Genomic DNA, 113,841 nt, shown 5'->3' with positions numbered 1-113,841 from the left:
TGATGAACCCGGAGGGCCAGCCATGAACCGCCCCGAAGACCGCCAGCCCCCGGATGACTGGAACGATCTGACCGAGGCATGGACCCGGTCGGCTCCCGACGCCGAACCCGACCTGACGGCCCGCTTCGTGCGCCGCCGCGCCCTGCTGGGCCGGCTGAACTTCATGGGCGAGGCCCTCGGCGCTGTCGTGGCCGGCGGCATGGGACTCTGGGTCGCCGTCCGTCACGGGGCTGTGCTCATCGGTCTGGCCGCCTTCGCTTTCGCCGTCTTCGGTCTGGCCGTCACCCTGTGGGCGCGTCGCGGCGCCGCGCCCCGCGACATGGCCACGCCCCGCGCGGCGCTGGAGGCGGCGATGCTACAGGCGCGATCCGGCCTGCGATGGGCCCGCGCCGGTCAGGCCGTCAGCCTCGCCGCGCTGGTCTTCCTCGGCGTGATGGCGTGGCGCGAGGATGGGCCGGTTTCGGTCCCTCTGTATGGCGTCTTCCTTGTGTTCCTCGCCGCCGCAGCCGTTTCCTATGAACGCCATGCCCGTCGCGCCCGGACGCGGATCGAGGATCACCGCATGGCGCTGGAGGACATCGACCGGGCCTGAGCTCAGACGGTCAGGGCCTCGACCGTGCCGACGGCCCGACCGCCCGACACCACCGCCCCGCCGGCGATCGCATAGACCACACCGCCCACGGCCGCCGCCGCCAGTCCGTGCCGCGGCGTCGCCATGTCCGGCCCCTGCGTCCACGCATCGGTCGCCGGGTCGTAGATCCAGGTCTCGGCGAACACCCCGCCGCCGCCGCCCTGCGCGCGGGGCCGGAACCACTCGCCGCCGAACGCGACCAGTTTTCCGTTCGCCGCCGCCATCGCCAGCCCGCCGCCGACCTGATTGTTCGCCGCATACGAGCGCGGGATCGGCGCCAGCGTGTCCCAGTGGTCCGCCTGCGGGTCGTAGCGGTCCAGCCGCCCCGTGCCGCCGCCGCTGACCGTCCGTCCGCCCGCGACCCAGATCGCCCCGTCCAGCACCGCCGCCGCCGCGCTGTTGCGCGCCATCGGACAGGGCCTGGCCGTCTCCCAGCGTCCCTCGGCCGGCAGAAAGACGCGATGGTCCGCGATGTCGGCCTGATCGTTCCACTGCCCGTTCGCGGCCCCCGCCGGGGCGCGGCCGGTGATCAGGTGCAGCCGCCCGGCGTAGCTGACGCCCACCGTCTCGCTCTGCGGCGCGGGCATCGTTCCCGCCGGCTCCCACGCCTCGCCCCTCAAGGCCCAGACCTCGGTCATCGCCGTCCAGTCGCCCGCGCCCGTCCGGCCATAGCCGCCCAGCGCGTAGACCGTGTCGCCGTCCGCGATCAGCATCGGATGGTGGCGCGGCTCGGGCAGGCGCGGCCCCTCGACCCAGCGATCCCCGGCCGGATGATAGATCCCCGTGCGGTTCTCGATGTGCAGCTCGCCCGCCGGACGCCCCACCAGACCGCCCGCCACCACGATCCCGTCGCCGCGGACTGCGCAATAGACCTCCTGCGCCGTCCAAGGCATCGCCGCCCGCGTCGTCCAGCCGGACGGCGTCTGACGGGCGACGGCGGGGGTGGCCAGAGCCGGCGTCAGGGCTGCGGCCGAGGCGGCGAGGAACAGGCGTCGATCAAGATGGGTCATGGCCGGAGCCTGACCCATCTTGCGCGATCAGGCCAGCGGGTCGGCGACCTTCAGGAACAGCACCCGCGCGGCCCCGTAGTCCCGCGCGTCCAGCCGCTCGTAGCCGGGCGTGTCGATCTCCGGCTCGTCCGATCCGCGCTCGAACACCACGGTCGCGCCGGGCTTCAGCCAGTTCCCCTCCAGCAGCCGCGCCAGCGTCTGCTCGCCGAACCCCTGCCGGTACGGCGGGTCCAGGAAGGCGATGTCGAAGGCCTCGCCGTCCGAACCGGGGCGGACGCCCAGGTCCGTGGCGCTGCGCCGGTGCACGCGCGTTCGGCCCATCAGGCCCCAGGCGTCGGCGTTCTCGCGGATCGCGCCGCGCGCCTCGTCGTCGATCTCGACGAACAGGGCGAAGGCCGCGCCCCGGCTGATCGCCTCATAGCCCAGCGCGCCCGAGCCGGCGTACAGGTCGATGACCCGCGCCCCGGCCAGCGGCTCCGCCCACGCGGCGTGCTCCAGCACATTGAAGATGGCCTGCCGCGCCCGGTCCGAGGTCGGACGGGTGTTCTGGCCCTCGGGCGCAGTGATCGCCCGCCCCTTCAGGCTGCCGGCGACGATCCGCATCTAGCGGGAGCCGCCGCGCGGACCACCTCGTCCGCCGCCGCCGGGACCGGACCGCGGACCCGAAGGCCGCGAACCGCCGGGACGCGCCGCACCGCCGCCCGCAGGCTTGCCGAAGCTCCGGCCTCCGCTCGAAGGTTTGGAGCCGAACGCCGGCTTGCCCGGCCCCTTGCTGCCGCCACCCGTGCGGCCGCCCTCGCGGCGGTCGTCGATGAACTGGTCGTCGCGCGGCTTGAACGCCCGCTTCGGCCGTTCGCCGCGCTCGCCCTCTTCAGGGCGCGCCGGAGCCGTGCGTTCGCGCGGCTTGAAGGTCTTGGTGTGCTCGAACTTCGGCTTGGCCTTGGCCCAGCCGTCCTTCTTAGGCGCCCGACGGCCGGTCTCGCCGCCCTCGCCCGCCGCCGCTTCGGCCGCGCGGACGCGGCTCGGCTTGCGCGACGGATCGGACATGGCCGAGCCCGAGCTGCCCTTGACGATCGGCGCCGAGGTGCGGCGGCCGGGGATCGGCGCGGGCGTGGCGACCGAGTTGCCGGTCGGCAGGTTCTCGGGCCGGATGTGCTGGGCCAGCAGCTCGCGGATCACCCGCGGCCCGACCTCCTCGACCGATCCGACCGGCAGGGTGCCCAGCTGGAACGGGCCATAGGCCAGACGGATCAGGCGGTTCACCGTCAGGCCGATGCTCTCCAGCACCTTGCGGACCTCGCGGTTCTTGCCCTCGGTGATCGAGACGCTGATCCAGAGGTTGGCCGGACCGCGTTCTCCGGGCTCGGTCTTGTCCTTGGCCTTGTCCAGCGTGGCGTCCATCGGGCCGTAGTGAACGCCATCGACGGTCACGCCGTCCTTCAGCTTGTCCAGATCGGCCTGAGTCACGCGGCCCCGGGCGCGGGCGCGGTACTGGCGGACCAGTTCGGTCGACGGCAGTTCCAGCGCGCGGCTCAGCTCGCCGTCGTTGGTCAGCAGCAACAGGCCCTCGGTGTTCAGATCGAGACGACCGACCGAGATCACGCGCGGCAGGCCGCTGGGCAGGGCATCGAAGACCGTCGGGCGGCCCTGCGGATCGCCGTGCGAGGTCACCAGACCGGCGGGCTTGTGATAGCGCCAGACGCGGGTCGCCTGGGCCGAACCCACCGGCTTGCCGTCGACCGTGATCACGTCGTCGCGGGTCACCAGTGTGGCCGGGGTGTCGAGGATCTTGCCGTTCACCGCCACCTTGCCCAGACCGATCAGGCGCTCGACCTCGCGGCGCGAGGCGATGCCGGCGCGGGCCATGGCCTTGGCGATTCGCTCGGTGCGCTTCGGCTCGGCGGATTCGGCGGGCTTTCCACCGGGTTTGCCGCCGCCGACTTTCGGGCCGCCCGGCTTGCGGGGACCGTCCGCGCGCGGGCCTTTGGCGAAGGGTTTGCGGGGGCCGTCGCGGTCGCCGTCTTGACGCGGGCGCGGCTTCTTGTCGTTGTCTCGGGGATGGAAGGCCATGATGAGCGGTTCATGCGCATGGCCTTGGCCTGCGCGCAAGCGGCGGCGGACGCGGGAGAGACTCCGGTCGGCTGCGTGATCGTCGATGAATCGACCGGAGAGGTGGTCGCGGAGGGCCGCAACGGCCCCATCGGCGGGCACGATCCGACCGCCCACGCCGAGATCGACGCCATGCGCCGCGCTGCCGCGAAGCTGGGCAACTACAGGCTCACCGGCCTGACCCTCTATGTGACGCTGGAGCCCTGCGCCATGTGCGCCGGCGCCATCAGCCATGCCCGCATTGGCCGCGTGGTCTGGGGCGCGGATGATCCGAAGGGCGGCGCGGTCGCCCACGGGCCTCGCTTCTTCGAACAGCCGACCTGCCACTGGCGGCCAGTCGCGGAGGGCGGATTGCTGGCGCAGGAGGGCGGCGATCTGCTGCGATCCTTCTTCCGCGCACGGCGCAAAGGAACGCCCGCCGAAAGCGCGCGTTGATGCGCCGATCCCACGGCAAGGCTTGTTCGCGCATGAAGACCCTGATCGTTCCGGCCCTGATGGTTCTGGCGCTGACCACCGGCTGCGGACGGCAACCCGCCAATGCCCCGACCGATGGCGATGAAGTGCGGGAGCGCGCGCAGGAGGCCCAGACGGCTCGCCGCCGCACAGGCGCCGAGCTTCAGGACCGGGCGGTGAACCGCGTCATCCGCACCGTCTATCTGTGCAATGACAGCGAACGCCTGTCGGTCGACTTCGACAATCCGCGCCAGATGGCGACCGTCCGCAACTCGAGTGGTCAGGCTATCGACCTGTTCCAGGAACGCGCCGCCGACGGCATCTGGTACCGCGCCTCGGGCTATGAGCTGCGCGGGAAGGGCGTTCAGGCGACGTGGAGCGCCGATGGCCGCCCCACGACCGACTGCCGCGCCGTCGACTAGGCGAAAGCAGCCAGTCGCGCGTCCAGACGATCGCGCACCTCCGGCCAGTCCTCGTCGAGGATGGCGAACTGCGCGGTGTCCCGGACACGCCCGGTCCAGGTGATCTTGTGCTTGCGCAGCACGCCCTCGTCCTGGGCGCCCAGCTTGCGGATCGCCGCCTGACTGCGGGCATTCAGGGCGTCGGTCACGATCTCGACCCGCACCGCGCCGTGGTCGAACGCATGGCCGAGCGCCAGCCGTTTGCAGGCCGGATTCAGCACGCCACCGCGCACCTCGGGCCGATAGAAGGTCGAGCCCAATTCGCAGCGGCGATACTCCGGCCGGATCTCGTACAGGCTGGTCGTGCCGACCACGAGCCCGTCCCGCCGAACCGCCCACGGGATGCGACTGCCCTTCGTCATCGCCGCCATGGCGGACGCCCACCAGCCGTCGAACTGATCGCCATAGGCCGACCCGACCATGCCCTCCCAGGCCTCGGGATCGCAGCTCAGCGCCTCCCGCACCTCATCCTTGAGCGCGTCGGTGAGGGGCTCCATACGGACGAAGCGGTTCTCCAGCACCACGACCGGCAGGTCCATCCGGCTCACGCCGCGCCCTCGACCTTCAGGAAGTCGATCACCGCCGCCCGGTCAACGTCCTTCGCCACGAAGGCATCGCCGACACCGTGGGCGAGGATCAGGGTCAGGCGGCCGCCTTCGGCCTTCTTGTCGCCCGCCATCCGCTCCACCAGCGCCTCCGCCTTGAAAGGCCCGACGGCGTCCAGCCGGACGGGCAGACCGGCCGAGACAAACGCCTGCTCGGCTTTGGCGGCATCATCGGCACTGCACAGCCCGTTCGTCGCCGAGAAGCGGAAGGCCATCGCACAGCCAAGCGCCACGGCCTCGCCATGGGTCAGCTTCGTCTCGTCGAAGCCCAGTTCTGCCTCGATTGCGTGACCGAAGGTGTGGCCGAGGTTCAGCAGGGCGCGACGCCCGGCCTCCCTCTCGTCCTCGCCGACGATGGCGCTCTTGATCTCGACCGAGCGCACGACGGCGCGATGCAGGGCTTCGGGATCACCCGAAGCGCCGGCCGCGCCCTCTCCCGACAGCCAGTCGAGGAAGGCGGCGTCGCAGATCAGGCCGTGCTTCAATACCTCGGCCCAGCCCGAACGGAGCTGTCGTTCCGGCAGGGTGGCCAGCACATCGATGTCCGCCAGCACCAGACGCGGCTGATGGAAGGCCCCGACGAGGTTCTTGCCGCGCGGGGTGTCGATCGCGGTCTTGCCACCGACCGCAGAGTCGACCTGGGCCAGCAGGGTCGTCGGGACCTGAACGAAGTCGATGCCGCGCATGTAGAGCGCCGCCGCCAGTCCGGCGAGATCGCCGACTACCCCGCCGCCCAGTGCGACCACCACATCCTTGCGATCCAGCCCCCGCGCCAGAAGCTGATCGAGCACGCGCTCCAACTCGGAGAAGGACTTGGAAGCCTCCCCCGCCGGCACGGCCACCAGATCCGCCATGAACCCCGCGGCCTTCAAGGCTCGGAGCGCCTGACCGCCATGTAGCGCGGCGACAGTCTCGTCGGTCACGATCACCGTCCGTCCCTTCGCCAGCGGCGCGACGTACTCTCCCAGACGCGCCAGCAGGCCGCGCCCGACGACGACGTCATAGGGTCTGAAGTCGCCGCCGCTGACGGGAACCGTGGTGATCATGCCTTGGCCTTCCAGAACGTCTCCAGCGCCCGGACGATCGCCTCGACCGCCTGCGCGTGGGCGCCGCCGGCGACGTCCACGACGACATCGGCTTCGCCATAGATCGGGTATCGCGCCTCGGCGAGGGTCTTCAGGGTCTGCAGCGGATCCTTGCCGCGCAGAAGGGGCCGGGTATCGCGGCGCTGCACCCGCTCGACGATCGTTTCCAGATCGGCGCGCATCCAGACCGTAACCGCCCGCGCCTTCATCACCGCCCGCGTGTTCGGGTTCAGCATCGCCCCGCCGCCGGTCGCCAGCACGAGCCGCGGCCCCTCCAGAAGGCGGCGCATCACTCGCGCCTCTCCGGCCCGGAACTCGCCCTCGCCCATGCTGGCGAAAATGTCCGACACCGTCATGCCGGCCGCGTCCTCGATCTCGATGTCGCCATCGGCGAATGGCAGATCGAGCCGCTTGGCCAGCCGGCGCCCGACCGTGGATTTCCCCACGCCCATCAGTCCGACCAGCGCTATGCTCCGCTGATGGACGGGAATCGCCTCGACATCGGTCATCGACCGCCTCGCGGAGGCGTCTTGTCGGTCGGCAGGGAGCAGCTCAGGCACGGCATGGTCCCCTCACCCTTTACACAAGGCCGGGCCGCGCCCAAGGGGGCGTTGCGATGACCACGCCCCAGATCGAGGCCTTTCTGGAGATGATGGCGGTCGAGCGCGACGCCTCGCCTCACACCTTGTCCGCCTACGGCCGCGACCTCGCCGACGCCGAGGCGGGCGTCGAGGGCGGGCTGATGACCGCCGACGAGGTCCGGGTCGAAGCCTGGTACGCCTCGCTGGGCGCACGCGGCCTGTCGCCGGCGACCCAGTCGCGCCGACGCGCGGCGGTGCGCCAGTTCTATCGGTTCGCCCTCGGCGAGGGCTGGCGCACGGACGATCCCTCGCGGCGGCTCGATGCGCCCAAGGCAGGACGAAGCCTGCCCAAGACGCTTGGTGCGGACGAGATCGAGCGACTGCTCGCGGCCTCCGCCGCGCGAGACGGCGCAGCCGGCATTCGCCTCGTGGCGCTGGTCGAACTGGCCTACGCTTCAGGCCTTCGCGTCTCTGAACTGCTCGCCCTGCGGGTTGAGGCCGTTCGGCGGGATCCGGCCTGGCTGATCGTGCGGGGCAAGGGCGGCAAGGAGCGGCTCGCGCCCCTGAACGCCTCCGCGCGGGAGGCCGTGAAGGCTTGGCTGACCACCCGGGACGCCGGCCGCAAGGACGGCGCGCCGGACAGTCCGTGGCTGTTCCCTTCCCCGACCGGCAAGAGCCATCTGACGCCCAGACGCTTCGCCCAACTGCTCGATCAGGCGGCGATCGACGCCGGCATCGATCCGGCCCGCGTCAGCCCGCACGTCCTGCGCCACGCCTTCGCGACCCACCTGCTGGAGGGCGGTGCGGATCTGCGCATCGTCCAGACGCTATTGGGTCACGCCGACATCGCCACGACCCAGATCTACACCCATGTCGCCACCGACCGACTGGCGAAGATGGTCCGGTCCAAGCACCCTCTTGCACGCGACGACTGAACCCCGCTTGCCCCTTGGCGTTGACCTGACTAGGTTCCGCCGCCTTCCGAAGCGCCACACGGCGCGCCTGTTCCGGACGCCTTCATGGCCACGCACTATCTCGATTTTGAAAAGCCGATCGCCGATCTGGAGGCGAAGATCGAGGAGCTCTCGCTGCTCTCCTCGACCGCTGGATCGTTCGAATCCGAGATCGAGGGCCTGCGCAAGAAGGCCGAGAACCTGCGCAAGAAGACCTATGCCAGCCTCGACCCGTGGATGAAGACCGCCGTGGCGCGCCATCCGCAGCGCCCGCACTTCATCGATTATATCAGCGGCCTGTTCACGGACTTCGTCGAGCTGAAGGGCGATCGCCAGTTCGGCGATGACCAGGCGATTCTCGGCGGACTCGCCCGGTTCCGCGGCCAGCCGGTCGTCGTCATGGGCCATGAGAAGGGTCACGACACCCAGACCCGCCTGACCCACAATTTCGGCATGGCCCGTCCGGAGGGTTACCGGAAGGCCGTGCGCCTGATGGACATGGCCGAGCAGTACGGTCTGCCAGTGCTCAGCTTCGTCGACACCGCCGGCGCCTATCCGGGTCTCGGCGCCGAGGAGCGCGGTCAGGCCGAGGCCATCGCCCGCTCGACCGAGCGCGGCCTGACGCTGGGCGTGCCCTCGATCGCCACCATCACCGGCGAGGGCGGCTCGGGCGGCGCCATCGCCATTGCGTCGGCCAGCCGCGTGCTGATGCTGGAACACTCGATCTACTCGGTCATCTCGCCGGAAGGCGCGGCCGGCATCCTGTGGCGCGACGGCGCGCGGGCCAAAGACGCCGCCATGGCCATGAAGATCACCGGCCCGGATCTGATGGAGCTGAAGATTGTCGATCGGATAATCCCGGAACCGACCGGCGGCGCACACGCGGACCGCGATGCCGCGATCAGCAAGGTCGGCGACGTTCTGGTCGAGGAGTTGAAAGCCCTTACGCCTCTGTCGCCGGAACAGCTGCGCAAGGATCGCGCGGACCGCTTCTATGCGATCGGTCGTCTGGGTTAATTTCATTAACCTGTAAGATACGGGTTCCTGACAGCGTCCCGACGAGCGCATATCCCTGCGGGATTCGCGCAGGGGATGAAAGCAGTATGAGTCAGGGCTTGGCGGACGCGCTTCGTGAGAGTTCGGTGATCAACCTCACCGGGGCCGTCACCATGGTCGTCGATGACTCGCATTTCGGTCTCGACATCACCTCCAGCGCCCTGCTCGGATTCGGCATCAAGACCCGCTACGCCTGCCACAGCGCAGCCGAGGCTCAGGAAATTCTGAGGGATCATCCCATCGACCTTCTCGTGGTCGACAGCGAAATGCCCGACATGGATGGCTACGGACTGGTCCGCTGGCTGCGGCGGTCCGGGCTCGATCCCAATGCCTTCGTGCCGGTCATCATGACCGCAGCGCACGTCCGGCGGTCCAAGGTGATCGAGGCGCGCGACTGCGGCGCCAACTTCATCATCACCAAGCCCTTCAGTGCGGCCAGTCTGCTGGAACGCATCGTGTGGGTGGCGAGGGACTCGCGTCCCTTCCTCGAAGTCGGGGACTATTTCGGGCCAGATCGGCGATTCCGGCCGGGTGAGGCTCCGGGTGAGGAACGACGCGCCGACATGATCCGCAAGGCCCAGTTTGACGCCGAAAAAACCGTCTCCGACCAAGGGGGCGGCAAATGACCGTCATCACCCACGCCCGCCGCAAATCACGCCTGTCGCGCCTGATCGATGAGGCCGGCGGCATGAGCGTCGGAGTCGCCCTCGCCCAGGCCCGTGCGAACCTCGACACCCTGCGCCCCCAGAGCCTCGCCGAGATCGCGGCCCAGGCCAGCGAACTCGCCGCCGTCGCCAAGCCTGCGGACGAGGCGGAAGTGCAGGCCGAGCTGAAGAAGGTCTACTTCCTCGCCAATGCCGTGATCGACGCCGCAGGCCCCTTCCAGATGACGGACATCTGCGATGTGGCTGCGGTGCTCTGCGATCTGATCGATGCGACGGCGCCCGAGAAGCCCTTCGACTGGCGTGTCGTGCCGGTCTGCTCCAGCGCGATCCAGCTTCTGCTCACCCTTCCCGACGATGCCGTCGAGGAGCGTGCGAAGATCCATCAAGGCCTCGACCTGCTGATCAGCCGCAAGCTGGGCGCGACTCCGGTCGAGGTCTAACCGGTCGGCGCCGACCGGGCCCCTCGGGTCTGCTTCCGCCACAGCGCAGCGTACTCGCCGCCCAGCCGCGCGACCAGTTGATGGTGCGCGCCCCGCTCGACGATTCGTCCGGCCTTGAGCACGAGGATCTGGTCGGCGTCCGCGATGGTCGACAGCCGATGGGCGACCACAAGGGTCGTCCGCCCCGCCCGCGCCTTGCGCAGGGTCTTCTGGATCGCCGCCTCGGTGCGGCTGTCCAGCGCGCTGGTCGCCTCGTCGAGGATCAGGATGCACGGATCGGCCAGCAGGGCACGGGCGATGCCGACTCGCTGACGTTCGCCGCCTGACAGCTTCAGGCCACGTTCTCCCACCACCGTATCCAGCCCGTCCGGCAACTGGGCGATGAATGCTGACAGCTCCGCCGCCTCGGCTGCCGCAAGGATCTCGGCCTCGCCCGCATCCGGTCGGGCGAAGCCGATGTTGGCGCGCAGGGTATCGTTGAACAGCGCCACATCCTGCGGGACGAGGGCGACGGCGGCGCGCAGCGAGCCCTGGGTCACCGCACGTACGTCGAGCCCGTCGATCAGGACGCGGCCTTCCTGCGCATCCAGCAGGCGCAGCGCCAGCTTCACGATGGTCGACTTGCCCGAACCGGAGGGGCCGACCAGCGCCGTCGTGGTTCCCGGCTCCGCTTCGAAGCTGACGCCGTCCAGACCACTCGCACGGGCGTCGTGCCGGAAGCTGACGTCTTCGAACGTCAGCGAGGCGCCGCGTGCATCGGTCGGACGCGGCAGCGGGACTGCATCGGCGGCGTCCGCTACCTGCGGGGCCTGACGCGTCACTTTCAGCATCTCTTCCATATCGATGAAAGATTGGCGGATTTCCCGATAGGCGAAGCCGAGAATGTTCAGGGGCGCATAGAGGGAGATCAAAATCAGGACCGCCGCCGTCACATCGCCGGGCCCCATCCGTCCGGCCGCCGCCTCGAATCCGGCCATGACCGCCATGACGGCGAGGCCCAGGTTCATGATCACGGCCTGAATGATGTTCAGCAGGGCCAGCGAGCTGTTCGCCTTCAACGCCGCCCGCGTGTAGTCGCCCAGCGCCGCGTCATAGCTGCGCGCCGCCCGGGCCTCGGCGCCGAAGGATTTCACTGTCTCGTAGTTCAGCAGGGCGTCGACCGAGACGCCGGCGGCCTGGGTATCCGCCGCGTTCATCTCGCGGCGATGTTCGATCCGCCAGTTGGACAGGGCGAAGGTCGAGACGGCGTAGATCGCCACCACCGCCACGGCGACCGCGCCGAACCGCCAGTCGTACTTGCCCGCCAGCACGCCGGCCGCCAACACCAGCTCGACCCCGGTCGGGACGAGATTGAAGGCCAGAATGCGCAGCAGGAAGTCGACAGCCCGCGAGCCTCGATCCATCGTTCGCGACAACGACCCGGAACGCTTGGTTTGGTGAAAATCCAGCGACAGGCTGAGCGCGTGGGCGAAGGTCTCGGTCGCCGCGGTGCGCTGCGCTGCCGAGCGGACGGGCGCGAAAACCACATCTGAAGCGTTGGGCGCTATGGCCGAGATCAGGCGCACCACGGCCCAGCCGACGGCGAAACCCGCAAATCCGAGCCCGACGGCAACGCCCGCCCCCTGCCCGGACGCCAGATGGTTGACCGCCGCGCCCAGCACCAGCGGCGCCAGCACGCCCAGCGCCTTGCCGGCGAGGGTCATGGCGATCGCCGCCACAAGACGCAGCTTCAGCTGTGGGGCGTTCGACCGCCCCACGAGCCGCAGCAGATCTGCCAGTCCCTGCCACGTCGGCGGGCCATCGGCCGGAGTCGAAAGCCCGGCCTGGGCCGCCTTCGCTACCGGATCACGTCGTCCGGATCGTTCACCGCGCATCGCCATGGGTCCGCATATGGACCTGTGGCGCGCCGGCGCAACGATTCTTCGTCAGCCGCCGCGACCGCCGTGCTTCGCGTACTCGAGACGGGCGATGGTCCGGTTGTGAACCTCGTCCGGGCCGTCGGCCAGACGCAGGGTCCGGACCCCGGCGTAGAGCTCGGCAAGCGGAGTGTCGCCCGAGACGCCGGCGCCGCCGAACGCCTGGATGGCGTCGTCGATGATCTGCAAGGCCATACGGGGGGCAGCGACCTTGATCTGGGCGATCTCGGACTTGGCGTTCTTGGCCCCGCCCTGATCGATCATCCACGCGGCCTTCAGCACCGACAGGCGGCACATCTCGATATTGATGCGGGCCTCGGCGACGCGCTGCTCCCACACCGAGTGTTCGGCGATCTTCTTCTTGAAGGCGGTACGGCTCAGCAGGCGCTCGACCATCAGGTCCAAGGCCCGCTCGGCGGCGCCGATGGTGCGCATGCAGTGGTGGATGCGGCCCGGCCCGAGCCGGCCCTGGGCGATCTCGAAGCCGCGCCCCTCGCCCGCGATCAGGTTCTCGACCGGCACGCGCACGTTATCGAGCACGACCTCGGCGTGGCCGATCGGGCGCTCGTCATAGCCGAAGACCGACAGCATGCGCTCGACGCGGAAGCCCGGCGTGTTCACCGGCACGAGGATCTGCGACTGCTGTTGGTGCGTGGCCGCGTCTGTATCCGTCTTGCCCATCACGATGGTGATGGCGACGTTCGGGTGGCCCATGTTGGTCGACCACCATTTGCGGCCGTTGATCACATAGTGGTCGCCGTCCCGCTCGATCCGCGTCTCGATGTTGGTGGCGTCCGATGACGCGACCGCCGGCTCGGTCATCAGGAAGGCCGAGCGGATCTCGCCGGCCATCAGCGGCTTCAGCCACTGCGCCTGCTGCTCGGGGCTGCCGTACATGTGCAGCACTTCCATGTTGCCGGTGTCCGGGGCGTTACAGTTGAACACCTCGGCGGACCACAGATGGCGGCCCATGATCTCGGCCAGCGGGGCATACTCGAGATTGGTCAGGCCCGCGCCGTGATCGCCCGGCAGAAACATGTTCCACAGGCCTGCCTCGCGCGCCTGGGCCTTCATCTCTTCCATCGCCTGAGGCTGGCGGGTGTGGTCCTCGCGGACCTGGGCCCAGTACTCCGCCGAACGCGGCAGCACCTTGTCGTCCATGAAGCGTTGCAGGCGTTCCTGCCAGTGCAGGGCCTTGTCGCTGTGGCGGAATTCCATGGGGAGGATCCTCGTCGATAGGCAAACGGCGCGACGTCCGAGACGCCGCGCCGCTGGAAAGGTCAGGTCTTCGTCAGGCTCAGCGCTTCAGCAGCGGGGCCAGCTTCTGGGCGATCATCATGTCGCCCGCGATCTTCAGCTTGCCCTGCATGAAGGCCATCATCGGATCCAGCTTGCCTTCCGACAGCGCGATGAAGTCGTCCCAGGTGATCGACACGGTCGCGTCGGCCGGCTTGTCCTCGTTGGTCACCGTGTTCGGGACCGAGGCGCCGTCGATGAAGATCTTGCCTGTGTCGCCCAGATCGATTTTCACGGTCTTGCCCAGACCCGAGTTGTCGCCGACGGCGCCGCGGATGTGTTCGGTGACTTGAGCCAGATCGGCCATGAGCGTCTCTCCCAGAGATCGGTTTGAACTATCGACCTAGACCGCGCGCGAAGCGCTGCCAAGATCACGTGGGGTCAAGTTCCCGTGGCGTGACGCCGCTCAGTAGAAGGCGGAATCCGCCGACAGACGGGCGCCGGACGGAACCTCGCGCCAGCCTTCGGCCTGCATGCGCTCGATCCGCTCGCGTCGGGCGGCGCGTTCCGCCTCGAAATCGCGACGGGGACCATCGAAGCCGTAGGGGTTGCGCGGCGCGTCGCGAGGTTCGGATTCCGCGCGCTGTTCATAGGAGCGCGGCCCGTCGTCCTCCCGTCGATCCCGCCAGCGCGAGGAGCGAGGTGCCGGCTCGTAATCGGGTTCGACCCAGGCGTCGGAGAAATCCTCACGGTAGGTCTCGTCATTCTCGACCACCGCAACCGGAATAGCTTCCGGCCTGAAGCCGTCGGACAGATCACCGACCTCCATCCGGCCACCCGGCTCGACGACGGGCTCTACGGGTTCAACCAGACTGATCTGCATGGCGCTTTCCGGATCGATCGGATCGACGCCGGGCAAAGGGACGCGCTGAACGACCATCAGTCCCGCAGCCACAATCACCACAGCGCCCGTACCGGCCGCGATCGTCCATGGTGGGACGCGCCGCACCCAGGCAAAGTGGCGTTTCAAGTCCGACTCCGGCATGGCGGGCTCCTTCCCGGTCCATCAAGACCCGGCCGGCGCTTTGGTTCAACACAAACCGGCGGTCAGTCGCCCGCGGCCTCCCAGGCCGTCTTCAGTGACTTGCGAATGGCTCGGCCATCCAGCGCGGCCGAGACCTCGGAGATCGTATACTCCGTCTCCAGCGCACGCCTCAGCCCCATCAACGTATGGTATCGCCCCGTGCGCGCCAGCTCATACGCGCGTTCAGTCACCGACATCCGACCCATAGCCTCCAGCCTGCGGGGCGAGCCCGCTCGTTCGTCGGCGTGTGAATGTGCGGGAGCGCGCGCCGTTCCTATGTCGGAAACCGGACAGGCGGCATGGCCTGTACTGGGGAAGGTCTGGCGGAGACGGAGGGATTCGAACCCTCGGTACCCCTTACAGGGTACGACGATTTAGCAAACCGTTGCCTTCAGCCACTCGGCCACGTCTCCGGCAGGCGGCGTGCTTAGCGGAGCAGACGAGGTCGTGCAACGGGTCTTGCGCGCCTTGGGCGTGTTAACGCGACAGTGAGGCGCTCTGTGCATGCTGAAGTGGAACTATCAGCGGGCCCCATGACCGAAGCCGCCAGCCGCATCACTCGCGACGACGTCTCCGCCACGGGCGGTTCGGACGCCGCAGGCCTGTACGCCTGGGCCTCCGCAGCCGTCGCCGAACCGGTAGCCGACGGCGCAGCGCGGCGCGGCCCGTTCCGCCCGGATGTGTGGTTGAATGCCCGGCAACGGCACGCTTCCCGCCTCGCCGGCCACTATTTCCGTGCATTCGACGTTCTCGCCGTCGTGGCGATCTCGATGCTGTGCGCCTGGGCCGCCGCGCCGGGGCCGCTCCTGCACACGGAACTCTCGCGCATCGCTCCATTCGCTGTAGGCGCCTTTGTGGTACTCGCGCTGATGCGGTCGCTGGGCCGATACCGGTTTTCACGGGGACAGAGCACGACGAGGCATCTCGCGTCGGTCGCAGCGATCGTCGCGGTTGGCGCGATCACCGCACTCGGCGCCGGCGCCCTGATCGGCGGGGCGCAGACCCACTCGTCAGCGCTTCTCGTCTGGGCTGGCCTGACACTGATCACCCTGAACGCCCTGCATATGGGCTGGAGCGATCTGGTGTCGCGCTGGCGGGCGTCGGGAGCTCTGACGCCGAACATCGTGCTGGTGGGCGCGACGCGACATGCAGAGAAGCTGATCAAGGAGGCGCTGAAGCGCCGTGACCTGAATGTGCTGGGCATCTTCGACGACCGCCTCGCCCGCAGCCCGCGCGCCATCGAGGGCGTGCCGGTGCTGGGCACGGCGGATGACCTGCTGACCCACAAGATGACGCCCTATGTCGACAAGGTCGTGCTGGCCATCGACCCCAAGGCCGAGGCGCGTGTGAGGGAACTCAACGCCCGCCTGCGGACCCTTCCGAACGAAGTGACCCTGCTGGTGGAGCCGAACGGCGCCGAGGAGACAGCCAATGCGCTGGACCGGCTGGCGGCAGCGCCGCTGGCGGATGTGCAGGGTGTAGCCGATCCGGATCGCAGGGCCTTCAACAAGCGTCTGCAGGATCTGATCATCGGATTGATCGCCATGGCGCTTCTGGCGCCGGTGATGGCCCTGATTGCGCTCGCCGTGCGGCTGGATAGCCGCGGGCCGATCTTCTTCCGGCAGCGTCGCCATGGCTTCAATCAGGAAGAAATCGTCGTCTGGAAATTCCGCTCGATGCGGCAGGAGACCGCCGACGCGACCGCCAGCCGACAGGTCACGCATGATGATGATCGCGTCACAAAGGTCGGAAAATTCATCAGAAAGACGAGCCTGGACGAGCTTCCGCAGCTGTTGAACGTCATCACCGGCGAGATGTCGCTGGTCGGTCCCCGCCCCCACGCCATCGGGATGAGGACCGGCCACGTCGAATCCGCCCGACTGGTAGCCGAGTACGCGCACCGGCACCGGATCAAGCCGGGCATGACCGGCTGGGCGGCCGTGAATGGTTCGCGCGGGCCGCTGCATACGGCGCAGGACGTGCGTCGCCGGGTCCAGCTGGATATCGACTATGTCGAGCGCCAGAGCCTGTGGATGGATCTGTGGATCATGACCATCACCATTCCCGTCCTGCTCGGCGACCGAGCGGCGATCCGGTGAACTGATGTTCTGGAAGGGTGTCTGGGGCTACCTCCCCGCCAACATCGTGCAGGGGGTGGTCGGCTTTCTGACCATCGTGCTGTTCACCCGCCTGCTGACGCCGGAGGATTTCGGGCGGTACGCGCTGGCATTCTCGGTCATGACCATGGCCCATGTGGCGGTCTTCAGCTGGCTGGAGGCCGCAATGGCGCGGTTCTGGGCGGCCGAGACGCCGGGGCCGGGCATGGCCGGGCATTTCGCCAGCCTGTACCGGGCGGCGTTTGGGCTGAGCGGACTGTTCCTTGTCGTGGCGGCTGTGGCGCTGTGGCTGTGGCCGGCGGATCCACTGTTCAAGATCGCGCTGGCGGCCGGTCTGGCCGGGGCTCCGGCAAGGTGCATCCTGAAGCTGGGACAGGAGCGGTTCCGGGCGGCAGGCGAGGTGGGCAAGGCCGCCGGCCTGGATATGGCCGTGGCCATCGGCGGACTGGCGATCGGCGTGGGTTGCGCCCTGCTGGGGCTGGGCGGTGCGGCGCCTCTGCTGGGACTGGGGCTGGCCCCGCTGGCGGCCCTGCCCTTCGTCCTGCCGGGCGAGCTGAAACAGGCGGGCGGCGCGAGGCTGGAGCCGGCGCGGGTGCGGACCTATGCGGCCTATGGCTATCCGATCGCGGTATCGCTGGCCCTGACGGTGATCCTGTCGTCGACGGACCGGTTCCTGCTGGCCGCGTTCATGGACGAGGCGGCGGTGGGCGCCTATCACGCGGGCTATTCCATCGCGAACCGGACGCTGGATGTCCTGTTCCTGTGGCTGGGATCGGCCGGGCAGCCGGCGCTGGTGATGGCGCTGGAGCGTGGGGGCGCGGATCGGCTGAAGGCGGCGGCGCGGGAGCAGCTGTCGACCTTCCTGCTGATCGGCCTGCCGGCGGCAGCGGGCGTGGCGCTGGTCGCCCAACCTCTGGCCGAGGTGCTGATCGGCGAGGATCTGAGGGTCGCGGCGGCCACGATCACGCCATGGATCGCCTTGTCCGCCCTGCTGTACGGCCTGACGGCCTATTATTTCGGACAGGCCTTCACGCTTGGTCGCAAGACGAAGCTGCTGCTGGTGGCCATGTCGATCCCGGCCGGGGCGAACGTGGTGCTGAACTTCATCCTCGTCCCGCGCTACGGCGTGCTGGGCGCGGCATGGGCGACGGCGATCAGCTTCGGGTTGGGCCTGATTGCGACCATGCTGATCGGCCGCAAGGTCCTGCCGCTGCCGGTGCCGTGGGAGGCGCTGGTCCGGTGCCTGATCGCGACGGCGGTCATGGCGGCCGTGGTCTACAGCCTGCCGCCCCTCGGCGGCTTCCTGGAGCTGATGCTGGACGCGACGGTCGGCGGGATCGTCTATGCCGCCGTGGCCCTGACGATCAATGCAGCCGAGGTACGGGACGTGGCCATGAACCTGTTGGCCAAAGTCCGCGAGCGGAGGGCCGCAGCATGAGCGCCGTCATCGTCGAGAACGCCGCTTGGGCCAAGGCGACACCGATCCTGTCGGTGCTGATGCCCTTCCTCCGTGACGATCCGGAGGACCTGCTGAAGCGTCTGGACGCCGAGGTCCCTGCACTGGGCGGCGCCGTCGAGATCGTGGTGCTGGATGACGGAACACAGGATGCGACCCTGACCGAACGGCTGACCCGCCGGGTACAGGCCATGGCCCTGCCTGTCCGGCTGATCACCCTGCCGACCAATGAGGGCCGCTCGGGCGGACGAAACCGGTTGTCGACCGCCGCGCGGGGGCAGAGCCTGCTGTTCCTCGACAGCGACATGCTTCCGGACACCGACCGCTTCCTGAAGACCTGGGCAGATCTGGCGGCGAACGAGAACCCGGCCGTCGCCTTTGGCGGCTTCTCGTTGCTGCAGGCTCCAGCGGATGCACGCTTCGCGGTGCACCGGGCCATGGCGGCGAAGTCGGACTGCGTGCCGCATGACGAGCGGGCGAAGCAGCCCGAGAAATACGTCTTCACCTCCAACCTGCTGGTCCGCCGCGACGTGTTCGAGGCCGAAGCCTTTGACGCCGGCTTCACCGGCTGGGGCTGGGAGGATGTGGAGTGGGCGATCCGCGTCTCGCAGCGCTTCCCCATCACCCATGTCGACAACGCCGCCACCCACCTGGGCCTCGACACGGTCGAGACGCTGGCGCGCAAATACGAGCAGGCGGCGCCGAACTTCGCCCGGATGGCGGCGCGGCACCCCCAGATCGTGGCCGCTTACCCCAGCTATCGCGCGGCGCGGAAGTTGAAGGCCGTGCCCGGCCTGCCCCTGTGGCGCAGTCTCGCGCGCAAGGCGGCGGGGACCGAGGCCCTGCCCGTCGCCGCCCGCGCCTTTTCCCTGCGCCTGTATCGCACCATGCTGTACGCGGACGCCGTCTGATGGGGGACGTGGCCATCCTGATGCCGACACTGCGCCGGCCGGACAGTCTGGAGCGCGCCCTGCGTTCGCTGTTCGCGCAAGAAGGCGTGTCGGATCGCGTCGAAAGCATCGTTGTGGTCGACAATGACCCGGCGGCGTCTGCCCGCGACCGCGTGGAAAGCCTGAGGCCTGCCTGTCCCTGGCCGCTGATCTATGTCAGCGAGCCGACCCCCGGCGTGGCGCGGGCGCGTAATGCCGGTCTGGCGGCCACGGACGCGCCACTGATCGCCTTCCTCGACGATGACGAGGCCGCGTCGCCGGGATGGCTGGCGGCCCTGCTGGCGGCGCAGGTCGAAACCGGCGCGGACGCCGTGTTCGGCCCGATCGCCGGGCGGGCGCCAGGGGCCGCCGAGTGGCTGAAGCCCTATCTGGAGCGGTTCTTCGGCCGCGAGGGGCCGGCGCATACGGGCGTCGTCGAGGCGCCGTGGGGCTGCGGCAACTCCCTGCTGGTACGGGCGACCGCCCTGCCCGGCGCAACGCCGTTCAACACGTCGGCCGATCAGACGGGCGGCGAGGACGACCTGCTGTTCTCCGGCCTCAAGGCGCGCGGCGGGACCTTCGGCTGGGCCGCGAACGCGTGGGTCGAGGAGTTCGCCCCGCCCCACCGCGCCACCCTGAACTACACCCTCGCCCGGGCCTTCGCCTACGGTCAGGGACCGAGCCAGACGGCGGCGCACGAGCGGAACTGGGCAGGCGTCTTGCGTTGGATGATCATCGGTGCGGGTCAGACGGTCGTGTTCGGCGCGATCTCGCTATGCCTGACCGCCGTCGGCAGCCCGAAGCGCGCAGAGCTCTACGATCGCACCGCACGAGGACTCGGAAAGTTGTTCTGGATAAAGGGTTTCGAGCCGCATTTCTATGGCGCACGCGAAGTGGCCCGGCTGGACGCACTGGCGGCGCCGCGCCCCTGACGTCGCCAATCTGTCGGGATTTTCACTGGCGAAACGCGACGGAAGCGCGCTTGATCAGGTCGCACATCAGGATTGCGCGATGACCAGAGCCCCCAAGAAGAGCGAGACGCTCGAGATCCGCCTGCCCTACCAGACCAAGACCGCCTTCATGGCGCGTTGTCGGGATGAGGGCCGCACGGCGAGCGACGCCGTCCGAGGCTACATCGAGAGCGAGGTCGGCGGACGCCCGGTGCGGTCGCGATCCCGCATCTGGATCGCCATGGCGGCTGCTCTCGGGCTGGCCATTGGCGCAGCCGCCGCGCCCTCGCTGGCGCAGACGACGTCGGACCAAGCCGCGTTCGGCAAGCTGGATCGCAACGGCGACGGTGTGCTTAGCTACGAAGAGTTCAGCGCCCGCTAGTCGATCGGCAGGAAGAAGCGGCCCGGCTGGACGTCGAACCAGGTCCAGGGTTTGAAGAGGCCCGCGCCGGGATTCCACGAGGCGACGACGATCTCTGCTCGACCGACGATGTTCTCCGCCGGCAGCAGTCCCACCCCGGTCTCCGCCGGCCAGCGGCTGTCCAGCGAGTTGTCGCGGTTGTCGCCCATGACGAAATACTGGCCCTCGGGCACGACGAAGACGCCGGTATCGTCGCCCTCTCCGCCCTGGAAGGCGTCGTAGGTGACGTAGCTGTGCGCGCCTTGCGTCTCGCGATAGCGGCGGACGGCCAATTCGGGCTGGTCGTGATCGACGGTCAGGCCCAGCGGCTGGCGAGCCAGTGCCGCGTCGTTCACATAGACCACGCCCCCGCGCATCTGCACCCGGTCACCTGGCAGTCCGATGATGCGCTTGATCCAGGTCGCCTGCGGATCGCGCGGCAGGCGGAAGACGACGACGTCGCCCCGTTCTGCAGTCTTTCCGAACAGCCGACCGCCGGGCAGCGGCGGGTTCAGCGGCAGCGAGGCGCGGCTCCAGCCATAGGCGAATTTGGACACCACCAGATAGTCGCCAATGACCAGACCCGGCTCCATCGATGAAGACGGGATGGTGAAGGGCTGGAACAGCACAGTCTGGATCGCCACGGCGGCGGCAAGACCCGCGCCCACGGTGCGCAGGATATCCAGGGTCTCGGAAACGGCGCCGCGGGAACGGCGGGAACGTGAGGTCACGGCGGGTCGATCTGCGAGGGTATCGGTCATGCCGTCAGGAAACCCGGACAGCGTCGAGAGGCAATCAGGAAGCTGTCCGGACGGGCTCGAAAGCTTGTCCGGACAACGGGAGGTCTACTGCGCGGCGGCCACCGTCGCTTCCAATTCCGCCTTCAGCACATTCATCTCGGCGCCGATGGCGTTGATCCGGGCAAGACACTGGCCTTGGGTGATGGTCGCGGCTTCGGGCGAGGCCTTGCCGGCATCATAGGTCGCCATGAGCGATTGAAGGACCACCTGCGAGTCCGGATCGTTCTCGTCCGCCAGTCCCGCCCGCAGCTGCTCGCCCACCTCGGGTGGCAGGACCCGTTCACAGGTCCCAAGCGTGGCGAACATGCGGTTCACCAGCGCCATGACCTCCTCGGTCTGAGCCGTCAGTGAATCGGTCGCCTGCGGCGCGGCGGCCGACGCCGTCTGGACCATCAGTGCGCTGGTCAGCGCGAGCGTCAGGGAGAGCATGAGTACTCCAAAAAGTGATCGAGGCACGCACCCCTCGCCTCGCTAGAAACGGCACGTCTCCACTCGCCTAGAGTACCGTCGACTAGCCAGCAATCTCAAATACTTACCATATCGCATTTGTCGCAACTCGCGCGGTGCGGGCAACGCAGTTTCGACCATCGGCGCCCCAATCCTTTGTGCGCAGGCGTTCAGGCCGGAACCATCTGCCAGACCATGCGTCCAGAGCATTACCCCTTAACAACCGAAGAGCGATCAACCATAAGTCGCCACCATGCATCGGGCGTTGATTCCAGCCGTCGCCTTTGCCGCGCTTCTCGTCGCGTCCGAAGCGCATGCCCAGATCACGGTCTCGCCCCAGACGTCGCCAGCCCTCGGCACGACGGTTCGCGGGTCCAGTGCGACCACCTTCTCGATCTCGACCTCCGGGACGGTGACCCGGCTCAGCGGCAATGCGATCCGACTGTCGACGTCGTCCGTGACTGCGCCGACCATCTCTATCAGCTGCGGGCTGCTGAACCTTGGAGGTCTCTGCGCCCTGCGTCCGATGCGCGTCACCATTACCTCGGCGGCGACGGCGCCGATGAGCATCACGACGTTCCGGGTCGCCAACCTAAGCGGCACAACCTGGCGCACGGGGTCCGCCCCCGCCGAGGCCTCGGTTCTGGTGTTCGAACTCAACGCCATGGGTCTGATTTCGACCGTCAGCTTCACCCTTGGCATGGATGTGGTGTTGGCTGCCGGCGCGGCTTCGGGAGGGCAAACCTTCCCGTACACGGTGACGGTGCAGTTGCTCTAGCGAGCGTGGCGCAAGCCTCCTCCTCCCCCGCCCGGACCCATCGTTACGGCCGAGGCGAGCAACGTGTGGTCTGCCGGCGTGAGAGACAGACGGGCTCCAGCCGCCCGGTGCGCGTCTGCACGCGCGTCGGCGTCGACAACCACAATTGCGAGGCGTCGCTTCGCTGGCGGGAAAACGTCGTCGATTCGCGTGCCACGCCTGAATGTCAGACCGATCCGATGTCCCCCTGCCCGGCTCGGTAGGGATTGTCGAGCTGGAGTTTCGAATGCGGTTCCTCGCCAGCCTTTTCATCATCCCCACCCTGACCGCCTGTGCATCCACTCCGCCGACGCCGGACTCGGCGCGCGTGGCGCTCGAGGAGCGGGCGCAGGCCTGCCACGCGGCAGGAGGCACCCTCATGCCCATCATGGAAGGCGGTCGACCGGGATATATCCGCCCCACCAACGGGATGGCCTGCCGCGCCCCTAGAGGCATGGCCCCGCTGTCGTAGGCAGACGGTTCGGTCGCTGGCGGATCCCTCGCGGAATCAACCCACCACAGTTTCCGATCACGCCGGGAGAGCAAGGTCCCTTGGCGCGCCCTGCAGGATTCGAACCTGCGACCGTCCGCTTAGAAGGCGGATGCTCTATCCATCTGAGCTAAGGGCGCCCGGGGCTGCAGGCGGCCGGAGGAGCGCTCAGTGCGTCCAGGGCTGCTTGCGGAAGGTGGCGAAGTTGTCGGCGTAGGCCTTGATGATCACCGGCGGCTCCTGCGGCTCGTGCAGGCGGAAGGCGATGCCGTGGCGCTCGGCGTAGGCGATGGCCTCTTCCATGGTGTCGAAGGTCAGGCGGACCTGGCCGTTCATGTCCGACGAGGAAGTCCAGCCCATCAGGGGGTCGATGGTTCGGGCCGAGGCCGGCTCGAACTCCAGCCGCCAGTCTCTCGACTTGGCCTTGCCGGATTGCATCGCGGTCTTGGCGGGGCGGTAGATGCGGGCGATGGCCATCGGAACCTCGTTGTCGGCCCTGCCGGTATAGCGGCTGGGAGGGCCTTCGCAACCCGACCGGTCCAAGGCCGCGTCGGGAGAAACTCTGGTCGGGGCGAGAGGATTCGAACCTCCGACCCTCTGCTCCCAAAACAGATGCGCTACCAGGCTGCGCCACACCCCGATCCAGAGCGGCGCGTCTTGCCACGCGTCGCCCTGCACCGCAATCGCCTTGAGCGTTTATTCGGCGAAGAAGGGATGGCGAATGACGTCGCCGGGCTTTGCGCCGATCTCGTCGGCGCGGCCGCCGCGCAGTTCCAGCACGCCCATCGCCGGACCGTTCGAGGGAATTACCTCGTCCGAGTTCGGGGTGGCGTTCTTCGCGATGGAGACGATCCGGCCGCGTGGGTCGATGTAGATGATGTCCAGCGGGCTGGGCGTGTTGTGCATCCAGAAGCCGCGCTCGGCGACGTCGGGGAACTGGAACAGCATGCCGCGATCATCGGCCAGCGGCGGGCGCCCCATCAGGCCGCGCTGGCGTTCGGCCTCATCGTCGGCAATCTCGACCATGAAGCGGTGAGTGCCGGTTGAGGTGGTGACCGTCAGGGCCTCGAGCGGATTGCCCTGGGCATCCTTCGGCGTGCCCGCGCCGGCGCAGCCCGCGACAAGGGTCAGGGCCGCAATGGCAGCCAGAAGTCCACGACGATCAAACATGCGCATCCGCCCTAGCTGGGGCGACGCGTCAGCCGCCCGGTCTGATTTCGGCGACCACCAGCCCCTTCGGACCATCGGCGAATCGCACCGAGACAGTCTCGCCCGGCAGGAGATCATCCAGCCCGCAGCGCCGCAGCGTCTCGACGTGGACGAAGATATCGCCTGACTGACCGTCGCGCACCACGAAACCGTAGCCCTTGGTGCGGTTGAACCATTTGACGATGGCCGGCTCCAGCAGACCGCTGGCGTCGTCCGCATCGGGAATGGCATGTCCGTTGGCTGCGGGACGTCGGACCGGCGCCGCCAGTGCGGGATCGCCCTCGCCGAGATCGTGAACCAGGACCACCTGCCAGCCCTTGGGGCGACGCACGCAGTCGCAGTCGATCGGCGCGCCTTCCTGTGCCGTCTCGCGGCCGGTCTCGCGCAGGCTCGTGACGTGGAGCAACACGTCCTTCAGATCAGTCAGCGAAGGGTCGTCGGGAACGATGAAACCGTAACCCTTGCCCGGGTCAAACCACTTGATCCGCCCCGCGATACGCACCACAGTCGCCGCTTCAGCACCCTCGTAATCAGACACAACCTTCCCCCAGCCCGCACTTCCGGCGAACACGCTTTTTGCTTAACACGGTTCTGTGAATGCCTGTGAAGCAAAAACGGCCGTTTCTCAGGGTTGCAGCGAAATTTAGTTCAACCGTCAGAGGTCGGCGTCGTGTCCAGCAATTCCTCCACGCGACCAACAAGATCCGCCTGACGGTAGGGTTTTCCGATCAGCGGGTATCCGGACGATTTCTGATCGTGGGCCTGGTCGGACCATCCGGTGGTCAAAAGGACGGGCAGATCGGGTCTCAGCTGGCCCGCGCGCGACGCCAGTTCGAGGCCATCGATGCCTCCCGGCATGACGATGTCGGTGAACAGCAGGTCGCAGGGCTCTCCGGCCTCGATCGCGCCTAGCGCCTGATCGGCGGTCTCGAAGGCGATGACGGCGAACCCTGCGTCCTCCAGCATCTCCCGCCCCAGATCCAGCACTTCGGGATGGTCCTCGACCATGATCACGACGCGATCGGCAGCGGCTTGGGTCAAGGCGGTCCTCCGGTGCGCAGGGGCGCGCGAAGCCAAACGCGCAGGATGCGAAATCGCACCGCGGCGGTCGTTCAACGATGAGGGAGGAAAAGCCCCGCGTGGCAGTCCCTAGGGGAATCGAACCCCTCTTTTCAGGTTGAAAACCTGACGTCCTAACCGATAGACGAAGGGACCGCTGCGCGGGGAAGCGGCGATATAGCCGGGGCCTCCGAAGGCTGCAACGCCTTTTTTCGAGAATTTTGAAACCAGCGTTACGGTTAAGCCATGCGCGGGTCGGCGACGTCCTCGAGCTCAAGCTGGACACCGTGGCGGCCGTTCCAGTCGTCGGCCTTCAGACGCCCGGCGACGCTGAGCCCGCCCTGCCCGGACAGCAGCATCTGGCCGGTCGGAAGGTCGGCGCAGCGCCACATGATGGCCTTCACCGAAGCCCCGTCGGCCCCGACCAGACGGCAGCGGACATGGCCGCCGTTCATGGCGACGGGCTCGCGCACCCCGACATGCTCCATGGCGAACAGGGGCTCGGGATTCGCCGGGCCGAAGGGCGCCAGGGCCTCGAACTGGTCGAACAGGGCGCGGGTGGCGGCGCGGGGCTCGATCAGGGCGTCGATCTCGACGGCGTCCATGGCCTCGGCGTGAGCCTGCTCGCCGGACAGGCGGTCGTTCAGGAAGTCGCGCAAGCGTGTGATGCCGTCGGCGCGTACGGTCAGGCCGGCGGCCATGGCGTGGCCGCCGCCGGCGATCAGAACGCCCTCCTCCCACGCGGCCTGAACCGCGCGACCGAGGTTCATGCCGGGCTGGGAGCGGCCGGAGCCCTTGCCGAGGCCGTTCATGGCGTCGACGCCGATGACGATGACCGGCTTGCGCCAGCGCTCGCGCAGGCGGCCGGCGACGATGCCGACCACGCCCGGGTGCCAGTCCTCGCCCTCGACCACGACGACAGCCGAGCCGTCATCGTGGGCGCCGGTGCTCTCCACACGGCGGATGGCCTCGTCGGTGACCTGACGCTCGACCTCGCGGCGAGCGACGTTCAGTTCGTTCAGTTCGGCGGCCAGCGCGCGCGCCTCGGCCGGGTCATCGGTGGACAGCAGGCGGGCGCCGAGGTCCGACTTGCCGATGCGGCCGCCAGCATTGATGCGGGGGCCGAGGATAAACCCGGCGTGGTTGACCTTCGCCGGACCAGGCTCGCTGCCAGCAGCCTCCAGCAGGGCCAGCAGGCCGGGGTTGCCCCAGTCGGACATGACTCTGAGGCCCAGACTGGTCAGGGCGCGATTGAAGCCGGTCAGGCCGGTGACATCGCAGATCGCGCCCATGGCGGCCAGATCCAGCCACTGACGGATATCCGGCTGGTCCCGCCCCTCGAATAGCCCCCTGCCCCGCGCCTCGCGGTTCAGGGCGGCCAGAAGCACGAAGACTACACCGGCGGCGGCGAGATTGCCCTGCCCCGAGTTGCAGCCCGGCCGGTTCGGATTGACCACGGCCAGACAGGCGGGCGGCTGCTCGCGCATCAGGTGGTGGTCGATCACGACGACGTTCAGGCCGATCGCGGCGGCATGGGCCACCGCCTCATTGGCCGCCGCGCCGCAGTCGACGGTGACGACCAGGTCGGCGCCGGATGTCTTCAGAGTGTCGAAGGCCTTGGCGCTGGGGCCGTAGCCCTCGGTGATCCGGTCGGGGACGTAGATCGGCAGTTCGGCGCCCATGGCGCGGAACCAGCGCACCAGCAGGGCCGCGCTGGAGGCGCCGTCGACGTCGTAGTCGGCGAAGACGTGGATCGACTGCCCGGCCTGCAGAGCATCGACGATGGCCTTGGCGGCGGCGTCCATGTCGGTGAAGCTCGACGGGTCCGGGAACAGGGCCTTCAGCGTCGGCGACAGGAAGTCCGCGCCCTGGTCGGCGCGCACGCCGCGGGCCGCCAGCGCGCGCGCCAGCGGCTCGTCCAGGTCGAGGGCCTGCATGTGCGCACGGATCAGGCCCGCATCGGCGGGACGCTGACGCCAGACGCGGCCGGACAGCGAGCGGGAGACGCCCAGAAAAGCGGGCGCTGCGCCGCCGTCGGCCATCAGAACGGGCGCGTCGTGCGGATGCGCTGGACCGTCCGCGTCGAGGAATCCATCACCAGCGTATGGGTCGAGACGAAGCCGCCCTTGACCACAACGCCGTCCAGCATGGCGCCCTTGGTTACGCCGGTGGCGGCGAAGACGGCGTCCTTGGCGACCAGCTCGTGCAGGTCGTATTTGCGGTCGAAGTCGGTCACGCCGGTGCGGCGGGCGCGCTCGCGCTCGTCGTCGTTGCGGAAGACGAGACGGCCCTGGAAGTGACCGCCGACGCATTTCAGCGCCGCCGCCGCCAGCACGCCTTCCGGCGCGCCGCCTTGGCCCAGATACAGGTCGATGCCGGTTTCCGGCTCGGCGGTGTGGATCACGCCGGCCACGTCGCCGTCGGTGATCAGCAGCACCTTGGCGCCGACTCCACGCAGCGCCGCGATCAGGTCGGCGTGGCGCGGACGGTCCATCACGCAGACGGTGATGTCGCGCGGATCGACTCCCTTGGCCGAGGCCAGCGAGCGGACGTTCTCCTGCGGGCTCATGTCCAGATCGACGGTGCCCGGCGCGAAGCCCGGTCCGATGGCGATCTTGTCCATGTAGGTGTCCGGGGCGTGCAGCAGGCCGCCGCCTTCCGAAAGGGCCAGCACGCACAGGGCGTTGGCCATGGCCTTGGCCGTCAGGGTCGTGCCTTCGAGCGGGTCCAGGGCGATGTCGATGGCAGGGCCTTTGCCGGTGCCGACCTTCTCGCCGATGTAGAGCATCGGCGCCTCGTCGCGCTCGCCCTCGCCGATGACGATCTTGCCGTCGATATCCATGCCGTTCAGCGCCGTGCGCATGGCGTCCACGGCCAGCTGGTCGGCGGCCTTCTCGTCGCCCCGGCCGATGCCGGCGTAGGAGGCGATGGCGGCCAGCTCGGTCACCCGGGCGGCGTCTGCAGCCATCGTGGAGGCGTAGGGGGCCGAACCGGCCATGGGCATTCTCCTGAGCGAAGGATCCCCGGATTCTGTCGTCCGGGCGATAAGGATGGGGTCTAGCGCCGGTCGATCGGCGGCGGGGCGCGGCCGCGCTCGCGCGTCCGGCGGGTGAATTCCTCGATCTCGCGCAGGGTCTCGGCCGTCACCGGGGAAACCGGAACGGCGTTGACCCGGGCGCGGGTGTCCGCGGCATAGGCGGCCGGGTCGCCGGTCTGGTCCCACTGCAGGCGCGACACCTCGCCGGCCAGAGCCGCTCCGCTGACCTTCAGCGTATTGACCTGCACGGCGAACTGTTGCGCCGGGATCGGGGCCGAGGCGCGCGGGAAATCCTCCCAGCGCGGGTATTCGCGATTCGCATCCACCAGCGCCTGCACGCGCGGCGCGACCGGCGAGGTCGTGTCCGTGCGCGGGTTGAAGGCGTTGGCGCAGCCCCCCAGACCGGAAATCCCGGCTGCGGCGACAAGAAGCGCAGCAATTTTCGTGATCGGCGCGTTCATTTCACCGGCGGTCATATGCCATGATCGTGACAGGCGGAAGGGCGGCCGCGCCCTTGCGATCAATGCAGACCTCCGATGGAGCCCCGCGTATGGCCAAACCGCCCGCAGACGACGCCCCTCGCGCGCCGCGACGCTCCGGCCGTCCGACCTCCGCCAAGCCGCCGCGCCCGCGCGCCAAGGCGGCTGCGAAGCTTGAGGAGACGGCAGCCCCTCCCCCGCCGGAGCCCAAACCGGCCCCGGATACCGAATCGGCTGGAGCGGCCAATCCGTTCGACTTCCCCGGAGCCGATCAGCGCGAGGCGCTGGAGACCCTGTCGCTGAACATCGCCAAGGCGGCCATGACGGCGCAGGCAGCGATTGCCGAGGCGGCGCTGAGCCAGGCGGATCGCCCGGCGGCCCTGTCGCCCGATCCGTTCAATGTCGGCCCGGCCATGACTTCGGTGATGTCCAGCCTCGCCTCTCGCCCCGACAGGCTGTTCAGCGCCCAGGCGGACCTGTTCAACCGCTACATGGACCTGTGGGCCTCGACCGCCCGCCGCGCGGCCGGCGAGGAGGTCGCCAGCGCGCCGGTGAAGGACAAGCGGTTCAAGGACCCGGCCTGGGCCGAGAACCCGATGTTCGACGTCATGCGCCAGTCCTATCTGGTCACGGCGGACTGGATGAATGGGCTGGTCTCCTCGGTGGACGACGTCGATCCGCGCACCAAGCGCCGGGCCGAGTTCTTCACCAAACTGCTGACAGACGCCTTCTCGCCGTCGAACTTCCTCGCTTCCAACCCGGTCGCCCTGAAAGCCATGGCCGAAACCAATGGCGAATCTCTGGTGCGCGGCATGCAGAACTTCGCCGCCGACATGGAGCGAGGCGCGGGCAAGCTGAAGATCAGCCAGGCCGACTACGGTCAGTTCGAGGTCGGGGTGAACGTCGCCACGGCGCCAGGTCAGGTGGTCTGGCGAGACGAACTGTTCGAACTGATCCAGTTCGATGCGGCGACGGACAAGCAGCGGGCCGTGCCGCTGCTGATCTTCCCGCCGTGGATCAACAAGTTCTACATCCTGGATTTGCAGCCCGAGAACTCGATGATCCGCTGGCTGTCGGCCCAAGGCTTCACGGTCTTCGTCTGCTCGTGGGTCAATCCGGATGTCGACAAGGCCGGGTTCGGCTTCGACGAATACCTCGAGAAGGGCGTCTATCGCGCCGTCGAGAAGGTGCTGGAGCAGACCGGCGCCAAGCATGTGAACACGATCGGCTACTGCATTGGCGGAACGCTGATGGGCGCGTCGCTGGCGCATATGGCGGCGAAGGGCGATGACCGGGTCTCGGCGACCACCTTCTTCGCGGCCCAGCATGACTTCGCCGAGGCCGGCGACCTGCTGTTGTTCACCGACGAGCACTGGCTGAACGAGATCGAACAGCAGATGGACGCCGCCGGCGGGGTGCTGCCCGGCGCGGCGATGGCGGAGACGTTCAACGCCCTGCGCGCCAACGACCTGATCTGGTCGTTCTTCGTTTCGAACTATCTGATGGGCAAGGCGCCGCCCGCCTTCGACCTGCTGTTCTGGAACGCCGACCAGACGCGGATGCCCAAGGCGCTGCACATGAACTATCTGCGCTCGATGTACGGCCAGAACGCCCTGACGAAGGGCGAGTTCGAGATCGGCGGCCTGAAGGTCGATCTGTCGAAGGTGAAGATCCCGCTGTACTTCCAGGCCAGCCGCGAGGACCACATCGCGCCGATGAATTCGGTCTATCGCTCGGCCCGCGCCTTCTCGAACGCCGCCGTCACCCTGACGCTGGCGGGGTCGGGCCATATCGCCGGGGTGGTGAACCCGCCCTCGGCCAACAAATACCAGCACTGGACCAACGCCGCCCTGCCCCCGACCTTGGCGGAATGGCAGTCGGAGGCGGTGGAGCATCCCGGCAGTTGGTGGAACCACTGGGCGGCGTGGCTGCATGACAAGTCCGGCGACTGGGTCGCGGCCCGTGACCCGCAAAAAGGCCCGCTTCCGGCGATAGAGCCGGCGCCGGGGTCCTATGTGAAAGTGAAGTCTTGAAGCGTCTCGAACCCAATCTGCTGCTGGCCATCTCGACTGCATTCGCCGTCGGCCTGGTGCTTGTGACGACCAGCCTCTACGGGCCGGATGGTTCGGGCCTGCGCAACATTCTGATGGTGGTGATCTGCGCCGGAGCCTTCGTGCTGCTGAACCCCATGCTCCAGCGCATGATGAAGATGCCGAAGCGGCCGCCGATGATCAGCGCCGACAATCCGTCGACGATCGTCTGGGCCGGCCTGTTCCCGTTGCTGGTCATTCTTTCGGCCGCAGTGCCGGTTTTCTGGCCCGGCAACGACTACGGTCTGCTGGTGATCATCGTGTCGATCTGGTTCGGCGTGACGCTGGAATCAGCCCTGAAGGCGCGCGGCCTGCGCTGAGGTTTGGCCGCGGGCGATCCGCACGGTAAGGCTGGCACATGAACCATCGCCTTGCCCCTCTCTCCGCCGTGCTCGTCGCCGCTCTGACCCTCGCGGCGCCGGCTTGCGCGCAGCAGCAGCGTCCGACGCCGGAAACCGAACCGGCCGGTGTGCTGTTCTGGTCGCCTCAGGATCGGGAGCGGGCATTCCGCAGCATGGACAAGGTCATGCCGCACGCCCGGGTGTCGCGCGGCGACGGGCCGGTGCGCGCCCTGCTCGCGGGCGAGCCCATCGCGGTCGATCCGTCTGCCTATATGGAAGACCAGCGGGTCGCCGGGGTGCTGGTGATCCAGGACGGGCGCATCCGGCTGGAGCGATACGGGCTCGGGATCGGGGAGACGGATCGCTGGGTTTCATTCTCGATGACCAAGAGCCTGACCTCGACCTTGGTGGGCGCAGCGATCGCGGACGGGAGCATCGACGGTCTGAACGATCCGGTCGTGCGCTATCTGCCGGGTCTGGCGGGCGGCGGCTATGACGGTGTCACCCTGCGCCAGCTGCTGACAATGACCTCGGGCGTGCGCTGGAACGAGGACTACACCGACCCGGACTCCGACGTGGCCCGCTTCCTGTCGGCGCCGGTGCGCGACGGGCAGAACCCGGTCGTCAGCTTCATGAGCCGCCTGCCGCGTGAGGCCGAGCCGGGCACGCGCTGGAACTATTCGACCGGCGAGACCAATCTGGTTGGAACGCTGATCGCCGCCGCCGAGAACAAGCCGCTGGCGCAGTTGCTGTCCGAACGCATCTGGTCGCGGGCGGGCATGGAGGCGGACGCCTTCTGGGCGCTGGATCAGGGCGGGCGCGAGATCGGCGGTTGCTGCGTCTCGGCCGTGCTGCGCGACTGGGGCCGGGTCGGGCTAATGGCGCTGGAGGACGGCGTGGTGGGCGGCGAGCGGATCACGCCCGATAGCTGGTTCGCCGAAGCCGGATCGAAACAGGCCGACATCGGCTCGCCCGGTGAAGGCTACGGCTATCAGTGGTGGACGCAGGACGACGGCGTGTTCAACGCCTACGGCATCTTCGGCCAGACGATCCGGATCGACCCGGAACGCAAGCTGGTGATCGTCATCCTGTCGGCCTGGCCGAACGCTACGGGCCGGGAGCATTCCGCCGCCCGCCGCGCCTTCATCGCCGAGGTGGTCGCGGCCGTGGACGCCGCGCCACAGCACTGACCGGTCAGTTGAGGCCGGCGGTCTCGTCCAGACCCAGCATCAGGTTGAGGTTCTGAACAGCCGCGCCCGACGCGCCCTTGCCGAGGTTGTCCAGCAGGGCGACCAGACGCACCTGCTCGCCGCCGCGGTCGCCGAAGACGTGCAGGCGCATGCGGTTGGTGCCGTTCAGGCCCTCGGGGCTGATGCCCGCCATGGCCTCGGTCGCCTCAAGCTCGGCCACCTCGACGAAGCGCTGGCCGGCATAGGCTTCGGCCAAGGCGCCGTGCACCACCTCGACCGACGGCGAGCCCGGCAGGGCCGAGAGATGCAGCGGAACCTCGACCAGCATGCCCTGGCGGTAGGCGCCGACCGCCGGAGCGAACAGGACCGGGCGCTCCAGCCCGGTGCGCTTCGTCATCTCGGGCACATGCTTGTGCTTCAGCGTCATGCCGTAGGCGCGGAAGGGTGGCGCGCCCTCGCCGTCCTCGAACTCGGCGATCATGGCCTTGCCGCCGCCGGAGTAGCCGCTGACCGCATTGACCGTCACCGGCCAGCCCGCGGGCATGATCCCGGCGCTGACCAGAGGCCGGACCAGGCCGATGAAGCCGGTCGGATAGCAGCCGGGGTTCGACACGCGGGTCGAGGCGGCGATGGCCTCGCGCTGACCGGGGGCCATCTCGGCGAAGCCGTAGGTCCAGTCCGGATCAACGCGGAAGGCGGTCGAGGCGTCGATGACGCGCACAGCCGGGTTCTCGATCATCGACACGGCTTCCTTCGCCGCATCGTCCGGCAGGCACAGGATGACCGCATCGGCGCTGTTCAACGCCTCGCGCCGCGCCCCGACATCGCGCCGACGGTCGCCCAGCAGCATCAGTTTCAGATCGGAGCGCGCCTCCAGCCGCTCGCGGATCTCGAGCCCCGTGGTGCCGGCCTCGCCGTCGATGAAGATGGTGTGGGTCATGCGTCAGCCCTTCGCCCGGATTCCGGACAGAAAAAGGGCGCTCCGGGTTGTCCCCGAAGCGCCCCAAATCCAAACCGCGAGAACGCGATTAGCGCTTCGAGAACTGGAACGAACGGCGAGCCTTGGCGCGGCCGTACTTCTTGCGCTCGACGACGCGGCTGTCGCGGGTCAGGAAGCCGTGCGGCTTCAGGACCTTGCGCAGTTCCGGCTCGTAGTGCGTCAGGGCATGCGACAAGCCGTGGCGGATGGCGCCGGCCTGGCCCGATAGACCCGAACCTTCAACGGTACAAATCACGTCGTACTGGGTGGTGCGCTCGGTGACGGTCAGCGGCTGGGCGACCATCATCTGCAGGACCGGACGCGCGAAGTAGGCGGTCACGTCCTTGCCGTTGACGGTGATCTTGCCGGTGCCGCGCTTCACCCACACGCGGGCGATGGCGTTCTTGCGCTTGCCGGTCGAGTAGGCGCGGCCCAGGGCGTCCAGCTTCTGGACGGCGACGGGGGCTTCACCCTCGGCCGAGGCCGACAGGCCCTTCAGGGCGTCGAAGCCGGTGGCGGTTTCGGTGTTGGCGACGTCGGTCATTCTCAGACGCTCCGGGTGTTCTTGGCCGACTTCGAGGCGAAGTCGATGGTTTCGGGCGACTGGGCGGCGTGCGAGTGCTCGGCGCCGGAGAACAGGCGCAGGTGCGTCATCTGCTTGCGAGCCAGCGGGCTCTCCTTCGGCAGCATGCGCTCGACGGCCTTCTCAAGGACGCGCTCCGGGAAACGACCGCCCAGCACCTTGGCCGGGGTGGTTTCCTTGATGCCGCCCGGGTGACCGGTGTGGCGATAGTAGACCTTGTCGGTGTTCTTCTTGCCGGTGAACACCACCTTGTCGACGTTGGTGACGACGACGTAGTCGCCGCAGTCCACGTGCGGGGTGTAGGTCGGCAGGTGCTTGCCGCGCAGGCGGTTGGCGATGAAGGTCGCGAGACGGCCCACCACGACGCCTTCGGCGTCGATGTGGATCCACTTCTTCTCGACCTCGGCCGGCTTCAGCGAAGCCGTAGTGCTCTTCAGCATAACGAGGAGTCCTTGGGAGACGGGCGAAACTGGTGCTCTCCCGGCGGGCCGGATGAGCGGAAGGCGCGCTAGTACTGGAAGCGACCGGACGCGTCAACGTCGGTTTCGCACGTCCATTCAGCTCATACAGCTGATATTGCTTGTGTTTTTCAATCCGGTATTAAAATACCGCACCAATTCACACTGAGAATCCACGCGAACGGGGTCCGGAAACGAACAGACGAGCCTGCGAACGGCGCACCAGCCACAGGTTTACGGTCACCACGGCCAGAACCAGAGCCGCTCCCGCCTGGTGCAACGCGCCCAGCCACAGCGGCACCGCGTGGATCAGGGTGACGATGCCGAGGATCGCTTGCAGCCACAGGACCGCGGCGACGGCGAATGCGGAGACGCCCAGCCCCTCGGCCAGACGCCAGCGCCACGCCTGCACGGCGTAGATCGTCCCGCCGATCAGCAAGGCGTAGGCGACCATGCGGTGATTGAACTGCACCAGCGCCTGATCGTGCAGGAAGGCCAGAGCGCCCTTCCCCCAGTCGGCCGGCGGGAAGAAGCCGCCGCTCATCAGCGGCCAGTCGGTGTAGACGAAGCCGGCCTTGGCCCCGGCGACCAGACCACCCAGCAGACACTGGAAGAAGACGGCGCCCAGCAGGATGCCGGCCGCCCGGCTCCAGCCGGCGGGATGGCGCGAATGGTTCTCGCCGTTCCAGGCCTCAAGCCCGGTCCAGATCAGACCCATGAAGATCAGCAGGGCGAGGCCCAGGTGCGTGGCCAGCCGCTCAGGCGCGACGTCGACGCGCTCGCTGAGGCCGCTGGTCACCATCCACCAGCCGATCAGCCCCTGAAGGCCGCCGAGGCCCAGAAGGACCACGCATCGACCGATCAGGCGACGCGGAACCTTGCGCATCAGCAGGAAGACCACGAACGGCAGGGCGAAGGCTGCGCCGATCAGACGGCCCAGCAGACGGTGGAACCACTCCCAGAAGAAGATGCCCTTGAACTCGTTCAGGGACATGCCCGCGTTGACCAGCTGGTACTGCGGGATCGCGCGGTATTTTTCGAAGACCTCGTTCCATTCGGCGGCGTTCATCGGCGGCAGCGCGCCCATGATCGGCTTCCACTCGGTGATCGACAGGCCCGAACCCGTCAGGCGGGTCACGCCGCCCACGACCACCATGGCGAACACCAGGGCCGCCACGGCCCAGAGCCAGATCGCCACCGCGCGGCTCTGCTCGCCTCCGCCAAAACGCTTCATTCGACGCCTGCCGTTCCGACCGCTACAGTCCCCGCGCGTCACTGGTCGCGCAGGGTTCGGAGCGGTATGCCTCCGCTTCGGGGCGAGATCGAGTCGCTTTTCGGCGTGACGTCGCCGCATCTGTCGGGAGAGCCCATTTGCAGTACGCCGATATCGCCATCGCGGTTCTGGGCGCCTTCGTGCTGGCGTGGCTGGCCGACCTGCTCGGCGGCCGTCGCGGTCTGTTCGCGACCTCTCTTGTTTCCGGCGTGGGCGCCGTCGCCGGCTGGTTCCTTGCGATCCGGGTGTTCGCGGTCTCGACCATGGAGGAATGGACCTGGGTGATGTGGTCGATGATCGCCTCGGCGGTCGCCCTGGGCGCTTTCTTCCTGTTCCGCAGTAAGCGCTGATGGGCCCGCGTACCCGCCGCTTCGTCGCGATGATCGGCGTGATCGTCTTCCTGTGCATCTGGATCTGGGGCGCGATCGCCCTGCGCGGCATTCTGCCGCCGGGCCAGTTGGTCGATCTGGTTGTATTCGCCGTCGCAGGGATCGGTTGGGGTATCCCGCTCTATCCCCTGTTCAAATGGGCCGAGCGCGGATAGTCCGTCGTTAAATCCTCGCAGAGACATGATGCTCCCGCTATGCGGGTTTCATCCTTTGTCGATTCACGATCATCGCACGTCGAGTTGGAATGTTCAGAGCTATCCGCAAGCTGATCCGTCAGATGCGCTGCAAGCGCCATCGCTGGCGGCCGGACCGCCGCTATGACGGCAAGCGCGAGTTCTGCGACCTGTGCGGAGCCAAGCGCGAGGCTCCGGCGAAGTAACCGGCTTGGAAGAATGAAAAAGGGCGTCCAGTCATCGACCGGACGCCCTTTTCGCGACCATTGAAAGCAGGCTTTGAATGGTCGGAGCGACAGGATTCGAACCTGCGACCCCTTGACCCCCAGTCAAGTGCGCTACCAGGCTGCGCCACGCTCCGAGAGGCGCTCCCTATAGACGGCGTCGCGGCTGGCGCAAACCGAAAAAGACGCGGATCAGGCGGTTCGCGACAGGACGGCGTCCAGACGCGCTCGCGCGCCTTCAAGATCGGCCAGAACCTGACGCAGACGCACCGACGAACCACCCTTTGGTTCAGGGGCGACGATGGGCTCCGGCGTCGATGGCGCGGCCGCACCATCCGGTTCGAAAGACACAAGACCATCCGGATCGCCCCACGAGGCGAGCTTCTTGACGCCCTGCTCCTTGTACAGACGCTGGACGCCCTTGATGGTCAGTCCTTCGTCGTGCAGCAGCCGGCGGACGGCCTTCAGCAGGACGACATCCTGCGGCCGGTAGAAACGACGACCGCCGGCCCGCTTCAGAGGCGCGACGAAGGTGAATTTGGTTTCCCAGAACCGCAGCACGTGCTGGGGCGCGCCGATCTCCTCGGCCGCTTCCGAAATGGTGCGAAAGGCGTTGGGACTCTTGGCCACGATCAGTCGGTGACGACGGCGTCGTGCACCCGGCCCTTCATGATCTGCGAGGCGCGGAAGCTGATGACCCGACGCGGATTGATCGCCGCCGGTTCACCCGTCTTGGGGTTCCGTCCCATGCGGGCGCGCTTCTCACGAACCTGGAAGACGCCGAAGCCCGACAACTTCACGGTCTCACCGCGCTCCAGCGACTCCACGATCAGCTCGAGGGTGCGCTCGACCATCACGGAGCACTCCTGTCGCGACAGGCCCACTTCGTCGTGAACGGCTTCGCAAAGATCCGCCCGCGTCAGTGTCTGCGTCACGTTTCGCTCCCCGGGGATTGGTCCGTTTCGCCCATAAAAGGGCAAGCGTCGTCAAATGGAAAGCTGATTATACGCGTCAGAGACGAAAGGCGCAGGCGCCCCAGGTCAGGCCGCCGCCCATGGCCTCGACCAGAACCATGTCGCCGCGCTTGATCCGGCCGTCTTTGATGGCGGCGTCGAGCGCCAGCGGGATCGATGCCGCAGAAGTATTGGCGTGGGTGGCGACGGTCGAGATAACCTTGTCCTCATCCAGACCCAGACGGTCGCCAACGCCCTTGATGATCCGCTGGTTGGCCTGATGCGGCACGAACCAGTCGATGTCCGCGATCTGCAGCCCCGACGCCTCGCAGGCTGCGGTGACAGCCTCGGCGATGTTCACGACCGCATGGCGGAACACCTGGTTGCCGGCCATGCGCAGATGACCGACGGAGCCGGTCGTCGCCGGCCCGCCGTCCACATACAGCAGGTCGGTCTTGTTGCCGTCGCAGCGCAGGGCGAAGCCCAGCACACCCTGATCGGCGGTCGTCCCCTGCCCTTCGCGCGGCTCCATCACCACGGCGCCGGCGCCATCGCCGAACAGGACGCAGGTGGTCCGGTCGGTCCAGTCCATCAGCCGGGTCATTTCCTCGGCGCCGATGACGACGGCGCACTTCGCCAGCCCGCGGGCGACAAAACCGTCGGCGACGCTCATGGCGTAGACGAAGCCCGAGCAAACGGCCTGGACGTCGAAGGCGATGCCGACCGGCGCGCCCAGCTTGCGCTGCACGATAGAGGCGGTGGCCGGGAAGGTCATGTCCGGCGTCGTGGTGGCGACAACGATCAGGTCGACGTCCTCGGGAGACCTGCCGGCGTCGATCAGGGCGCGGCGCGCGGCCTCGACGGCGAGATCGCTGGTCGGCTGGTCGTCGCGGGCCTTGTGACGCTGCTTGATGCCCGTGCGCTCCTGGATCCACTCGTCGGACGTATCGACGATGGCGGCCAGATCCGCGTTGGTGACGACCTGTTCCGGAAGGAAGGAACCGACGCCTGTCACGGCGCTGCGGGTAACGCTCACTGGGAAGTCTCCATGTCCGCCGCGGGGGATGCGGGCGGATGTTCAAGGACGGCGGTCAGCCGCTGGAGGCTGGTCCCGACCTTGGTCATATAGTCACTGCGGCCCAGATCGACAGCGATCCGGATGGCCGAGCCGAAGCCCGCAGCCGTCGCGCCGCCGTGGCTCTTCACGACGATGCCGTTCAGGCCCAGCAGCGGGCCGCCGTTGATGGCGTTGGGATCGATCTTCGCGCTCATCGCCTTCAGGGCCGGATAGGCCAGCGCCGCACCGGCCTTGGCCATCAGGCTGGAGGTCAGGGCCTCCTTCATGAGCGTCCCGATGAACTTGGCCACGCCCTCGGCGGTCTTCAGGGCGATGTTGCCGGTGAAGCCGTCGGTCACGACGACGTCGACGGTGCCCTTGGCGATGTCGTCGCCCTCGACGAAGCCGCGATAGTCCAGATTGAAACCGCCTTCGCGCAGCAGGCGGGCGGCCTCGCGGACCTCCTCATGGCCCTTCATGTCCTCGGAGCCAACATTCAGCAGACCCACGGTCGGCTTGTCGACGCCGTGGACCGCCGCCATGAAGGCCTCGCCCATGATGGCGAACTCGACGAGTTGCGCCGCGTCGCTCTCGACATTGGCGCCGACGTCCAGCACCGCGGTGATGCCCTTGAAGGTAGGCCAGCTGGCCACGATCGCGGGGCGCTCCAGGCCGGGCGCCGACATGCGCAGCAGCAGCTTCGAAATCGCCATCAGCGCGCCGGTGTTGCCCGCCGACACGACGGCGGCGGCCTCCCCCGTCTTCACCGCCTCGATCGCGTTCCAGACGCTCGAGCCCTTGCCGCGGCGCATGGCCTGGGCAGGCTTCTCGTCCATGGCGACCACCTTGTCGGTGTGCCGAACCTCGCAGACATCCTCGCCCAGACCGCATTTCGCCATCTCGGCGCGGATCGCGGCTTCGTCACCATGCAGCAGGAAGCGAACGCCCTCGCCGCCGTGACGGGCGCGATAGTCACGCACGCCGCCGACGACCACGGACGGACCGTGATCTCCGCCCATGGCGTCGAGCGAAATCAGAATGGGGGATGGCAAGTCGTTTCGACTCCGTCACGCCGCTCACGGGCGCTTGTCAGGCGGACGATACCGCCGCATCGGGGGGATGCAACCGCGTCGACGCGACGTCAACCTTCGTTGGAGGGCCGCAGCGTCTTCAGAACGGCGAAGGGCGAGATTTCCGCAGGCTCTTCCGGCTGGACGAACTCCGCACCGGGCTTGCGCGGGAACGGGTCCAGCTGAAGCGCCAGTTGCTCCACCGCGTACTGGCCGAGATCGACGACGCCGTCCTCGATCACATCGGGTGACTCGTCCTCGAGCGTGATCTCGATCTCCTCGTCCTCGCCGCGCGGTTCCTCCGACTCGGTCAGAGGGATCGAGAAGGCCTCGTCGACATCGACCGGCAGAGGCTCGAGCGTCAGGCCGCAGGTCTGCACCGCGTGGGCGCGAACCCGGCCGGACAGGGTCCAGCCGCCAGCCGAGGGCTCCAGACGCACATCGGCCTCGAAACTGTCGAGCGACGCCAGATCCAGCGCCTTTGCAATACGCGCGCGCTGGGCGTCATCGGGCTTAAGCGTGCGGCTCACACCGGCGCCGACCTGATGCAGGCGAACGGGGTCGCTGTAGGCGAGCGAAGGGGCGTTCATGCGGCGATCTCCGACCAGGCCGGTTTCGAAATGACGTCGTCGAAAGACTGGGCGGCAAGGGCGCGGCGGCTGGCAAGGGCATAGGCGGCCAGCGCGGCGCCGGCTTCAGTGTCGTCGCTCTCGTAGACATTGCGGGCGATGCTGGTTTTCAACGCGTCTCGGTCCTCAGCTTTCAGCGCCGATTCCCAAGCGGTCATCCGGCCATAGAGCGACTCACCCAGCTTGCGCATCTTCTTGCCGACCGAGATGTCGCCGACGCCCAGTTCCCGCAGGGTGTGATCCAGCTGGGAGACATAGATGTCGAACATCTGCTGCCCGGCCTCGGCGCCGCGCTCGCCCTCGTCGCGCAGCCGCATGTTCAGCAGCAGGACGTGGAGGGTATAGAGCTCGAAACGCGCGTCGATGCGGTCCGCGACGCCCAGCTGCGTATAGAAGCGCGGGTCGCGGGCTTGTTGAACCGCCAGTTCGTACAGCGGCTGGCCCAGGCGTTCGCGGCGGGTCCGGAAGAGATTCTGAAGCATGTCATACGGCCCCTTTTCCGCCGCGCCGTTGAACTAAGGCTCGGGTCCGGCTAGGTCAAAGACCTTGTTTATTCGCAGGCGCCCTGAATGCACCGCACGAAACTCCTGATCGCCGCCCTGTCGGTCGCCGCCACCACCGCAGCCTGCGCCCCTGTCGTGGGCCAGAACGGCTTCCAGGCGATCGATTCCCGGCCCGCCGACATCGTGGCCGGCACCGATACGCGCCAGACGGTGCTGACCAAGCTGGGCAGCCCCTCGACGACCTCGACCTTCGAGAGCGAGAACGTCTGGTACTACATGAGCCAGGTGACCGAGAAGTACACTTACAACCGCCCGCAGGTGACCCAGCGGTCGATCACCCAGATCACCTTCAACGATGCCGGACAGGTGTCGGACGTAACGACCCTCGGCCTCGAGGATGGCGAGCGCGTCACGATGAATGCACGCGAGACCCCGACCCGCGGTCGCCAGCTGACGATTCTCGAGCAGCTGCTGGGCAACGTGGCCCGTGGCCAGCTGCCGCGGACCGAGGAAGACATGCCCGGTCAGCGCCGCCCGGATTGATTGTCCGGACCATCGCCAAAGCAAAACGCCCCGGAGATCGCTCTCCGGGGCGTCTTTCTTTCAGGCAGCCCGGATCAGACGATCTTGCCGCTCGCCAGCACCGCCAGAAGCAGCAGGGCGACGATGTTGGTGATCTTGATCATCGGGTTCACGGCTGGACCACTGGTGTCCTTGTAGGGATCGCCGACGGTGTCGCCGGTGACGGCGGCCTTGTGAGCCTCCGAGCCCTTGCCGTGGACGACGCCGTTCTTGTCGGTGAAGCCCTCTTCAATGACCTTCTTGGCGTTGTCCCATGCGCCGCCGCCCGAGGTCATCGAGATGGCGACGAACAGGCCGGTGACGATCACGCCCATCAACATGGCGCCAAGCGCGGCGAAGGCATTGGCCTTGTCCGGCTGGATCCAGAGCACGACGGTGAACAGCACGATCGGCGACAGAACCGGCAGCAGCGACGGCACGATCATCTCGCGGATCGCGGCGCTTGTCAGGATGTCGACGGCCTTGCCGTACTCCGGCTTGACCTGCCCGGTCATGATGCCGGGATTTTCGCGGAACTGGCGACGAACCTCGGCCACGACGGCCTCGGCCGCACGCCCGACGGCGGTCATCGACATGCCGCCGAACAGGAACGGCAGCAGGCCGCCGAACAGCAGACCGATCACGACGTAGGGGTTGGTCAGGTCGAAGGCGACCGTGCCCAGACCATCGAAGAAGCTGCCCGGAAGAGCCTCGGCCGAGAAGTGCTTGAGGTCTTCGGTGTAGGCGGCGAACAGCACCAGTGCGCCGAGGCCGGCCGAACCGATGGCGTAGCCCTTGGTGACGGCCTTGGTGGTGTTGCCTACGGCGTCCAGCGCGTCGGTCGAGTGACGGACTTCCGGCGGAAGACCCGCCATCTCGGCGATGCCGCCGGCGTTGTCGGTGACCGGGCCGAAGGCGTCCAGCGCGACGATCATCCCCGCCACGCCCAGCATGGTCGTGGTGGCGATGGCGATGCCGAACAGGCCGGCCAGCTGATAGGTGACCACAATGCCGATGATGATGGTCAGCGCCGGCAGGGCGGTGGATTCCAGCGACATGGCCAGACCCTGGATCACGTTGGTGCCGTGTCCGGAGACCGAGGCGTTGGCGACCGACTTCACCGGACGGAAGCCCGTGCCGGTGTAGTACTCGGTGATCACCACGATGGCCGCCGTCACGATCAGGCCGACCATGCCTGACCAGAAGAGGTTCATCGGTTCGATGATCAGCCCGCCGCTCGTGACGACGGGTCCGGTCACCAAGGTGGTGATGACCCACCAGACCGCGCCGACGGACAGGACGCCGGTAACGATCAGACCCTGATACAGGGCCCCCATGATGTTCTGGCTCTTGCCCAGACGAACGAAGAAGGCGCCGATGATCGAGGTCACGATGCAGACGCCGCAGATGGCCAGCGGAAGCAGCATCATCACGTCGACGTAGGGCTGTCCGCGGAAGAAGATGGCGGCCAAGACCATGGTCGCCACGATGGTGACGGCATAGGTCTCGAACAGGTCAGCGGCCATGCCGGCGCAGTCGCCGACGTTGTCGCCCACGTTGTCGGCGATAGTCGCGGCGTTGCGGGGGTCATCCTCAGGGATGCCGGCCTCGACCTTGCCCACCATGTCGCCGCCGACGTCGGCGCCCTTGGTGAAGATTCCGCCGCCCAGACGGGCGAAGATCGAGATCAGCGAGGCGCCGAAGCCCAGCGCGACCAGACCGTCAATCACTTCACGATCAGAGCCGGCCATGCCCAGTCCCTGGGTCATGAAGGCATAGTAGCCCGCCACGCCCAGCAGGGCGCCACCAGCCACGAACATGCCGGTGATGGCGCCCGAGCGGAAGGCGAGGTCCAGACCTTTGGACAGGCTTTCAGACGCGGCCTGCGCGGTCCGCACGTTGGCGCGGACCGAGATCAGCATGCCGGCGAACCCGGCAGCGCCGGACAAAACGGCCCCGATCAGGAAGCCGAGCGCGGCCCATTGTCCGATCAGTAGCCAGGCGGCGATCAGGATGACGACGCCGACGGCGCCGATGGTCATGTACTGGCGACGAAGATAGGCGGAGGCCCCTTCCTGGATGGCGGCGGCGATCTCACGCATCCGCTCGTTGCCCGTCGAGGCCTTCATCAAGACGGCGGTCTGGATGGCCCCGTAAAGGACCCCCAGCGCGCCTGCGGCTATGACAAGCCACAGATAGTTACTCATGGCGTTTCCAAACCCTGTGTATTGAGGCGCCCGGCCCCTTGGCGCGGCGGGCTTATGCCTCTGTCCGCCTTCCGGGCCCCCCGTGCGCGACGGACGCGGGTTGCGTCCCTGGGGTACGGGGGAAGCGTGCCAAATGGTCGCGGATCACGCAACCGGCTTGGTGAACAGTGGTCAGCCAGCCCTGACGCCGGTGCGCCGACGGGGCGCCTGGCTGATGATCTCGACCCGGGCGACGACGCCGCGGCCGACGATCGCGGCCGCCGAACGCATCAGGCTGGCTGACAGGGCGTTCGCGTCCAGACGCGTCCAGTCATTGGCGACCGTGAACGGGGTACGATGAGCCGAGCGCACGAGGGCGTCCCGGATGTAGGCCTCCTTGGGCCGAACCGCGTCCGGCGAGGCCGAACCGCCCAGATGCAGGCGCAGGGAGACGAAGACGTAGTTCTGGATCCGGCCGTTGGCGATCACCGGCAGGCCGACGCCCGAGATGTTGACTACAGCTCCGCCCGGTGCGGCCTTCTCGCTCGCAGCCGCGGTCGTCGCCGCCACGGCGACGGGCAGGACGGCGGAGGCGGCGATGAGGTCACGACGGCGCATGACAGCGTCATCCCACACGGGCCTTGAGATTTCGTTGTCAGCCGTGGGTGAAGCCCGGGGCCGCGATCTCGACGGGCTGGCCGGCGAATCGGACGGTCACCCCCTGACCTGACGTCACCTTGCCGATGCAGGTCAGGGGGACATGGCGGCGGTCGGCCTCGCGGCGGAGGACGGCCTCGTCGCGGGGCGAGGCGGTGAAGGCGATCTCGTAGTCGTCCCCTCCGGTGACCAGCTTCTCCAGCGCCGCCTGTTCGTCCACGCGGGTATCGAACCAGGCCTGGCCGGCCAGCGAGCGTGGCGTGACTTCCAGATCGATGACGATGCCGACGCGGCTGGCGGCGGCGATGTGGCCCAGGTCGGCGACCAGGCCGTCGGAGACGTCCACCGAAGCCGTCGCCATGTCGCGGACGGGGATCGAGAAATCGAGACAGGGCTCGGGCGCGCGATAGTGGTCGACGAGGGCAATCAGCCGCTCGGTCTCCAGCGTCAGCTTCTCCTGCGCCGCCTGCAGGCCCAGCCAGCCGTCGCCGATGTAGCCGGTGACGAACACCAGATCCCCTGGCCGGGCTCCGGAGCGCGGCACCGCCCTGCCCTTTGGAACCCAACCGAGGGCGGTCAGGGTGAAGGTCGCGGGACCGGGCGTGACCACGGTATCGCCGCCCAGCAGGGAGACCCCGAACGCCTTCTGGTCTGCCTTCAGCCCGGCGGCGAAGGCCCCGCGCTCGGGCCAGCCGCAGCGTTCGGACCAGTGGCAGGACAGCAGGTAGCCGAAGGGCTCGGCGCCCTTGGCCGCGAGGTCGGACAGGTTCACGCGCAGCAGCTTCTGCGCCACCGTGTCCAGCGGGTCGTTGGGCAGGAAGTGGACGCCCTCGACGATGGCGTCCTTGGTCAGAACGAGGTCGAAGCCGGATCGTGACGGCAGGACCGCGACGTCGTCCATAAGGCCCCGGGCATAGTCCGGGTGGGCCAACGGGACGAACAGCCTCCGGATGGTCTCGAACTCTCCGGCGACGTCGATCGAGGGCATGGGATCAGCCGCGGGCGTCTCGCGCCACGCCGTCCAGCGCGGCGTTGACGAACTTGGCCTCGGCGTCGTCGAAGAAGGCCTTGGCCAGCTCGACATACTCGTCGATGACGATCTCGCGCGGCACGTCCTGACGCTCGCGTAGTTCCCAGGCGCCGGCGCGCAGCAGGGCGCGCAGGGTCGAGTCCAGTCGCTCCATGCGCCAGTTGGACGCCAGACGCGCCTTCACGGCGGCGTCGATGTCGCGCTGCTTGCCGACCACGCCGCGAACGATGTCGGCGAAATACGCCTCATCGGCCTGGGCCAGCATCTCGCCTTCGATGTCGCCATCGAAGCGGTGGTTGGAGAACTCGGTGATGACGGTGTCCACGCCCTCGCCGGCCAGCTCCATCTGGTAGAGCGCCTGCACGGCGGCGAGACGCGCCACGGTGCGCGCGCGGCGTTGGGGGCCGGTCAGCTTGGATTCGCGGGCCTTGTCGGCTTCGGCCAGCTGTTCGAGGACGGATTTCAGGCTGTTGGGTTCGGTCACGAGGCCAGTCCTACGCGCAGGCGCTTGCGCAAGGCAATGAGGTCCAGGCACGCGCGCGCCGCGCCGCCGCCCTTGTCGCCCTCGCTGATCCGGGCGCGGGCCCAGGCCTGCTCCTCGTCCTCGGTGGTCAGGATGCCGTTGCCGATGGCCAAGCCCTTCGTCCCCAGCTGGGTGATGCCCGCCGCCGATTGATCCGACACGATCTCGAAATGATAGGTCTCGCCACGGATCACCGTGCCGAGGGCGACATAGCCGTCATAGCGCGGAGCGGTCGGATAGCGACCGGCTTCCTCGGCCATGGCGATGGCGGTCGGGATCTCCAGCGCGCCGGGGACCGAGACGACGTCGAACTCCACGCCCTGCGCGCGCAGGGCGTCCTTAGCGCCCTCCAGCAGGGCGTCGGCGAGGTCGTCATAGAAGCGCGCCTCGACGACGAGAACGCGGGTGGGCATCGTTACGATTGGTCTTCTCCGTCCATGTCGCGCCAGCCGACAATGCGCAGGCCGTAGCCTTCAAGCGCGGTCGGATTGGGGCGCGTCGAGCTCATCACGATCATGTCGCGCACGCCGAGATCCAGCAGGATCTGCGCACCGACACCATAGTTGCGGATCGAGCGGTCAGCAGCGGCCGGCCTGGGCACGCCGGACAGGCGCTCGGCCAGACCCTGCAGGTCCGGATCGCGCAGGAAGACGGTGACGCCGGCGCCGTCGTGGGCGCTGATCGCCTTCAGCGCCTGGGGCACATAGTTCTGGCGCGCCTCGACATGACCCAGCATGTCGGCGGCGAAGTCCACCTGGTGCATACGCACGAGGGTTGGCTTGCCCGGCTCGACCTTGCCGTGGACCAGTGCGACGTGTTCCGCGCCCTCGATAGTGTTCCGGTAGAGCATCAGGCGGAACGGCCCGCCGTGGATGCTCTCGAACGGCGTGTCCATCACCCGCTCGACATAGCGCTCGGTGCGGCGGCGGTAGGCGATGAGGTCGGCGATGGTGCCGATCTTGAGGCCGTGCAGCTGGGCGAAGGCGACGAGGTCCGGCATCCGGGCCATCTCGCCGTCGTCCTTGATGATCTCGCAGATCACGGCGGCCGGGGTCAGACCGGCCATGCGGCTGATGTCGACCGACGCCTCGGTGTGACCGGCGCGGACCAGAACGCCGCCGTCGCGGGCGACCAGCGGGAAGATGTGGCCGGGGGTGACGATGTCGTCGACGCCCTTGGTCGGGTCGGTGGCGACCTGGATGGTGCGGGAGCGGTCAGCGGCGCTGATGCCGGTGGTGACGCCGTCCTTCGCCTCGATCGAGACGGTGAAGGCGGTCTTCATGCTCTCGCGGTTGTCCGCGGCCATCGGCGGCAGGCGCAGCTGGCGGGCGCGGTCGCCGGTCATGGCGAGACAGACCAGACCGCGGGCCTGTCTGATCATGAAGTTGATCTGGTCCGGCGTCGCGAACTGGGCCGGAATGATGATGTCGCCCTCGTTCTCGCGATCCTCGGCGTCGACGAGGATGTAGGGCTTCCCGTTGCGGGCATCCTCGAGGATGTCCTCGATGGGACTGATCGGGCTGTCGTTCATATTGGCCGCTGCTTGCATCATCAGGCCGTCTCCTGCCACCGCGCGAGGTATCGCGCCAGCATGTCGATCTCGAGATTCACCGTATCGCCCACTTTAAGGGCGCCCAGGGTAGTCACCTCCCAGGTGTGGGGGATGATGTTCAGCTCGAAGCGGTGGCCCTCGACGTGGTTCACGGTCAGTGAGACGCCGTCGACGGTGATGGAGCCCTTGGACGCGATGTAGCGATGCAGGGGCGACGGGGCCTCGACGTGGATCCGGTGCGAGCCGCCCTCGGGCTCGATGGCCACCACGCGGCCCAGACCGTCGACGTGTCCCGAGACGACGTGGCCGCCCATCTCGTCGCCCAGCTTCGCGGCGCGCTCCAGATTGACCCGATGCCCTTCGGCCCAGTCGCCCAGCGTCGTCTTTGACAGAGTCTCACCCGAGACCTCGACCGCGAACCAGCCCCGCCCCTTCTCGGTGACCGTCAGGCAGCAGCCGGCGTGGCTGATCGAGGCGCCGAGGTCGATTCCGGCCGTGTCCCATCGGGTTTCAATCTCGTAGCGGCGATCGCGCTCGGTCTGCTCGACCTTACGAACGCGGCCGATGTCGGTGACGATGCCGGTGAACATGACGCTCCGGTCCCTCCCGGACCTCAAAAACACGGTGTCCAGATCAGATGCAATGAATGCAATGGACAAGTTTGACGCCCGCGAGGCGTCACGATCGCTCGTAACGTTCCCACAGGTCGTCGCCGACCGGGTCGGCCGACACACGGCGGAACTTGGGGGCGTCGGCCAGCTTTGCAAGCGCAAGCGCGGCGATACAGGGCCGCCCCTCCCCGCCCAGCAGGATCGGGGCGCGGAACCACTCGATACGGTCGACCAGACCCGCCCGCAGGAAGGAGGCTGCGACCTGGCCGCCGCCCTCGATCAGCAGTGAGCGCGCGCCGGCCCGGCCAATGGCCGCCAGCGCCGCATTCGCCGTAGGCCGGCCGCCCTCGCTTTCGACCCGCTCGACCCGAGCCGACCCGATGGCGACAGGCTCGGCCGCCGTCAGGATCAGGGTATCGGCGCCGACAACCTTCGCCGTCACCGGCGTCCGCAGGCGGCTGTCCAGCACGACGCGCAGCGGCTGGTCGACCGAACGGCCCGGCAGGCGGGCGGTCAGTGCGGGATCGTCGGCCAGAACCGTCTCGATGCCGACGAGGATGGCGTCATGGGCCGCACGCAGGCGATGGCCTTCCAGCCGCGCCTCTTCGCCGGTGATCCATTTGCTTTCGCCCGAGCCGGTCGCGATCCGCCCGTCGAGGGAGGTCGCGACCTTCAATGTCACCGAGGGGCGCATCAGCCCTTGCCGGGTTCGTCCAGCCCTTCGTCGCCGAGGAAGCGGGCGAAGTCGCCGGTGTGACGGAAGTCCTTGTAGACCGAGGCATAGCGAACGTAGGCGACCTCATCGACCGACTTCAGCGCCTTCATGATGAAGTCGCCGACGGTCGAGGACGGGATCTCGGTCTCGCCCAGGCTTTCCAGCTGGCGCGTGATACGGCTGACCAGCTGTTCGATCTGCTCGGGCTGAACCGGGCGCTTGCGCAGGGCGATGCCCAGCGAGCGCTCCAGCTTGTCGCGGTCGAACGGCGTGCGGCGGCCGTTGCGCTTCAGGATGACCAGTTCGCGCAGCTGGACCCGCTCGAAGGTGGTGAAGCGCCCGTTGCACTGCGGGCAGGACCGACGGCGGCGGATGGCCGCGCCGTCGTCCGACGGGCGACTGTCCTTCACCTGGGTGTCCGGGTTTCCGCAGAAGGGGCACTTCATGGGGTCAGCCGTAGATCGGGAAGCGGTGCGTCAGCTCGCGCACCTCGGCCGCCACCCGGGCCTGAACGGCGGGATCCGCCTCGTCCGTGCCCTTCATGCTGTCGATCACATCGGCGATCCAGTGGCCGACCTGCTGGAACTCGGCCACGCCGAAGCCGCGCGTCGTGCCGGCCGGCGTGCCCAGACGGACGCCCGAGGTCACGGTGAAGGGCGCGGTGTCGAACGGCACGCCGTTCTTGTTGCAGGTCATCAGGGCGTGCTCGAGCGCGGCCTCGGTGGCCTTTCCGGTTACGCCCTTGGGCCGCAGATCCACCAGCATCAGGTGGCTGTCGGTGCCGCCCGAGACGATGGCCGCGCCGCGCTCGACCAGCACGGCGGCCAGCGCCTGTGCGTTCAGGACGACCTGTTGGGCGTAGGCCTTGAACTCCGGCTTCAGCGCCTCGCCGAAGGCCACGGCCTTGCCGGCGATGACGTGCTCCAGCGGGCCGCCCTGCAGGCCGGGGAAGACCGCCGAGTTGATCTTCTTGCCCAGCTCGACGTCGTTCGACAGCACCATGCCGCCGCGCGGGCCGCGCAGGGTCTTGTGGGTGGTCGTGGTCACGACGTGGGCGTGCGGCAGCGGGTCCGGATAGACCCCGCCCGCGATCAGGCCGGCGTAGTGGGCCATGTCGACCATGAGGTAGGCGCCGACGCTGTCGGCGATCTCGCGGAAGCGCTTGAAGTCGATGTGGCGGCTGTAGGCCGAGGCGCCGGCGAGGATCAGTTTGGGCTTCTCCTGCTCGGCCATCCGGGCCACGTGGTCGTAGTCGATCAGGTGGTCGTCCTCGCGGACCTTGTAGGTCACCGGGCGGAACCACTTGCCCGACTGGTTGGCCGGGGAGCCGTGGGTCAGGTGGCCGCCGCAAGCGAGGTCCATGCCGAGGAAGGTGTCGCCCGGCTGCAGCAGCGCCTGGAAGACGGCCTGGTTGGCCTGGGCCCCGGAGTGCGGCTGGACGTTGGCGAAGGCGCAGCCGAACAGTTCCTTGGCCCGGTTGCGGGCGAGGTCCTCGGTGATGTCGACGTACTCGCAGCCGCCGTAGTAGCGACGGCCCGGATAGCCTTCGGCGTATTTGTTGGTCAGGACGGAGCCCTGCGCCTCCAGCACCGCCTTCGAGACGATGTTCTCCGAAGCGATCAGCTCGATCTGCTCCTGCTGACGCGCCAGCTCGCCCTGGATGCCCTTGAAGATATCCGGATCGGCGTCCGCGAGCGTTTTGGAGAAGTAGTCGGCGTGGGTGAAGGCGGTCACTGGCAGGTCCCCGAAGCGATGCGGCGCTCTTTCTAGGCCCGCGTCGCTCCGACCACAATATGTGGTGACGCCAGCCCTCTCAGGCCGCCCTCGCCCCAGATATCGTGGCCGTCACCAATTGTTGCGCCCGTCCATATGGGTAAGGCTGATGGAGGCCGGATCGAAGTCGTCGATCATGCGCAGATTGACCGAAATGCGCCGGGCCTCGTCCGACATGTCCAGCTCGACGCCCTCCTTGGGCGTGCCGTCCATGTTGAACGCCTTGCTGTAGTCCGGGGCGTAGCCGTGGGTGTTGCCGCCACACCGGCCGCAGAAGTGATGCGCGTTGGCCGGGCTGCTCGGCGAATAGATCGAGGTCGATTCAGCGACGACCTTCACTTCGGACTGGTCGTAGGACGCCCAGACCGCGCCGGTCCGGTTGCAGAAGGTGCAGTTGCACACCCCGCCCTCGGTCGGCATGGACGGAAGCGTGATCTGCGTGGCGCCGCAGTGGCAATGGGCGGTGACGGTCATGGCGATCTCCCTTTCGCGGCCACCCTGCCCGGCCGGTGTGTCACCAGCTGGCAGCAGCCTGCGCCTCAGGAGCGTTCGAGAGCCCGCTTCAGTTTCGCCAGGGCGACGCGTTTCAGAGCCTCAGGCTGCAGCGCCGGGCCCATTGCCGAGACCTCAAGGCCGGTGGCGACGTGGATGGCCGAGCATTTCAGGTATGCGCCCGTGCGGGTCATCTCGAAGATGACATCGCCGATGTCCGGGGCGGTCAAAGCTTCTTCAGGCCCTGAACCATATCGACGGTGTCGATCTCACCGTTCCAGAACCCGATCAGGACGTCGCTGTTCAGCGATATCCACTTCTGAACCAGCTTTAGATCGGCACCATCCAGCCAGCCCTCGATCAGAGTCGGGTGCGGACGAATGCCAACCACGGCGGTTTCATCGATATCCATGCGATCACCGCGAAGGCGGCAGACCTTGACCCCCGGATCGTGGCGCGTGCGGCCGCGATGGCTTACCCAGACCGTCATCGGCAGCCCGGTATGCTTCGGATAGAGATTGGCCATCTCGAAAAGATCATTCTCCTCGAGCGGCGTCTCCTGTCGCGGCTGATGGATGTTCATGCGACCATCATAGCGCGAATTGTGGCTGGGCGGAACGTCAGGCGACCTGCGGAAGACGCGCCACGTTGCAGTGGGTCCACAGGGCGTCCATCGCCTTCACCAGATCGTCCATCATGGCGTCGGTGTGGTTCGGCGAGGGCGTGAAGCGCAGGCGCTCGGTGCCCTTCGGGACGGTCGGGTAGTTGATCGGCTGGACGTAGACGCCGTGCTGCTCCAGCAGCATGTCCGAGATCATCTTGGTGTGCACCGGATCGCCGACGAAGACCGGGACGATGTGGCTTTCCGAGTCCATGACCGGGATGCTGGCGGCGGCGAGACGGGCCTTCAGCGTGGCGGCGCGCTCCTGATGGGCGTCGCGCAGCTCCGGATGGGCCTTGAGGTGACGCACCGAGGCCAGGGCGCCAGCGGTCAGGGCGGGCGGCAGGCTGGTGGTGAAGATGAAGCCCGAGGCCCAGCTGCGGACGGCGTCCACGATCACGGCGTCGGCGGCGATGTAGCCACCCATGACGCCGATGGCCTTGCCCAGGGTGCATTCGATGATGTCGATCTGGTCCAGCACCCCGTCACGCTCGGCGACGCCGGCCCCGGTCGTGCCATAGAGGCCAACCGCGTGGACCTCGTCCAGATAGGTCAGGGCGCCGTACTTCTTCGCCAGGGCGATCGTGCCGGCCAGGTCGGCGATGTCGCCGTCCATCGAATAGACGCTCTCGAAGGCGATCAGCTTGGGCGCATCGGCCGGGGCCGCGGCCAGCAGGGCCTCGAGGTGTTCGAGGTCGTTGTGCGCGAAGATGTGCCGCTCGCCGCCACCGTTGCGGATGCCGGCGATCATCGAGGCGTGGTTCAGCGAGTCGGAGAAGGTGATCAGGCCCGGCAGGATGCGCTGCAGGGTCGTCAGGGTCGCCTCGTTGGCCACATAGCCCGAGGTGAACAGAAGCGCCGCTTCCTTCTGGTGCCAGCTGGCAAGCTCGGCTTCCAGATCGACGGCCGAACGGGTCGTACCCGAGATGTTGCGTGTGCCGCCTGCGCCCGCGCCGGCCTCGTCGATGGCCGCCTTCATGGCGTCCAGCACCACCGGATGCTGGCCCATGCCGAGGTAGTCGTTCGAACACCAGACGATGACATCCTGCTCGGTTCCGTCCGCGCGGCGACGCTTCGCCAGCGGAAACTGGCCGCGCACGCGCTTCAGGTCGGCGAAGACGCGGTAGCGCCCTTCGCTCTTCACCTGCTCAACAGCGGTTTCGAATGCGGCCTTGTAGTCGAACAAAACAGAGCTTCTGGCGCGGTTTCGGAAGTCGGGGCCTTATTGCTCCGACCGTCGGTCAATGTCCATGACTCCAGCATGGGCAAAACGTCCAAGCCATTAATTGATAACGGTTCTCAGAAGCGACTGGCCGATTACTCCTTCGGCAGCTCGTCCAGCTTGCCGCGCAGCATCTGCAGGATGGCGGAGAAGTCCCGGCCGCCGTAGCCCAGCCCGTTGAACATCTGGAACAGGGCCTCGGTCTGGGCGCCCAGCGGGGTGGAGGCGCCGGACTTGGCGGCGGCGTCCTGCGCCAGCTTAAGGTCCTTCAGCATCATGGCGGCGGCGAAACCGCCTTCGTAGTTGCGGTTCGACGGGGCCGTCGGCACCGGGCCGGGCCACGGATAGTAGGTCGTCGTCGACCAGCTCTGGCCCGAGGACTTGGCGACGATGTCGAACATCTTGACCGGGTCCAGCCCCAGCTTCTCGGCCAGGCCGATGGCCTCGCAGGTGCCCAGCATGGTGATACCGAGGATCATGTTGTTGCAGATCTTGGCCGCCTGCCCCGCCCCATGGTCGCCGGCGCGGAAGGTGGCGCGGCTCATCGGCTCCAGCGCCGCCTCGATGCGGGCGAACTGGGGCTCGTCGCAGCCGACCATGAAGGCCAGGGTGCCGGCGTCGGCCGCCATGGTGCCGCCGGACACGGGCGCGTCGGCGAATGCGTAGCCGGCGTCCTTGGCCAGTCCGGCGACCTTGCGGGCCGTATCCACGTCGATGGTCGAGCAATCGAGCAGCAGGGCCTTCGTCGGCGCCGCGCCGATGATCTGTTCGGAATAGACCTTCAGCACATGTGGGCCTGCCGGCAGCATGGTGATGACCACGTCGGCTTCCTTCACCGCTTCGGTGACCGAGCCGACCGGGGTGCAGCCCGCCTGCGCCGCGCGCTCCAGAGCCGCCTCGGAGAGATCGAAGGCCAGAACCTTGTGACCGGCCTTCGCCTGGTTCGCGGCCATGCCGCCGCCCATGTTGCCCAGGCCGATGAAGGCGACGGTGGTGGTCATGGCGTACTCTCCCGTTGTTTTGCGGGAGGGTTAGCGGGCGTCAGCGGCGAACGCCAGTCACGATGCGACGGATCACTCCGGCTTGCGGAAGCTGATCATGAACTGGCTGGTCCGGCCGCGGATCGACTCGTCGAAGACGTTGGCTGTACGCGGGTCGTCGTCGTTCCAGAGCGCCGGGCTCATCTGCGACTGGATGAAGCCGGCGGCCTCGACCTCGCGGATGACCTGATCGATGTCGATGCGGTGCAGGGTGTGCGGCGTCGAGGCGTCGGCGCCCGCAAGCGCATAGTGGTCGATGATGACGTACCAGCCGCCGGGCTTCAGCGCCGCGAAGGCGCGGGCGTTGACCTTCTCCGCCGTATCGTCGGCGAAGGGCTCAAGATGCAGGTCATGATAGTTCTGGGCGGTGAAGATCAGGTCCAACCCGGACGGGAAGTCCGGCGCGGCGATGGGCGAGCGGATGGCAGTCACGTTGGGCAGGGCCGCAGCGGCGGTCAGGGCCTCGCCGTAGGAGGCCTGGAAGGCGATGAACTCGGCCGGCTGCCAGGCGGTGACATGGCCCTCGGGGCCGACGGCGGCGGAGAGCATGCGGGTGAAATAGCCGCCGCCCATGATCATGTCCGCGACCTTCCAGCCCGGCTGGACGCCCATGAACTCGAGCGTGATCAGGGCCTGCCGGGCCTCGTCTTTCGAACGGTCCTCGTCGGTGCGGATCGGGGACGCCAGAACGGCCGCATAGTCCGGCGCATTCGGCGAGGCCATGACGGTCGGGATGTTCATCCGCGACACGTCGAGCACAGGAGCCGGCTCCTGCGCCCAGACGCTACCGGCCGCTAAGGTCAGAACAACGGCCACGGCCGCCAGTGTGAAACGACGCATGACGGCTTTCCTCCTGCCTGTCCGGCTTATTCCGCCGGCTTCCTGAAGCGATAGACGAACCGGTCGGTCCGCCCGCGAATGCTCTCGTCGAAGACGCTGAGCGTGTGGTTGTCGGACGGCACGCGCACGGCGTCGCTCTCGCCGTCGTAAATGAAGCCCGCGGCCTCGACCTGACGGCGCAGTTCGGCGGCCTCGATCCGGTGCAGGCTGCCGGCGACGGAGATGCCCGCGCCGTCGGCGGCCTGATGGTCGAGGATGACGTAGAGGCCGCCCGGCTTGAGCGCGGCGAAGACAGCAGCGTTCATCCGCGCCACGTCGACGCCGAAACGGGGGATGGTGAAGTCGTGGTACTCCTCGCCCATGAAGACGACGTCCAGCGGACGGTCGAAGGTCATGGTCTCCAGGGCGCCGGTCACGCGGCTGACGTTCGGATAGGTGGTCGACAGGGTGTCGGCGTAGGCGTTCTCGCGGCTCGCGGTCTGGTTCGGCACGAAGGCGTAGACGTGCCCCTCGGGACCGACCACCGGCGAGAACAGGCGGGTGAAGAAGCCCTCTTCAGGACGGATGTCGGCGACCACGTCGCCGGGCGACAACCACATGAAGGCCAGCATGTCGGCCGACTTGCGCAGGTCGTCGCGCGCCACGTCGGCGGCCGGACGGCGCGAATCGGACAGGGCCGCGGCATAGGGGTTGGCGGCGACCGCCTCGGCCGGGGCGGCGTGCACCACCGTCCGCTCCCCACCGTCACTGGCGATGATGACGCAGCCGGACAGGCCCACGAGGCAGGCGGCGGCGAGCAAGGCGGTTCTGAACATGACTGACCCCTGTTGTACGGGGGCCGAAGCTACGCTTCGCCGATGGCTATGCAAGCGGCATTCGACGCCGCCCGTCGCACGCCCGGATCAGTCCAGGGGCGTCCAGGCCTCGTCGGCCGGCAGCGGGGCGAAGAAGGCTTCGACCTCGGCGTCCGACACCTCGGCCGGGGTCGCCGCCGACCATTTCGGCGCATTGTCCTTGTCGACGATGACGGCGCGCACGCCCTCCTGGAAGTCGTGAGTGCGGACCACGTGACCACCGAGGGCGTACTCCATCGCCATGTTGTCCGCGAAGGTCTCGAGCCCGCGGCCGATACGCAGCTGGCGCAGGGACACCTTCAGCGACTGGGGCGACTTGGTCTTCAGAGTGGCCAGCTGGGCCGAGGCCCATTCCGTGCCCTCGGCCTCTAGCGCGGCGAAGATCTCCTCGACGGTGTCGAAGGCGAACAGGCGGTTGATGTCAGCCAGATGAGCCTCGACCGGCGGTTCGCCCGCATCGTCTTCAAGCCCGTCGGCGACGTCGATCGGGAACGCCGGATCGGCGGCGAGGATGGCGCGGAAGGCGTCCAGCGCATCGGTCGGCAGATAGTGGGTGTGGATGCCGAGGAAGACGGTGTCCGCCGCCTTCAGCCGCGCGCCGGTCAGGGCCAGCCACGTCCCGGTCTCGCCCGGCAGACGCGGCAGGAACCAGCCGCCGCCGACGTCGGGGAACAGGCCGATGCCGGTCTCGGGCATGGCGTAGGTCGTGCGCTCGGTGGCGATCCGCACGTCAGCGGGTTCCGAGATGCCGACGCCGCCGCCCATGACGATGCCGTCGACGATGGCCGTGACCGCCTTGGGATACTCGAACAGCAGGTGGTTCAGCCGGTACTCGACCGCGAAGAAGGCCTTCGCTTCGGACGCGTCCCCTGCCCCGCTCTCGGCGATCATGCGAATGTCGCCGCCGGCGCAGAAGCCGCGCTCGCCCGCATGGTCGATCAGGATCGACTTCACCGCGTCATCATCGCGCCAGGCGACCAGCGCCTCGATAATCGCCTCGCACATGCCCCGGTTCAGCGCGTGCAGCGCCTTGGGCCGGTTCAGGGTGATGCGGCCGATGCCGGATTCGATGCGGGCGAGGACTTCGGGTTCGGTGGTCATGGCCCTCGCTTAGTCGCGAAGATCGAACACGTCCACGCCCGCCCGCCGCGCAGCGTCGAGCAGCCGCGCGTCGCGCGACGCCAGTCCAGCGCCGCGTTCGAGGCAGAGAAACAGATAGGCGGCGTCGAACAGACTCAGCCCCTCTCTCGCTGCGAAATCCACGAGGCCAAGAACCGATTCGTGCTCGCGCGGAGCGGTAACCCGGATGTCGAGCGCTGCAAGATCATGCAGATAGTCTGCCGCTATTGCCGCATTCCTCTTGGCCATGCGCGCCAGCAGGTTGCCGATCTCCCAGGCGAAGATGTCCGGAGCAATCAGATTCCGCGGCTCTTCATCCTGCAGAAACGCATCAGCGGCGGAGGTCTTCTGGCCGGACAACAGCCAGCTTGCGGCCGCCGAAGCGTCAATCGTGACGGTCTTCATTTCGCGCGATCCGCTTCAGGGCGTCCCAGCTCAGATCCTCAAGGTCCGACACCGCCGGTCGGGCGTCGCGACGCGCAAGAAGGCGCCGAACCTCTTCCGCACGTGTTGGCCCCGAACGAGGCGCCGCGGCCTTGATCGGAACAATACGCACGGCCGCCTTGCCATGGCGGGTAACCGTCACCGCTTCACCGGATCGCTCGACCTCGGCGATCAGGCTGGTGAATGTCGTCTTTGCTTCAAGGACGCCGACTTCGCGCACGTCAAACTCCTGACCATTATGGTCAGAATATCACGAAGCCGACCAAACGCCTACTGCCGCATCATCTCCCGTGCGGTGATCACGCGCATGATCTCGTTGGTGCCTTCGAGGATCCGGTGGACGCGCAGGTCGCGCAGGATGCGCTCCAGCGGATAGTCCTTCAGATAGCCGTAGCCGCCGTGCAGCTGCAGCGCCTCATCGACGATCTGGAAGCAGACGTCCGTGGCCATGCGCTTGGCCATGGCGCACCATTTGGTCTTGTCCGGATGACCGGTGTCGATGGCCCAGGCGCCGCGCATCACCATCAGACGGCAGGCGTCCAGCTGGGTCGCCATGTCGGCCAGCTTGAACTGGGTATTCTGGAAGTCGCCGATCGGCTTGCCGAATTGCTTGCGGGTCTTCACGTACTCAAGCGCCGTCTCCAGCGCGAGGCGGGCGCCGCCCAGCGAGCAGGCGGCGATATTCAGGCGGCCGCCGTCCAGTCCCATCATCGCGTAGCGGAAGCCGTCGCCTTCCTTGCCCAGCAGGTTCGCGGCCGGGATGCGGCAGTCGTCGAAGCTGACGATGGCGGTGGGCTGGCTGTTCCAGCCCATCTTCTTCTCCTGCGCGCCGAAGCCGAGGCCCGGCGTGCCCAGGTCGACGACGAAGGCGCTGATGCCCTTGGGGCCCGCCTCGCCCGTGCGCGCCATGACGACATAGACGTCGCTGGTCCCCGCGCCCGAGATGAAGGCCTTGGAGCCGTTCAGCACCCAGTGGTCGCCGTCGCGGGTCGCCGTGGTGCGCATGGCTGCCGCGTCCGAGCCGGAGCCCGGCTCGGTCAGGCAGTAGCTGGCGATCTTCTCCATGGTCGTCAGCGACGGGACATAGCGGCCGCGCAGATCGTCCGAGCCGAAGCTGTCGATCATCCAGGTCGCCATGTTGTGGATCGAGATGAAGGCCGCGGTCGACACGTCGCCGCGCGACAGCTCCTCGAAGATCACCGCCGCCTCGACGCGGCCCAGAGCCATGCCGCCGTGTTCCTCGCCGGCATAGATGCCGCAGAAGCCCATCTCGGCAGCCTGACGCATGACGTCGACCGGGAAGTATTTGGTTTCGTCCCACTCGGCGCTGTGCGGCGCCAGCTCGGCCTCGGCGAAGGCGCGGGCCGCATCCTGGATGGCGCGCTGATCGTCGGTGAGGGCGAAGTCCATGTGTGTTTCCTCGAGTCTTTGGATCGGCTTCTAGACGGGAGACGCAGCGGCGTCACCAGCACCAACCGCCCCTAGCCCTTTCCGTCACCCTCGGGCTTGACCCGAGGGCCGGATGTTCCGCAGGCATTGCCTCTCCGGCTAGGCACAGGCCGATTCAGCCTCCGGCCCTCGGGTCAAGCCCGGGGGTGACGGTGTATGAGCGGGAAGTGTGCGGGTGTTTTTTCCATCTCGACCCGCTAAATCCCGCCCATGACCCAGCCGTTCGCTCCCGCCGCCTTCCCCTATGCCCGTCCGCGCCGCCTGCGCAGCCAGCCGTGGGTGCGCCGTCTGGTGGCCGAGACGACGCTGACGCCGGCCGATCTGGTCTGGCCGCTGATCGTCCACGACGGCAAGGAGGACCGCGTGCCGGTCGCCTCCATGCCCGGCGTCTTCCGCCTGTCGCCCAAGGCCGCGGCCGAGGCGGCGAAGGAGGCGCGTGATCTGGGCATTCCCGCCGTCGCCCTGTTCCCCAATGTCGACGGCGCGCTGAAGGACGCGGTCGGCACGGCGGCAACCGATCCGGACGGTCTGGTCCCGGACTGCATCCGCGCCATCAAGGACGCCGCGCCGGAGATCGGCGTCATGACCGACGTGGCGCTGGACTGCTACACCGACCACGGCCACGACGGCGTGGTCGAGAACGGCCGGGTGCTGAACGATGCCTCGCTGGAGCGACTGGCCGAACAGGCCTTCATCCACGCCCACGCCGGCGCGGACATCGTCGCGCCGTCGGACATGATGGACGGCCGGGTTCAGGCCATCCGCGACGCGCTGGAGGCCAACCGCTTCGAGGACGTGATGATCCTGTCCTATGCGGCGAAATACGCCTCGGCCTTCTACGGCCCGTACCGCGATGCCGTCGGCTCGGCGAAGATGCTGACCGGCGACAAGAAGACCTATCAGATGGACTACGCCAACTCGGACGAGGCGCTGCGCGAGGTCGCCATGGACATCTCCGAGGGCGCGGATGCCGTCATGGTCAAGCCCGGGATGCTGTATCTCGATCTGGTCCAGCGCATCAGCGAGACCTTCAAGGTGCCGACCTTCGCCTACCAGGTGTCCGGCGAGTACGCGATGATGAAGGCGTCGATCGCCAATGGCTGGCTGGACGAGGACCGCGCCATCCTGGAGAGCCTGCACGCGTTCAAGCGCGCGGGCGCGGCAGGGGTTCTGAGCTATTTCGCCCCGCAGGCGGCGCGGCTGCTGGGCCGATGAAGTTCGGCGACCTTCGCAGCGTCGCGCACAACGCCGCCGACTCCCTGAGCAGCGGTCTAGGCTTCCCGATCGGCCTCTATGTGACGGATATCTACGGAGAGGCAGGTCAGTCACCCGGCGGCGTCATCGGCGTGGACTTCCTGACTGGTCAGGTGATCGAGGGCGTCGCTTCGGAGTCGCCTGGAACGGCGGTCGAGCTGTACCGGGACGCCTTTAAAGACCTCTGTCGACGGCATGGATGCGAAGCTGACCTGTTCAGGGTCGCCACCGCCCGTTTTGGAATCGACTCGTCACTCGGGATCCACTTCACCGTCCACATCGAAGACCGGAATGGACGGACGGCGACCGACCGGTACATCGGAACGCCGGGACAGAAACTCTAGGCCGTCAGGCGGGCACTCCAGCCGTCGAACCCCACCTCGACATTCGGCGGAACAATCGCCGACAGCGTCTTGTAATCCATATCGATATGCAGGTTCGTAAGAACCGCCTTGCGAACGCCCGAGCGCGCGATCCAGTCCAGTGTCCGCTCCAGATGGGCATGGGTCGGATGGGGGGTGTAGCGCAGGGCGTCGACGATCCAGAGGTCACAGCCGCGCACCGCTTCGATCGCCGCCTCGTCCAGGTCGGAGACGTCGCTGGAATAGGCGATCGGTCCGCAGCGATAGCCGACCGAGCGGATCGGGCCATGGGCCTGATCGAAGGTCACGACCGGGACCGGGCCGCCCGCCCCTTCGACGGACCACGGCTGGCCGTGCGGCGGGACGTCCCGCGCCTCGACGATGGCCGGATAGCCGAGCTTGCTCTCGAAGATGTAGTCGAACCGGTGGGTCAGGGCCGCGCGCGTCGCCGCGTCCATCCACGCCGGAATGCGCTGGCGCGAGCGGATGGCGAAGACGCGCAGGTCGTCGATGCCGTGAGTCTGGTCGGCGTGGTCGTGGGTGAACAGCACCCCGTCCACATGCCCGATGCCCGCCGCCAGCGCCTGTTCCCGCAGGTCCGGCGAGGTGTCGATCAGCACGCTGGTGACGCCGTCCGGACTGTGGCGGCGGATCAGGGCCGAGCAGCGGGTGCGGCGGTTCTTCGGTTCGGTCGGATCGCAGGCGCCCCAGTCGCCGTCCCCGCGCGGCACGCCGCCCGAGGAGCCGCTACCCAGGATGACGACCTCCAGCTCCATCAGGCGCCGTCCGGCCGGGGGATACGGTCGAACAGGGCGAAGAAGGCGTCCGTCGTCCGCGCCTCCGCCTCGTCGCGGGACCAGCCCCGGATCTCCGCCAGCTTGTCCAGCACGTGGCCAACGTAAGCCGGCTCGTTGCGCCGCCCGCGATGCGGGATGGGGGCGAGATAGGGGCAGTCGGTCTCGACGATGATCCGGTCGGCGGGCATGCCGGCGATGATGTCGCGCACGTCCTGCGCCGCCTTGAAGGTGGCGATGCCGGAGACGGAGAACCACGCGCCAAGTTCCGTTGCCTTCTCCGCGAGTTCCGGCCCACTGGTGTAACAATGCATCAGGAACCGGAACGCACCGTCGGCCTGTTCCTCGGCGAGGATACCAGACATGACGTCGTCGGCCTCGCGCGTGTGGACCACCAGCGGCAGCCCCGTGGTCCGCGCCGCGGCGATATGCTGGCGGAACACCGCCGCCTGCTCCTCGCGCGGGCTGAGATCATAGTGGAAATCGAGGCCGCACTCGCCGATGCCGACGACGCGGGGCCGCTGCGACAGCTCGATCAATCGGGCGGCGGTCAGGTCGGTATGGTCCTTCGCCTCGTGCGGATGGACGCCGACCGTGCACCAGATGTCCGGATGGGCCATGGCCAGGCCGTGGGTGGCCTCGAAGGTCGACAGCTTGTCCGAGATTTCGACCATCATCTGCACGCCGGCCTCGCGGGCGCGGACGATGACGGCGTCGCGGTCCTCGTCGAACTGGGGCGCGTGCAGATTGACGTGGCTGTCGATGATCATCCGCGCGCCGCCTTGGTGCGTTGCAGGTCGGCCAGTGCGCCGGCCAGCACGTCCGCCCGGTCGAGGTTGATCGCCGCGGCCCGGTCGGGCAGCTCCGACATCCGCTCCCACAGCTCGGCCCAGCGGGCGCCGCGCGCGCCCTCTTCCAGCGCTCTCACCTTCACGGCCGCGATCAGCCGCTCCATCAGGGTCTCGAACCGCTCCTGCCCCTCGGCGCCGCGGAACTTGTCGGCCACCGACATGGCCTCGGCCCGGTCGACGGTTACGGCGTTGACCCACTCCTGCGCCAGCTGGTCCGCCTCCAGCGTCGCCCCGGACGCCAGCGCCAGCGCCTGACCGGGCGAGCCGGCGGCCATGGCGGCGATGCGGGACGCCTCAGCGGAGGACACGCCGGTGCGGTTGCGCACCAGATCCTCCAGCGCATGCTGAGGCCAGACCGGGAAGGCCAGGCGGCGACAGCGAGAGCGGATGGTGGCCAGCAGCCGGCCGGGCGCATGGGTCACCAAGAACAGCACGCCATTCTCGGGCGGCTCCTCAAGAACCTTCAGCAAGGCATTGGCGGCGTTCAGATTCAGGTCGTCGGCGGCGTCAATGATCGCCACCCGCGCCTGCGCCTGCGACGGGCTCTTGGAGAAGAACTCCGGCAGTTCGCGTGCCTGATCGACCGAGATGGATTTCTTCGTCTTGCCGCCCTCGACCGCCCGTTCCAGCACCAGCAAGTCCGGGTGCGACTGGGCCGAGATCATGCGAGCGACGTGGTCGTAGGGATCGGTCCCCAGCAGCCCCCGCGATGGGTCTGGCCGCGCGCCCAGCAGACGTCTCGCCGCGCGATAGGCGAAGGTCGATTTGCCCGAGCCCTCGACCCCGCACAACAGCCAGGCGTGATGCAGCCGTCCGCGCGCCTGGGCGTCGAGGAAGGCGGCCTCGGCCTTTGCATCGGGGATCAGATCGAACCGATCGCGCGGGTGCTCGCTCACAGCAGGCGCGCCTCCACGGCCGCCCAGACCCGCGCCTCTATGGTCTCGATGTCGCCCACGGCGTCGATGACCACGCAGCGCTCAGCCTTCTCCTCGGCGATCTGCAGGAAGCGGGCGCGCAGGCGTTCGTGGAAGGCGACGCCCTTGGACTCGAACCGGGTCTCGAACAGGCCGCGACCGAAGGCGCGCTCCAGTCCCACCTCCACCGGCAGGTCGAAGATCAGGGTCAGGTCCGGCTGGGTCTCGCCGACCACGGCGGCGTCCAGCGACTCGATGAACTCACCCGGCGTCCCACCGCCGGCGCCCTGATAGGCCCGGCTGGAGTCGGCGAAGCGGTCGCAGACCACCCAGCGGCCGGCGGCCAGCGCCGGGCGGATGGTCTTGTCCAGATGGTCGCTGCGGGCGGCGAACATCAGCATGGTCTCGGTCATCGGCGACCACCGGCCGGCGTCGCCGTTCAGGGCGATGGCGCGGATCTCCTCGGCGCCTTCGGAGCCGCCCGGCTCGCGCGTGCGCACGACCTCAAGCCCGCGCGCACGCAGGCGATCAACCAGCAGGGCGACCTGCGTCGACTTGCCGGCGCCCTCGCCGCCTTCGAACGTGATGAATCTGCCCTGGGTCACCGGGGCACAATGGCGGCGTCGCCGCTTGAGGCAAGCCTTAGCGGGCCGATATCAACAGGGCGTCGGCATATCCGCGTGCGACCACCGCCTGACGCGCCGTCTCCGCGGCGTTGGGATCGGGCCAGGGGCCGACCAGGACGCGGTACAGGGGCGAATCGCCGCGGTTGGCCACATCGACCGTGGCGCGGTCTCCGAGCCGGTCGGCGACCCGTCGCGCGGCGTTGCGGTCGGAGAAGGCGCCGGCCTGAATCCAGTATGCTGCGCTCTCGGGCGCCTGTTGCGGACGCGGCGCCGGCGGCGCGGGGCTGACCGTCGCCGCGTACTGCACCGGCTGGGCCGACCCCAGCCGCGGCGCGCGCCCGAGATATCGCACCCTCACCTCGCCCACGCCACGCTCCAGCAGACCAAGAGCCTCGGCCGAGCCGCGCGAAAGATCGATGATCCGGTTGTCCACGAACGGCCCGCGATCGTTGACCCGCACGACGATGCTTCGGCCGTTGGCGGTGTTGGTCACTTCGACCAGCCCGGGCAGCGGCAGGGTCTTGTGGGCGGCGGTGAGGGCGTTCATGTCGAACCGCTCCCCCGTCGCCGTCGGCCGGCCGTTGAACTGGGCGCCGTACCACGAGGCCAGGCCGGTCTCGTCGTAGTTCGGCTGCTCCTCGGGGTGATACCAGCGTCCGCGGATCTGGTAGGGCCGCATGGTCCCCGACACGATCGGCGCCGGATCGGTGACCACGGGCATCCGCCCGCCGCCGGGCCTTGCCCCGCCCGCGCACGCCGCCAGCAGCGACATCATCGCCGCGGCCATCAGAATCTTCGCAATCCGGCCCGTCATCGCCCACCCTTGAGAGGCGGACAGAATGAACCCGTCGATTTCCGGTTTGGTTAACGCCCGATATCGGCTATGCGGCCGGTCCGCTCGATAAACACGGACAGGTGGCCGAGTGGTTTAAGGCAGCGGTCTTGAAAACCGCCGTAGGTGGAAGCCTACCGTGGGTTCGAATCCCACCCTGTCCGCCACCTTCATGGTGAAGCCTCCAGATTTCAGTCAGTTAGAGTTCGATTTGGCTAACGCGCTCGCGGAGTTAGCCAAATTCTGTTCGCCTTGCGTGCCGCCGATCAGCGCGAAGGCGTCCTTCGCCAGTCGCTTCTGGTCACGGGCTTTGGTGTACCGTTCGACCTCCTTTGAGGTCGTGTGACCGGTCACAGCCTTGATCTGCGCCTCGGTGCATCCGGCGTCGGCGAGCCGCGTGGCGGCGGATTTCCGCAGCCCGTGCGCCGAGCGGTCCTCGATCCCGGCCGCACGGGCTGCATCCCGAAACCAGTTGCCGAAGCCGCCGGCGGTGAACCCCGCGCCGGATTTGGTTGTCAGGAAGAGCATTTGCCCCGTCGGAACACGCTGCAACGACAGTCTCAGCTGCGGGTGGATAGGGAGTTCGAGGAAGGCCTTGGTCTTCTCCTGCCGCACCAGGATTGCGTCATCGCGGATTTGCTGGCGCCCCATCTGTCGGACGTCGCCTGAGCGCTGGGCGGTGTAGAGCAGAAGATCGAAGGCAAGCCGCTCCCGCGTTCCCACTGCCCAATGCGCCTCGAACCTGGCGATGTCTGCTTCCGTCCAGGCCGGGAAGCCGACCGACGGCGCCTTCAGCGACTTGAGGCCCGCGGCCGGGTTGTCCGCCCGCCACTGTCGCGCGACCGCGAACGCCATCATCCAGCGCAGCACCTGCACCATCTTGTTGGCAGCCCACGGCGTCTCCGCCCGCTTGTCCCGCATCTTCAGGACGTGGTGCGGCTGGATCGCGCGCACCGACTGACCGCCGTAGTCATTCCGGAGGCGCTCGATGATCCCGCGATAGGTGTCCCGGGTCGACGCCTCGAGCAATCGCCATTCGGCGGACGCGTAGATGGCGACCGCCAGGGCATTGATCGTCCCGGGGACGGTCCGGCTGGCTCCCGGTATGATCGCAGTCGTGCGACCCGAAACCGCCGCGTCGTACTCCAGGGCGAACTCCGGCGAGCCCGGCGTACCATGCAGATAGATCGCCTTCTGACCGGTACGCCGGTAACGGTAGCGGACCTTGCCGTGCCGGTCGCTGAAACTGCTGACGTAGGGAAAGCCGATCAGCTTAAGGCCTCGTCCCAAGACAGAACCTCCTTATCGAGGCTGCTCGCAGTCACCGTGCCGGGCGCGGCCAGATGCAGCCGCACCTCTCCACCGGGCAGCAGTTCCAGCGCACCAAGTGGCACGCCGCGTTCCTGCAAGGTGTCAATCCCCCGACGCAGATCCGCTTTCCGAACTATGCCCTGCCTGGCCACTCAACTCTCCAGTCCGCGCTGCCACTCAGGCAACGTTAGACAGGTGCGGCAGCGCCTCTCAAGCGCTGGATCAGCGCGTTATTCGTCGAGCTGGCGAGTAAGGCCGTATTGTTGGCCAACAATACACATCCTGCCTGTGAACTGGACGAAAAGACGCGCAAAAGTACGCAAGTCGGATTGCTGAGGTACTGGTGCACGAATGCGACATTTCAGGCCGGCGGCTTGGCTAACGCCGAGCAACGGACTGATTTGTATGAATGTGTGAGTGCGACAGCCTGATCAGGCGGTCGGTTTGCTATCAGTGAGTTGCACGCCTTTGTGTCGTTTTGCATGTACGGAGCAGTCGGCGCGACCGACCTGGGGCGGAAGTCGAGTGGCGGGCTCATGTCCAATCGGGGGGGCCGAGAAGCCGATCTTTCAACGGGACCGTCTTTTCCGCACGCGTTCGCTAGGCGTCCGGCTCGGTGGATCGCGAACCCAAAGGTCATAAGCACGACCGTTGTTTCGGTAGATCGCGAACCGAACCGGCCAATCTTCGGTGGATCGCGAACCCCAGAAGTGGGTTTCAAGACCTCACTCGGCGGGTAGCCGGACTAAGGCATAGGTTCGGAGCGGTTGCTTCGGTGGATCGCAGGCGTAACAGTCCATTTCGGTGCATCGCGAACCGAAAGCACGCATCACGTCAGCCGAGATCGCTTGGCAGCACCACAATGACCGGCAACGCTGGGTCTCCGCCTGCTAAGCGCCATAAGGAGACCTTGGCTGCGTGCCTCGAACCAGACATTTTCAATCACGCGATGACGATAAGGATTCGACGTGACTGAGGACGATCATAACCCTGACCCGCCCGCACACAGCGGACCGCTTGTCGAGGCGATGATGGCCGACATCGACGCAAAACTCACCCGCGAGGGTACAGCTCACAGCGCATCGCCAACCTTGGTGAACCGGCTACGAGCAGCCGGTGCTCGCTGCAATCCGGAACTTGGCCGAAAGGCTTGTTAACTGGCCGAACCTGAGCCTTTACGATGAGGGGCTGGAACGGCTCGAGGCGCGGGAAGGCACAAACTCGCGTAGGGAAGCGACAGACGATGGGGCATAATCTAAAGACAGCGGGAATAATTCGCGCGGGGTTCGAATACCAAGACTTAGTGGCTACTGAGACGCTGCTGAATTACTACCGTGAGCCGGATCGTTACCAATGGGTCCAAGTCGAATCCACAGACCCCGCCTTCAAAGCTGTCGATGACGTCGTAGCCTGCCGACAGGATGGCAGGTTCGAGGTTACCCAGGTTAAGTTCGCCGCAGACCCTGATAACCCCGACACCAGCCTCTGTTGGGAGTGGCTGCTCACACATAAGGCGCGAGGAAAATCGCTTCTTCGGCACTGGTCGGACTCGGTAGCCCCCCTAGTTACCGACGGCCGACTCGCATTCGCTCGCCTGAAGACGGATCGGAAGCCCGATAGCGAATTCGCGAAATGTCTGATTGGCAATCGCGTCAGCTATTCAAAGATCCCCGCTGAAACGCGCAAGCGTGTCGTAGATCAGCTCGGGTCGGCCGCAAATGCCAAGCTTTTCTTCCAGAATTTTGATTTCATACATTCCCAACCACACGTCGACGATCTCGATCAGCAGCTATGGGATCGCATCTCATCAGACACCGATCCAGCGGGCTGGGCCTTTTTCCAAAAGCAAGTTCGCCTCTGGTCGATCAACAAGGGGCTTCCGAAGCCAGACGGCAAAATCAAGCACCTGCATTTGCGACACGCATTTGCTGTCGAGTCAGCCAAGCCGATTGCGCAAGGCTTCAAAGTACCGGCTGACTATCAAATTCCCGACCAGGGTTTCGCCGACTCTTTTGCAGATCGCGTCCTCAACAACGACGGTGCGACGGTTCTCTGGGCTCCGCCGGGTCGCGGCAAGAGCACCTTCCTGAGCAAATTCAAAGCGGCAATCGACCCTGAAAAAACAGTCTGCATTCGCCATCACTATTTTCTCAGCTTGGATGACAGATCCGAAGCGCGTTTCTTCTTTCAAGCCATTGCGAGATCGTTCGAGGCGCAGCTCGATGAACTCATCCCAGACTTGGACGTAAAGCGTCAAAGCGTTGGCGACATGCTGACGATGGCCACACAGCGAGTTGTTGGTGACGGCAAAAGATTGGTCGTCATCATCGATGGTCTGGACCATGTGTGGCGCGAAGGACAGTCACGCTTGGACACGGAAGAACTCTTCAACACCCTCCTGCCCGTCATTCCGGGGATGCATGTCGTTGTCGGGACGCAGAAGATCGCTGAAGAGCATCTGCCAGCCAAGCTACTGCGTGCGGCTCCCGTGGATGGCTGGTGGGAACTGCCGCTAATGAACCGCGCTGCGGTGCGCGGATGGATCACCGAGAAGTACAAATCAGGCCGCCTCAATCTGAGGCGCTGGCATCATGAGCCCGAGATTAAGGCGCTCAATGCGGTTTCAGATGCCTTTTTCGAACTATCCGCCGGACTTCCGCTTCATCTAATTTACTCATTTGAAGCCGTCTCACGGGACGGGGAAGAGGTATCGCCCGAAATCGTGCAGGCTCTTCCCTCCTGCCCCTCCGGCGACATCCGAGACTATTATGCGACGTTCCTGACGCGTCTTTCACCACGCGGCCGGGTCATTCTGCATGTCCTGGCAGGCTTGGACTTCGCCCCGCCCCCGTTCGCTATCGCCGACTGTCTTGGGAATGACGAAGCGAGCATTGTTGCCAGGAGCGAGATATCGCATCTGCTGGACTACCGCGAACTAGAGGTTCGTCCGTTTCACGGCAGTCTGTTTGCCTACCTCCATGAACGTCCGGAGCATCTCACGACATTCCTGGACCATTCCCAGCCGACCCTAGAATGGCTCCGAGATAAAGCTCCCGACTATTGGCGGCAGACTTGGCTGTGGGTCACGGAAGCGAAGCGGGGCGACGCCGACAATCTTATCGCCAAGCCAGATCGTGCGTGGGCAGTTCAGTACGTTTCGGCCGGATATCCGATTGATAATCTCGTCGCTGTTTATGACCATGCGGAGCGCGCGGCCTTTAACCGCTTTGACTTGGCATCCTTGGCCCGTCTCCGCCTTCAGAAAATTCGAGCGATCAATGGGCCCGAATTTCAGACGGACGATTTTTCAAGATTGTGGGCGACGGCGGCTTCCTTGAACGGCGACGGTTATGCGTGGGGGTTGCTGCGGGCTGATCTCGCCCGCCTTCCAGCGAAGATGCTGCCCCCACTCGTCAGAATGACCACCGGGGGGCAACGTTACGGCGTCGCAGATCGGGCCATCGAGGAGCTTAACGGGCGGATCACGCGATCCGGCGCGAATGGCAGCAGCGGCGACCGTCAGGCCGAATTGGCGGAAGCCATCGTGTCCGTCGTCGGCAATGCCGGACGCGCCGACGTCAAACGCGTCCTTTCATTCTGCAAAAGGGCGGCACATCCTGATCATCTTCTGGCGGCCTATGCTCAGAGCGCGCGGTTGGTCGGCGACCACGCGAGCGTATTTGCGGCTGGACGAGCCTTCGGCGGCCGCGAACTCGCACGCGAAGTGTTCATCAGCCTTTGCGTGGAGGGCTTGGCTCCGAACAGTCAAGACAAGCTCAAGTCACGCGATCATCCTGCCATCCGCTGTCTCGCGATTGTAAAGGGTGACAAATTGCGCGGCAGTTCTGTCGGCAGAGACCTGAGCACCCTCTTCTCGGCAGCCGACGGCCCCGAGACAAGATTTCAGATCGACATACGTGGCATGGCCTACACCACATTCATGTCTGCGCTCGCCAGTGCTCTTCAAGGAAAGTCCGTAAACAACTGGGCACGCATCCCATCCTACGCCGCCGATAGCTGGCTGGCCGGGTCGATAAGAGCATTTGAGAAACTGGCGGGATCGATTGCTGCGCGATGGCTCCAAGACCGCCAATGGCCGACACTCGACGACGTTTTCGGCGGGTTCGATGCTAGCGCTGACTATGGACGTGGATTTGATGCACAGAACCGATTCATAGCAATCCGCCTCGCCTTGATCGATGCCGCCTTTGATATCGCGCTAATCGGCCGAGCCATTGATGGCAGTTCCGTGATTGACGCTGCCGCGCTTGCTGCTGCGAGGTCGTCAGATTTCTGGCTGGACGAACTCTGGCTGGAGCAACTGGCGAAACAACGCGTGGCCATCCACGACCAGGCGTGCTTCGAGCATTTTGCAGACGCCTATGGCAACTCGATTGACCAACAAGTCTCCGTCATCAACGAAAGAACGATCAACTGGTCTAACTTGGCTATGGCAGCGCTCGACCATGGAAGTGATATCCAAGCCAGCCATGCAGTTCAGAAAGCCGTCGAGGGGATCTTTGCGTATGGATGGCGGAAAGATCCATTTGCCGACGAGATTCTAGATGTACTGGATATGCTTATCGAGGCAGGCGAAGAGGGTCTGAAAAGCACTCTCCTCGACTTGGCCGGCGCGTTCCATGAGATCACCGACTACACCGATGGCGATGGCACGAACCATATCCGGGGTAGCTATTACGAGTTGATTGCTAAGCATTTTCCGGACAAGGTCGGTCCTATTGTGAACGCACTCATCGACGATGAGGAGTGGCGCTACGTAGAGGACCTGTACAAGAAAGCGCTCTCCCTGCCGCTGGCCCAAACCGACGCGGGAGCGGCACTGGCCACAACCTACATCATGCCGACAGAGCACGCGGCGCTGGAGAAACTTACACCAGCCCCAGCAGCGTTAGATGAAGTCGAGCGGAAACTTGGCCGGAACAATGCCAACCCTAAGAACCGTGACCGCTACAGCTCGTCCGGTTCATCCTCCGCCAGTGAAACTCCGGCCGATCCTCCCAAGATTGAAGATTTCCCGCCTGGAGAATTGAAGGAACTGCTCGCTGAGCGAAGCCGCCTTCATATCTATGATCGCTCCGGAGTCCGGGACTGGTTGGCGCATTGGGATAAAGAGGGCCGTGGGCGAGAAGCTCTGGACGATCTCCAAGCCATAATCTCTGAGACACGGCTGCACCTCGATCTTGAAAGCGGGCTTGACCAGGCCGCTGAAATGGCCGCGAAACTAGATGGCCGGACCAGAGCTTTCGACTGGATCGTGCGCGCGCATGTCGTTCGGTATGGCTGGCAGACCTATTGGACCAGTAGCTCCGAAGCCGAGGCACGGCTTGATGTTGTCGCCCGCGACTACAAGTCGCGATGGAAGGATTTTGTGCGGCAGACGATGAAGCCGGCAATCGACCTTCGCGAGAGCCAGAACGGCATCGTCGTACCGTTCACGAGGCTGGTGTATCTTCTGATCGCCCTTGGAGAAATGGAACTTGCGAAAGCTCACGCTGACGCAATGATTTCCGCTTTCAAAGCTGAGGTTTCGAACCTGCCGCTCGGGACGCCGGCATGGGCATAGCGTCTCCCGCGATCGATCTACTCCTTACGAGGCTTAGATGGCCGGTCCCCAGAGTGCGCCTCGAGGCCTCCAGATCGATCGCGCATCTCATCCGCAGCGGTAACAGGGAAATGGCATCCTCCCTTCTAGGGTGGATCTCAACGCGCACGTTCGAAAGCGAGGTTGTCATAGGTCTTTGCATCATCGATGCATTTGACCTGAGTTCATATTTCGATTTCTCCGAAGTGCGGAACGCGGTCAACGCTCCATCACATCTGTCGGATATTCTCCTGTTCGAGAATTTCGGATCGGACGCTGGACTTTGGCCATCCCGCTATAGGTACGCGCCTGACAGCCGGGCAAATTTGAACGCGCGGTTACGCGCTAGGTTTTCCGCGTTCAATGGCGTGCCGCAAATGTTCCACTCAAGGCTCAAGCATCTTCAAGATAGCACCGGTGCGCCTTTTCTGCGCCGCTGGCAGCATGAATGGGAATGGCTTCAGGTCGCGGATTTGCGCGCCGAAGGTAACCCGTCATTCTTCTTTCAGGGCGATAGGAATTCGACCGGCCAGTTCGATTTCGGCGATCGAGAAACCTACGTGTCCGCGTTCTTGCGGACGCTGGCTTACGCCGCAGCGCACTGGGGGCTGCCGAACGACATCATGACATTCTTTGCCAGGGCGGCCATTACGCTTAATCGTGGACTGGCCGATGTGGCTTGTGTGGCCCGTCCAGCCTGGACGGATGATGTGATCATCCGGGACCAGGTCCCTTCTACCGCTGCCGCGGAACTATGGCGCAACGCCAATCTTGCCGTCGGAGGCGAGATGATCGTAGCGCTTCGCGTCGCAGAGGTGACCGAGACCGCATATGTCCAATACGAGTTCAGGTATGCCTTGGGCCTAATGGGAGGTTTCGACCATGCGAGACCGCCCCGCGAGCAGGGTTGGTTGATAATGCCGCGTGCGGAGTATGCCGGCCCATTGGATACGCCCGGCAAAATTGAGACCTTCGAAAAGCCCACAGCGCTGTGTGGCATGACGATGCCAATGGACGTCGGTCGGATGCTGGTTGATGTTGTTCCGCACGTCCAGCTTCCAGCCCAGTTGTCATCCACTGATCGCGCAGAGATATCGACGACGTCCGACAGTGTGGTTCTCTCAGTAGAAGACGAGCCAGTCGCGACTTGGCGATACTGGTATGCAGATTGGGATCCGGCTGTCCCGAAGGGCGTAGACTCTCTACTCAGCTACACGACTTCGGTAAAAGCCGACTCGTTGAAACAGAAAGCCGCCTATAGTGGCCGCGCCGGAGGCGTGTGGTGCGACATCACGTGGGGCACCCGCGAATACTCCTATTCCGACTTCACAGAAGCAAGCGAGGGTTTCTGGGCGGTCACGCCAGCTCCCCTCTAGGCTCGGGAATCGTTGCTAAGAGCACGGTCGCGGTGACGGCTATGAGTCCTGAGCCTATGTAGATTCTTTGGTTAGATTCCGGCACCGGCCCAGCAGCGATCCTGCCGAGGCTAGGTGAGAGTCTGAACGCTGATCGATCAAAGCCTCCGCATCGGATTAACGCCACTCCGCACAGCGGACCTTCCGAACGTCTGCTTAGAGTCACAAGCGGACGTCCCTGCTCGGGCATGAAGCGAAAGACGGCTCCTGACTCTTGATGGACCCTCGGAAGGTCCGCTTCGCGCGGGCCTTCTGATTATGAAGACCTGCTGAGGCCGCACGCGAGGTTCGATGACGTCTCTTGCACCCCTTCATCTTCACGGCGCTTCGTCTGGCTGGTGATGGACGGGCCGGCCGAAGCGCACGGTCCAGGTCACGCTGAGCCACGCCAGTCCACCGGGTCCTCCGCGCAATCCTGCTGGACCCTTCATCGGCCTGCGGTCGACGACAGTGGACGTTGCTGCCGGGGCATAGGCGGACAGAGAACGCCCGGTTCGGATCGCGCGTCATCAGGATATCGACCCTTAACCCCGCGTCGGAGAAATCGCTGCACCGGCCCGCCGCCCGGTGACGCCGAGCCAGTCACGGACACAGAACCTCCCGGCGACGCTCGATGCTGTCGGGCGCCGAACCTATTGGCAGACAAGCAAAAATCCATTCATATCGTTGTTCTTGACGTGTAGAGAGCGGCGTTGTGTCGTCGGGCCGGAGAGTGTTTCTTGTCCAGTAAGCGTAGCGTTTCCTGGGATGTTTCAACGAAGACTTTGCCGGACGCCTTCGACCGATATCTCGTCGGAATGGCGGGCTTCTATGAGGTTTCCGGCGTCAGCGAGACCGACAGGAACGCGTTCTTCAACCGGTCCAGATCCACCATCAGCCGAGCTGGCATGATCGGTCGCGGTCATTCGGTCCGACAAACGCTTTCCCGCGGCCTGTCGACACTGCGGAGCTCGGATGTCGATGGCCTGAACCTGATCGTCAACGGCGCAGCGGTGGTCGGAGATGCGGATGGTCGAGACGTGCGCGCGGCGCCCGGGGCCGTGCAGTTTCGGGATCTGGGCAGGCAGGCCGCGTCCCGCCTCGACAGGGTCGACCTGACCGTGCTGGTGGTGCCCCGGACGACGGCCCCGCCTGTTCTGCTGGCGCGGGAAGTGCATGGCCTTGTAATCCCCCCGGACCAACCGGGCGCGCGACTGCTACGCAATCACCTTTCGAGCCTCGAGGGTCTGGCGGCTGATCTGCCGGACGAGCAACTTGAGACTGGCATCCAGGCCCTGCTCCTGATTGCCCTGCGTCTCATCGGGGGAACGGCGTCGCCTGCGCCCGAACCGGTCGCGGCCGCCCTGTATCGGACGGTCAGAACGGTCGTCGCCCGGCATGTCGATTCCCGGATTGCGGCCGGCGCGCCGGCGCCGGACAGCCTGGCGCTGGCGCGCGCAGCTGGAGTGTCCCGAGCCACGCTCTACAGGGCGTTCGACGCGGAAGGAGGCGTCGTCCGGTATATCAGGGAACGGCGGCTTCATCACGCCCGTACCGCGCTCCGGCTTCGACACGAACGCTCCGAGACCATCGCGAGCATCGCCGAGCGCTTCGGGTTCGCGTCGGCCACCCATTTCAGTCGCCAGTTCCGCGAGCGCTTCGGCTATCTGCCTTCAGAGGTCGCTCCACCGGTCGTTCCGGTCGGCATTGCAATGTCGCAGGGTCCCATCAGGCATGACCTGCTGGTCGAATGGCTCGAAAATCTGAAGCTGCGGTCTGATCCGAGGTAGAGGCAGACGGCCCAGAACGCTCTCCCAAACGGGGGGGCAGGAGCCGGGAGTCCCTGTCCCGCATATGAATTCCCCGTTCAGGGGTGGCCGGTGCGTCTCACCTCGTGAAACGGACGTGGCCTATCCGGGAAGATAGTTTCCAAGGTATTACCGATGATTGAGGGGATGTTCGGTCAACGGCCGAACGTTGCATGGTTGTTGGAACCGGCTCTGGCCGGTGATGCGGGTGGGTTCGGGAAATGTCGACTGTCAAGATGCGCGCCGCTGCGCGCCGTTCGTCTGCGCGCAATCCGGGTCGCCGGATGCGCAATGGCCTTCTCGGCTCGACCGCACTGATCGCCGCGGCGTTCGCCGCCTCCGGGGCCATGGCGCAAACGACGATCGTCGCTCCAAGCGGCGGCGGCGTCATCACCCGAACGACCGGATCCAACCCTTCCGTGACCAATCAGACTGCCGGCGGCGGCGGCATTGTGCTGACGGGCGTATCCCAGAGCACGGACCTCACGGTTAACGGGGTCCAGATCAACAACACGACAGGGACGCCCACGGCGAATGCCCTTGAAGTGAGGGGCCTGACGGGCGGTCTGAACAGCACCGGCGTGCTGTTCACCGGCGCCAGCGGGCTGACGACGACGACAAGCGGGGGTTCGGCCTTCTTTGCCCAGACCAACGCCAACATGGGTGTCACGTTCGCCAGCGGCGGTTCGGTGTTCACCGGCTCATACGGCCTGAACCTTAACGCGCCCTCCGGCTATGTGTCGCTGGATTCGACGGGCTACAACCAGTCATTCGTGGGGAACGGCTCGGCAGTAGCAGGCATCAACATCCTCTCGGCCATCAACGCCGGCATCTCGATCGGCGGGTCTTCGATCACGGGCTTCGACACGGGCGTCAACGCGACGAATCTTTTCGGGTCCGGGTTCGTGTCGACAGGCGGCGTCATCAACGCCACGTCCACCGGCATCCGCTTGAATGCGACCGGCGGCCAGAACTCGGTCGACTCGCAAAGCGCGATTACCGCACTGACCGGAATCCATTCCACAGCTGTCGGCAATGTCACCGATACGACGACGATCATCACCCGCGGCGCGGGCACGATCAACAGCACCGCGATCGGAACCGGCACCGGCGTCCTCGTCGCCTCGGCGGGCAAGGTCAATGTGACGATCGGCGCAGACCTGGGTCTGGGCTCACATTTCGCGACGGGCATATCGGCCGTGAGCGCGTCGGGCATCACCGGCAATCAGATCAATATCAACGCTCACACGCGCGGCGTTACGGGCGTGGCGACGGGGGCGGGCGCCTTCGTGACCACCGTGGGTGCTTCAGGTGAAATCAACGGCATGACCGCCGGCGGCTTTGGCGTCGATGATTTTGGCGGCGGCTCCATCATCAACAACGGGAACATCTACGCCCAAGGGACCGGCGTCCGCCTGCAGGCCGGTGGTTCGGTCACCAACAACAGCACCCTGACTGGCGCCGGCGGCACGGCGATTGCGCTGACGGGGTCGGATGCCGCCACTGTGACCCTAGCCAACGGCTCCACCACGACCGGAACGATAGTCTCGACCGGTTCCGGCGCGAGGAACCTCACCCTCGCCGGGATTTTCGATGGCGCCCTCGACGCAACCGGCGCGACCGGAGCGGTGAACCTGACGGTGAACACCAGCGCCACCGGCTACAACCTGCTGCGCGCCGGCACGGGCGCGGACAGCCTGACTTTCGCGGGGACGGGGACGCGCTCCTTCAGCGTCGACAACCTCGGCGGCTGGGAAACGGGCGCCTTTACCGGCGGGAACTGGACGCTCACCGGCACCGGCAACCAGACCAGCTTCACCTCGGGACTGACGATCAACGGCGCAGCCCTGTCGATCAGCGACACCCTGCAGCTGCAGGGCGCGACCAGCCTGACCATGACGGGCGGCGGCTCGATCACGACCACGTCGTCGATCTCAAACACACGCGGCATCAACCTGTCCGGCGCTGGCAGCCTCGGCGTCGCCGCGAGCCGGACGCTGACCCAGTCGGGCGTCGTCAGCGGCGCGGGGACCCTGACCCTGAACGGGCCGGGTACGCTGATCCTGTCGGGGAACAACACCTACACGGGCGGCACTGTCGTCAACTCCGGCATACTGCAACTGGCCTCGACAACCGCCGCCGGCACGGGCGTGATCCGGATGATCGATCCGCAGATCAACTTCGCGGCCTCCGGCACGTACAACAACGCCATCTCGCTGGAGGTCGCGGACGGCCAGCAGGCTGCGGATCCCACGATCCTCAACAATACCTCGGGCGGGACGGTGACCCTTGCGGGCCGGATCTACGAGACGACCGGCGTCGGCGGCGCGAACCAGTACGTCACCTTCAGCGGCGGCACGTTCAGCCTGACCAACAATACGAACAGCTGGGGTGGCGTGAGCCGCATCAACAGCGGCTCGACGGTCATGGTCCAGTCGGGCGGCGTGAACGGGCTGTCGGGCGGCTCGATCGTCAACAACGGCACGCTCTACTACCTGAACAACACTGCGGGCACGGTGGCGCAGGCCATTTCCGGCTCGGGCGCCATCCAGATCGGTTCGACCGCACCGGTGACCTTCTCGGGCGCTCTCACGACGACCGGCACGTTCGAGGTCTCGGGCGGCGCCGCTTCCGCCGTGATCGCCGGCAGCCGTTCGGGCGCGAATGGCACGGCCGCCGTCGTCAGCGGCGCGAATAGCAGCCTGAGCGTCGCGAACGGCGGCTCGATCGTGGGCGGCGGGCAGCTCGGCGTCCACATGTACGGAATCGGCTCGACGCTCAGCAACCTCGGCTCGATCACCAACAGCGGCGTCAGCAACGCCATCGGCGCCGCCGTCTACGTGCAGGCGACCAGCGGCACGAATACGGTCAACAACGGTTCCTCCAGCGATACCGGCGCGGGCTCGATCATCCGCGGCTACAACGCGGGTATCCGGCACGACCTGTCCACCGGTGGCTTGCTGGTGGTCAACAACTACGGACACATCCGCGGCGACATCTACAATGGTATCGAGAATTCCACCGGCGGACTGACAGTCAACAATTTCAGCGGCGGCTATATCTGGACCCTGCTCGGCAACGGAATATCCAGCAACTCCACCTCGGCCGTCAGCGTGACCAACGCCGGCATCATCGGGCGTGATCCGACCGACACGACGACCGTCGGCAGCTACGCCGTGACGACGAACGGGGTGTTGACCCTGAACAACCAGGCTGGCGGCCAGATGCACGGGACGCTCGGCGGGGTTCAGTCCAACGCGGCTGGAGCCTCGATCACCAATGCGGGCACGATCACGGGCAACTCGGGCATCCTGCTGGCGTCGGGCGGATCCGTCACCAACCAGGGCGGCGGGATCATCCTCGGCACCAACGGCTACGGGATTGATTCCAACGCCGGACTGATCCTGAACAACAGCGGGATCATCCGGTCGGTCGGCGGCGCGGGAACGGCTGTCGACACCCTTGGCGTCTCCACCCTCACCAACAACGCCGGCGGCGTGATCGCGGGCCAGTTCAACGGCCTGACCCTCGCGGGCGGGATCAACACCGTCGTCAACAACGGCGTGATCGCGGGCTTCCAGAACGGCGTCTCCGGCTCAGCCTTCTCGCACGGGATCACCAACTCGGGCGTCATCGTCGCAGGCTATGTCACGGACGCCACCACGACCCTGGCGCAGGCGGACCGGAGCAGCGTTCCGGTCACGGCCTACGGCGTCAACCTGACCAGCGGTGGGACGGTGACCAACCTCGCCGGGGGTGCGATCGCGGGCCGGGGTGCAGGCGTCCGCCTGACCAATGGCGGCACGGTGACCAACGCCGGCCTGATCGACTCCGACGGCGTGGCGACGGCCGACGCCGGGATCCGGCTTGTCAGCGGCGGAACCGTTAGCAACCAGCTCGGCGGCGTGATCACCGGAAACGTCAATGGCATCAGGTCCGACGCCGGGACTGTCAGCGTCAACAATGCGGGCTCGATCAGCGGCGGCGTTGAAGGTCTGCTGGTGTTCGGCCAGCTGGGTCTGACGAATACCGGCTCGATCAATGGCCAGACCTATGCGGGCGTCACCTTCGATGCGGCCAGTTCCGTCGACAACTACGGGTCGATCACCAGCACCGGGGGCTTCTACGGCCTCTACAACGCCAGCACGTCGGGCACGACGACGATCACCAACCGCTCGGGCGGACTGATCACAGGCGCAATGGGCGGCATCCTGCTGAACGCCGGGACCACCGTGATCGATCTGCAGGCGGGTTCGACAACGGGAAGGATCGTCAGCAATGGCGCGGGTACGCGCACGGCGAGCCTCGCGGGCGATCTGACAGGCGATTTCGACATGTCGTCGAACACGGGCGTCGATACCGTGACGCTGGCGGCGACCGGCTCCATGACCAACGCGTTGCTCGGCGGCGGCGCCGACACATTCACCTGGCAGGGCGGTTCGTTCTCCGGCTCGATCGACGGCGGCGCGGCAAGCGACAATTTCATCAGCGCCCTGGGCGGCGCTTCGGCCTCGCTGAACCTGTCCAACGTGCTGAACTTCGAAACCCTCAACCACCTGTCCGGGACCGCGACCCTGACCGGGAATGGCTCCTTCTCAGGCGGAACGGCCGTCCAGGGCGGCACGCTGATCGTCAACGGCGCCCTGCAGTCGCTGACCTCGGTCAGCAGCGGCGCGACCCTGAGTGGCGGCGGTTCGATCACCGACGCTGTCATGGTTCTGAACGGCGGTATCCTTGCAAACACCCAAGGCTCCACCCTGACCATGGGGTCGCTGTCGCTCAACTCGGGTTCGGCGATCAACGCGACCTTCAACGGCGCAGGCGGCCCGGCGCTGTTCGCGGTTACCGGCAACCTGACGCTGGACGGCACGGTCAATATCGCAAGCACCGGCGCCTTCGGCATGGGCGTCTATGGCCTGATGACCTACGGCGGCGCCCTGACCGACAACGGCCTGCTGATCGGCACGACTGCGGCGGGCACGCAGCGCCTGACGGTCCAGACCTCTGTGGCCGGTCAGGTGAACCTTGTGCACGCCCCGAACGAACTCCTGTTCTGGGACGGCGGCAATGCGGGGCAGCACAACAACAACGCCGTCAACGGCGGCTCGGGAGTCTGGACCGCCGCAGGGTCCAATTGGACGGACGCGAACGGGCTCTTCAACGGCGCCATGACGCCTCAGCCCGGGTTCGCCATCTTCCAGGGCGTCGGCGGCACGGTCACGGTCGACGACTCGGCCGGCGCCGTGGGTGTGACCGGCATGCAGTTTGCGGCCAACGGTTACACGGTTCAGGGCGATGCGCTTACCCTGGCGGCGCCGAGCACCACGGTGCGGGTCGGCGATGGCACGGCGGGAAGCGCCGGCTGGTCGTCCAAGATCGCATCGGCGCTGGTCGGCTCAGGTGGTCTGGTGAAGACCGATCTCGGCACGCTGATCCTCACGGGGGAGAATAGCTATACCGGCAGCACCACCGTCAATGCGGGCGTTCTACGTGTCGGCAACGGCGCCGGGGCGGGATCTTTCGTCGGCTCGGCGGTCTTGGCCAATGGCGCCGGGCTGACCTTCTCGCGCAACGACCATCACAGCTTCAGCAATGCAGTGAGCGGAACCGGCTCCGTCACCGTCGATGGTATCGCGGCGCTCACGGGAGCCATTACCGCCAGCGGCGGCGTCAGCGTCACGGCCGGCTCCACGGCGACCCTGTCTGATGTCAGTATCGCCGGCTCTAACGCGGTGCTGGCGGGCACGGCCGCCACCGTGAACGTCGCCGCGGGCGGAACCATCTCCAGCCTCTCCGGCACGGCGATATGGGCCCAAGGCGCGACCGGCACGATCAACAACGCCGGGTCGGTCACGGGCGGTGGAACCGGCGTGGCGATCTTCGCGTCCGGCGCGCTGACCCTCGCCAATACCCCGGGAGGATCAATCCTCGGCCACTTCGCCGTTTCGGCGAATGGCGATCTGAACCTGACTAACGCAGGCTCGATATCTGCGAGCATCGCGAGCTTCAACAACTCGGGTATTTACGCCGGTGGTCAGGGAACGATTACCAACACCGGCTCGATCCTCTCAGGCACCAACGCGATCTACACGCAAGGTCGGGGCGATCTGACGAACAGCGGTCTGATCCGCGGCGGCGGCGCGGCGTCGACCGTCCGCTTCGTCGGCGCAAACGCGACCGTGAACAATTCGGCGACCGGCGAGATCAATACGACCGGGACCGGAACAGGGGTCTATCTCGATGGCGCCAACGCGTCCGTTACGAACGCCGGTCTGATCCGGGGCGGCAATGCTGTCTGGCTCGTCGGCGGCGGAACCCTAACCAATAGCGGGATGCTGACAGGCTCCCTCGGTTCGGCCGTGGTTTCAGCTGGCGGCAGCGTCAGCAACCTCGCTGACGGCGCGATCAACGGGGTCAGCAACGGCGTTAACTTCAATGTGGGTGGCGGCTCGGTCACGAACGCCGGCTCCATCACCGGCACGGGCGCCAACGGCATAATCTTCAACGCCGGCGGCTCGTTGACGAACACGGGAACCATCAGCGGCGCCCTGCAGGGGGTCCGTTCGCTCGCAGGATTGGGCCTGACCTCTTCCGGCACGATCACCGGAACGGGCGGAACGGCGGTCGAGAGCGTCGGCGCATTCAGCGACAGCCTGACCTTCCTGGCAGGCTCGACCACGAATGGCGCGATCCTGTCAGGCGACGGCGCCGACACGATCTCGCTGGCCGGCGTCGTGAACGGCCTGGTCAATGCCGGCGACGGCGCAGACACCGTCACCCTGTTCGACACCGGCAGCGTCAGCGGCCTGATCGACGGCGGTGCAGGCGTGGACGCCTTCATCCTCGACGGCGCCGGCGCCGGCTCGCTGAACATCGGCAACGTCGTCAACTTCGAAAGCCGCGCCAAGACCGGCGCCGGCGTTTGGACCCTGACGGGCGTCGATGCGGCAGCGGTGGACTGGGCCGTCAATGGCGGCGTTCTCGCCGTCTCCGGCGGTTCGGCGATCCATGACAGCGCCTCGGTCGGCATCGGCGCCGGCGGCACGCTGCGACTTCTCGGTGAGGAGACCATCGGCGGGCTGAGCGGCTCGGGTCTGGTCGATCTGGGCCTCAACGCCAGCCTGACGATCGGCGGCGGCTCCAGCAGCTATGCCGGCGTGATCGGCGGAACGGCCGGCAATGTGGCGATCGCCAGCGGCGCCACGTTGGGTCTGGGCGGAGCGAACACCTACACCGGAACGACCTCGGTGCTGGGGACCCTGCGTCTGGACGCGTCGGACGTGCTGTCCGACCTGTCGACGCTGACGATCGCTGCGGGCGGCGCCGTCGACATGCAGGCGTTCAACGACACCGTGGTTCGCGCCAACATCAACGGCGCACTGAATGGCACGGGCACGCTGACGGCGGGCCAGTATGTGCTGAACGGCGGCACGGTGAATGCAAACCTCGGCGCAGGTCTGCTGACCCAGGCGGGTGGCGCTTCGGTGCTGAACGGCGCGGCGGCGGCCGGCACGGTATTCGTCACCGGCGGCACGCTGGCTTTGGGCGCTTCGGAGCGGCTGTCGGATGCCGCCACCCTGTTCGTTGACACGGGCGCGGTTCTGGATCTGGGCGCGTTCAACGAGACGGTGGGCGTCGCCTCTCTGGTCGGGACGCTGAACGGCTCCGGGACGCTGACGGCAGCCGAGATCGAACTCAACGGCGCGACGGTGAATGCCAATCTCGGCGCCGGGCGGTTGGTCAACTTCTCGGGTGTCTCGACCCTGAACGGGACGTCGGCCGCGGGCACGGTCGTGGTTGCTGACGGCACGCTGGTGCTGGGCGCCGCAGACCGGCTTTCGGACGCCGCTACCGTGTCGGTGGCAAGCGGCTCGGTCCTCGACCTGGGCGCCTTCAACGAGACGGTGGGGCTGCTGGGCCTCTCGGGCGCGCTGAACGGCACGGGCACGCTGACGGCGGGTCGTTATGAGCTGACCGGCGCGACGGTGAACGCCAACCTCGGCGCGGGCGATCTGGTGCAGCTGTCGGGTTCGTCGGTGCTGAACGGGACGTCGGCCTCGCAGCTGATCAGCGTCGCCGGCGGCACGCTGGGCCTCGGCGCGGCGAACCGCCTGTCGGATACCGCCACGGTGGTGGTCGGCAGCGGCGCCGCTCTGAACCTCGGCGCCTTCAACGAGACCGTCGGCCTGCTCGGCCTGTCGGGCGCGCTGAGCGGCACGGGCACGCTGACGGCGGGTCGTTATGAGCTGACCGGCGCGACGGTGAACGCCAACCTCGGCGCGGGCGATCTGGTGCAGGTGTCGGGTTCGTCGGTCCTGAACGGGACGTCCGCCTCGCAACTGATCAGCGTCGCCGGCGGCACGCTGGGCCTCGGCGCGGCGAACCGTCTGTCGGATACCGCCACGGTGGTGGTCGGCAGCGGCGCCGCTTTGAACCTCGGCGCCTTCAACGAGACCGTCGGCCTGCTCGGCCTGTCGGGCGCGCTGAGCGGCACGGGCACGCTGACGGCGGGTCGTTATGAGCTGACCGGCGCGACGGTGAACGCCAACCTCGGCGCGGGCGATCTGGTGCAGGTGTCGGGTTCGTCGGTCCTGAACGGGACGTCCGCCTCGCAACTGATCAGCGTCGCCGGCGGCACGCTGGGCCTCGGCGCGGCGAACCGCCTGTCGGATACCGCCACGGTGGTGGTCGGCGCCAATGGCGCTCTGAACCTTGGCGCATTCAGCGAGACGGTGGGGCTGCTGGGCCTGTCGGGAACGCTGAACGGCACGGGCACGCTGACGGCGGCGGAGACGCAGCTCACCGGAGCCACGGTCAACGCCAACTTGGCGGGCGACCGCCTGTTCAACATGTCGGGCGTCAGCACCCTGAACGGCACGGCGGCGCAGAGCCTCGTCTCCGTGCAGGGCGGCACGCTGCGTCTGGGCGCCTCCGAGCGTCTGTCGGACACGGCGACGGTTTCGGTCTCGCAGGGGGCCACCCTCGCTCTCGGCGCCTGGATGGACCGGATCGGCAGCCTCTACGGCATGGGCGACGTCACCGTCGGCTCGGCCGGTCGTCTGACCGTCAGCGGCGAGTCCGGCTTCGGCGGCCGTCTGAGCGGCGCGGGCGCCCTGTGGCACACGGGCGGGCTGTTCACGCTGCTGGGCGATCACTCGATCGGCTCGATCGTCAACCAGGGCGGCGAGCTGCGCTTCGTCGGCTCCACCACCGGCACGATGTCGATTGCCGGCGGCTCCCTGACGGGTGGCGGCACGATTGGCGGCAATCTGGTGGTCTCGAGCGGCGGCGTCCTGTCGCCGGGACTGTCCGGACAGCAGAACGGCATCGGCGGTTTCACTGTCGGTGGGCTGACGCTCACCGGCGGGCGTCTGAACCTTGATGTCACGGGAACCGCGGCCGGCAACCTGATCGATCAGATCCGGGTGCTGGGCACGGCGACGCTTACGGGCGGTACGGTGGCGCCGACCTTCCAGGGGGGCGTGACGGACTTCAACTTCGCCACCCGCTACCTGTTCGTGCAGGCCGACCGTCTGGTGGGCGCCTTCTCAAACGGCTCGGAGTTCACGGCGGCGCAGCAGAACGGCCTGTACTGGCGCGTGCGCTACGACCTGATGCCCAACAGCGCGGTGATCGAACTGCGGCAGCTGACGGACTTCGGTCCGGGCGCGACCGGCAGCGACAACCAGCGTGCGGTGGGCGACGCCCTGACCGGCGGCCAGATCAACGCCTCGGACGACTATGCGGCCGTCCTGTCGGTGTTCGTCGGCCTGTCGGACGCCGAACGCAAGACGGCGCTGGACAACATCTCCGGCGAGGCCCTGACGGATGTGACGACCTCGGCCTTCGCGGCCAACGATCACTTCCTGCAGACGGTCCAGGCGCAGGGCTTCAGGGGCGACGAGAGCGGACGCTCGCTCAGCTTCGCCAGCCAGCTGTCGCTGTCGTCGGGCGCCAATACTCCGGCCGGTCAGCTGGCCGGCGTGCTGAGCGCCTATGATCCGGGCGCGGCGCAGGGCGGCGCGCAGGGCGGCTGGGTCTCGGTCTTCGCCGGCGACCAGCGGCTTGAAGGCAAGGCCGGACAGGCGACGGTCGACAGCCGCATCAACGGCTTCGCCGGCGGCTATGGCGTCTCGCGCGGCGACTGGACGATCGGGGGCGCCGCCGGCGTCTCGCGAATGGAAGGCGACGTCGTGGCCCGCGGCTCCAGCTACGAGTCGGACATCAGCCACGGTGCGGCCTTCGCCCGCTATGACGACGGCCAGTGGGTCGCCGATCTGACGGGCGTGGTCTATGGCGGCGACGCCGATACCTGGCGTTCGGTCGCCGTCGGCGCCCTGCGCGCCACGGCCATCGGCAACACCCACGCCGAGGGTCAGGCCCTGTCGGCGAGCGTGTCGCGTCGCTACCGCTTCGCGGACGAGGGCACGCTGGCCTTCGGCATGATGGGCACGGTCTCGAACGCTTCGGTCGACGGCTACACCGAGACCGGAGCGGGCGTCCTGTCGCTGCAGGTTTCCGGTCAGGAGCGTGACTGGCAGACCCTGCAGCTGAGCGCACGCGCGACGCAGCCCTATGAGGTCGACGGCCGCACCATGCGGATCTACGGCGGCCTCGGCGTTCTCGCGACCACGGGCGACCGTCAGACGACGGGCGACATGCGCTTCACCGGCGCACCGACCGGCTTCGGCTCCTTCGCCATCGAGGGCGCCGAAACGCCGCCGCTGGCCGGCGTCACCGATTTCGGCCTCGAGGTGGAGGCCGCGGACGGTGTCTCGGTGTCGGCCGGTTATCGCGGCGTGTTCAGCGAGCGCCTGACCGAGAACCAGATCGGGATGAAATTGAACGTACGCTGGTAAGCCGGGCTGCGTGGCCGAGAGGCGAGGGTTCAGGCGCTCTCGCCCAAGCGACCGATCAGGACCTGGCCGCGTTGAACCGCGTTTTCCGGTGCGATGAGGTGCGGCAGGATCACTTGATCCATGACCAGGAAGCTCTGGCGTCCTCTGCTCCCCCGCGCCTCCGCGCATAAGACAGGCCCGTGCGCAGGTCGCTGGCTCGTCCTCCTGGGCATCCTCGCACTCGCTTGGCTCGGTCACTGGGGCTGGAAAGAGCTGACGCGTCCTTGGGGTGCGCAGAAGATCGCCTTCGCCGAAGCCAGCCAGGAGTGCGACGCCTCAGGCCCCCTTCGGTACTGCGTGTATCGGGCCGCCAACGGTACGAACGGCGACGTGCTGTATCACCTTCACGGCCGCAGACTTGATGAGCGGATCTGGAACGACGACACCTATCTGACCGCCATGATTCAGGCGCAGTGGCAGGAAACGGGCGTGACGCCGCCAACCGTGATCACCCTGTCCTATGGAGACACATGGCTTCTGACGCCCAAAGGCGAGCGCGAGGACAGCGGCTTGTTGGAAGACCTGATGGGAAGGCTGCCGGAGATCGAGCGGATGATCGGCGCGCCGCAGCGGCGCATGCTCGTGGGAGAGTCCATGGGCGGCCTCAATGTTCTGATCGCCGGGCTTTCGAACCCCAACGCTTTCGAACGGATCGCCGCCCTCTGCCTTGGCGTCTATGCCGTGTCTCCTTTCGAGACCCTGTCGGTAAACCGGGAGCTCATCGAGCGGACGGGCGCCAGTCCAAAGATGGCGCTCGGAATCTGGATGCTCGCCCGAAAGTACCTCGCCAACGAGGATGAATGGCAGCGCGTCTCGCCGCTTGCGCTCATCGACCGCGCGGGCCCCCGGTCACCCGCACTCTATTTGTCGAACGGCTCTTACGATGCCTACGGCAACTACGAAGGGACGCGGCTCCTCGCCGAACGGGCGACGCGTCGCGGGGTCAGGACGGAGTGGCATCCCTTGTACGGGGGACATTGCGCCACCGACATCAAGTCGTTGGCCGCGTTCCTGGCGACTTGAGTGCCGACTGGCTAAGATCGCTCGTCTCGACGCCAACTGAGCCCACCCATTTCCCAACCCGGTCATCACGAACTCCGGGTTCGAAGTGGAAGCGGCGGCTCCCGGGGCAGTCCGCTCCTGGGCGGCGGATCAACGTCCGCAAGTGGCGCAGGCCTGACGGGATAGGAGTATTATCCGCCAAGGCAGGGAGGCCATCCGTTGGAGGTTGGCCATGCGCCAGTCTGACCTGTTCATCATTCCTCGTCGCCCTTGGAACGCGGGGCGTCTCATCGGACCGAAAGCTCCGCTGAAGCCGAAGCACATCTGGGCGATCCGACAGCAGCTCAAGGTCGCCAAGCGCGTTCGCGACCTCGCGATGTTCAACTGCGCGCTCGATGCAAAGCTCAGAGCGTGCGACCTAGTGAAGCTCCGCGTGAGTGACGTCGCGCCCGGAGGGTCGCTGAGGGTCCGCTCGACCGTCATCCAGCAGAAAACTGGCAGGCCGGTGCCCTTCGAGATCACAGAGCCTGCCCGAGATGCGATCGCGGTCTGGTTAAAGCTTCGTGGGCAGCGGGATGACGACTGGCTGTTCCCTAGCCGGAGCCATGCCGGCTGTCACATCGGCACTCGGCAGTACGCGAGATTGGTCGATAAGTGGATCCGACTGATTGATTTGGAGCCAGCGGCTTACGGCACGCACAGCCTTAGGCGGACCAAGGTGTCGTTGGTCTACAAAAAGACCGGTAACCTCCGCGCCTGTCAGTTGCTACTCGGTCATCGGAAGCTTGAAAGCACCGTCCGATATCTCGGCATCGAGGTGGACGATGCTCTGGAGCTCTCCGAACAAATCGACCTTTGACGCTAAGCCGGGTCCAGTCAACGGACCCGGCATTCATCCGCTATGGGTGGAAAGCGGACATTGCTCCTGTAGCCTACAGGCTCCCTCGGGACCTCAACTGGCGAAAACGTTCATGCGCTCTGCGGCTATCGCGGCTCTCACGCTCATACCGGCATTGGGTGCGTGCACGACGAATTGGTCCGAATATCCTTGGGCGGACACAGGGGACATGTGCACGGGAAAGATCATTGGGCCAGGAGTGCACCGAACCCTTCCTCCCATCCCTTCCGCAAATGGAACTGTGGCGGCCGTCAATGGAGTACCTCTGCCCGAGGGACTTCACTACCGCATTTCATTCTCAGGCAATCATGGATCGCAAACCATGACGACGAGAAGACCGGCCTTCTCCCTGTGCATCGAGAACCCTGAGGGGAAGGGCGACTACCACTGGTTTGCCGAGGTCAGAGAAAGCGCTACGGGTCCAATCATATTTCGATCTCCGGCTCCTCAGCCCTTCAAGGCCGCTGCACCCATCGTGGTCTTGGTGGATGCCCTTCCAGATTAGCGAGTAAGCGCTCGACGTCCGCAACGGGCGGGAGGCGAAAGTTGAGCCGAAGCTCCTTTGCGTTGCATAATGAACAATGCTTCGCGCACTTCGAATCTTCGTGGTTTTGAGCCTGTTCTGGCTGCCAGCCAGCCTTTCGCAAGCATGCGAGTTAGCAGTTCCCCGAAATCCCGGAGAAACCGAAGCCCACGCTTATGAACGCCTTTTCCGGGCTGACCAAGATCGCTATTGGGCTGAAGCTGATACGGTGTTTGTCGGCAAAATCGTCGGGAAGTATTGGCGCGGGCGACACATACAGGTGGAGGTACTGCCAAGGGCATCGTTCAAAGGCGACGCGGGATCGGGCGTGGTCACCTACGAACTTAGCGAACGTCAAGGCATTGAAATGCAGTGTGGCCAAGCAGCGTATCCGGAATTTGATCGAGCCGGACTGTTTTACGCTAGCGGCGAGGATGGCAGGCTAACGGTTCTAAGAATGCTCGGTCCCAACCACATTCGGAATGATTCTTTGAGAGCCCAGACAATCCATCAGTTGAGCCCGCTCGAACTGACGGACTGGAAGACGGAAAATCCGACGCCAAGCCGAGGCCCCCTGATATTTGCCTATCTGTTTGCTTTCTGCACCTTCATCGCTGGCTTGGCTTTGGGACGATTTTGGAGGCATGGCAACAAACGTGCTGCTCTCCAAGCCAACGACACCGGGGACCTTTAGGGCTTAACCTTGCGAACGTCCGCAACGGGTCGGTTTGCGAAGCACGCATCGCGCCGGAAAGCGGACCTCTGACTACGCTTGGAATGTCGTCTTTCCGATATGGTCCGCATGTCCGCTGTTGGCGCTTCTCCGACTGAACGTGGGTTCCGCAACGTGTGGAGAAGGCGAAATCAGGCTCGATGCGCCCGAGGCGAAAGATCGCCCCGGGCGCGGCCGGTCAGAGGGTCAATCCGCAGGCTCGGCGAATAGCGATCTGGACCGGCGAGGGTGGCGATGCCGGGTCGAACTCGGCCCGAGGAAGCAGGGGTGGCTGGGCCATAAAGCGCGGTTCAGTTCCTCGGTGCGCCTGCGCCGCATGAACGAGGAAAGGATGGCACAGGAACACCGTACCGGCAGGGCCTGTCGCCAGGCTGACCGGGCAATCGCGGGTGGAAGCAAAGCCGTCCGCCGCCAGCTGCCGCAGGGACGCACCCCGCTCGCCGTAAGGCAGGAGCTCGCGAGCGATCACGGAGTGTGATCCTCGTCGTATGCGGGTCGGCGCGTCATCGTCATCGACGTCGGACAGCAGAAAGAGCATCAGGAGCGCCCGTCGGCTGCTCTTGATGTTGGCCCTCCATTCCATGAAGTCGGGCGACTCGCCGAAGCTCACGTCGACGTGCCAACCATCGTCCCCCGCCGATAGCGGCGATGGAAAGCGTATCGGAAAGGTTCCGAGACCGAGTGGGGCAAGCCAGCGCCCATTGCCGACTAGCTGATCATAGGCCCTATGCAGCCGTGGGGTATTGGCCGCCTGAACAAAGGGCTCGGACGATTTGGACGCGACCCGGATCACAGGCTGCGTCCATTCTTTGGGGTCATCGGGGGACAGTCCGATCTCCGACCACAATTCGTCACGGCACCGGGCCGCGATATCCGCGCTGAACCCGTTGTCGAGCCTGACGAAGCCGTTGCTGATGAAGTCCTGGATCTGACCGTCGGTCAGACCTTCATGCTCATGATGAGGCACAGTTACTCTCCCTGGCCCTCTGCGGGCCGAATAATGATCTGAGCGGCGCCTGCAGGCACCGGGGCGAGCACGCCTCAGATCAGCGGGAAGAAGTCGGCCTTCATCATCATCCCTCGACTATGCCAGCGTTTGAAAGCGGGCGGCAAGCTGAGTGGCAGGGCGGCCTGTACACAGCGTCTGCCAAGGGACGGGAGTGCGCTCTCAAACGGAGCCCACCTGACGTCCGGTTCTCGGCAGCCAAGCAATGTCCGCTGATGGCGCGAAGTTGCCCTTCCCTACCCGGCCTGTTCCCGCCTCGTTCGCGAAACGCGCCTAACGGACATTGCGTGAACCGGACTGCTAGTTCGCACAGTGGCAGCACCTTTACGACTTTGGGCCGCGCATCATTCCGAGAAGCCCGTCCCGCGTTTTTCCGTTAATCCAAAATATTCCACGAAGCGCAACGGCCGGAACGATTACAAGAGCGAGCCAACCCTTCCAATCTTGCGGAGTATAGAAAGCCACGCTGAACAAGATAAATGCGAAGTACAGTATCAGAAATAAAATTCGGGAGAACCTCAACACTCAACCTCCAGATCCGCAGGGACGCGTCACAACACCCAGTCTAGCATTTCCTCCAACGAACACCGCAAAACCTCCTTGGAGACCGAGGAACTCGTCTTCTTCTTCGCGGAAACGTTGAGCCGCCATCCGGCGGCTCGATCCCGGTGCCAAGGTAGTCTCTCTTTGTCGTGCGTAACGTGCTTCTACCCCCGCATTGTCATACTGAGGCGCACCGAGCGCACCTGAAATCTCCCCCCCTTGAGTTACGAAAGCTCCGTTCACAAAGCGGCCACCTTCGAATCCCAGTCGGTATCGGATCGATGCAATATCGGCGCTACCTGAGACAGAAGCGATTCCGCGTGCACCCAACTTTCCTTCGGCGACACCGCCAACGACGCCCTCAACGCGGGCCACGGGACAAAAGTTATTCCTCACGAACCGCCTCCCCGTAACAACTACGTCTGAAAGGACGTGACCAAAATCTCCCTGATTGTCAGGCCCCGGGTTATAACCGCCGAACTGGCTATTCCCATCACCAGAGTTAACGGGTGGACACAGCCGAAGCCGACGACACATTCCTCCCCAGAGCACATCGCCTAGAGGCCAAGCCTTGTCCTCTTCCAGTCCCCACGGATCAGTCATGTTGACCGGATCTCCGCCGACGTATGCATAAAGGTTCGGCCCGTCGCCGTATCCAATGGGATCGTTTTGCAGGAAGCGCCCGAACTGGGGCGCATAGGCGCGGTTGCGATAGTTGTAGAGGCCCGGCTCGATGATTGCTTGGCCGGTGTACTGGAAGCGGTCGGAGTTGCCCTGCGCCGGCACGCCGTACTCGTCGTAGCGGTTGATGTTCAAGGTGTTCCCCGAGTCATCCGACAGATTGATCACCGACTGCCGCTCGTCGGCCGCCAGCCACATCCGCGTGCCCAGGCCCGCGCCGTGATAGGTCACGATCGGCTGGTCCAGCCCCGGTCCCGGGATGTGCCGCACCAGCATCGCGCCCAATGAGTTGTGCTCGCCGGTCAGCTGAGCTCCGGCGTACGACAAATGCGTACCCGAGCTGCTGGCTGAATACATTCGCCCGGCAGGGTCGTAGCTATAGCTGCTGGCGTTGGTGCCGATCAGACGCCCCGCTGCGTCGTGGGCGAAGCTGCGACCCAGCCCCGACGTAATGTTCTGGTTGGCGTCGTAGGTGACCGGCGTGCTCCAGATCGAGGTCACCTGGTTCAAACCGTTGATCGGGTACGCCGTCCCGCCGGTGACCGGGGCGTAGAGGTAGCCCGGGCTCCAGGTGGTCCGCTCCTTGATCTGGCCCGCTGCGTTCCAGCCGTAGCTGAAGGTCACGTCCCATGCGCCGCCGGCGAGGTCGTGGGACATCCCGGTCATGCGTCGGGCGGAATCATAGCCATAGTTGGTGGTGGTCCCGTTACCACGCGCGATGCCCGTCAGCTGACCAACGTCGCCGTAGCCATAGACCGCCAGCAGGCCGGGTCCCGAGGTCGCGCTGTTCTCGCGGATCGCGGTCACTGCGCCGTATGTGTCCCGGTCGTACTGGACGTGGAAGCTGTCCGGCCAAGTGATCCGCGTCATGCGGTTCGCCTGATCATACTGATAACTCATTGTGCCCAGAGGTCCGGCTTCCGAGGTCAGGTTCGACAGAGCGTCCCAAGCCCGTGTCAGGGTCTGACCGTTGCCGCTCACCGTCAGCACACGGCCCAGATTGTCGTGGGTCGTGGCGATGTCCATCGTGCCGGACGGCGCGTCCACCAGGGTCGGGCGGTTCAGGGCGTCGTAGGTCACCGTCGTCCACTGCCCCGCGCGATTGCGGCTGGAGGTGACATTGCCGGCCGGATCATAACTGACCTCGGTGTAGTCGGTGGTCGATGTCCCGCCGCCCGAAGCGTTAGGATAGCGCAGACGCGTTGGACGATTGAAGCCATCGTACTCCTGTACAGACACATTACCGTTGCCGTCGCTCATCGTCGCGACCTGGCCGTTAGCCGTGTAAGTCACGCTCTCGGTGATCGCCTCGGCCCGCCCCACTGCTGTGGTCGTCGTCAGCGGCCGGCTGGCCGCATCGTAGGTCATCTGCGCGATCCGATCCGGGCCGTCGCTGCCCGCCGTCGCCGCCGTACATGCGGACCCCGGCAGCGCCCCGAAGGTGGCCGGGTTCATACGCACGACCGTGCAGTCCACCCGACCGGCCGCATCGTAACTGATCTGAGAGACCGCCACCGTCGTTCCCGCGCCGGTCTGCTGGCGGCTCACGACAGGACGGCCGTAGGCGTCGTAGCCTGTCTCGGAGCGCAGCACCGGAGTGAAAGCGGCAAAGCTGGAATCCGAATAGTCAGCCGTGTTGCCGGTCTCGGCCACCGTCACCTGACCACGCGGGTTGTAGGTCATCCGCTGGGCACGATGTTGGCCCGCCCCGACGCCATCCGGGTCCGGACCGATCACGCCCGTCAGCTGACGAGCCGCGTCGTAGATATAACGCGTCGTATCCGCCGGACCCGGGAGCGGCCCGTCTACCGTCTCGACATCCCCGTTCGCCGTGTAGCTCAGCGCCGTCATCTCAGCCGCTGGCTGGACTCCGGAACCCCGGCTTATCAGCACCGGCTGCAGGTTGCTGGCGTTGCCCGGCGCGGCATAGGTCAGAGTCGTACGCACCTCGTCCGCCGTGCCACTGCAGCTGGAGCCAGTGGCGCAGACGTTGACCTGGGCAGGCAGTGTTACGGCGCTGGCCGCCGCTGAGATCAGGCCTGAACTGTTCTTGTAGTAGGCTGTCTGCGTCGCATAGCTTTAGCGCAGCTCCGGCCGGACACCGCCAGCGCCAGCCGCTGGAAGCGTGATCGTGGATGGACCGCCATGAACAGGATCCCAGACGTAATCCGTGACGTTGCCACGGGCGTCAGTGGTCGTCAGCGGCCGATTGCAGATGACCGGGTTGGCACACGTGGCGTTATAGGTGGCGGTCTCCACGATGGGTGAGCCGGATCCGTAGGGGATTGTCTTTGTCTGTGTGACATTGCCGCGGCCGTCGTAGCTGTACTCAACGGCCGCGCCGCTGACCTGAGCCTGTCGTTGAAGGCGCTGCTGAGAATCGTAAGTCTGCAGGATCGTCTCGCCGTAGGCGTTCTCGATTGAGAAGGGGCGCCCGACTCGCACGTCCGTGATGACTGTCAGCTTCTGACCCTGCGGGCCGTTGCTCACCGCTGTTCTCAGGATGCCGGAATCCGTGAAGCTGTAGGTCCAGGTCCCCGTAGCGTCAGTGACGCTTGCGACAGAGCCGTAGAGACTTCCGCTGCTTGGGCCGCTGTAGCTCAGGGCAACGTCGTCACTCGTGGATCCCGGGTGGCGGATTGCCGTCAGATTTCGGGGGGTGCCGCCATGGATGTACTGGGTTGTGCGCCCCGATTCATCCGTGGTCGCAGTGACATAGTCACCAACAGCTTGGGTATACGCAACGCTCGGCCAGGTCCGGGAATAGCTGCAGCTGAGGGCCGCGGGGGCGCAGTAGTCGACGGCGTTGTTGACGCCGGTCACGGTCGCAACGCCCAGCCAGTTGCCGATCCGGTTGGTCAGGGTCCCCGATGCGTTGATGTTGTTAGAGCGGTAGGTGTAGTGGAGCTCATAGCCATAGTTGTTGGTGATCGACTGGACACGCCGCACCGTCCCCCAGGTGATCTCGCTGGTCGTCGGGTTGACCGATCGGACGTAGGTCGCTGACGTGTAATGATACTGGCGACGCTCTCCGTTCGGGGCGATCACCTCTGTGATCATGCCCTTGTGGCTGCAGGTCCCGCCTGTCGCGCTGGCGCACAACGCGGTGTCGTACTTGACCACCAAGCCAGTTGAGGTCGTATACGTGTAGATCGTGCCCGCCACGGACAGGGTCGAGCCGTTGTTGCTGCGAGGGGTGTAGGTCGACCCCGACTGGTCGAACGTTTCCGAACGACCCTCAAATATTACGGTGGTTCCAGGGTAGGTCGCATTGCCGACGGCGAGTTGGCCCTGATTGGTTTCCCCCCAGGCGCCCCGGCCATGAACCAGCCCGCCGCTGCCGGGCTCGCCGATGACAACTTCGGATGCGCTCCACACATAGGCGCCCGTCACCATGTCGACGCCACGTTCGTCGATCGAGTAGTGCTCGGGAGCCACCGCGACCGTCAGGGTCTGAGCCATCGCAGATCCGGCGCCCAAGCTGACCGCCATAGCCGAAGCACTTGCGATCAGAGCCGCCCGCAGCCGCGAAGGCGCTCTGGACGGTTGATCCATTACTGCAGACCCGATCATTGACCGCCCTCCACGGTGTCCGCCGAAGCCGACCTCCATAGTTCCTCCCCCGAGCGCCCCAGCAGCCTCAAGGCGCCATCGTGGGCCAGTTCCAGCCGGGCATCATTCTCCAGCACGCCACCGAGAAGAAAACGCGCTTCGCCTTCGGCCGACACCTCGAACGCCGAGGCCAGTTCGGACGGGACGGGGGCGTTCGCCAGCCAGAGCTCCAGCCGCCCCGAGGGCCTAAACGCCAGGGAGTACTGTCCATCCGGAGATGTCAGGGCTTGGTGCGGCAGAAGAAGCTGATCCACCGGAATTCGGCGCAATGCCGTCCAATGAGTAACGCCGCTCTGCCCCCGCAGCGTCCGGTTATTGGCGTTGTCGTAGACGTAGCCCGCGGAGTTGGTTCCCGCCGACCCCGTCGTCGTTACCCCGACCAGCCGACCATTGGCGTCATAGGTGTAACCTTGGGTCGCCTAGCCCGCGGCGGCGCTGGCCAGTCCACTCGCCAGAACCAGTGCGCAAATTGCCGGAAATCTCATCAATCCCCCCTCGCTCTGGTTGAAACGTCGCTCAGGAGAGGCCAGCGAACAATGTACCAATCGGGCAGCCGAATTGCATAACTGTGGACAATCTATGCGATACATAATCGATCAATTACATGCGAAGTAATCTATATATTCCGGGCTTCTGAACAATTTTGGATTTCAGCACGAGCTCTCGGCGAGCTAACGGATTGCACGAACGCCCTCCAATCCAACGCCGTGGAAAACTCTCTCTTTGGTAGAAATTCGACCTTGTCGTCGGGATCGTTGCCACCGATAGTCGGGATCGAGTTCGGGGGATGTTCAAATGAAGCGACTTGCGGCCATTGCGGGTTTTCTGGTCAGTCTGACCAGCGCTACAGCCGCCACAGCTCAGGTCGGCCCAGGCCTCTCGGACCCCGCCGGCTCCGGCCCTATCGTCTCGGCGATGCAATGGTTGCAGGGCACCCTGCTGGGCACGGTCGCCACGGTCGTCGCCGTGATCGCCGTGGCCTGCGTCGGCTTCATGATGCTGACCGGCCGCATGAACTGGCGCTATGGCGGCGTGGTCATCCTCGGCTGCTTTATCCTGTTCGGCGCGGTGAGCATCGTCGCCGGCATCCGCTCCACCGCCGGCCTGGCGGGCTGAGGCGTGGACACGCTTGAGCGGACGCCGATCTTCACCGCCCTGACCCGACCCCAGATGTTCGCCGGGGTCACCTACAACTATTTCATCATCAACGCCGTGATCGCGTCGGAACTGTTCCTGGTCTTCCGCTCGGTCTGGGTCCTGCCCGTCGCCCTGCTGGTTCATGGCATCGGCGTGCTTCTGTGTCTGCGTGAGCCCCGGATCATCGACCTCTGGCTGACCCGCGTCAGCCGTTGTCCGCGCGTCCGGAACCATGATCTCTGGCGATGCAACTCCTACCGTCCCTGAGCCGTCGATCCGATGCGATGGCGCGGGAGCAGGCCGCCGGCTTGCACCTTCCCTATGCCCGCCATGTAGACGATCACACGATCGAAACCCGCGACGGTCTTCTACTGCAGACGATCGCCCTCAGAGGTCTGCTGTTCGAGACCGCGGATACGGCCGAGCTCAACTATCGCAAGACCCTGCGCGACGCGATGCTGCGCGCCGTCGGCACGTCGCAGTTCGCCCTGTATCATCACATCGTCCGCCGCCGGGTGCGGCCGGACTTGGCCGGCGAAGCCCCGGACGTCTTCTCGCGCTTCCTCGCCGAGCGGTGGACCGACCGGTTGGCGAGCCGGGAGCTGTTCGTCAACGACCTCTATCTGACGCTGATCCGACGTCCCTTGCCGGGACGGCTGGGGCTGGCCGACCGTGTCCGCAGCGCCTTCACGCGCGCGGGCGAGCCCGATGGCGCAGCCCTGGCGCGGGAGCTTGCCCACCTCGCCTCCGGACGCGACGCCCTTCTGGCGGCTCTCGGAGATTACGGCCCGAAGCTGTTGGGGCTGTACGAGACCCCGAACGGCATGTGCTCCGAACCGCTGGAGTTTCTGTCGGCGCTCTACAACGGACAGAGACGCCCCCTGCTCCTGCCGCAACAGGACCTCGGGGCCTATCTGCCCTGGCGACGCGTCAGTTTTGGCCAGGACACGGCGGAGCTCGCTCCGGCCGCCGGCGAGGCGCGGAACTTCCAGGCGCTGGTGTCGATCAAGGACTATCCGGCCTTCAGCGCGACCGGGATGTTCGACGACCTTCTCCGCCTCCCGTACGAACTGACGATCACCCAGTCGTTCGCCTTCGTCGACCGGCAAGCGTCGCTCGACCGCATGAACCTGGCCTTGCGCCGGATGCGGTCGGCCGAGGACGAGGCCGTCTCCCTGCGCGCCGAATTGGCCCAGGCCAAGGATGACGTGGCGGCCGGTCGCGCAGGGTTCGGCGAGCACCACATGACGGTGGCGGTCCGCGGCGAAACCCTGACGGAGGTCAATGCCGGGGTGGCCGAGGTCACGGCGACCCTGGGAGACCTGGGTGCGGTCGCCGTGCGCGAGGATCTCGGCCTCGAGCCCGCCTTCTGGGCCCAGTTCCCCGCCAACTTCCGCTACATCGCTCGCCGCGGTTTGGTGTCGACCAGCAATTTCGCCGGCCTGGCCAGTGCACACAACTTCCCGACCGGTTCGCCGGACGGCAACCACTGGGGCGACGCCATCACCCTGCTGGAGACGACGGCGGCGGGCCCATACTGGTTCAACTTCCACCAGGGCGATCTGGGCAACTTCACCATTATCGGCCCATCGGGGTCGGGTAAGACCGTGGTGCTGAACTTCCTTCTGGCCCAGGCGCGCCGCCTCAAGCCGCGCATCATCTTCTTCGACAAGGACCGGGGCGCGGAGCTGTTCATCCGGGCCATCGGCGGTCGCTATGATGTGCTGCGCCCAGGCCGCCCGTCCGGTCTCAACCCGTTGCAGATCGAGGACACGCCGGCGAACCGTGTCTTCCTCGTCGACTGGCTGGCCCGCTTGGTCGGCGCGACGGAAACGGCCGAGCTCGACATGATCCGCGACGCCGTCGAGGCCAATTTCGACCAACCGCACGCGGTCCGGCGTCTGCGCCATCTCGTGGAGCTGTTCCGGGGCGGACAACGCCCACGCTCCGGAGACCTGTGGTCTCGCATGAGACCCTGGTGGGGCAAGGGCGAGCACGCCTGGCTGTTCGACAATCCGGCCGATCTGACCGACCTGTCGATCGACACGGTCGGCTTCGACATGACGGTGCTTCTGGACGATCCGGTCCTGCGCACCCCGGCGATGATGTATCTGTTCCACCGGGTCGAGGACCGGCTGGACGGAACGGCGGCCATCGTCGTGGTGGACGAGGGCTGGAAGGCGCTGGACGACGACGTCTTCGTGCGGCGGATCAAGGACTGGGAGAAGACGATCCGCAAGCGCAACGGCATCGTCGGCTTCGCGACCCAGAGCGCTCAGGATGCGCTGGAAAGCCGGATCGCCAGCGCGGTGATCGAACAGGCCGCGACCCAGATCTTCATGGTCAATCCCAAGGCCCGCGCAGAGGACTATATCGACGGTTTCAGCCTGACGCCGCACGAGTTCGATCTGGTCCGCTCGCTGCCGGACAGCTCGCACTGCTTCCTGATCAAACGCGGCGGCGAAAGCGTGGTCGCCCGACTCGATCTGACCGGGGAAACAGAGCTGCTCGTCATCCTGTCGGGCCGCGAGCGCACGGTGCGACAGCTCGACGAGATCCGCGAGCAGGTCGGCGACGATCCGACGGACTGGATGGAGCCCTTGCTTGAGCGAGCCGGCGCATGAGCTGTTCTCCGCTCGTCTCCGGCGACCAGTTCCTGTCGAGCCTGCTGCGCCACCTCGACTGTCAGGGCCGCACCCTCGGCGCCGTCGGCTACGAGGCCCTTGCCGCGCCCGGTTCGCCGGTGACGGCGGCCCTCACGGCGGCGCTCGTCATCGCGGTCGCCCTCTACGGGATGCGTCTGGCGCTCGGTGACGCCGCAGCCCCTGTGCGGGGCAGCGTCATCCTCGCGGCCCGGGTCGGAATCGTCCTGACGCTGGCGGCCAGCTGGCCGGCGTTTCAGACCGTCGTGTTCGACGTCATTACCCGCGGACCGGACCAGATCGCCGGCCTGATCTCTCCTGCCCGTTCTGGCATCGGACGCACCGAAACCCTCATTCTCGACCTCCAGGCGGCGGACCAGGCCATCATGCGCCTGACCAATCTGGGCACTGGCCGTGTCGAGTTCTCCGCCCTGCCCGCTCCGGGCGCCGATCCCTCCGAGCCTCCGCAGCGGATTCCCATCAACGACAACCCGGCGTTCGGCTGGGCCCGCATACTCTTCCTGAGCGCCGCTGTGGCCGGCTTCGCGGTGACCCGCCTGGCGGCGGGCGTGCTGCTCGCGCTCGCGCCGCTGTTCGCCGGCCTTCTCCTGTTCGGCGCCGCGCGGGGATTATTCATCGGCTGGGTCAGGGCGCTGATCTTCACTGCGCTCGCCTCGCTGGCGCTGACCCTGATCCTGACGATCGAAGTCAGACTGCTGATGCCCTGGATCGAGGGCGTCATCATCCAGCGTCAGGCGAGGGTCATCACGCCGTCGGTTCCGACGGAACTGCTTGTCCTCTGCCTGTCCTTCGCCATCGGTCTCGTCGGCGTTTTCGCCTTCCTGCTGCGGACCAGCTTCATGACGCACGTCCCCACCCGGCCGCTGCGAGAGATCGCGGGCCGGCTGATCCGCGCCGCCGAACTTCGCGCAACGCCGCCCGTAGCTTCACCGCCGGTTGCCCCTGACGCGCCGCCCTCCCGGGCCCTGGTGATCGCCGATGCGGTCGCCGCCGCCCAGAGACGCGAGACCGCCGGCCGTCGATCCCCCACGCTGCGGACGAGCGATGCCCCGCGCCGCACCTTGGCGGCCGCCGTGCAGCCGACAGGTGACGACCTGGTCATTCCCGACTTCGGAGCCGCCGGCCGCAGGGCCCGCTCCAGAACCTCCCTTGGCGCCCGGTTGCGGGACAGACGCGCATGAAGAAATCCAATCGAAACGACCTCAAGGCCTACTACGCCGAAGGAGACAGCTGGGCCGCCGACCGACTCTCCGCCCTGCGCGCCTCTCGCCGCACCGCGTGGTGGGTGGCGGGCGCCGCCGTCTGCATCGCCCTGGCGGAAGCGGCCGCCCTCGTCATCCTCATGCCCCTGAAGACGGTTGAGCCCTACACCCTGCTCGTCGATCGCAATACCGGCTATGTCCAGGCGCTCGCCCCCCTCGATGCGGCGCAGATCACGCCGGACCGGGCCCTCACCCAGTCCATGCTCGTGCAGTATGTGATCGCCCGGGAGGGCTTCGACCGCGCTACCGTCCAGGCCGACTACCGCAAGGTCGGCCTCTGGTCCGCCGAGACCGCCAGGCAGTCCTATCTCGACCTGATGCGGGCGACCAACGCCGACAGCCCGTTGGTGCGATACCCGGTCGGCGCACGGATCGAGACGCGCGTGAAGAGCGTGTCGCCACTCGGGACCGACACGGCCATGGTCCGCTATGACACCGTTCAGCATGACGCGGGCGGCGGCGTCCTTCCGCTGCAGTCCTGGGTGGCGATCGTCCGTTATCGCTACTCCGGCGAGCCGATGGCGGCCGCCGACCGGTATCTCAACCCCCTCGGTTTCCAGGTCATCGAGTACCGGCGCGACGCGGAAACCCTGCATCCGGAGACCGCGCCGGTCGCTCCCGCGATTGAGGACGACGTGATCCTGGAGCCGGTCGAAGCGGTGGAGATGACGCCGTGACGCCCCTGATCGCCCTCCTCGCCATGTTCGCCACGACGGCCCAGGCCGAGACGCCGCGGCCGGCCGACCCCCGCATCCGGACGGTCCCCTATGCCGTCGACCAGGTCGTCCGCCTGCCGGTCGCCGCCAACTTCCACACCGCGATCCTGTTCGGTCCGGACGAGCGGGTTCGCAACGTCGCGATCGGCGACAGCGACGCCTGGGAGGCCACCCTCAACGAGGCCGGCGACGCCCTGTTCCTGAAGCCCCTGCGGGCGAGTGGAACCACCAACATGACGGTGATCACGGACGTCCGGGTCTACAGTTTCGAGCTGAGCGCCTCTCACGGCGGCGCGCCGGACGCCCCCTTCACAGTACGCTTCGCCTACCCCGAAATGAGCGCTCAGCCCGCGGTCGAACCCGGCGTCCCTCGCCTTGGTCGCTACACCCTCAGCGGCGCCCGTCGTCTCCGCCCGACAGCCATTGTGGACGACGGCGTGCGCACCTCGATCGAGTGGCGGCCGGCGCAGATCATCCCCGCGGTGTTCGCGGTCGACGAGCTCGGCGCCGAAACCCTGGTGCAGGGTCAGATGCGCAACGGGCTCTATGTCATCGACGGCGTTCACCGGGCCCTGGTCTTCCGGATCGAGCGCCATACCGCCCGCGCCACGCGGGCCTCCGGACGCGCGGCGCGATGACGGCCGAACGCCCCGAGACCGACATCCGACCGAAGGTGGCGCTAGCCCGCTCCGGTGCGCCGCCCTGGCTTCTCGCCGGCTGCGCCCTGCTGGCCGCCGGCGCCCTGTTTCTGATCCTCGACGGTCAGCGCCGCGAGCGCACCGCTCCGGCCACCCGCCCCGGCGCCGCGGACCGGGTCCTGACCATCGCCCCGCTCCCGCCGCTCGTCGTGCCGCCGGAGCCCCCGCCCCCGCCGGCGCGGCCCGTCCTCGTCACGCCGACGGTCGTCGCGACGCCGACGCCGCCCATTTCAGCGCCCCCTCCGCCGGTCTTCTCGCCGCCCCCGGCCTACGCGCCGCCGCCGACTTACACGCCGCCGCCGGTCTACACTCCGCCGGCACAGCCGACTGCGCCCCCCTCCCCCGTTTCCTCGACGGGTGCGTCGGTCCTCGTGATCGATACGGCGAGGTCCACACGAGCGTCAGAGCGTTCAGGCCCGGCGTCACCCAATGAGGCGGGGCCCGCCGCCGCCACCGATCTCCCGGTGCGGTCCGAAAGCCTGCGACGGCCGGCCAGCACGGTCGCGCGCGGCGTGCTCATCCCCGCCATCCTCGAGACGGCGCTGGACTCCACCCGGCCGGGTATGGCGCGCGCGATCGTCTCCAGCGACATCGCCAGCTTCGACGGAAGCCGCATCCTCATCCCTCGCGGATCCCGGCTTATCGGCGAGTATGCCGCCGATCTCACCGCCGGCCAGACGCGCGCCATGGTGCGCTGGACACGTCTGGTGAGACCGGATGGGGAAACGATCGCTCTCGACTCCCAGGCCGCGGACCTCACCGGGAGAGCCGGCGTGACCGGCCGTGTGGACAACCGGTTCCTGCAGCGGTTCTCGCGCGCCATCCTGCAGACCACTTTGAACATCGGCGCCAGCCTTGCCGCCCGCGAGATCGGCGGCGACGGCGCCGGGGTCATCATCGCCCTGCCGGGATCGAGCCAGACGACGGCCGCCGCTGCGACATCCGACACCCTGCAGCCGATCGTGCGGGTCGACGCCGGCGCGCGCATCGCCGTCCTCGTCGCCCAGGATCTGGAGTTCGCGTCAGGGACGCCCCGCCGGTGAGCGAAGATGCCGACACCCAGGTCTATCTGCGCAGCTACCTGGCCCCGCTGCGCGCCTTTCTCGATCGTCCCGATGTCACGGACCTCTATGTCAATCGACCCGGCGAAGTCTGGATCGAAACCCTCGGCGGCGCCGCCGAACGCCATTCCGCAGAGGGGCTGACCGGCGAGGTCCTCGACCGCCTGTCCCGGCAGATCGCCGCACATGCCCACCAAGGCGTGAACCGGGAGCATCCGTTACTCTCCGCCGCCCTGCCCGGAGGCGAGCGGATCCAGATCATCCTGCCGCCAGCGACGCGGGGCGAGATCGCCATCGCCATCCGCAAACAGGTCGCCAGCGACATGGCGCTCAGCGACTACGTCGCCGCCGGCGCCTTTCCCAAGCCGGCATCCAACGGCGCGGACACCGACATCGCCCAACACCTGAAGACCCTGCATGAGGCCGGCGACTACGCCGGCCTGCTCGCCGCCGCCGTGCGCGGACGGCGCAACATCCTGATCTCGGGCGGCACCTCGACCGGCAAGACCACCTTCCTGAACGCCCTGCTACGCGAGATCCCCGCCGAAGAGCGGCTGATCCTGATCGAGGATGCGCCCGAACTGATCCTGCGGCATGAGAACGCCATCGGCCTGCTGGCGCCCCGCGGCGCCCTGGGCGCGTCAACCGCGACGGCGGAAGACCTTCTGAACGCATCGCTTCGCATGCGGCCGGACCGGATCATCGTGGGCGAACTGCGCGGCCCGGAAGCCTTCACCTTCCTGCGCGCCGTCAACACCGGCCACCCCGGCTCGATGACCACCATCCACGCAGACAGCCCCGAGCGCGCCATCGAGCAGATCGCGCTACTCGTCCTGCAGGGCGGCACGACCCTCAGTCGCGCAGATGTCCTTCACTATGTCCAGTCAACGATCGACGTCTTCATCCATTTGGGCCGCGTCGGCGGCTCCCGCTCAGTCGAAAGCATCGTCGTTCGCCGGACAGCAGTCGAAACTGACGGCTAGTCCGGCGCATAACGTCGTCATGTCGGCGACTCATCGCTGCGATGTATCCGACTGACGATCACCGGATTTAGACGATCGCTAGCCATCGACGCAGCCCCCATTAGAGGAACCTTGGGTTCAAGGGGTGCGACGGATGATCCAGCGAACGAGCAAACACATGCCGACGATTCCTCCAGCAACCGGCGCGGTGATGGCCGCGAACTTGACTAGGTCCATATCGACGGGCCAACTGGCCCCAATGCCGACCGCTACCGCAGCATAGAGAAGATAGCCGACGGCGAGTCCCAGCACGATCGAGGCTTGTACCTGCGCTGACCGGACGACGGAGTGCTCTCGAAAATGGGGGTCTTTCATCTAGGGGCATCCCAATGGTCTAGTGGCATAGGTGGCATTGAACTGACGTCCGAGCGCGCCATACATCCCATACGCACCTCGCGGTCCCATCGACATTGCATAGTTGTGGTCGCGGCTGCCGACCACAGCTGAGGTTTCAACTCCGCCGACCCAGCCTGCTCCCAACTGCATGACGGTGTTTGCACTCGTTGACAGTCCGCTGTCGAGCGCCCCTTGGGAGTATCCGAGGCCATAGTTCTGACCGGCTCCAACATACCCGCCGAAGCCACCCAGGAAGGTGAAGGACGTCGTCACGGAGAACTGGATGCCACTTAGATTCCCGTTCAGAAGCGAATCGACAGGCACGGACACGGTACCCGTGATCCCCAAGGATCCCCCTAACAATCCGCCAAACCCGGTCGCAGAAGGGCCTCCACCAAAGGATACCCGGGGGCCGCTCGGGCAGGTCTCTTCGTTTGGCGGCGTCGCAGGAGCGCCGGTGACACCGCCTCCCCCCCCCCCTGGACCAGGAGTTCCGCCGCCTGGGGACGGCCCACCGGTCGGAGGCATAATGCACCAGTCATAGCCTTTCGTTCCGTCGTCCCGAACCTTGATCTCTCCGCCTCTCTTTATGCATTCCTCACGGCTGATTAAGGTCTGCAGTCCCGAAGGGTCGACGAGATTGACAGGGTCGCCTCTCACATAGGCATAGACGTTCAGCCCATCTCCATACCCGAGGGGGTCGGTCTGCAGGAACCGCCCGAACTGGGGCGCGTAGGCGCGGTTGCGGTAGTTGTAGAGGCCCGGCTCGATGATGGCCTGACCGGTGTACTGGAAGCGGTCCGAGTTGCCCGGCGCCGGCACGCCATACTCGTCGTAGCGGTTGACGTTCAGCGTGTTACCCGCCCCGTCCGACAGGTTGATTACCGATTGCCGCTCGTCGTTGGCCAGCCACATGCGGGTAGCCAGACCGGCGCCGGAATAGGTCACGATCGGCTGATCCAGCCCCGGTCCGGGGACGTGCCGCACCAGCAGCGTGCCCGCGTTGTTGTGCTCGCCCGTCAGCTGGGCGCCGGCGTAGGACAGATTGATCCCGTGCGCCGAAGAGCCATACATCCGACCGGCCGGGTCGTAGCTGTAGGCGGACCCCGACGTGCCGATCAGACGACCGGCCGCATCGTGGGCATAGGTCTGCCCCAGGCCCGAGGTGATGTTCTGGTTGGCGTCATAGGTGACCGGGGTGCTCCAGATCGAAGTGACCTGGTTCAGGCCGTTGACCGGATAGGCCGTCCCGCCCGTGACCGGCGCATAAACATAGGCTCCGTTGGAGGTCGAACGAGACGATATCTGGCCCGCCGCATTCCAGCCGTAGGTGAAGGTCACATCCCAAGCCGATCCGGCCATGTCGTGCGACAGGCCAGTTCGACGTCGGGCCGCGTCGTGGGCATAGCTGGTTGTCGTGCCGTTGCCGCGGGTAATCCCCGTCAGCTGGCCAACGTCGCCATAGCCGTAGACTGCCAACAGGCCGGGCCCGGAAGTGGCGCTGTTCTCGCGGATTGCGGTCACCGCGCCGTAGGTATCCCGGTCGTACTGGACGTGGAAGCTGTCCGGCCACGTGATCCGCGTCATGCGGCTGGCCGGATCGTACTGATAGCTCATGGTCCCCAGAGGCCCGGCCTCCGAGGTCATGTTCGACAGCGCGTCCCAGGTCCGGGTCAGGGTCTGGCCGTTGCCGCTGGTCGTCAGCACCCGGCCCAGATTGTCGTAGGTCGTGGCGATGTCCATCGTGCCGGACGGCGCATCGATTTGGGTAGGGCGATTCAGAGCATCATAGGTGACCGTCGTCACCTGTCCCGCGCGATTACGGCTGGAGGTGACATTGCCGGCCGGATCGTAGCCGACCTCCGAGTAATCCGTCGTCGAGGTCCCGCCGCCGGAGGCATTGGGATAGCGAAGCCGCACCGGACGGTCGTGGCCATCATACTCCTGCACCGACACATTGCCATTGCCATCCGTCGTTGTCGCGACCCTGCCGTTGGCGGTGTAGGTCATCCGCTCGACGATCTCTTCAGGCTGGCCCACCGCCTTTGTCACAGTCAGGGGGCGGCTGACGGCGTCGTACAGCGTCACCTGCGTGATCCGGTCGGGGCCATCGCTGCCCGGCGTCGTCGCCGTGCAGGCCGAGGCCGGTAGAGAGCCGAAGGTCGCCGGGTTCATGCGCACCACTGTGCAGTCCACCCGGCCGGCTGCATCGTAGCTGACCTGAGAGGCCGCCACCGTCACACCCGCGCCAGTCTGCTGGCGCGTCACCACCGGGCGTCCATACGCGTCGTAGCCGGTCTCCGAGCGCAGCACCGGGGTGAAGCTGGCGAAGTCAGCGTCCGAATAGCCTGCGGTGTTGCCAGTCTCGGTGACCGTCACCTGACCGCGGCCATTGTAGGTCATTCGTTGAACGCGGTGCTGCCCTGCCCCGGGCCCATCCGGATCCGGACCGATAACGCCCGTCACCTGACGGGCGGCGTCATGGATGTACCGGGTCGTGTCCGCCGTACCGGGCAGCGGACCATCCACCGTCTCGACGTCACCGGTGGCCGTATAGGTCATCGTGGATCGTGCCAGCGAAGGGCTCGATCCCGCCCCCCGATCGATGCTGGTCACCTGGAGGTTGTTGAACCCCGTGGAGGAACTGTAGCCGATCGTGGTCCGGACCTCATCGACGCCGCCCAGACAGCTCGTACCGGTTGCGCAGCTCGACACCATGATCGGCAGGATAACCGACGTCGCAGCAGGCGTCGGCGTCCCCGCCGCATCCTTGGCGGAGGCGGTGAACGAGGCGTAGGTGAAGCGGGTCTCGGGCCGCGACGCGCCCGATGTCGGCGCCGGAGCTGTAATCGCGAGCGGCCCGCCGTGCAGCGGATCCCACGTGTAGTTCGTTACGCCTCCCCGCGCGTCGGTCGTCGTCTGGGGGAGATTGCAGATGACCGGATTGGCGCAGACAGCGTCATAGGTGGCCGAGGTTGTAATCGCAGGAAGCCCCGAGGCAGGGATCGCCCCCCTCTCGGTCCCGGTGACATTGCCGCGAGTATCATAGGTGTAAGCGACATAACTTCCGTCCGCGCGGGACTGCTGGGTCACACGGCCATCGACGTCGTAGGTATAGCTGATGGTTTCACCGGCCCCGTTGGTGACCGACGCCGGTCGGCCTACGGTCAGGTCGGTGACGACCGTCAAGGATTGGCCGCCGGGGCCCGTGCTGACCGCGGTGCGGATATTGCCCACATCCGTGAAGCTGTAGGTCCACGTTCCGGAGGCGTCTGTCACACTCGCTAACCGGCCCCCTGAGTATGCGAGCGTCACATCGTCGATCGCCGATCCCGGATAACGTATCGCGGTCAACTCCAGCGGGGTGCCGGAATAGGTATATTGCGTCACTCCGCCGGACTGGTTTGTGGCCGAGTTGAGATAATAGCCGATAGGCTGACTGTAACTCATACTGGGCCATGTCCGCGAGAAGGTGCAGGACGTCGCGGTCGGCGGGCAGTAATCGACCGCATTGTTCAGGCCGGTCACAGTGGCAAGGTTCAGCCAGTTTCCAATCCTGCTGGTCAGATTGCCAGACGCGTTGATGTTGTTAGACACATAGCTGTAGTGAAGCTGATATCCCCGGTTATTGGTGATCGACTGCAATCGCCGCACCGTCCCCCAGGTGATCTCGCTCGTCGTCGGGTTCACCGACCGTACATAGGTCGCGCTGGAATAATGGTATTGGCGCCGCTCTCCATTTGGCGAGATGACTTCCGTCACCATCCCCCGCGCGGTGCAGGTGGCGCCTGTGCCCGTCAGGCAAAGCGAGCTGTCGAACTTGACGACCAGACCGTCTGACCGGGTGTACGTGTAGATCGTGCCCGCCTGGGTCAGTGACGAACCATTCTGGCGGACCGGCGTGAAGACAGAACCCGACTGGGTGAACCGCTCGGAACGACCTTCGAACGACACCAGCGTCGGCGTGCTTGCGCCGCCGACATTGATACCCGACTGGTTCGTCGCGTCCCATCGGCCGCGAGAGTGGCTCAAGCCCCCATTGGCCGGATCGCCAATGACCACCGCAGGCGTGGTCCAGTTGTGGTATCCCGAAACCATGTCCACGCCGCGCGGATCAAACGCGTAGTGTTCCGGCGGCGCGATGATATCGACCGTCTGCGCTTCGCTCGTGGAGGCGATCCCTATGCCCAGCGCGAGGCTCGATACTCCCGCGACAAGCGCGAGACGGGTCGGAGCGCCATGGCGCGAGAACTCGCCGAAGAGGCTCATCGGCCGGCCTCCCCGCCTGCCGTGACATCCGAGCGCCAGAGCACCTGATCGGCGGGATCAACCATCAACAACGAACCATCGCTGGCCAGTTCCAGCCGGGCGTCGGTCGTCGCAATGCCCGAGGGGGGAAGGAAGCGCGCATCCCCCTCGCTCGAAACCTCGAACATCGCCGCCAGATCTGATGGCAAGGGCGTCGACGCCGACCACAGCTCAAGCCGTCCCGAGGGCCTGAACGCCAGCGACCAGGTCCCGTCCGGCGAGGTCAGGGCCTGGTGCGGCAAAAGGGGGTTATCCGCCGGCAGACGCCGCAACGCTGCCCAGTAGGAGACGCCGCCCTGCCCCCTGAGCGTGCGATTGTTGGCGTCGTCGTAGCTATAACTGGACGCGTGGGTACCGGCCGGACCGCTGGTGGTCACCCCGACCAACCGCCCGTTGGCGTCGTAGGTATAACTCTGCGTGGCCTGAGCCTCAGCCGCACTGGCTCCCGCGACACCGACCAGCAGTGCGCAAACCGCAAGACATCTCATGACAACCCCTCCCCCTATGGTTGAGATGTCAGCTCGACTCTCAACCATAGGGAAGACACGATCATGTTATCCCGCCGTTACGGACTTCATCGCACCTCGACTGCGCCGCGGCGTTCCACAGCCCCCACACCGGACGAAAACGATTGACTGGCTGTCTTTGCAGGCACTGCAGCGGCGCGGACCCGGACCCGCACCAGACGCATGATCACGCGCCTCCGAACGATCCCGCCGATTCCCGGCAGAGGAGAGCTTTCCGCCTTCAGCCTCCAGCGGCAGAGCCTACAACGCTGAAACTCGTATGGCCGATGACCCAGGCGATGGCAGTTCCCAGAATTAGCGTGGACGGAAACACCCATAGCCATCGCCAACCGAGCGCTCCGGACAGATCTTCGGAGCGGCGACGAAGGGCTCTCTCGTCCAGCATGCTGCAGGCGCAGATCACCGTCCAGAAAACGACGAACAGAAATCCTGAAGGGCCTTTCGCCAGGTTCGAAACAATGCCGATCCCGACAGACAGAACCAGAGCGACGACGCCTGTCCGGATCAGCATCTGGCCTCAGGGTTCGAAAGTGAAGCAGGCATTGTACCACGTCCCATTGACTTCGGTTCTGTAGCAGTTGCCAACCCAGCCGGACTGCCCGCCGAAGGACTGCACGTAGTTGACGAGATCCTGCCCGGACAGCACCGTCGGCGCTTGATGGAAATCATAGGCCGACCCGACGAGCCCACTTCCCAGTTCGCCGAGCGCGATCATGTTATCTGTGCGCAAGACGCATCACGCTCGTGGAGCCCATTTTATCTACAGAGCCATTCAGACATCCGGCTCAGGTGAGAATGGCCCTTCAGTCTCTGCGAAGAAGATGCTCTCCTGAAGACGCCATCGGCCTTCGATCCGGACGAGGAGACACGAGACGTAGTCTTCCAGATACCGTTCCGGGAGAAAGGTCTGCGGGCTGGCATTGAAGGCCGGTCTTGCACCTTCCCTGATATAGCTGACGACGACGGTGTCATCATCGACATGATGGAAGTAGGTGAAGGTCCTGCCGGAAAGGATTTCCCTGACCTTTCCAGAGTTCAACGGGCATGACGCCCCTCCGACCAGGAAGCAGCGGATGCCCGGATCCATCTGCCCGCCGGGATCGTAGGTGATGCCCGCGCCTTCCACCCAGAGAGCCAGGTCGTCGAGCTTCTCTGTTCTCACCAGGTTGGCGATTTCTTTGGCAGCGCCGGGAAGCGATGTGGCAGCGACTGGCGCCGGTTCTTGTGCATCGACCTGCGGACCACAGCCCAGCACGGCGAAGATGGAGCCAATCCAGAGGAGATTTCGGCCGATCTCAAACATCACATGCGTCTCCGATAGGAGTGTTCAACGGATTGCTCCTCGACGCGGGCGGCGAGCTCTTGTGAGTTAAGGTGCAGGTGCACCCGTTCTGCTGCCGTTGGAATTTCCAGTTCGCTGACCGGCGCGAACTTGGTCGCCCAACTCAGAGCTGGAGGTGGCCGCGTGCGCGACGCCGGCAACGCCAACCCAAGACGCCAAGGCTCGAGCTGTAGCTACCCCTGATCACGGCCATCGCAACGTATCGCCACAGACGCCCGGTACGCCCACCGTCGGGTCGTCAACCATGTTCACGGCGAGATAACCTCCACTCACCAATCCAGCTCAACAAGAGCAGGAGGCCGAGTGATACCGGGTAGAAGGCGATCAGGGCAGCTACGAAGCCCAACCCAATCAGTGGACCAAGCCCGTCTGCGATGACGACCAGGATCGCATGGACAATCGCCGTCACAAAGCTGACGACGGCGCCAAGGGGGAAAACGCTCTGGCTCGACCATTTGCGATGGACGACTACGGCGGCAGTTACGATCGTCAGTACGATCAGCGCGGGCCAAGGAGCCACCTGCCATGGGCCCAGAAAGAGCCCGACAAAGACGTTTTCGAGGTTTGCGAACAGGCTCGACATCATTCGTCTCTCCAAGCGTCGCGTCGGTTTTGATCCCGGCGTCTCGCACGCCGTTGCTCATAGTCAAAGATCGGCCGCATAGCGCTCACACCCAGATAATAAATCGCAGCCTGTCCTCGGCAACTGACCGCAGATTCGGGGTAGATGCAGGCCTCACGCATATCGCGGTAGAAGGCGACATCGCAGTTTCTTTGGTCAGCGCCGGCCGTTGTCCAGCACTGGTCATGAGCACGGCATGCCGGCCGGAAGTCTTCGCCAGTCGGCAGCGTTCCCGGCACACCTGTACAGTAGTTGACGCCGGCAGGCGGACGAGGGCGATCCTGTGACACTCGTCGGGGCGTCGCCGGCTTCTGCCCCTGAACCATGACCTCATCCAGTTCGGTGGGAGGCTCCTGTGGATTTCCGCCGCTACCTCCGATCACGCCTCGACCATCCAGGAACTCGTTTCTCGGATTGATGAGCTGCCGCGGTGGACCGCCATTCACGCATGGTAGATTATCCGTCGGGGCTGTCACGCATTGGAGCGCGATCCCCAACGGGTCGATCGCGTTCACCGGGTCCCCGCCGACATATCCGTAGATGTTCAGCCCGTCGCCGTATCCGATGGGATCGGTCTGCAGGAACCGCCCGAACTGGGGTGCGTAGGCGCGGTTGCGGTAGTTGTAGAGGCCCGGTTCGATGATGGCTTGGCCGGTGTACTGGAAGCGGTCAGAGTTGCCCGGCGCAGGCACGCCGTACTCGTCGTAGCGGTTGACGTTCAGGGTATTGCCCGCCCCGTCAGACAGATTGATGACCGAATGCCGCTCGTCGTTTGCCAGCCACATCCGGTTGGCCAGACCCGCACCGTGATAGGTCACGACCGGCTGATCCAGCCCCGGTCCGGGGATGTGCCGCACCAGCAGGGTGCCCGCGTTGTTGTGCTCGCCCGTCAGCTGGGCGCCGGCGTAGGACAGGTGCGTACCCGAGCTGCTCGCCGAGTACATTCGCCCCGCCGGGTCGTAGCTGTAGGCGCTGCCGGAGGTTCCAATCAGACGACCGGCCGCATCGTGGCTGTAGGTCTGACCCAGACCCGAGATGATGTTCTGGTTGGCATCATAGGTGACGGGCGTGCTCCAGATCGAGGTGACCTGATTGCGCCCGTTGACCGGATAGGCCGTCCCGCCCGTAACCGGCGCATAGACATAGGCGCCGTTGGTGGCGCCGCGCCGGATGATCTGGCCGGCGGCATTGTAGTCGTAGGTGAAGGTCACATCCCACGTCGATCCCGCCATGTCGTGGATGATGCCGCCCATCAAACGCGCTGAATCGTAGGCGTACCCCGTGGTCGTCCCGTTGCCGCGGGTGATGCCGGTCACCTGGCCCACGTCCCCATAGCCGTAGACCGCCAGCAGACCAGGGCCTGAGGTGGCGCTGTTCTCGCGGATGGCGGTCACTGCGCCATAGGCGTCGCGGTCGTACTGGACGTGGAAACTGTCCGGCCAGGTGATCCGCGTCATGCGGCCGGCCGGATCGTACTGATAGCTCATTGTCCCCAGAGGACCGGCCTCCGAGGTCATGTCCGACAGCGCGTCCCAGGTCCGCGTCAGGGTCTGGCCGTTGCCGCTGGTGGTCAGCACTCGACCCAGATTGTCGTAGGTCGTGGCCACATCCATCGTGCCGGACGGCGCATCGACCAGGGTGGGGCGATTGAGGTTGTCATAAGTGATCGTCGTCACCTGTCCGGCCCGGTTACGGCTGGTGACCACATTGCCGGCCGGATCGTAACCGACCTCGGAATAGTCCGTGGTCGAGGTCCCGCCGCCCGAAGCGTTGGGATAGCGCAGCCGCACGGGCCGATCATGGCCGTCGTACTCCTGCACCGAGACATTGCCATTGCCGTCCGTCATCGTCGCGACCTGACCGTTGGCGGTGTACGTCACACCCTCGGTGACGGCCTCGATCTGCCCCACCGCCGTGGTTCTGGTCAGGGGCCGGCTGGCCGCGTCGTAGGTCGTCTGCGTAATCCGGTCCGGGCCGTCCGCGCCCGGCGTGGCCGGCGTACAGGCCGACGCCGGAAGCGACCCGAAGGTCGCGGCATTCATGCGCACGACCGTGCAGTCGACCCGGCCGGCCGCATCATAGCTGAGCTGGGAAGCCCGATACGTCATCCCACCGGCTGTCTGCTGCCGGGCCGACACAGGACGGCCGTAAGCGTCATAGCCCGTCTCCGAACGCAGCACCGGGGCGAAACTGGCGAAGTTGCTGTCCGAATAGCCGGCGGTGGCGCCCGTCTCGGTGACCGTCACCTGACCGCGTGCATTGTAGGTCAGCCGCTGGGCGCGATGCTGCCCTGCTCCGCCGCCATCCGGGTCCGGGCCGATCACACCGATCACCTGACGCGCGGCATCATGGATCATCCGTGTCGTATCGGCCGATCCGGGCAAGGGACCGTCGACGTAGTCCACGTCGCCATTCGGCGTGTAGCTCATCGACGTGCTGGCCATGACCGGACTGGAGCCCGAGCCCCGGCTGACCGTCGTCGGCAGCAGGTTGTTGGCCACGCCTGCCGAGCCATAGGCCAGCGTCGTGCGCACCTCGTTGGAGCCCCCGCTGCAGCTTGAACCCGTTGTGCACTCAGACACCTCGACGGGCATTTGAATTGACGGTCCCGGTGAGAGAGTGATGGGCCAGCCCTGCTTGTACCAAGCTTGCCTCGGCGCATAAGTGATGCGGACTTGGGGGCGAGCTCCGCCCGAAACAGGCGACGGCTCGGTCACACTGAGAAGACCGCCGTGCCCCGCGTCCCATGTGTAGTCCGTGACCTGACCGCGCGCATCCGTTTCCGTCAGCGGCAAATTACAGATGACAACATTCGTGCAGGCGGAAGCATACGATGCTCGGGTCACGACCGGAGTCAGCCCTGAACCTGCTTTGGGAGTGTGGGTCGTTTGCGTCACGTTCCCGCGACTGTCGTAAACATATCCGACGTAGTCGCCTTCCGGGTTGGTAATACGCGTTACCCTTCTCTGGTCGTCATAGAGGTAGGAGGTCGTTTGTCCGAGTGCGTTGGTGACGGACGTCGCCCGCCCGATGCTCAGATTGGACACTACCGTCAACCGTTGCCCCGCCGGGCCGTAGGCTGTCGTTGTCCGAATAACGCCTGCATCCGAATATGAGTATGTCCATGCACCGTTTGGCCCCGTGAGACTGGTGACGCGTCCACCAGGGCCTGTCCGCGTCAGCGACACATCGTTGGAGGATTGACCGGGATAATGGACGCCCTCGATTCCGGTAGGGCCCCATACGTAGGTCGTTGAACGGCCACTCTGGTCAGTTGCGACCTGGCCAAGCCAGTCGCTGTACGTAACACTCGGCCAGTTTCTGGAGGGGCCGCCATTGTAACAGTACGGCTGGCAGTAATCTATGGCGGCATTGAAGCCCATCACACGATCGACCGTCAGAAACTGATTTGTCTGCCACTCCGGATCGGTCGATTTGTAATAGTAGGCGAGACTATATCCGAATGTATTCTCAACTTGCTCAAGCCTGACTACATCGCTGTAGCCGAGACATTCGGAGCTGTACGGATCATATCCTGTACAGATCGTATAGGCGTTATAGCGGTAGCGGGTCTGGGCGCCGTTGGGTTCGTCGACGCGCGTGAGCAATGCGCTGGTGTCATAGAAGCTCATCGCCGACGCATGCTCCGTCGTAAACCAAGCAACAGAGCCTGTTCTCGTCGTATACTTGTAACCGCCGCTCACCACCTCGAGGCGCTGGCCCTCCTGGTTTTGCGGGATGAAGTTCGATCCCGAGCGGGTGAACACATCCGCCTCGGCTCCCAGCGCAACTGTAAAACGAGACCCGGCAATCGAGATATTTCCGAGCGAGAGATCCCGCCAATTGCCTCCGCTATTAACGCGACCGTGCCTGAGCCCCCCCGCCGCCGGATCACCGATGACGACCTCTTCCGCAACGGTCGTCCAGGCGCCCGTGACCAGATCCACTCCGTTTACATCGAGCGTGTAGTGTTCTGGCGGAAGCGGTTGGGTTCGGACCTGCGCCTGCACCGATTCCGCAGCGATCAGGGCGACACTGGATGTGGCGGCGAACAGCAGGGGTTTCATCGAGGCGCGGGTCATTGGCCGTCCTCCCCGGCCGTCGCCGCATCGGATCTCCAGAGCACCTGACCGGCGAGATCCAGCATCAACAGCGACCCATCGCCCGCCAGCTCCAGTCGGGCGTCAGCAGCCGCCGAACCCGAGGGCGGCAGGAAACGAGTCTCGCCTTCCGCCGAGACCTCGAACACCGAGGCCAGTTCGGACGGCACAGGCGCGTCCGCTGACCAAAGCTCCAGCCGCCCCGACGATCGCAGCGCCAGGGACCAGGTTCCGTCCGGTGAGGTCAGGGCCTGATGCGGCGACAGCAGGCCATCGACTGGCAGGCGGCGCAGAGCCGCCCAGGACGA

At 66.3% G+C, this 113,841-nt stretch carries 109 protein-coding genes and 6 tRNA genes (1 of these 115 only partly in view); 40 read left to right on the top strand and 75 right to left on the bottom strand.

The annotated features are described in order from the left end of the window. Window positions 1-26 carry the 3' portion of an RNA polymerase sigma factor gene (locus tag ABDZ95_RS09695; protein WP_343793141.1) on the top strand. Its footprint begins 478 nt before the window's first position, so the window shows 26 of its 504 coding nt (coding positions 479-504); the start codon falls outside the window, past its left edge; it ends in the stop codon at window positions 24-26. Next, window positions 23-592, top strand: a complete 570-nt coding sequence (locus tag ABDZ95_RS09690) for a hypothetical protein (RefSeq protein ID WP_343793139.1) — start codon at window positions 23-25, stop codon at window positions 590-592. The genes ABDZ95_RS09695 and ABDZ95_RS09690 overlap by 4 nt, the downstream gene beginning before the upstream one ends. Window positions 593-594: 2 nt before the next feature. Here the strand turns inward: ABDZ95_RS09690 and ABDZ95_RS09685 are convergent, their stop codons facing one another. The 3 genes from ABDZ95_RS09685 to ABDZ95_RS09675 are packed head-to-tail and all read right to left on the bottom strand — an operon-like array spanning window position 595 to window position 3,711. Further along, window positions 595-1,641, bottom strand: a complete 1,047-nt coding sequence (locus ABDZ95_RS09685) for a Kelch repeat-containing protein (RefSeq protein WP_343793137.1) — start codon at window positions 1,639-1,641, stop codon at window positions 595-597. A 27-nt stretch (window positions 1,642-1,668) separates the two neighbouring features. Next, entirely contained in the window at window positions 1,669-2,244 is a 576-nt protein-coding gene (gene rsmD, locus ABDZ95_RS09680) for a 16S rRNA (guanine(966)-N(2))-methyltransferase RsmD (RefSeq protein ID WP_343793135.1), read from the bottom strand. Next, the gene (locus ABDZ95_RS09675) at window positions 2,245-3,711 is read right to left on the bottom strand and encodes a pseudouridine synthase (protein WP_343793133.1); all 1,467 of its coding nucleotides are present in this window, start codon (window positions 3,709-3,711) and stop codon (window positions 2,245-2,247) included. On the opposite strand from ABDZ95_RS09675, the gene tadA reads away from it, so the two are divergent. Together tadA and ABDZ95_RS09665 are read left to right on the top strand one after the other, a co-directional pair. Further along, window positions 3,700-4,185: a tRNA adenosine(34) deaminase TadA gene (tadA, locus tag ABDZ95_RS09670; protein WP_343793131.1), complete on the top strand. Its 486-nt coding sequence runs from the start codon at window positions 3,700-3,702 to the stop codon at window positions 4,183-4,185. The two genes, ABDZ95_RS09675 and tadA, sit on opposite strands and share 12 nt — an antisense overlap. Further along, window positions 4,185-4,625 (top strand): MliC family protein, encoded by a 441-nt coding sequence (locus tag ABDZ95_RS09665; protein WP_343793129.1) that lies wholly within the window; start codon window positions 4,185-4,187, stop codon window positions 4,623-4,625. Before tadA ends, ABDZ95_RS09665 begins: the two co-directional genes overlap by 1 nt. Here ABDZ95_RS09665 and ABDZ95_RS09660 read toward each other — a convergent pair. The 3 genes from ABDZ95_RS09660 to ABDZ95_RS09650 are packed head-to-tail and all read right to left on the bottom strand — an operon-like array spanning window position 4,622 to window position 6,914. Beyond that, window positions 4,622-5,203 carry a GNAT family N-acetyltransferase gene (locus tag ABDZ95_RS09660; protein ID WP_343794274.1) on the bottom strand — a complete coding sequence of 194 codons (582 nt, stop codon included), beginning with the start codon at window positions 5,201-5,203 and terminating at the stop codon, window positions 4,622-4,624. The genes ABDZ95_RS09665 and ABDZ95_RS09660 overlap by 4 nt on opposite strands. Window positions 5,204-5,208: 5 nt before the next feature. Beyond that, on the bottom strand, window positions 5,209-6,315 hold the full coding sequence (aroB, locus tag ABDZ95_RS09655; protein ID WP_343793127.1) for a 3-dehydroquinate synthase: 1,107 nt from the start codon (window positions 6,313-6,315) through the stop codon (window positions 5,209-5,211). Next, window positions 6,312-6,914: a shikimate kinase gene (locus ABDZ95_RS09650; protein ID WP_343793125.1), complete on the bottom strand. Its 603-nt coding sequence runs from the start codon at window positions 6,912-6,914 to the stop codon at window positions 6,312-6,314. Before ABDZ95_RS09650 ends, aroB begins: the two co-directional genes overlap by 4 nt. A gap of 56 nt (window positions 6,915-6,970) precedes the next feature. Between ABDZ95_RS09650 and ABDZ95_RS09645 the strand changes: the two genes are divergently transcribed. The 4 genes from ABDZ95_RS09645 to ABDZ95_RS09630 all read left to right on the top strand — a co-directional run bounded on the left by ABDZ95_RS09645 (window position 6,971) and on the right by ABDZ95_RS09630 (window position 10,049). Next, window positions 6,971-7,870, top strand: a complete 900-nt coding sequence (locus ABDZ95_RS09645; protein WP_343793123.1) for a tyrosine recombinase — start codon at window positions 6,971-6,973, stop codon at window positions 7,868-7,870. Window positions 7,871-7,954: 84 nt separating this feature from the next. After that, window positions 7,955-8,905: an acetyl-CoA carboxylase carboxyltransferase subunit alpha gene (locus tag ABDZ95_RS09640; protein WP_343793121.1), complete on the top strand. Its 951-nt coding sequence runs from the start codon at window positions 7,955-7,957 to the stop codon at window positions 8,903-8,905. Between the two features lie 98 nt (window positions 8,906-9,003). Beyond that, window positions 9,004-9,570 carry a response regulator gene (locus ABDZ95_RS09635; RefSeq protein WP_343793119.1) on the top strand — a complete coding sequence of 189 codons (567 nt, stop codon included), beginning with the start codon at window positions 9,004-9,006 and terminating at the stop codon, window positions 9,568-9,570. Continuing rightward, a complete protein-coding gene (locus ABDZ95_RS09630; RefSeq protein ID WP_343793117.1) occupies window positions 9,567-10,049 on the top strand; it encodes a chemotaxis protein CheE in 483 nt (160 codons plus the stop codon). Before ABDZ95_RS09635 ends, ABDZ95_RS09630 begins: the two co-directional genes overlap by 4 nt. Here the strand turns inward: ABDZ95_RS09630 and ABDZ95_RS09625 are convergent. The 6 genes from ABDZ95_RS09625 to ABDZ95_RS09600 all read right to left on the bottom strand — a co-directional run bounded on the left by ABDZ95_RS09625 (window position 10,046) and on the right by ABDZ95_RS09600 (window position 14,698). Then, window positions 10,046-11,923, bottom strand: a complete 1,878-nt coding sequence (locus ABDZ95_RS09625; RefSeq protein WP_343793115.1) for an ABCB family ABC transporter ATP-binding protein/permease — start codon at window positions 11,921-11,923, stop codon at window positions 10,046-10,048. The genes ABDZ95_RS09630 and ABDZ95_RS09625 overlap by 4 nt on opposite strands. A gap of 51 nt (window positions 11,924-11,974) precedes the next feature. After that, window positions 11,975-13,183, bottom strand: coding sequence for an acyl-CoA dehydrogenase family protein (locus ABDZ95_RS09620; protein ID WP_343793113.1), 1,209 nt, complete (start codon window positions 13,181-13,183; stop codon window positions 11,975-11,977). 79 nt (window positions 13,184-13,262) lie between these two features. Further along, window positions 13,263-13,568, bottom strand: coding sequence for an SCP2 sterol-binding domain-containing protein (locus ABDZ95_RS09615; protein WP_343793111.1), 306 nt, complete (start codon window positions 13,566-13,568; stop codon window positions 13,263-13,265). A gap of 99 nt (window positions 13,569-13,667) precedes the next feature. Continuing rightward, the gene (locus ABDZ95_RS09610) at window positions 13,668-14,231 is read right to left on the bottom strand and encodes a hypothetical protein (protein WP_343793109.1); all 564 of its coding nucleotides are present in this window, start codon (window positions 14,229-14,231) and stop codon (window positions 13,668-13,670) included. Between the two features lie 77 nt (window positions 14,232-14,308). Beyond that, a complete protein-coding gene (locus ABDZ95_RS09605; RefSeq protein ID WP_343793107.1) occupies window positions 14,309-14,476 on the bottom strand; it encodes a hypothetical protein in 168 nt (55 codons plus the stop codon). A 130-nt stretch (window positions 14,477-14,606) separates the two neighbouring features. Further along, window positions 14,607-14,698 (bottom strand) — tRNA-Ser (locus ABDZ95_RS09600). Between the two features lie 120 nt (window positions 14,699-14,818). Here ABDZ95_RS09600 and ABDZ95_RS09595 point away from each other — a divergent pair. The 5 genes from ABDZ95_RS09595 to ABDZ95_RS09575 all read left to right on the top strand — a co-directional run bounded on the left by ABDZ95_RS09595 (window position 14,819) and on the right by ABDZ95_RS09575 (window position 20,119). After that, window positions 14,819-16,384: an exopolysaccharide biosynthesis polyprenyl glycosylphosphotransferase gene (locus ABDZ95_RS09595; protein WP_343793105.1), complete on the top strand. Its 1,566-nt coding sequence runs from the start codon at window positions 14,819-14,821 to the stop codon at window positions 16,382-16,384. A 4-nt stretch (window positions 16,385-16,388) separates the two neighbouring features. Next, the gene (locus ABDZ95_RS09590) at window positions 16,389-17,840 is read left to right on the top strand and encodes a lipopolysaccharide biosynthesis protein (RefSeq protein WP_343793103.1); all 1,452 of its coding nucleotides are present in this window, start codon (window positions 16,389-16,391) and stop codon (window positions 17,838-17,840) included. Then, window positions 17,837-18,769, top strand: coding sequence for a glycosyltransferase family 2 protein (locus ABDZ95_RS09585; RefSeq protein ID WP_343793101.1), 933 nt, complete (start codon window positions 17,837-17,839; stop codon window positions 18,767-18,769). Before ABDZ95_RS09590 ends, ABDZ95_RS09585 begins: the two co-directional genes overlap by 4 nt. Further along, window positions 18,769-19,719 carry a glycosyltransferase gene (locus tag ABDZ95_RS09580; RefSeq protein ID WP_343793099.1) on the top strand — a complete coding sequence of 317 codons (951 nt, stop codon included), beginning with the start codon at window positions 18,769-18,771 and terminating at the stop codon, window positions 19,717-19,719. Before ABDZ95_RS09585 ends, ABDZ95_RS09580 begins: the two co-directional genes overlap by 1 nt. Before the next feature lie 79 nt (window positions 19,720-19,798). Next, window positions 19,799-20,119, top strand: coding sequence for an EF-hand domain-containing protein (locus ABDZ95_RS09575; protein ID WP_343793097.1), 321 nt, complete (start codon window positions 19,799-19,801; stop codon window positions 20,117-20,119). Here the strand turns inward: ABDZ95_RS09575 and lepB are convergent. After that, complete coding sequence (gene lepB / locus ABDZ95_RS09570) at window positions 20,116-20,898, bottom strand: signal peptidase I (protein ID WP_425542984.1); 783 nt, start codon at window positions 20,896-20,898, stop codon at window positions 20,116-20,118. The genes ABDZ95_RS09575 and lepB overlap by 4 nt on opposite strands. Before the next feature lie 84 nt (window positions 20,899-20,982). Next, a complete protein-coding gene (locus ABDZ95_RS09565; RefSeq protein ID WP_343793093.1) occupies window positions 20,983-21,366 on the bottom strand; it encodes a hypothetical protein in 384 nt (127 codons plus the stop codon). Between the two features lie 271 nt (window positions 21,367-21,637). On the opposite strand from ABDZ95_RS09565, the gene ABDZ95_RS09560 reads away from it, so the two are divergent. Beyond that, window positions 21,638-22,162, top strand: coding sequence for a hypothetical protein (locus ABDZ95_RS09560; RefSeq protein WP_343793091.1), 525 nt, complete (start codon window positions 21,638-21,640; stop codon window positions 22,160-22,162). Between the two features lie 265 nt (window positions 22,163-22,427). After that, window positions 22,428-22,652 (top strand): hypothetical protein, encoded by a 225-nt coding sequence (locus ABDZ95_RS09555; protein ID WP_343793089.1) that lies wholly within the window; start codon window positions 22,428-22,430, stop codon window positions 22,650-22,652. A gap of 81 nt (window positions 22,653-22,733) precedes the next feature. On the opposite strand, the gene ABDZ95_RS09550 is transcribed toward ABDZ95_RS09555, so the two are convergent. From ABDZ95_RS09550 to ABDZ95_RS09505, 10 genes are all read right to left on the bottom strand, one after another. Next, window positions 22,734-22,810, bottom strand: a tRNA-Arg gene (locus ABDZ95_RS09550). Window positions 22,811-22,838: 28 nt separating this feature from the next. After that, the gene (locus ABDZ95_RS09545) at window positions 22,839-23,147 is read right to left on the bottom strand and encodes an ETC complex I subunit (protein ID WP_343793087.1); all 309 of its coding nucleotides are present in this window, start codon (window positions 23,145-23,147) and stop codon (window positions 22,839-22,841) included. An 86-nt stretch (window positions 23,148-23,233) separates the two neighbouring features. Next, a tRNA-Pro gene (locus tag ABDZ95_RS09540) sits at window positions 23,234-23,310 on the bottom strand. 56 nt (window positions 23,311-23,366) lie between these two features. Further along, entirely contained in the window at window positions 23,367-23,840 is a 474-nt protein-coding gene (locus tag ABDZ95_RS09535) for a DUF192 domain-containing protein (protein ID WP_343793085.1), read from the bottom strand. Between the two features lie 28 nt (window positions 23,841-23,868). After that, window positions 23,869-24,417 (bottom strand): cold-shock protein, encoded by a 549-nt coding sequence (locus ABDZ95_RS09530; RefSeq protein WP_343793083.1) that lies wholly within the window; start codon window positions 24,415-24,417, stop codon window positions 23,869-23,871. Between the two features lie 110 nt (window positions 24,418-24,527). Continuing rightward, window positions 24,528-24,920, bottom strand: coding sequence for a response regulator (locus ABDZ95_RS09525; protein WP_343793081.1), 393 nt, complete (start codon window positions 24,918-24,920; stop codon window positions 24,528-24,530). A gap of 99 nt (window positions 24,921-25,019) precedes the next feature. After that, window positions 25,020-25,094 (bottom strand) — tRNA-Glu (locus ABDZ95_RS09520). An 83-nt stretch (window positions 25,095-25,177) separates the two neighbouring features. Further along, complete coding sequence (gene recJ, locus ABDZ95_RS09515) at window positions 25,178-26,980, bottom strand: single-stranded-DNA-specific exonuclease RecJ (protein ID WP_343793079.1); 1,803 nt, start codon at window positions 26,978-26,980, stop codon at window positions 25,178-25,180. Then, complete coding sequence (glpX, locus tag ABDZ95_RS09510) at window positions 26,980-27,936, bottom strand: class II fructose-bisphosphatase (protein WP_343793077.1); 957 nt, start codon at window positions 27,934-27,936, stop codon at window positions 26,980-26,982. The genes recJ and glpX overlap by 1 nt, the downstream gene beginning before the upstream one ends. A gap of 59 nt (window positions 27,937-27,995) precedes the next feature. After that, a complete protein-coding gene (locus ABDZ95_RS09505; protein WP_343793075.1) occupies window positions 27,996-28,451 on the bottom strand; it encodes a hypothetical protein in 456 nt (151 codons plus the stop codon). Between the two features lie 74 nt (window positions 28,452-28,525). Here ABDZ95_RS09505 and phaC point away from each other — a divergent pair, with 74 nt between their 5' ends. The 3 genes from phaC to ABDZ95_RS09490 are packed head-to-tail and all read left to right on the top strand — an operon-like array spanning window position 28,526 to window position 32,075. Next, window positions 28,526-30,487 (top strand): class I poly(R)-hydroxyalkanoic acid synthase, encoded by a 1,962-nt coding sequence (gene phaC, locus ABDZ95_RS09500; protein ID WP_343793073.1) that lies wholly within the window; start codon window positions 28,526-28,528, stop codon window positions 30,485-30,487. After that, window positions 30,484-30,864 (top strand): hypothetical protein, encoded by a 381-nt coding sequence (locus ABDZ95_RS09495; RefSeq protein ID WP_343793071.1) that lies wholly within the window; start codon window positions 30,484-30,486, stop codon window positions 30,862-30,864. Before phaC ends, ABDZ95_RS09495 begins: the two co-directional genes overlap by 4 nt. A 38-nt stretch (window positions 30,865-30,902) precedes the next feature. Beyond that, window positions 30,903-32,075, top strand: coding sequence for a serine hydrolase domain-containing protein (locus ABDZ95_RS09490; RefSeq protein ID WP_343793069.1), 1,173 nt, complete (start codon window positions 30,903-30,905; stop codon window positions 32,073-32,075). A 4-nt stretch (window positions 32,076-32,079) separates the two neighbouring features. Here ABDZ95_RS09490 and argC read toward each other — a convergent pair whose 3' ends face one another. The 4 genes from argC to ABDZ95_RS09470 all read right to left on the bottom strand — a co-directional run bounded on the left by argC (window position 32,080) and on the right by ABDZ95_RS09470 (window position 35,329). Then, entirely contained in the window at window positions 32,080-33,015 is a 936-nt protein-coding gene (gene argC, locus ABDZ95_RS09485) for an N-acetyl-gamma-glutamyl-phosphate reductase (protein ID WP_343793067.1), read from the bottom strand. 88 nt (window positions 33,016-33,103) lie between these two features. Next, on the bottom strand, window positions 33,104-33,598 hold the full coding sequence (gene rpsI, locus ABDZ95_RS09480) for a 30S ribosomal protein S9 (RefSeq protein WP_343793065.1): 495 nt from the start codon (window positions 33,596-33,598) through the stop codon (window positions 33,104-33,106). A gap of 2 nt (window positions 33,599-33,600) precedes the next feature. Beyond that, entirely contained in the window at window positions 33,601-34,074 is a 474-nt protein-coding gene (gene rplM / locus ABDZ95_RS09475; protein WP_343794272.1) for a 50S ribosomal protein L13, read from the bottom strand. Window positions 34,075-34,255: 181 nt separating this feature from the next. Then, a complete protein-coding gene (locus ABDZ95_RS09470) occupies window positions 34,256-35,329 on the bottom strand; it encodes a COX15/CtaA family protein (protein ID WP_343793063.1) in 1,074 nt (357 codons plus the stop codon). Window positions 35,330-35,466: 137 nt separating this feature from the next. Here ABDZ95_RS09470 and ABDZ95_RS09465 point away from each other — a divergent pair, with 137 nt between their 5' ends. The 3 genes from ABDZ95_RS09465 (at window position 35,467) to ABDZ95_RS09455 (ending at window position 36,136) form a co-directional block, all read left to right on the top strand. Next, the gene (locus ABDZ95_RS09465; RefSeq protein ID WP_343793061.1) at window positions 35,467-35,718 is read left to right on the top strand and encodes a transglycosylase; all 252 of its coding nucleotides are present in this window, start codon (window positions 35,467-35,469) and stop codon (window positions 35,716-35,718) included. After that, a complete protein-coding gene (locus tag ABDZ95_RS09460) occupies window positions 35,718-35,912 on the top strand; it encodes a DUF2842 domain-containing protein (protein WP_343793059.1) in 195 nt (64 codons plus the stop codon). The genes ABDZ95_RS09465 and ABDZ95_RS09460 overlap by 1 nt, the downstream gene beginning before the upstream one ends. Before the next feature lie 89 nt (window positions 35,913-36,001). Continuing rightward, window positions 36,002-36,136, top strand: coding sequence for a hypothetical protein (locus ABDZ95_RS09455; RefSeq protein WP_343793057.1), 135 nt, complete (start codon window positions 36,002-36,004; stop codon window positions 36,134-36,136). A 78-nt stretch (window positions 36,137-36,214) separates the two neighbouring features. Here ABDZ95_RS09455 and ABDZ95_RS09450 read toward each other — a convergent pair. The 7 genes from ABDZ95_RS09450 to ABDZ95_RS09420 form a co-directional block, all read right to left on the bottom strand. Beyond that, window positions 36,215-36,291: transfer RNA gene (locus ABDZ95_RS09450), tRNA-Pro, on the bottom strand. Between the two features lie 55 nt (window positions 36,292-36,346). After that, window positions 36,347-36,784, bottom strand: a complete 438-nt coding sequence (locus tag ABDZ95_RS09445) for a MerR family transcriptional regulator (protein WP_343793055.1) — start codon at window positions 36,782-36,784, stop codon at window positions 36,347-36,349. Window positions 36,785-36,786: 2 nt separating this feature from the next. Continuing rightward, window positions 36,787-37,089, bottom strand: coding sequence for an integration host factor subunit alpha (locus ABDZ95_RS09440; RefSeq protein ID WP_343793053.1), 303 nt, complete (start codon window positions 37,087-37,089; stop codon window positions 36,787-36,789). Window positions 37,090-37,165: 76 nt separating this feature from the next. Next, window positions 37,166-38,143, bottom strand: a complete 978-nt coding sequence (locus tag ABDZ95_RS09435) for a beta-ketoacyl-ACP synthase III (protein ID WP_343793051.1) — start codon at window positions 38,141-38,143, stop codon at window positions 37,166-37,168. Beyond that, window positions 38,140-39,216, bottom strand: a complete 1,077-nt coding sequence (gene plsX, locus ABDZ95_RS09430; protein WP_343793049.1) for a phosphate acyltransferase PlsX — start codon at window positions 39,214-39,216, stop codon at window positions 38,140-38,142. The genes ABDZ95_RS09435 and plsX overlap by 4 nt, the downstream gene beginning before the upstream one ends. Before the next feature lie 89 nt (window positions 39,217-39,305). Then, window positions 39,306-39,824 carry a YceD family protein gene (locus ABDZ95_RS09425; RefSeq protein WP_343793047.1) on the bottom strand — a complete coding sequence of 173 codons (519 nt, stop codon included), beginning with the start codon at window positions 39,822-39,824 and terminating at the stop codon, window positions 39,306-39,308. Continuing rightward, a complete protein-coding gene (locus tag ABDZ95_RS09420; RefSeq protein WP_343793045.1) occupies window positions 39,821-40,345 on the bottom strand; it encodes a ubiquinol-cytochrome C chaperone family protein in 525 nt (174 codons plus the stop codon). Before ABDZ95_RS09420 ends, ABDZ95_RS09425 begins: the two co-directional genes overlap by 4 nt. An 87-nt stretch (window positions 40,346-40,432) precedes the next feature. On the opposite strand from ABDZ95_RS09420, the gene ABDZ95_RS09415 reads away from it, so the two are divergent. After that, window positions 40,433-40,909 (top strand): outer membrane protein assembly factor BamE, encoded by a 477-nt coding sequence (locus ABDZ95_RS09415; RefSeq protein ID WP_343793043.1) that lies wholly within the window; start codon window positions 40,433-40,435, stop codon window positions 40,907-40,909. 74 nt (window positions 40,910-40,983) lie between these two features. Here the strand turns inward: ABDZ95_RS09415 and ABDZ95_RS09410 are convergent, their stop codons facing one another. The 21 genes from ABDZ95_RS09410 to ABDZ95_RS09310 all read right to left on the bottom strand — a co-directional run bounded on the left by ABDZ95_RS09410 (window position 40,984) and on the right by ABDZ95_RS09310 (window position 58,056). After that, window positions 40,984-43,134, bottom strand: coding sequence for a sodium-translocating pyrophosphatase (locus tag ABDZ95_RS09410; RefSeq protein WP_343793041.1), 2,151 nt, complete (start codon window positions 43,132-43,134; stop codon window positions 40,984-40,986). Window positions 43,135-43,305: 171 nt separating this feature from the next. Beyond that, a complete protein-coding gene (locus ABDZ95_RS09405) occupies window positions 43,306-43,731 on the bottom strand; it encodes a hypothetical protein (RefSeq protein ID WP_343793039.1) in 426 nt (141 codons plus the stop codon). Between the two features lie 37 nt (window positions 43,732-43,768). Continuing rightward, a complete protein-coding gene (thiL, locus tag ABDZ95_RS09400) occupies window positions 43,769-44,758 on the bottom strand; it encodes a thiamine-phosphate kinase (protein WP_343793037.1) in 990 nt (329 codons plus the stop codon). A gap of 4 nt (window positions 44,759-44,762) precedes the next feature. Then, window positions 44,763-45,284, bottom strand: coding sequence for a transcription antitermination factor NusB (nusB, locus tag ABDZ95_RS09395; RefSeq protein ID WP_343793035.1), 522 nt, complete (start codon window positions 45,282-45,284; stop codon window positions 44,763-44,765). Next, window positions 45,281-45,736: a 6,7-dimethyl-8-ribityllumazine synthase gene (gene ribH / locus ABDZ95_RS09390; RefSeq protein WP_343793032.1), complete on the bottom strand. Its 456-nt coding sequence runs from the start codon at window positions 45,734-45,736 to the stop codon at window positions 45,281-45,283. Before ribH ends, nusB begins: the two co-directional genes overlap by 4 nt. A 2-nt stretch (window positions 45,737-45,738) precedes the next feature. Further along, complete coding sequence (ribB, locus tag ABDZ95_RS09385; RefSeq protein WP_425542990.1) at window positions 45,739-46,872, bottom strand: 3,4-dihydroxy-2-butanone-4-phosphate synthase; 1,134 nt, start codon at window positions 46,870-46,872, stop codon at window positions 45,739-45,741. A gap of 2 nt (window positions 46,873-46,874) precedes the next feature. After that, a complete protein-coding gene (locus ABDZ95_RS09380) occupies window positions 46,875-47,465 on the bottom strand; it encodes a riboflavin synthase (protein ID WP_343793027.1) in 591 nt (196 codons plus the stop codon). A gap of 88 nt (window positions 47,466-47,553) precedes the next feature. After that, window positions 47,554-48,168 (bottom strand): RibD family protein, encoded by a 615-nt coding sequence (locus ABDZ95_RS09375; RefSeq protein WP_343793025.1) that lies wholly within the window; start codon window positions 48,166-48,168, stop codon window positions 47,554-47,556. 11 nt (window positions 48,169-48,179) lie between these two features. After that, a complete protein-coding gene (gene nrdR, locus ABDZ95_RS09370) occupies window positions 48,180-48,647 on the bottom strand; it encodes a transcriptional regulator NrdR (RefSeq protein WP_343793023.1) in 468 nt (155 codons plus the stop codon). 4 nt (window positions 48,648-48,651) lie between these two features. Beyond that, complete coding sequence (gene glyA / locus ABDZ95_RS09365; protein ID WP_343793021.1) at window positions 48,652-49,935, bottom strand: serine hydroxymethyltransferase; 1,284 nt, start codon at window positions 49,933-49,935, stop codon at window positions 48,652-48,654. A 111-nt stretch (window positions 49,936-50,046) separates the two neighbouring features. Beyond that, window positions 50,047-50,448: a GFA family protein gene (locus ABDZ95_RS09360; protein ID WP_343793019.1), complete on the bottom strand. Its 402-nt coding sequence runs from the start codon at window positions 50,446-50,448 to the stop codon at window positions 50,047-50,049. Between the two features lie 65 nt (window positions 50,449-50,513). Continuing rightward, complete coding sequence (locus ABDZ95_RS09355; protein ID WP_343793017.1) at window positions 50,514-50,696, bottom strand: DUF6898 family protein; 183 nt, start codon at window positions 50,694-50,696, stop codon at window positions 50,514-50,516. Then, window positions 50,693-51,049 carry a hypothetical protein gene (locus ABDZ95_RS09350; protein WP_343793015.1) on the bottom strand — a complete coding sequence of 119 codons (357 nt, stop codon included), beginning with the start codon at window positions 51,047-51,049 and terminating at the stop codon, window positions 50,693-50,695. The genes ABDZ95_RS09355 and ABDZ95_RS09350 overlap by 4 nt, the downstream gene beginning before the upstream one ends. Before the next feature lie 37 nt (window positions 51,050-51,086). After that, window positions 51,087-52,313, bottom strand: coding sequence for a 5-aminolevulinate synthase (gene hemA, locus ABDZ95_RS09345; RefSeq protein WP_343793013.1), 1,227 nt, complete (start codon window positions 52,311-52,313; stop codon window positions 51,087-51,089). Between the two features lie 131 nt (window positions 52,314-52,444). Next, window positions 52,445-53,350: a 3-hydroxyisobutyrate dehydrogenase gene (mmsB, locus tag ABDZ95_RS09340; RefSeq protein ID WP_343793011.1), complete on the bottom strand. Its 906-nt coding sequence runs from the start codon at window positions 53,348-53,350 to the stop codon at window positions 52,445-52,447. Window positions 53,351-53,422: 72 nt separating this feature from the next. Then, window positions 53,423-54,229, bottom strand: coding sequence for a class I SAM-dependent methyltransferase (locus ABDZ95_RS09335; protein ID WP_343793009.1), 807 nt, complete (start codon window positions 54,227-54,229; stop codon window positions 53,423-53,425). A 26-nt stretch (window positions 54,230-54,255) separates the two neighbouring features. Next, window positions 54,256-55,044: a class I SAM-dependent methyltransferase gene (locus ABDZ95_RS09330; RefSeq protein ID WP_343793007.1), complete on the bottom strand. Its 789-nt coding sequence runs from the start codon at window positions 55,042-55,044 to the stop codon at window positions 54,256-54,258. A gap of 87 nt (window positions 55,045-55,131) precedes the next feature. Then, entirely contained in the window at window positions 55,132-56,184 is a 1,053-nt protein-coding gene (locus ABDZ95_RS09325) for an enoyl-CoA hydratase/isomerase family protein (protein ID WP_343793005.1), read from the bottom strand. A 9-nt stretch (window positions 56,185-56,193) separates the two neighbouring features. Continuing rightward, window positions 56,194-56,607, bottom strand: coding sequence for a type II toxin-antitoxin system VapC family toxin (locus ABDZ95_RS09320; protein WP_343793003.1), 414 nt, complete (start codon window positions 56,605-56,607; stop codon window positions 56,194-56,196). Further along, complete coding sequence (locus tag ABDZ95_RS09315) at window positions 56,588-56,866, bottom strand: type II toxin-antitoxin system Phd/YefM family antitoxin (protein ID WP_343793001.1); 279 nt, start codon at window positions 56,864-56,866, stop codon at window positions 56,588-56,590. Before ABDZ95_RS09315 ends, ABDZ95_RS09320 begins: the two co-directional genes overlap by 20 nt. Window positions 56,867-56,916: 50 nt before the next feature. After that, window positions 56,917-58,056: an isobutyryl-CoA dehydrogenase gene (locus ABDZ95_RS09310; RefSeq protein ID WP_343792999.1), complete on the bottom strand. Its 1,140-nt coding sequence runs from the start codon at window positions 58,054-58,056 to the stop codon at window positions 56,917-56,919. Between the two features lie 249 nt (window positions 58,057-58,305). Between ABDZ95_RS09310 and hemB the strand changes: the two genes are divergently transcribed. Together hemB and ABDZ95_RS09300 are read left to right on the top strand one after the other, a co-directional pair. Next, window positions 58,306-59,310 (top strand): porphobilinogen synthase, encoded by a 1,005-nt coding sequence (gene hemB, locus ABDZ95_RS09305; RefSeq protein ID WP_343792997.1) that lies wholly within the window; start codon window positions 58,306-58,308, stop codon window positions 59,308-59,310. Further along, window positions 59,307-59,693, top strand: coding sequence for a hypothetical protein (locus ABDZ95_RS09300; protein WP_343792995.1), 387 nt, complete (start codon window positions 59,307-59,309; stop codon window positions 59,691-59,693). The genes hemB and ABDZ95_RS09300 overlap by 4 nt, the downstream gene beginning before the upstream one ends. On the opposite strand, the gene ABDZ95_RS09295 is transcribed toward ABDZ95_RS09300, so the two are convergent. From ABDZ95_RS09295 to ABDZ95_RS09275, 5 genes are read right to left on the bottom strand one after another with little or no spacing between them, the layout of a single operon-like run. Continuing rightward, the gene (locus ABDZ95_RS09295) at window positions 59,690-60,487 is read right to left on the bottom strand and encodes an MBL fold metallo-hydrolase (protein WP_343792993.1); all 798 of its coding nucleotides are present in this window, start codon (window positions 60,485-60,487) and stop codon (window positions 59,690-59,692) included. The genes ABDZ95_RS09300 and ABDZ95_RS09295 overlap by 4 nt on opposite strands. Next, complete coding sequence (locus ABDZ95_RS09290; RefSeq protein ID WP_343792991.1) at window positions 60,487-61,275, bottom strand: TatD family hydrolase; 789 nt, start codon at window positions 61,273-61,275, stop codon at window positions 60,487-60,489. Before ABDZ95_RS09290 ends, ABDZ95_RS09295 begins: the two co-directional genes overlap by 1 nt. Beyond that, window positions 61,272-62,252: a DNA polymerase III subunit delta' gene (locus ABDZ95_RS09285; protein ID WP_343792989.1), complete on the bottom strand. Its 981-nt coding sequence runs from the start codon at window positions 62,250-62,252 to the stop codon at window positions 61,272-61,274. Before ABDZ95_RS09285 ends, ABDZ95_RS09290 begins: the two co-directional genes overlap by 4 nt. Beyond that, complete coding sequence (gene tmk / locus ABDZ95_RS09280; protein WP_343792987.1) at window positions 62,249-62,875, bottom strand: dTMP kinase; 627 nt, start codon at window positions 62,873-62,875, stop codon at window positions 62,249-62,251. The genes ABDZ95_RS09285 and tmk overlap by 4 nt, the downstream gene beginning before the upstream one ends. Before the next feature lie 37 nt (window positions 62,876-62,912). Next, a complete protein-coding gene (locus ABDZ95_RS09275) occupies window positions 62,913-63,710 on the bottom strand; it encodes a septal ring lytic transglycosylase RlpA family protein (protein WP_343792985.1) in 798 nt (265 codons plus the stop codon). Between the two features lie 95 nt (window positions 63,711-63,805). Here ABDZ95_RS09275 and ABDZ95_RS09270 point away from each other — a divergent pair. After that, window positions 63,806-63,895 (top strand) — tRNA-Ser (locus ABDZ95_RS09270). A 28-nt stretch (window positions 63,896-63,923) separates the two neighbouring features. Here the strand turns inward: ABDZ95_RS09270 and ABDZ95_RS09265 are convergent. Next, entirely contained in the window at window positions 63,924-65,018 is a 1,095-nt protein-coding gene (locus ABDZ95_RS09265; protein WP_343792983.1) for a tyrosine-type recombinase/integrase, read from the bottom strand. 1,324 nt (window positions 65,019-66,342) lie between these two features. On the opposite strand from ABDZ95_RS09265, the gene ABDZ95_RS09260 reads away from it, so the two are divergent. The 7 genes from ABDZ95_RS09260 (at window position 66,343) to ABDZ95_RS09230 (ending at window position 87,858) form a co-directional block, all read left to right on the top strand. Then, on the top strand, window positions 66,343-70,623 hold the full coding sequence (locus ABDZ95_RS09260) for an ATP-binding protein (RefSeq protein ID WP_343792981.1): 4,281 nt from the start codon (window positions 66,343-66,345) through the stop codon (window positions 70,621-70,623). A gap of 110 nt (window positions 70,624-70,733) precedes the next feature. After that, window positions 70,734-72,017 carry a hypothetical protein gene (locus ABDZ95_RS09255; protein ID WP_343792979.1) on the top strand — a complete coding sequence of 428 codons (1,284 nt, stop codon included), beginning with the start codon at window positions 70,734-70,736 and terminating at the stop codon, window positions 72,015-72,017. A gap of 803 nt (window positions 72,018-72,820) precedes the next feature. Continuing rightward, entirely contained in the window at window positions 72,821-73,825 is a 1,005-nt protein-coding gene (locus ABDZ95_RS09250; protein WP_343792977.1) for a helix-turn-helix transcriptional regulator, read from the top strand. 239 nt (window positions 73,826-74,064) lie between these two features. Continuing rightward, window positions 74,065-84,702, top strand: a complete 10,638-nt coding sequence (locus tag ABDZ95_RS09245; protein WP_343792975.1) for an autotransporter-associated beta strand repeat-containing protein — start codon at window positions 74,065-74,067, stop codon at window positions 84,700-84,702. Window positions 84,703-84,822: 120 nt separating this feature from the next. Beyond that, window positions 84,823-85,764: an alpha/beta hydrolase-fold protein gene (locus ABDZ95_RS09240; protein WP_343792973.1), complete on the top strand. Its 942-nt coding sequence runs from the start codon at window positions 84,823-84,825 to the stop codon at window positions 85,762-85,764. 211 nt (window positions 85,765-85,975) lie between these two features. Further along, window positions 85,976-86,602 (top strand): tyrosine-type recombinase/integrase, encoded by a 627-nt coding sequence (locus ABDZ95_RS09235; RefSeq protein ID WP_343792971.1) that lies wholly within the window; start codon window positions 85,976-85,978, stop codon window positions 86,600-86,602. Window positions 86,603-87,222: 620 nt separating this feature from the next. Further along, a complete protein-coding gene (locus tag ABDZ95_RS09230) occupies window positions 87,223-87,858 on the top strand; it encodes a hypothetical protein (protein ID WP_343792969.1) in 636 nt (211 codons plus the stop codon). A 217-nt stretch (window positions 87,859-88,075) separates the two neighbouring features. Here ABDZ95_RS09230 and ABDZ95_RS09225 read toward each other — a convergent pair whose 3' ends face one another. From ABDZ95_RS09225 to ABDZ95_RS09210, 4 genes are all read right to left on the bottom strand, one after another. Then, the gene (locus tag ABDZ95_RS09225) at window positions 88,076-88,864 is read right to left on the bottom strand and encodes a phytanoyl-CoA dioxygenase family protein (RefSeq protein WP_343792967.1); all 789 of its coding nucleotides are present in this window, start codon (window positions 88,862-88,864) and stop codon (window positions 88,076-88,078) included. A gap of 564 nt (window positions 88,865-89,428) precedes the next feature. Next, on the bottom strand, window positions 89,429-92,074 hold the full coding sequence (locus tag ABDZ95_RS09220; RefSeq protein ID WP_343792965.1) for an RHS repeat-associated core domain-containing protein: 2,646 nt from the start codon (window positions 92,072-92,074) through the stop codon (window positions 89,429-89,431). A gap of 132 nt (window positions 92,075-92,206) precedes the next feature. Then, the gene (locus tag ABDZ95_RS09215; RefSeq protein ID WP_343792962.1) at window positions 92,207-93,589 is read right to left on the bottom strand and encodes a hypothetical protein; all 1,383 of its coding nucleotides are present in this window, start codon (window positions 93,587-93,589) and stop codon (window positions 92,207-92,209) included. Window positions 93,590-93,696: 107 nt separating this feature from the next. Next, window positions 93,697-93,993 carry a hypothetical protein gene (locus ABDZ95_RS09210; RefSeq protein WP_343792960.1) on the bottom strand — a complete coding sequence of 99 codons (297 nt, stop codon included), beginning with the start codon at window positions 93,991-93,993 and terminating at the stop codon, window positions 93,697-93,699. A gap of 541 nt (window positions 93,994-94,534) precedes the next feature. On the opposite strand from ABDZ95_RS09210, the gene ABDZ95_RS09205 reads away from it, so the two are divergent. The 8 genes from ABDZ95_RS09205 to virB11 are packed head-to-tail and all read left to right on the top strand — an operon-like array spanning window position 94,535 to window position 102,259. Next, window positions 94,535-94,855 (top strand): TrbC/VirB2 family protein, encoded by a 321-nt coding sequence (locus tag ABDZ95_RS09205; protein ID WP_343792958.1) that lies wholly within the window; start codon window positions 94,535-94,537, stop codon window positions 94,853-94,855. Between the two features lie 3 nt (window positions 94,856-94,858). Beyond that, window positions 94,859-95,143: a VirB3 family type IV secretion system protein gene (locus ABDZ95_RS09200; RefSeq protein WP_343792956.1), complete on the top strand. Its 285-nt coding sequence runs from the start codon at window positions 94,859-94,861 to the stop codon at window positions 95,141-95,143. Next, entirely contained in the window at window positions 95,122-97,500 is a 2,379-nt protein-coding gene (locus tag ABDZ95_RS09195; protein ID WP_343792954.1) for a VirB4 family type IV secretion/conjugal transfer ATPase, read from the top strand. The genes ABDZ95_RS09200 and ABDZ95_RS09195 overlap by 22 nt, the downstream gene beginning before the upstream one ends. Beyond that, on the top strand, window positions 97,497-98,720 hold the full coding sequence (locus ABDZ95_RS09190; RefSeq protein ID WP_343792952.1) for a type IV secretion system protein: 1,224 nt from the start codon (window positions 97,497-97,499) through the stop codon (window positions 98,718-98,720). The genes ABDZ95_RS09195 and ABDZ95_RS09190 overlap by 4 nt, the downstream gene beginning before the upstream one ends. Further along, window positions 98,717-99,478, top strand: a complete 762-nt coding sequence (locus ABDZ95_RS09185) for a VirB8 family type IV secretion system protein (protein ID WP_343792950.1) — start codon at window positions 98,717-98,719, stop codon at window positions 99,476-99,478. The genes ABDZ95_RS09190 and ABDZ95_RS09185 overlap by 4 nt, the downstream gene beginning before the upstream one ends. Beyond that, window positions 99,475-100,155, top strand: coding sequence for a TrbG/VirB9 family P-type conjugative transfer protein (locus ABDZ95_RS09180; RefSeq protein ID WP_343792948.1), 681 nt, complete (start codon window positions 99,475-99,477; stop codon window positions 100,153-100,155). Before ABDZ95_RS09185 ends, ABDZ95_RS09180 begins: the two co-directional genes overlap by 4 nt. Continuing rightward, window positions 100,152-101,258, top strand: a complete 1,107-nt coding sequence (locus tag ABDZ95_RS09175) for a TraB/TrbI/VirB10 family type IV secretion system protein (RefSeq protein WP_343792946.1) — start codon at window positions 100,152-100,154, stop codon at window positions 101,256-101,258. The genes ABDZ95_RS09180 and ABDZ95_RS09175 overlap by 4 nt, the downstream gene beginning before the upstream one ends. Next, window positions 101,255-102,259: a P-type DNA transfer ATPase VirB11 gene (gene virB11 / locus ABDZ95_RS09170; RefSeq protein ID WP_343792944.1), complete on the top strand. Its 1,005-nt coding sequence runs from the start codon at window positions 101,255-101,257 to the stop codon at window positions 102,257-102,259. Before ABDZ95_RS09175 ends, virB11 begins: the two co-directional genes overlap by 4 nt. Before the next feature lie 117 nt (window positions 102,260-102,376). On the opposite strand, the gene ABDZ95_RS09165 is transcribed toward virB11, so the two are convergent. The 9 genes from ABDZ95_RS09165 to ABDZ95_RS09125 form a co-directional block, all read right to left on the bottom strand. Further along, entirely contained in the window at window positions 102,377-102,613 is a 237-nt protein-coding gene (locus tag ABDZ95_RS09165; protein WP_343792942.1) for a hypothetical protein, read from the bottom strand. Next, a complete protein-coding gene (locus ABDZ95_RS09160) occupies window positions 102,614-106,903 on the bottom strand; it encodes an RHS repeat-associated core domain-containing protein (protein WP_343792940.1) in 4,290 nt (1,429 codons plus the stop codon). Then, window positions 106,900-107,430 carry an RHS repeat domain-containing protein gene (locus ABDZ95_RS09155; protein ID WP_343792938.1) on the bottom strand — a complete coding sequence of 177 codons (531 nt, stop codon included), beginning with the start codon at window positions 107,428-107,430 and terminating at the stop codon, window positions 106,900-106,902. Before ABDZ95_RS09155 ends, ABDZ95_RS09160 begins: the two co-directional genes overlap by 4 nt. Window positions 107,431-107,689: 259 nt before the next feature. Next, entirely contained in the window at window positions 107,690-107,980 is a 291-nt protein-coding gene (locus tag ABDZ95_RS09150) for a hypothetical protein (RefSeq protein ID WP_343792936.1), read from the bottom strand. A gap of 6 nt (window positions 107,981-107,986) precedes the next feature. Next, window positions 107,987-108,184, bottom strand: coding sequence for a hypothetical protein (locus ABDZ95_RS09145; protein WP_343792934.1), 198 nt, complete (start codon window positions 108,182-108,184; stop codon window positions 107,987-107,989). A 57-nt stretch (window positions 108,185-108,241) separates the two neighbouring features. Beyond that, a complete protein-coding gene (locus tag ABDZ95_RS09140) occupies window positions 108,242-108,772 on the bottom strand; it encodes a hypothetical protein (RefSeq protein WP_343792932.1) in 531 nt (176 codons plus the stop codon). 277 nt (window positions 108,773-109,049) lie between these two features. Beyond that, complete coding sequence (locus tag ABDZ95_RS09135) at window positions 109,050-109,397, bottom strand: hypothetical protein (RefSeq protein WP_343792930.1); 348 nt, start codon at window positions 109,395-109,397, stop codon at window positions 109,050-109,052. After that, a complete protein-coding gene (locus tag ABDZ95_RS09130; protein ID WP_343792928.1) occupies window positions 109,394-113,515 on the bottom strand; it encodes an RHS repeat-associated core domain-containing protein in 4,122 nt (1,373 codons plus the stop codon). The genes ABDZ95_RS09135 and ABDZ95_RS09130 overlap by 4 nt, the downstream gene beginning before the upstream one ends. Next, the coding region (locus ABDZ95_RS09125; RefSeq protein ID WP_343792926.1) for a hypothetical protein at window positions 113,512-113,841 on the bottom strand (330 nt) is incomplete at its 5' end. The genes ABDZ95_RS09130 and ABDZ95_RS09125, both read right to left, overlap by 4 nt.

Origin of the sequence: Brevundimonas kwangchunensis (assembly GCF_039523815.1) — a bacterium.
Taxonomy (GTDB): Bacteria; Pseudomonadota; Alphaproteobacteria; order Caulobacterales; family Caulobacteraceae; genus Brevundimonas; species Brevundimonas kwangchunensis.
The sequence above is the reverse complement of the archived record's forward strand: the minus strand, read 5'-3'. Positions and strand labels throughout refer to the sequence as shown.

Bases quoted from the DNA above. Each gene is read 5' to 3' on its own strand.
- ABDZ95_RS09205 (WP_343792958.1), top strand. From the start codon at position 94,535: ATGAAGCGACTTGCGGCCATTGCGGGTTTTCTGGTCAGTCTGACCAGC.
- ABDZ95_RS09660 (WP_343794274.1), bottom strand. From the start codon at position 5,203: ATGGACCTGCCGGTCGTGGTGCTGGAGAACCGCTTCGTCCGTATGGAG.
- ABDZ95_RS09665 (WP_343793129.1), top strand. From the start codon at position 4,185: ATGCGCCGATCCCACGGCAAGGCTTGTTCGCGCATGAAGACCCTGATC.
- ABDZ95_RS09145 (WP_343792934.1), bottom strand. From the start codon at position 108,184: ATGATCGCGCTCGGCGAACTGGGAAGTGGGCTCGTCGGGTCGGCCTAT.
- ABDZ95_RS09410 (WP_343793041.1), bottom strand. From the start codon at position 43,134: ATGAGTAACTATCTGTGGCTTGTCATAGCCGCAGGCGCGCTGGGGGTC.
- ABDZ95_RS09360 (WP_343793019.1), bottom strand. From the start codon at position 50,448: ATGACCGTCACCGCCCATTGCCACTGCGGCGCCACGCAGATCACGCTT.
- ABDZ95_RS09300 (WP_343792995.1), top strand. From the start codon at position 59,307: ATGAAGTTCGGCGACCTTCGCAGCGTCGCGCACAACGCCGCCGACTCC.
- ABDZ95_RS09335 (WP_343793009.1), bottom strand. From the start codon at position 54,229: ATGCGTCGTTTCACACTGGCGGCCGTGGCCGTTGTTCTGACCTTAGCG.
- glpX (WP_343793077.1), bottom strand. From the start codon at position 27,936: ATGGCCGGTTCGGCCCCCTACGCCTCCACGATGGCTGCAGACGCCGCC.
- rsmD (WP_343793135.1), bottom strand. From the start codon at position 2,244: ATGCGGATCGTCGCCGGCAGCCTGAAGGGGCGGGCGATCACTGCGCCC.
- ABDZ95_RS09290 (WP_343792991.1), bottom strand. From the start codon at position 61,275: ATGATCATCGACAGCCACGTCAATCTGCACGCGCCCCAGTTCGACGAG.
- argC (WP_343793067.1), bottom strand. From the start codon at position 33,015: ATGACCCACACCATCTTCATCGACGGCGAGGCCGGCACCACGGGGCTC.
- ABDZ95_RS09350 (WP_343793015.1), bottom strand. From the start codon at position 51,049: ATGAACATCCATCAGCCGCGACAGGAGACGCCGCTCGAGGAGAATGAT.
- ABDZ95_RS09490 (WP_343793069.1), top strand. From the start codon at position 30,903: ATGAACCATCGCCTTGCCCCTCTCTCCGCCGTGCTCGTCGCCGCTCTG.
- ABDZ95_RS09575 (WP_343793097.1), top strand. From the start codon at position 19,799: ATGACCAGAGCCCCCAAGAAGAGCGAGACGCTCGAGATCCGCCTGCCC.
- mmsB (WP_343793011.1), bottom strand. From the start codon at position 53,350: ATGACCACCACCGTCGCCTTCATCGGCCTGGGCAACATGGGCGGCGGC.
- ABDZ95_RS09295 (WP_343792993.1), bottom strand. From the start codon at position 60,487: ATGGAGCTGGAGGTCGTCATCCTGGGTAGCGGCTCCTCGGGCGGCGTG.
- ABDZ95_RS09190 (WP_343792952.1), top strand. From the start codon at position 97,497: ATGAGCTGTTCTCCGCTCGTCTCCGGCGACCAGTTCCTGTCGAGCCTG.
- ABDZ95_RS09310 (WP_343792999.1), bottom strand. From the start codon at position 58,056: ATGGACTTCGCCCTCACCGACGATCAGCGCGCCATCCAGGATGCGGCC.
- ABDZ95_RS09420 (WP_343793045.1), bottom strand. From the start codon at position 40,345: ATGCTTCAGAATCTCTTCCGGACCCGCCGCGAACGCCTGGGCCAGCCG.
- ABDZ95_RS09150 (WP_343792936.1), bottom strand. From the start codon at position 107,980: ATGCTGATCCGGACAGGCGTCGTCGCTCTGGTTCTGTCTGTCGGGATC.
- ABDZ95_RS09630 (WP_343793117.1), top strand. From the start codon at position 9,567: ATGACCGTCATCACCCACGCCCGCCGCAAATCACGCCTGTCGCGCCTG.
- ABDZ95_RS09275 (WP_343792985.1), bottom strand. From the start codon at position 63,710: ATGACGGGCCGGATTGCGAAGATTCTGATGGCCGCGGCGATGATGTCG.
- ABDZ95_RS09425 (WP_343793047.1), bottom strand. From the start codon at position 39,824: ATGAACGCCCCTTCGCTCGCCTACAGCGACCCCGTTCGCCTGCATCAG.
- ABDZ95_RS09565 (WP_343793093.1), bottom strand. From the start codon at position 21,366: ATGCTCTCCCTGACGCTCGCGCTGACCAGCGCACTGATGGTCCAGACG.
- lepB (WP_425542984.1), bottom strand. From the start codon at position 20,898: ATGACCGATACCCTCGCAGATCGACCCGCCGTGACCTCACGTTCCCGC.
- ribH (WP_343793032.1), bottom strand. From the start codon at position 45,736: ATGCCCACCCGCGTTCTCGTCGTCGAGGCGCGCTTCTATGACGACCTC.
- ABDZ95_RS09130 (WP_343792928.1), bottom strand. From the start codon at position 113,515: ATGACCCGCGCCTCGATGAAACCCCTGCTGTTCGCCGCCACATCCAGT.
- ABDZ95_RS09195 (WP_343792954.1), top strand. From the start codon at position 95,122: ATGCAACTCCTACCGTCCCTGAGCCGTCGATCCGATGCGATGGCGCGG.
- ABDZ95_RS09645 (WP_343793123.1), top strand. From the start codon at position 6,971: ATGACCACGCCCCAGATCGAGGCCTTTCTGGAGATGATGGCGGTCGAG.
- ABDZ95_RS09675 (WP_343793133.1), bottom strand. From the start codon at position 3,711: ATGGCCTTCCATCCCCGAGACAACGACAAGAAGCCGCGCCCGCGTCAA.
- ABDZ95_RS09245 (WP_343792975.1), top strand. From the start codon at position 74,065: ATGTCGACTGTCAAGATGCGCGCCGCTGCGCGCCGTTCGTCTGCGCGC.
- ABDZ95_RS09580 (WP_343793099.1), top strand. From the start codon at position 18,769: ATGGGGGACGTGGCCATCCTGATGCCGACACTGCGCCGGCCGGACAGT.
- ABDZ95_RS09160 (WP_343792940.1), bottom strand. From the start codon at position 106,903: ATGAGCCTCTTCGGCGAGTTCTCGCGCCATGGCGCTCCGACCCGTCTC.
- ABDZ95_RS09155 (WP_343792938.1), bottom strand. From the start codon at position 107,430: ATGAGATGTCTTGCGGTTTGCGCACTGCTGGTCGGTGTCGCGGGAGCC.
- ABDZ95_RS09325 (WP_343793005.1), bottom strand. From the start codon at position 56,184: ATGACCACCGAACCCGAAGTCCTCGCCCGCATCGAATCCGGCATCGGC.
- ABDZ95_RS09405 (WP_343793039.1), bottom strand. From the start codon at position 43,731: ATGCGCCGTCGTGACCTCATCGCCGCCTCCGCCGTCCTGCCCGTCGCC.
- ABDZ95_RS09230 (WP_343792969.1), top strand. From the start codon at position 87,223: ATGCTTCGCGCACTTCGAATCTTCGTGGTTTTGAGCCTGTTCTGGCTG.
- ABDZ95_RS09235 (WP_343792971.1), top strand. From the start codon at position 85,976: ATGCGCCAGTCTGACCTGTTCATCATTCCTCGTCGCCCTTGGAACGCG.
- ABDZ95_RS09135 (WP_343792930.1), bottom strand. From the start codon at position 109,397: ATGATGTCGAGCCTGTTCGCAAACCTCGAAAACGTCTTTGTCGGGCTC.
- ribB (WP_425542990.1), bottom strand. From the start codon at position 46,872: ATGCAAGCAGCGGCCAATATGAACGACAGCCCGATCAGTCCCATCGAG.
- ABDZ95_RS09615 (WP_343793111.1), bottom strand. From the start codon at position 13,568: ATGGCCGATCTGGCTCAAGTCACCGAACACATCCGCGGCGCCGTCGGC.
- ABDZ95_RS09185 (WP_343792950.1), top strand. From the start codon at position 98,717: ATGAAGAAATCCAATCGAAACGACCTCAAGGCCTACTACGCCGAAGGA.
- hemB (WP_343792997.1), top strand. From the start codon at position 58,306: ATGACCCAGCCGTTCGCTCCCGCCGCCTTCCCCTATGCCCGTCCGCGC.
- ABDZ95_RS09505 (WP_343793075.1), bottom strand. From the start codon at position 28,451: ATGACCGCCGGTGAAATGAACGCGCCGATCACGAAAATTGCTGCGCTT.
- ABDZ95_RS09255 (WP_343792979.1), top strand. From the start codon at position 70,734: ATGGCATCCTCCCTTCTAGGGTGGATCTCAACGCGCACGTTCGAAAGC.
- phaC (WP_343793073.1), top strand. From the start codon at position 28,526: ATGGCCAAACCGCCCGCAGACGACGCCCCTCGCGCGCCGCGACGCTCC.
- ABDZ95_RS09460 (WP_343793059.1), top strand. From the start codon at position 35,718: ATGGGCCCGCGTACCCGCCGCTTCGTCGCGATGATCGGCGTGATCGTC.
- ABDZ95_RS09685 (WP_343793137.1), bottom strand. From the start codon at position 1,641: ATGACCCATCTTGATCGACGCCTGTTCCTCGCCGCCTCGGCCGCAGCC.
- ABDZ95_RS09320 (WP_343793003.1), bottom strand. From the start codon at position 56,607: ATGAAGACCGTCACGATTGACGCTTCGGCGGCCGCAAGCTGGCTGTTG.
- ABDZ95_RS09690 (WP_343793139.1), top strand. From the start codon at position 23: ATGAACCGCCCCGAAGACCGCCAGCCCCCGGATGACTGGAACGATCTG.
- ABDZ95_RS09470 (WP_343793063.1), bottom strand. From the start codon at position 35,329: ATGAAGCGTTTTGGCGGAGGCGAGCAGAGCCGCGCGGTGGCGATCTGG.
- ABDZ95_RS09560 (WP_343793091.1), top strand. From the start codon at position 21,638: ATGCATCGGGCGTTGATTCCAGCCGTCGCCTTTGCCGCGCTTCTCGTC.
- ABDZ95_RS09585 (WP_343793101.1), top strand. From the start codon at position 17,837: ATGAGCGCCGTCATCGTCGAGAACGCCGCTTGGGCCAAGGCGACACCG.
- ABDZ95_RS09455 (WP_343793057.1), top strand. From the start codon at position 36,002: ATGTTCAGAGCTATCCGCAAGCTGATCCGTCAGATGCGCTGCAAGCGC.
- ABDZ95_RS09590 (WP_343793103.1), top strand. From the start codon at position 16,389: ATGTTCTGGAAGGGTGTCTGGGGCTACCTCCCCGCCAACATCGTGCAG.
- ABDZ95_RS09330 (WP_343793007.1), bottom strand. From the start codon at position 55,044: ATGTTCAGAACCGCCTTGCTCGCCGCCGCCTGCCTCGTGGGCCTGTCC.
- ABDZ95_RS09640 (WP_343793121.1), top strand. From the start codon at position 7,955: ATGGCCACGCACTATCTCGATTTTGAAAAGCCGATCGCCGATCTGGAG.
- ABDZ95_RS09595 (WP_343793105.1), top strand. From the start codon at position 14,819: ATGACCGAAGCCGCCAGCCGCATCACTCGCGACGACGTCTCCGCCACG.
- ABDZ95_RS09545 (WP_343793087.1), bottom strand. From the start codon at position 23,147: ATGGCCATCGCCCGCATCTACCGCCCCGCCAAGACCGCGATGCAATCC.
- nrdR (WP_343793023.1), bottom strand. From the start codon at position 48,647: ATGAAGTGCCCCTTCTGCGGAAACCCGGACACCCAGGTGAAGGACAGT.
- ABDZ95_RS09215 (WP_343792962.1), bottom strand. From the start codon at position 93,589: ATGGCTCAGACCCTGACGGTCGCGGTGGCTCCCGAGCACTACTCGATC.
- recJ (WP_343793079.1), bottom strand. From the start codon at position 26,980: ATGGCCGACGGCGGCGCAGCGCCCGCTTTTCTGGGCGTCTCCCGCTCG.
- ABDZ95_RS09140 (WP_343792932.1), bottom strand. From the start codon at position 108,772: ATGTTTGAGATCGGCCGAAATCTCCTCTGGATTGGCTCCATCTTCGCC.
- ABDZ95_RS09555 (WP_343793089.1), top strand. From the start codon at position 22,428: ATGCGGTTCCTCGCCAGCCTTTTCATCATCCCCACCCTGACCGCCTGT.
- ABDZ95_RS09240 (WP_343792973.1), top strand. From the start codon at position 84,823: ATGACCAGGAAGCTCTGGCGTCCTCTGCTCCCCCGCGCCTCCGCGCAT.
- rpsI (WP_343793065.1), bottom strand. From the start codon at position 33,598: ATGACCGACGTCGCCAACACCGAAACCGCCACCGGCTTCGACGCCCTG.
- ABDZ95_RS09165 (WP_343792942.1), bottom strand. From the start codon at position 102,613: ATGAAAGACCCCCATTTTCGAGAGCACTCCGTCGTCCGGTCAGCGCAG.
- ABDZ95_RS09175 (WP_343792946.1), top strand. From the start codon at position 100,152: ATGACGGCCGAACGCCCCGAGACCGACATCCGACCGAAGGTGGCGCTA.
- ABDZ95_RS09625 (WP_343793115.1), bottom strand. From the start codon at position 11,923: ATGCGCGGTGAACGATCCGGACGACGTGATCCGGTAGCGAAGGCGGCC.
- thiL (WP_343793037.1), bottom strand. From the start codon at position 44,758: ATGCCCTCGATCGACGTCGCCGGAGAGTTCGAGACCATCCGGAGGCTG.
- ABDZ95_RS09380 (WP_343793027.1), bottom strand. From the start codon at position 47,465: ATGTTCACCGGCATCGTCACCGACATCGGCCGCGTTCGTAAGGTCGAG.
- ABDZ95_RS09415 (WP_343793043.1), top strand. From the start codon at position 40,433: ATGCACCGCACGAAACTCCTGATCGCCGCCCTGTCGGTCGCCGCCACC.
- ABDZ95_RS09620 (WP_343793113.1), bottom strand. From the start codon at position 13,183: ATGGAATTCCGCCACAGCGACAAGGCCCTGCACTGGCAGGAACGCCTG.
- aroB (WP_343793127.1), bottom strand. From the start codon at position 6,315: ATGATCACCACGGTTCCCGTCAGCGGCGGCGACTTCAGACCCTATGAC.
- tadA (WP_343793131.1), top strand. From the start codon at position 3,700: ATGGAAGGCCATGATGAGCGGTTCATGCGCATGGCCTTGGCCTGCGCG.
- ABDZ95_RS09535 (WP_343793085.1), bottom strand. From the start codon at position 23,840: ATGTTTGATCGTCGTGGACTTCTGGCTGCCATTGCGGCCCTGACCCTT.